Origin of the sequence: Enterococcus cecorum DSM 20682 = ATCC 43198 (assembly GCF_000407565.1) — a bacterium.
GTDB classification, from domain to species: domain Bacteria; phylum Bacillota; class Bacilli; order Lactobacillales; family Enterococcaceae; genus Enterococcus_E; species Enterococcus_E cecorum.
Genome location: NZ_ASWI01000003.1, coordinates 843,528 through 958,870, shown reverse-complemented (window position 1 = coordinate 958,870; position 115,343 = coordinate 843,528). Strand labels below are relative to the sequence as shown.

Here is a 115,343-nt window from a genome sequence, read left to right as displayed (position 1 = left end):
TTTGATTTGTTTAATGACTGAACCTACTTTATCTTTGGCTTGGCTCGTCGCATTTTTGACTGATTCGCCATAAGTAGATAACTGTTCTTGACCTTCACCGATTTTTTTACCGATGTTGATTAATGATTCAATATCTTTATCACTTAGACGGTCCACCATATCGCCAACAAAAGCATTGCCATTTAACTTATCGTCCACAAATTTTTTCACTTTTTTGCGGTTTTGAACTTTTTTAACCTTTGTGATAATTTTATCGGCCACAATCGCTGAAGTAATCACCCCAGCTACCAAAGTAGTACTGACACCTAAGGCAATTTTTGTAGATGTTTTCATAACCATCACTCCAATTCTTCTTTTGTCTTTATTTTAGCACATTTAGAAAACATTTTCATCGATTATACAACGATTTGAGACAAATTCTAAGAGTTGTCTTTTAGTCGTCGCGATTGTTATTTCCAAAAAGAATAAATAAACGTAATAATTGAAGTAAGGTACTCACTGCAGCAGCCACATAAGTTAAAGCAGCGGCGGTTAAGACTTTTTTCACCATAGGCAATTCATCTTCAGCCAATAAGCCACCTTCACTTAAAATTTGAATCGCTCTTCTTGAAGCATCAAATTCGACAGGCAACGTGACTAATTGGAAAATAAAGACTAACGCAAATGCAATTAAGCCTAAGTTAATCAAAAATTGCCCACGTAATAAAATCCCGATTAAAATCAATGGGATAGACAAAGCCGAACCAATATTGACAATCGGTACAATGCCTGCCCGCAAACGCAATGGAAAATAATTTTTCGCATCTTGTACAGCATGACCACATTCATGAGCAGCCACACCAATTGCCGCAACAGAAGTCGATTGCGCTGTAGCTTGGGATAAACTCAACATCTTCGTTTGGGCATTATAATTATCGGTCAAATCGCCCGCAATCCCTTGCACCCCCACATTATGAATACCTTGACTTTGTAAGATATACTGCGCAGCTTGCGTCCCGGTAACCCCTTTTTTACTCAAAACCTCGTCATATTTACGGTAAGTACTATTCACATAAGCCGAAGCCGCCATGGATAGCATAATTCCGATAATCACTAAAATATAGGTGGGATCAAAGAAAAACCCCATCGGATACATTCCATACATTCCTTTCACCTCGTATCAATTTTCAAGAATAGTTTACCAAAAAAGTATGAAAAATTTGTAAACAGCTTTTGAAAGATTATAGTTTCTTCACAAATTCTGATTTTAATTTCATCGCACCAAAGCCATCAACTTTGCAGTCAATGTTATGGTCGCCTTCTACTAAGCGGATGTTTTTGACCTTAGTTCCTTGTTTAATCGCACCACTTGCTCCTTTGACTTTTAAATCCTTAATCACAGTGACTGTATCGCCATCTTGTAATTGATTGCCATTTGCATCAAGGACGACTAAGCCTTCTTCTTGAACTGAATCTTCTGGTGACCATTCATGACCGCATTCAGGGCAAATCAACAACCCACGATCCTCATAAGTATATTCTGATTGACACATTGGACATTTTGGTAGAGACATAAATTCCTCCTAAAGTTGTTTTATTTTTCCTAATTTCTAATATACTTGAAAACGTGGTGACTTGCAAAGAAAATTTATTTCCGACTTAAATTCTTTGCGTTATCTAATCTGCCTATCTATAACCTTTTGCTACTTCTGCTGGTAACTGATATAAAAAGAAGGTCAAGTAGCCACTTTTCTACTTGACCTCAACCACTTTATTTACGTAAATCATCTAGAAATTCCGTTTTGCTAATCGTTTTTTCGTCTTTCATTTTGATGATTTTGGCAGGACTACCCGCAACTACCGCACCAGCTGGCACATCTTCAGTTACGACAGCACCCGCAGCAACCACTGCACCTTCACCAATGCGTACCCCTTCTAGTACAACTGCATTGGCGCCGACTAACACATTGTCTTCCACAATCACTGGACTTGCTGAAGGTGGTTCTAAGACGCCGGCCAACACAGCCCCCGCACCAATATGCGCACGTTTTCCTACTGTCGCGCGTGCACCTAAAATGGCTCCCATATCAATCATGGTCTCTTCGCCTACTACGGCACCAATATTAATCACGGCGCCCATCATGACGACAGCATTTTTTCCGATAACAGCCTGGTCACGGATAAACGCCCCTGGTTCAATTCGAGCGTCCACTTTGGTTAAGTCTAATAGTGGGACAGCAGAATTGCGGCGGTCATTTTCTAAATAAGAATCCGTAATCTTATCTTGATGCGCATCTAAAAAGGCGGCTACTTTATCTGCATCGCCAATCACAAAATGAAAATTCCCTTCACCAAAAATTTTCACTTCATCACTCGTCACACCAGATAAATCACCTTGAACATAGGCTTTGACTGGCGTTTGTTTCGTTGCATCCTTAATATATTTTGCTAACATATATGGATCGGTAAATTGTAATTCTGACATTTTCCACCTCGATAAATTCTTAATTTTGATTCACTAAATCAGCCATATTATATTTGCCACTTGGCTGTTTGGCAAGAAATTCGGCTGCTTCAAGGGCACCTTTGGCAAAAATATTGCGTGATAAAGCGGTGTGTTTAAATTCTAAAATCTCATCTTCACCCGCATAAATCACGATATGCTCACCAGGAATCGTGCCTCCGCGAACCACTGAAATCCCTAATTCACTCGTTTTGCGCGCTTCATCTTTAGGCGTGCGGTCACAGATATATTCTTTTTTCTCCTGACAAACTTCATTGATGCTATCCGCCAATAATAAAGCCGTTCCACTCGGTGAATCTTTTTTCTGATTATGATGTTTTTCAATCATTTCAATATCATAATCTTTTTCTAAAATTGGTGTCACTGCTTGCAAGGCCTTAATCAAGACATTAATCCCTAAAGACATGTTCGCTGACTGAAAAATCGCTATCTCTTCACTTGCTTGGTCAATCGTTGCTTGAATGTCTGGCGTTAATCCTGTAGTAGCAACAACAACTGGCAAGTGTAACGCTTTGGCATCATTAACTAACTGCGCCACAGCTGAAAAGTGTGAAAAATCAATCACAACATCTGCTGTTTCTTGGACTTGTGCTAACTGCGCATAAACTGGAAAATCACTAGGTAAATCCGTATTTTGATCAATGCCAGCTACGACCGTCATTTCTTCTTTAGCCGCAATCATGGACTGTAAGACTTTCCCCATCTTACCATGACAACCACTTAAAATAATTTTTAGCATGTTTTCACCCTTTCTAACGCGATTGATGAGTTATAACAAACCATAATTTTTCATTTCTTTGGCTAATAATTCGACCGTTTTTTCTTCTGGTTGGTCTAGTGGTAAGCGATAGTAGGTATCATAGCCTTTAAGCATACCGACTGCTTTTTTAATCGGCACTGGATTAACCTCGCTAAAAATCGCATCAATTAATGGTTTTTGTGCTAATTGTACGGCTAAGGCTGCTTTTGTTTGACCTTCTAAATAATCATGCACCATTTGCGAAGTTTGTTTTGGTGCAATATTACCAATCGTAGAAATCACACCTGAACCACCCACAGACAATAATGGAAGAACTTGATCATCATTTCCTGAATAAAGCGCAAAGTCCTCATCAACCAGACGCGCAATCTCTACAATCTGTGAAATATCGCCACTTGCTTCTTTAATACCGACGACATTAGGAATTTCTTTTAACTCTTTGACAATTGCCGGTGTTAAATTCATCCCTGTCCGTGAAGCCACTGAGTATAAAATAACTGGTAAATCAACACTGGCACAAATTGCTTGATAGTGTTTGATAATGCTTTTCTTCGTTGCTTTATTATAATATGGTGTCACAACCAATAATGCATCGGCCCCCACTCTTTGGGCTGCTTGAGATAATTCAATCCCGTGTTGGGTATTATTGGAACCTGTCCCACCAATTACTGGGATACGGCCATTTACTTGTTTGACCACTGCCTCAATCACGGCGATATGTTCTTGATCGTCTAAAGTTGAAGCTTCTCCTGTTGTACCACACGCGATAATGGCGTCGGCTCCTTGTTGTACATGCCATTCAGCTAGCTCTTTTAACTTATCGAAATCCACCGTTCCATCTGCTAACATTGGGGTAATCAGCGCGATTCCTGCACCTGTAAAAATTGCCACTTTTTGACACTTCCTTTCAAATTTATCATTAATTGTTCATTTTCATTAGTTTTCAGACAATAAAATGAAAAAATACTAACAAAACAATATGAATTGCTCTAATTATATTATATAATGTAAATACTTAGCAAGGAATATTCACTAATTTCTGCAAAAAATTTTTCAAAAATAAGCAGGTTAGTTGCATTCAATCTTAATAATTAATATGCTAATGAATATATCACAAGAAAAATCCCTAAGGAGGTTTGCATAAAAATGTTAATTTCTCAAGACGTAGCGCAACTCAAAGACCTCGTGACGAAACATCGACGCGCGCTTCATCAAATTCCTGAATTAGGCTTATCCGAATATAAAACAAAAGAATATTTATACAATTTTTTACAATACTTACCCAATATTGAAATCCATGAAATATTAGACACCGGGTTAGTCGCAATCTTCAAAGGCACCAAAGAAGGCAAGACATTAGGCTTTCGTACCGATATCGATGCTTTACCGATTACTGAAAATACTGACTTAGCCTTTCAAAGCACTCATCCTGGTAAGATGCATGCTTGTGGTCATGATGGACATATGGCTACCATGCTAGGCTTTGCACAATATCTTGCCACACATCCGCAAGAAATTATCGGTACCATCGTCTTAGTCTTTCAACCAGCTGAAGAAGGTCCTGGCGGTGCCCAACTTTTAATTGATGCGGGACTATTTGAAAAATACGGTATTGAACAAATGATTGGCTTACACGTCTTTCCAGAATTTGACGAAGGTGTCATCGCCTGTCGTAAAGGACCAATGATGGCAAGAAATGGCGAGGTCTACATCACAATCAAAGGTAAGAGTGCTCACGGGGCGCAACCACAAATCGGGGCTGATGCGATTGTTGCTACTAGCGCGGTGATTTCAGGACTACATACAATTATTTCGCGAAATCTTTCGCCAATGGATTCAGCCGTCCTCACTTTTGGTAAGATTACCGGTGGCGATGCGATGAATATTATTGCCCAAGAAGTCAAAATTGAAGGAACGATGCGCGCATTTAGCGATGAAGTTTATGAAACGATGACCCGTCGTATTGAAGAAATTGCGCAAAACATCGCCAAAGGATATGGTTGTGAAGCTGAAGTGACTTTTAATCATATGTATCGTGTGGTAGATAATGATGCACAAATGGTCGCAGCCTTAGAAAAAATTGTTGGGGATAGCTATGTAACGACCCCACCTTACATGCTCGCTGAAGACTTCTCAATGTATCAGCAAAAGGTGCCGAGTCTCTTTTTCTTCGTAGGTATTCGCAATGAAGCATTAGGCTATACACATCCTTTACACAGCGATCAACTACAATTTAATGAAGAATATTTACTCGGCGGCGTGGAATGTTACCGTCAATTAATGAAAGAATTAAATCAATAAGGAGTCCTGCAATGAATTTTGAAGTAAAAAATCATCATTTATATTTTGATGGGTGCGACACAGTTGCATTAGCCCAAAAATATGGCACCCCACTTTATGTCTTTTCAGAAAACGCGATTGTATCAGAATGTAATCAGTTAAAAGCTGCCTTTACCAATCGATATCCAAATACGCGTGTGGCTTATGCTTCAAAGGCCTTTTCTACACTAGCAATCTATAAAATCATGGCTCGCGAAGGTTTTTGTATCGATGTGGTCAGTGGTGGGGAACTATATACCGCCATTCAAGCTGATTTTCCAGCCGAACATATCGAATTTAATGGCAATAATAAATCTGATGAAGAATTAAGTCTGGCTTTAGATTATGGTGTAGGGCGGATTATCGTTGATGGGTTACAAGAAATTGAACGCATTCAAAAACTTGCGAGTGAAAAACAAACCACAGCCAAAGTCTTGTTTAGAATTACCCCTGAAGTGAATGTGCAAACCCATAGCTATATTTCAACCGGTCAAAAAGATTCCAAATTCGGGATTCCGCTTGATGAAGAGATTTTATGGCCAACCATTCAAAAAGCCATTGATGCCAGCAATATTGAATTTTATGGCTTCCATTTCCATGTAGGGAGTCAGTTAAAAGACAATAGCGCGCATCTAACTGCAGCGAAAATTGCCTTAGATTTAGCCTTAGAAGTGCGAAAACGTCTAAACTATACGATTAAAGAATTGAATTACGGCGGTGGCTTTGGTGTGAAATACTTACCAGATGAACTCCGCCAACCATACGAATACTTCCTAACACCTTTGATGGAATTAACGGAAAGCTTTTGTCGAAAACATGATTTCCCACGTCCAAATATCGTCATCGAGCCTGGTCGAAGTATTGTGGCCGAAGCTGGTATTAGCTTACACACAATTGGCGAAATTAAGACTTTACCAGGCATCCGTACTTATGCTGCCATTGATGGTGGGATGACTGATAATATTCGCCCAGGCTTATATGATGCGACTTATACCGGAGTCATTGCCAACAAAGCCGATGAAGCAAAAACAGAAAAAATAACCATCTCTGGAAAAGCCTGTGAAAGTACCGATATTTTGGTAAAAGACTTAGCCGTACCAAAAGTTGAAACGGGTGATATTTTTGCTACCTTTACAACGGGGGCTTATGGCTATTCCATGGCTAGCAACTATAATAAATTACCCATTCCAGCGGTCGTATTAGTGAAAGACGGGCAAGATGCTTTAATCGTCAAACGCCAAAGCTACGAACAAATGATCCAAAATGAATTGGTTCCTGATTTTTTATAGAAAGTGAGTGTGAAATGATGCAAATTCCTTTTTACAAAATGCAAGGTACCGGCAACGACTTTATCATTATCAATAATATTGAATTAAAATTTCCTTATGAAACCTTAGTCAAATTAGCCAAACAAATCTGCCAACGTAAAATTTCTGTAGGTTCAGATGCCTTAATGGTAGTAGATACTCCCCAGAAAGGCGGCGATTTTCGCATGATTTTCTTCAACGCAGATGGTACCGAAGCTGAAATGTGTGGCAATGGTGCTCGTTGTCTGGCGCGCTATGCTTTTGAAAACCAACTGGCAAATGAAGAAATGCAAATTGAAACAGTCGCGGGGATGGTTTATGCCAAACGTTTAGACCAACGAAATTATCAAGTGCAATTAAATGATCCGGCCAATATCCAAGAAGCTTTGATGTTTAATGATTTCTTAGTAGACTATGTTGAATTGGGGGATCCTGGCATTCCTCATTTGGTAGTCCCTTATGAAAATTTGAGTATCACACCATTAGCATCGATTCAAGCTTTGGCCAAAAGTTTACGTTATTGGGATTACTTACCTAAAGGAGCCAATGTCAATTTTTATGAAGTATTAGATAATCAAGAAGTCGTGGTTCGAACCTTTGAGCGCGGTGTAGAAGATTTTACCCTAGCTTGTGGCACAGGTAGCGGCTCAACTGCCTATATCCTGGCACAAAAAGGTTTAGTCCAACCAGAAGAAGTCACGATTCATGTACTTGGTGGTACCTTAAAAGTCAAAGTCACACCAGACGGACTCTTCTTAATTGGGGATACCAACATTATTACCAAAGGCGAAATTATGGATGAAGATATCGAACAAAATGTGATGAACTAAAATAGAGAAGTAATAGACTAATATTTCGGTATAACAAAAAAATATCCGAATGTTCAGCAATGATTGAATTCATACTCAAGTTGAACATTCGGATTTTTATCATTATTAAAAAAATTAATTTAACCTGATAGTTTTGCTTATATACGACGTTATCAAGATAAAATTATCATTCGTTTCCTGATATCTCCCCTAATCTTTTCTTAACCTAACTTCAATTTTTATTCTATCCGGATCTTCAAAAAAAACTGCATAAAATTCTTTACCTGCAGCATATGGATAATTTTCTTCTTACAATAATGTCAAATGATTACCCAAACAATACTGATGAATATGATCAATCGTCTCTATTTTGTCACAATGAAAAGCTAAGTGATTTAGTCCTACATGACATCTATGGTATGTTGAAGGCAAATACTGACCCTTCGTCTGAATAAAAACAATGTAAAAATCATTTTTTCGATATGAAAATCCCTCATCCCATTCTTGAAAAACTTTAAAACCAAATTTGGGCAGTAATCAACTATAGAACTTAAAAGAATTTTCTAAGTCACTGACATAAATTTCTATATGATCCATAATTTTATTCGCCTCTTTAAATAAATTTATTTTTTTACATAGATTAATAAAATAGGAGAAGATATTATTCAAAGATTTTGAAATGCATTTTTAAAGAACCAATAAAAAAGTTATTCTTTATGACTATTTTTTAACACATCTTTTATTTCTTGATAGATTTCTTGGGCTTCTTCCAAACTATAGGCATTGGCACCGCTTGCTAATGGATGGCCGCCCCCATAATGACGTTTCGCGATTTCGTTGATAGGCTTAGTTTTAGAACGTAAACGCACACGATAATAGCCTTCTGGTTGCTCGACAAATAATGCCCAGGCTTGGACTTGATCAATCTCCCCAGGTAAGGGCACCAAATGGGCAGTCATTGAATCATCTACTCCGTATTGTTGCAAAATGGCTTGTGACAAATAACAACAAGCTGCGCCATTTTCATCAATTTTTAGATTTTGATAGACATAACCGACTAATTTAGAAACTGCCAAACTAATTTGTGAAAGTTGGCGATTTAATAAAGTTGCATCAAAATCAAATTCTCGTAAAAAACTTGCCATTCGCAGTGTTTTGGCTGTAGTGGCTGGATATAAAAATCTACCTGTATCTCCCACAATACCAGCATAGAGCAAACGTGCTGCCTCAGTTGTCATCGTTAATTCATCCGCTAATTGTTGATAAAAATCACAAATAATCTCGCTACAACTACTTGCAGTCGTATCCACATAGACCAAATCGCCATAAGGTTCGTCATTTGGATGATGATCAATTTTAATTAATTCTTTTCCTAGATGATAGCGCTCATCACTAATTCGTGGTGCATTGGCGGTATCAGTGACAATCACGAGTGAATCTTGATAAACTTCATCAGCTATTTCTTGCATCGTTGCTAAATATTCCAAATGATCAACAGTTTTCCCTACTTGATAAATCTGCTTTTCAGGAAAACTTGCTCGTAAGATCTCAGCCAATCCCACTTGCGAACCTAAGGCATCTGGATCAGGACGCATATGGCGATGAATAATAATCGTATCATAGGCTTTTATTTTATTTAGTATTGCTTGTGCTGTTTGTAAATCCATCTTATCCCTACTTTCTATGCTCTTTCTATGCTCTTTCCATGACTTGACAAGTGACAATCGCTTTAGCCACCAAAGTATTTTCAAGATAAATTTCCATATCTAGTTTAGCAGAACGGCGACCTGACTCTAAAATTCGCGGCTTGATTGACAGCTCGCTTTCTAACTGAATCAATTTGAAATAATGTAAGTTCACTTGTTCAATCCAAGTATTTTTACGTTTATAAATCATCATGGTTTGTTTGGCAGTATTGGCAATCAATCCTGAAAGCACACCAAAAGAAATCGTCCCTAGTTCATCTACCATTTGTGGCGTAACTGTAAATTGAAACTCTGGCAATTCAAGGGCATTTCCTTGGGCATCTTCTTCAATCATCTGAATTTGCGCATTGACTTGATCGGCAATCGTATCAGATACTTGCGGCTGTCTTTGAATCAAATGCATCGCCTTCATCACATCTTGACGTGTCACAATCCCTAATAGTGAAAAATCATCGGCAACCACCGGCATCACTTCTAAGCCATCCCAAATCATTTGATGACTGACAGAAGCAATCGACATTTCCTTTTTCACGACACGGGGATCTTTGGTCATGACCCGTTCAATTAAAAGATGATCGCTCTTTTCTAAAATATCCTTGGTAGTCACAATCCCAACGACACGCATATTTTTATTGACGACTGGGAAGCGCGAATGTTTGGTGGTTTCGGCCAATTCAATATAATCACGCACAGTATCATGAACTTGTAAATAATGCGTCTTTTCTAGGGGCATATAAATATCGGCAATCAGCATAATTTCTTTTTTAATCAATTGATCGCTTAAAGCTCGGTTAATCATCGTCGCCACGGTAAACGTATCATAAGTCGTCCGTAAAATTGGTAGCCCTTTTTCATCAGCAAGACTGGCAATCTCACTAGTCGTATCAAAACCACCAGTAATCAGTACCGCCGCTCCATTTTCTAAAGCCAAGCGTTGCACATTGATACGGTTACCGACAATCATCAATGAACCAGGTGTCACATAACGTTCAATGGCTGATACTTCCATCGCTCCAATCACAAATTTATTGAGGACATGACTTAAACCACTTTCTCCGCCAAGCACATCTCCTTCAATAATCTCTACTACTTCTGCAAAGGTTAATTTTTCAATATTTTTCTTTAATTTGCGTTCAATGCGAATGGTTCCTACCCGTTGAATGGTCGAAACTAAACCACTATTTTCGGCCTCTTTAATGGCGCGATAGGCAGTCCCTTCGCTGACCTGTAGCTGTTTGGCAATCCCTCGTACTGAGATTTTTTCGCCAACTGGCAACTGCTCAATATATGATAAAATTAAATCATGTTTCGTTGTCATTTGCTCACTTCTTCCTCTTGTACTTTGTTATAACACAATCCATTATATAGAACGTTTACATCTAACTTTTTTAGATGAAATTAATACAGTATGCAACATTTATTGTAACAGATTTTAGCAGAAGTACAATGCTTTTTAGGAAGTTTCTGAGGGGAAAAATAATTTTCTAGACTATCAGGAGAAATGATTCAAGTTTAGCGTTTTTTGCAACTTTCACACCTAAATATCGACAAGGATTTTCGCCATCGCTATGATTGGAACCGAAAATTGATTTGCTTTATTTGTGGGTTAGTGGATATGGTCTGCACCCGCCTGTGGGCTCAACATTTATCATTAATGTTGAGTAAAAGAATAGCAGGACTGCCTACCCTTGAGGAATAGAGAGGGCATATCTAGCGTGAGGTGAAACTCAATACGTGAAAAAGATACCTAGTGTTAAATTTTGGCATTAGGTATCTTTTTTATTTAAATAATCCAATTATTTTCATCAATATTAGAATCTAAAAATATACATCGACCTTTCAATTTTAACCACAAAAATAGCCAAGAGAACCATTGATAACATTCTCTTGGCTATGTGTATTAATAGCGATTATTTTTGCCTTTACGGTTGCTTGATTCCATAATCACTGGCAAAATGACTGGGCGACGGCGTGTTTGCTCAAATAGATAGCGACTCAATTGATCACGTATATCTTGTTTGAGATTGCCCCAATCAAAGTCTTGCACTTGTAAATGACTTTCAACAATTTCTTGCACAATTTCTGCACTTTCACGCATTAAATCACGACTCGCCTTCACATAGACAAAGCCACGTGAAGTAATTTGTGGGGAGGAAATAATTTTTTTCTCACGGCGATTAATCGTAACCACTGCTACAAAGATGCCATCTTCAGACAATACTTTACGGTCGCGCAAGACAATATTCCCAATATCACCGACCCCTTTACCATCAATCATGACATTTTCAGCTGGCACCGAACCATTTAAAATCAAACGGCCCTTAATCAAGCTGATGACATCCCCTTTAGCCGTCACTAAAATATGTTTATCATCATAACCTAATTGTTTAGCCAGATTAGCATGAGCGGCTAATTGACGATATTCTCCCTGAACTGGAATTAAATATTTCGGTTTCAAAAGATTCATCATCAATTGTAAGTCAGTTGGATTAGCATGACCTGAAACCGTCATATTATCAGAAATATTTTTAACCGTGCCACCTGCACGATAAATAATATCTTCTGTCTTAGCAACCACCGTCTCCATCGAAATAGTTGGCGTAGTCGTAATATAAACCAAATCGCCCTCATGAATACGCAAAGTTCGATGTGTTCCTTTTGCCATGCGTTGTAAAGATTTGATTGGTTCTCCCATACGACCTGTTTCTAAAATCAATAGTTCTTCTGGAGCGTATTTTTTCATTTCTTTTTGCGGAATAAATAAATTTTCATCAGGAACCGTTAATTTGCCTAACTTCATCGCGGTTCGAATAATACGACCGAAATCTTGACCCGTCAATACAATTTTACGGCCCGCTTTATAACAGGCATCAATCACTTGTTGAACACGCTGTAAGTTACTTGCGACACAGGCAACGACAATTCGGCCTTCCCAATAATTAATGGTATCATAGACTTCTTCAGCAATTTTTTGTTCTGAAGCAATCGGTTGAGGATTTTCAGCATTACTTGAAGTACTTAATAATGCAAGCACCCCTTCTTTACCAATTTCGGCTAAACGTGCAAAATCGGTGCGATAAGGTTCACTGGCTGATTGGTCAAATTTGAAATCCCCAGTATAAACAATATTTCCTTCAGGTGTTTTTAAGCTCACCCCTACTGAATCGGGAATCGAATGGGTCGTCCTAAAGAAGCTTACCACTGTTTCACCAAAATCAATTTCTGTGTATTCATCAATCACATGGAATTCTTTAAAACGTTTAGTTGGCTCATAACGATGCACATTTAATTTTGCTAATTCAATGGTTAATTTCGTCCCAAAAACCGGGGCCTTCACTTCAGCCAAAAGATAAGGAAGCGCTCCGATTGCATCCGGATGTCCATGGGTTAAAAAGATCCCGGCAATCCTTTCTTTATTGTCTCTAAGATAAGTAAAATCAGGAATAATCGTATCAATTCCTAATAGTTCACTTTCTGGATAGCGTAACCCACAATCAAGCACGAAAATATCTTCATCGACTTCGGCAATGTATAGGTTTTTTCCACTTTCACGAACCCCGCTTTGTGGAATGATATTTATCTTAGTCAAAAATTTCACCTCAATTTTTATTTTATTTCTTTAACTCATCATTACTATTATACATGAAATCAAGACTAAAACAAAAAGAAAAATACAACTATCTCATAGAATTCAAAAAATCATTAGTTTATTCGTGCAAAAGTGAGAATATCCATCCATTTAGACACAAAAATACCGACCTGTCCTATCAACAAGTCGGTAAATTTTTATTCAGGTACACGGACTAAATCCATTTCATGTAACGTTTCGGCGATTTGTACAGAGTTCCAAGCTGCGCCTTTCAATAGATTATCAGATACGACCCATAAGTGTAAGCCATTTTCGACATCTAAATCTTTTCGGATACGACCAACAAAGGTTTCTTTCTTGCCAATTGAATTGATCGCTTGTGGATAGATTTGTTGGCTAGGATCATCTTCTAAAACGACTCCTGGTGCATCTTTTAATACATCGCGCACTTCTTCGACCGTTAATGGTGTTTTTGTTTCAATATAAACAGATTCAGAATGACCGCTTAAAACAGGCACACGGACACAAGTCGCAGAAACTTTGATGCTGCTATCTTCCATAATTTTCTTCGTTTCATTGACCATTTTCCACTCTTCATAAGTGTAACCTTCATCACTAAACACATCGATTTGCGCCAAAGCATTAAAGGCCAATGGATAGTGTTTTTTATCGCCACCACATGGTAAAATTTCAGCCGTTAATTCATTTAATGGCGTCCCTTCACTAAAGGCTTTCACTTGATTTGTTAATTCAGCAATCGCACGCGCACCAGCACCCGATACCGCTTGATAAGTAGAAACAATCACACGGTCCAAACCAGCTTTTTGACGGATAGGCTCTAAGGCAACCATCATTTGAATCGTTGAACAGTTTGGATTGGCGATAATTCCTTTATGTGATTTTAAGGCTTCTTTATTCACCTCAGGCACAACCAACGGAATTCCTTCATGCATTCTGAAATAGCTGGTATTATCAACTACTACCGCGCCACGTTTCACAGCTTCTGGCGCAAAGACTTTTGAAATGCTACCACCTGCACTAAATAAAGCCAAATCCACACCTTCAAATGATTCTGGCACCAATTCTTCAATCGTTAATTCTTGCTCTTTGAAGAATGCTTTTTTTCCAGCAGAACGTTTAGAAGCTAATAATTTCACCGCTTTAATAGGTAATGTAGATTGCTCCAACATTTCAATCATTTTTGTTCCGACAGCCCCAGTTGCTCCGACGACTGCTACAGTATATTCTCTTGCCACAAGACATTACTCCCTTTATTAATATTTTTTAATTATTTTAACATATATTTCAAATTTTACTAGTCTTTTCACACATTTTTTCCGATAAATTCATTGAAAGTAAGAGCACGCTTTGTTATAGTGGGTATGCAAATGAATTTTGGAGGGATATACATGGCAAAAGTAGAAAGTTTTAGTCTAGATCATAATAAAGTCAAAGCACCTTACGTCCGCATGGCAGGAATGGAAACCAATCAAGGAGTCGTCATTCAAAAATTTGATTTACGTTTCTTACAACCAAATCAAGATGCCTTACCAACTGCTGCACTTCACACACTAGAACATTTATTAGCCGTGAATTTACGCGACTATATTGAAGGAGTCATCGATTTATCTCCAATGGGTTGTCGCACTGGTTTTTACTTAATCGTTTGGGGCGAACATTCAACGGAAGAAATTCGTGACGCCCTTAAAACTGTCTTAGAAAAACATGTCATTGGGACTGATTATGTGCCAGCTGTTTCGGCCAAAGAATGTGGGAATTATCGCGACCATTCCTTATTTGCCGCCCAAGAATATGCCAAACAAGTACTTGCTCAAGGCATTAGCAGCGACCCATTTGAACGATTGGTTTAATCAAAATTTCCCAGTCAGCAAGATTGCTGACTGGGCTTTTTTTTAATATTCAAAAATCATCGCTGCAAATGGCGCAAGTGTCATGCGTTTTTGCAGTTTAGGCTCCGTGACATTTGCAAGCATAACTTTCGCCATTGGTTGTACCACACGGTTTGGCAAATCTACCACAACTTCTTGATCACTTAAATTCACTAAAACCAAAGCACTTTGCTCAGCCGTATTTCGTGTATAAGCAATGACTTGTGGATGACCCGCTAAGTGCAACTCATAATTACCATCGACAAATAGCGGTGTTTTGCGCAACTGAATCGCTTGTTTATAAAAGTTTAACAAGGAATCTGGACGTTCTTCTTGCTCAGCTACATTGATTTCCTGATAGTTTGGATTGACCGCTAACCAAGGTTGTGCTTGGCTAAACCCAGCTTCATCACTATCTTGCCATTGCATCGGTGTCCGGGAATGATCTCTGGTCCAATGACAAATTTGTTGTAATGCTTCAGATGGTTCTACACCTTGTTTCAACAATTCTTGATAATGGCTATAACTATCTTTAGCATCTAATTGTTCTACTGATGTAAATGGGAAATTCGTCATACCGATTTCCTGTCCTTGATAGATAAACGGTGTCCCTTTCATAAATAGAAAAGCCGTTGCGATTGCTTTGGCCGACTGTTCGCTTTCGTTACCCAAAATCGAATTGATGCGAGGATTATCATGATTTTCGACATAGAGTGCATTCCAACCATTCGCATTCAAATCTTTTTGCCAACGACTGACAACTTTCTTCCATCCGAGCACATTGATACGCTCATGACCAGGTTGGCCTTCTCTGACTTGATGTTCTAATTCAAAAATCATATCTAGATAGCCTTCTCGATTGGTCCATTTCACCGCTTTTTTACTCGTCACACCACTTGCTTCACCTATCGTTACAATCGGATATTCGTCAAAAATTCCCTTCAAATCTTGCATATACTCATCAATTCCCGCCACATTCATAAACGGCGCCCATGGATTATCGGTAATTTTGAAGTCCCATGGCTCTTTTTGGATATGACTAATCGCATCTAAACGGAAGCCATCAATGCCTAAATCTAGCCACCAGCGAATCATTTGATAAATTTCTTCACGGACCTTAGGATTTTTCCAATTTAAATCAGGTTGTTCAGGCGCAAAAATGTGGAAATAGGCTTGTTTTGATTTTTCATCATATTGCCACGTTGAGCCACCAAAGAAACTTTGCCAGTCATTCGGCATTCGATCCGGTGTTGCATCTGCCCATAAGTAATAATCACGATAAGGGTTGTCCTTGCCTTTTAGCGCTTCTTGAAACCATGGATGCTGATCACTCGTATGATTAACGACCAGATCCATCACAATCTTCAAGCCTAAATCATGTGCTTTTGTCAATAATTCCTTAAAATCCTCCATCGTGCCAAAATCAGGATGAATGGCTTGATAATCGGAAATATCATAGCCATTATCCACATTAGGAGAAGCATAAATTGGATTAATCCAGATGAAATCGACTCCTAAATCTTTAATATAAGGCAATTTTGCGATGATTCCTTGCAAATCACCAATACCATCATTATTACTATCATAAAAACTACGCGGATAGATTTGATAACCTATCGCAGTTTCCCACCATTTTCTTTCCATATTATGCCTCCAATTTTACAACAAAAGCTTGCCATGGTTTTAAGGTCAAGTCTAAGCATTCTGATAACTGCACAGGCATATTTTCAATGACAACTTCTTTAGCCTTGGCATTGTCATACTTAAAGTCGTGTGCTTCATTAGAAAAGTTAGTCACCACTAGCCAAGTTTCGCCTTGATATTTACGTAGGTAGGCAAATACTTCCTCTTGCGTATCCACTAATTCAAAATCGCCCCAAATCATAATTGGGTTTGCTTTACGTAGCGCAATTAATTTTTGATAAGTGTAAAAAATCGAATCGGGATCGGCCAAAGCTTGTTCAACATTAATCTTTTCATAATTATCATTGACGGCAATCCATGGTTCAACCGTTGAAAAACCGGCAAAGGCATGATTATTCCATTGTACTGGACGTCTAGCATTATCCCGACCTTTGACATTAATCGAGTGGATAATATCCTCTTTTGCATAGCCATTAGCTAAACGTTCATGATACATATTAATGGTTTCAATATCACGCGCTTGAGAGATATCGGTAATTGCTGTGTTAGTCATGCCGATTTCTTCTCCTTGATAAATATAAGGGGTGCCTTTTTGCATATGAAGTAAAATCGCCAACATTTTCGCACTTTCAACACGATACTGACCATCATTGCCCCATCTTGAAATCATCCGTGGTAAGTCATGATTATTCCAAAAGAGTGAATTCCAACCTTGATTATCAAGCTCGGTTTGCCATTTTGCAAAAATTTGTTTTAACTTACCTAAATCAACTGGTGCTAAATCCCATTTTTCGCCGCCTTCTTGTTGATCTAAGCCGATATGTTCAAATTGGAAAACCATCGAAAGTTCGTGACGATCTGGATTTGAATAAAGTTTCGCAATTTCTGGTGTGGCACCCCAAGTTTCGCCGACGGTTAATAAATCATGTTTACCAAAAGTCGCTTGATTCATCTCTTGTAAAAATTCATGCAAACGAGGACCATTTCCGGTGATTTCTTTTTCTGGTACTTTACCGATTAAATCAATCACATCCATACGGAACCCACCGATGCCCTTATCAATCCAGAAATTCATCATTTGATAGACTGCTTGACGGACTTTTTCATTTTGCCAGTTTAAGTCAGGTTGTTTTTTACTAAATAAATGTAAATAATATTGTCCTGTTGCTTCATCCAATTGCCAAGCTGAACCAGAAAAGGCCGAACGTAACCCATTTGGCACGCCCCCATCTTCACTTGGATCAGCCCATACATAGTAATCGCGGTAAGGGTTGTCTTTAGATTTGCGTGCTTCAACAAACCATGTGTGTTCATCAGAGGTATGATTGACCACCAAATCCATGATGATACGAATATTACGTTTTTTCGCTTCGGCAATTAAACGATCCATATCTTCCATTGTCCCAAACTCAGTCATAATCGCTTCATAATCAGAAATATCATAACCATTATCATCATTTGGCGATTGATAGACTGGAGATAACCAAATCGCACCGATACCTAGTTTTTCCAGATAGTCTAATTTTTCGATGATACCGGGTAAATCCCCGATACCATCACCATTACTATCTTTAAAACTTCTTGGATAAATTTGATAAACAACGACTTCTTGCCACCAATGTTTTTGGCTCATTATTCCACACCTTCCCAATAAGTAATGACAAATCCTTTAGGTAAAATTTGATTTTCTTGTGTATTTTGACTTAAAACTGTTCTTTCGCTTACTGGCATTGTCACAGGTTGATCGCCAGTATTAAAAGTTGCGACTAATAGACGATCTTCCAATTGACGAGCAAGCGATACGATTCCTGTGCAATCATCGACTGCTAACCATTCCAAGCTACCTTCACTTAAAATTGGTTGATAATCTTTTCTAAAGGCGACCAACAATTTCATAAATTCATACATTTCTAAATCTTGGTCTTTTTCATCCCAAACCATGCATTTGCGGCAACCAGGGTCAAACTCGCCTTCCATCGCATATTCCGTACCATAATACACGCACGGAACACCCATTTGTAAATAAGTGAAAGCCATAATTTGACGAGCCAAGTCTTTATCCCCAGCAACTTCCGTTAATAATCTAGGGGTATCATGAGAATCCAAAACATTTAATTGCACTTGGTTGGTTTGCATGCGATAGAGCATTAATTGTTGATTCATTTGCGCAACCATCTTTGTCAAAGGAATTTCATCTTTTACAAAGTAAGCTTTAATCGCATCGGTAAAGGCATAGTTCATCACGGCATCAAACTCATCACCTTGTAACCAGCGTTGAGAAGAATGCCAAATTTCTCCTAATATATAGAAGTCTTTTTTCGCTGCATCACAAGTTTGTCTAAATTTCTTCCAAAACGCGTGGTCCACTTCATTGGCAACATCCAAGCGCCAAGCATCGATATCAAATTTTTCAATCCAGTATTTCGCAATTGAAAGTAAATATTCTTGCACTTCAGGATTAGCTGTATTTAATTTTGGCATATGCGGCGTGAAGGCAAAAGTATCATAAGTTAAATCTTTAGCATCTTCAAAGTTGTCCCCTTCTGTATAACTCACTGGAAATTCATGAATGTGGAACCAATCAGCATATTTAGATTTTTCTCCATTTTTAATGACATCTTGCCATTGTGGAGAATTATCGCCAATATGATTAAATACTGCATCCAGCATCACTTTAATCCCACGAGCATGACATTCCTCAACCAAGGCTTTAAAGGTTTCATCATCGCCAAAAGCTGGATCAATTTTAAAGTAATCTTCCGTATCGTATTTATGGTTAGAAGTCGCTTTAAAGATTGGACAGAAATACAAACCATTTACTCCTAAATCAACCAAATGATCTAAATGGTCGCGTACCCCTTGTAAGTCTCCACCAAAGAAATTAAATGGCGTTGGTTCTTCGCTTCCCCATGCAAGAGTGCCTTTTGGATCATTCGTCGTATCCCCATTTGCAAAACGTTCTGGGAAAATTTGATACCATACTGTTTGTTTCACCCATTCAGGCACTTTAACGCGGTCTGTTTGGTGGAAATAAGGCAAACGATAATAAAGATTTGGTGTTGACAAGTATTCTTCCGTTGCTGGAAAAATGCCTTGATCTCCATAAAAAGCGGTCGTGCCATCCACACCTTCAACAATAAACCCATAAGCAATACGGCGGAATTTTGCACCTACACTAATTTGCCAATAATCATGCAATTGCGTTGTCAATAATTTTTGCATAGGTACTTTCTTTTGGAACCATTTTTCACTATTCACCAAATAAGGATCACCGTGAACAAGGTATACCGCTTTCACATCTTCTCTGGCGGTCTGTAAGCGAATGTGCATCGTTGCTTCATTATAAAGATAAGCAAATTCACTTTCAGGTCGATGATAAATTGCAGAAGTATTCATAAATACAATCTCTCCTTTTATTTAAATATTTGATTCGCCCCTATTATTACATAAACCGAAAACGCAATCAAGCAAAAAACAGCAATCGGTTGCACTTTATCGCAAATTTGTTTTGTTAATCAGTCAGAAATCCTTTTAAAACCAAGCATTTACCTTTTTTTTTAAACATTTGTATTTAAAATTTATGTTTATAAAACCCCCTTATCTTTTTCATATTTTAAAAAAATTACGAAAAAAACATTTGACAAAAGACGCAAACGATTGCATAATAAACATGTAATTATTTTTCTCAAATAAATGGAGGTCTTGAGAATGAAAACTAACTTCAAAAAATTTGCTCTAGGGACAGTAGCCTTAGGAGCCAGCGTATTACTACTTGCCGGATGCGGAAACTCAAGCAAGAATGAAAGCGCTACAGACAATGGTGGCAAAGCTTCAAGTTCTAAAGTAGAAGGTCACATTAAATTATGGATTGATACCGAACAAAAAGCCACTTTCAACAAAATCGTTAAAGACTTTGAAAAAGAATATCCTGATGTTAAAGTGGATGTCAAAGTCGGTTCTTCTGCTGATGCGAAAAAAGATGTTTCTAAAGATCCTGAAAAAGCAGCCGATGTCTTTATGTTACCACATGACCAAGTCGGACAAATGGCTGAAGCAGGTCTATTATATAAGAATACAAAATTCGCAGATGAAGTGAAGAAAAACAATATTGATTCTGCTATTGAAGGGGCAACTTGGAAAGGCGAATTATACGCTTACCCATATGGAGTAGAAACTCAAGTCCTTTACTACAATAAATCTGTTTTATCTGAAGAAGATGTGAAAACTTGGACAGGAATCACAACAAAAGGTAAATTAGGTACCAACTTTGCTGAAAATGGTGCAAACTACATCTTCGCCCCATTATTTATGAGTAATGGCGATGTATTATTTGGTAAAAACGGTGAAGATCTAAAAGGTACTAACTTCAACAATGAAAAAGGTGTACAAGTTCTTGACTGGATTGCTAAACAAAAATCAAATCCAGGGGTTGTTCAATCAAGCGAAACAGCGATTGCAAAACTTTCTTCAGGTGAAACAAGTGCCTTCCTTTCAGGTCCATGGTCTAAAAACGATGTGAAAAAAGGTTTAGGTGACAAGATGGGCGTTGCAGCTTATCCAACAGTTGACTTTGGTAATGGCGAAGTTCCTATGAAAGCTTTCTTAGGTGTGAAATTATTCGCGGTTAACCAACAAACAAAACATCCACTAGCTGCGATGGCTTTAGCAAACTACATCAGTGGTGAAAAAGCACAAGAAGAATTATTCAAGAACCATGGTATCATCCCATCAAACAAAGCGGCTCAAGAATCTGAAGCAGTTCAAAGTGATGATGTCGCAAAAGCTGTCTTAGCAATGTCTGATGAAGCTCACTCAGTTGTTATGCCTAAATTACCTGAAATGGTATCATTCTGGCCAGCAATGGATGCTTTAATTAACGATACTTACAAAGGTAAAATTGCTAGTGACCAATATCAAGCTAAATTAGATAAATTCGTTGAAGATATCTCTAAAGAAGCAAAATAATTGAACTTACTAATGTTATCTGCGGGGATTTCCTGCAGATAACATTTCATTATATCTTATGAAAAGGCGTGAATCTTATGTCTCAAAAAATGCTTTCTCACCCTAAAAAAATGACTTTTAGAGAACTATTTAAACAGGGCGATTTACCAACTAAACTATCTTTTCTATTTATGGGAACGGCTAATTTATGTAACAAGCAAATTCCAAAAGGCTTACTCTTTTTAGGTTCAGAAATTCTTTTCTTCTTTTGGTTAATTCGTAATGGAGTGACCGCTCTAGCAATGTTACAAACACTTGGTACGAAAAAACAAGGATTAGTTTATAATGAAGATTTAGGTATTGAAGTCTTACAAAAAGGCGACAACTCCATGTTAATCTTGCTATTCGGTATCGCAGCCATCTTAACTTGTGCGATGATGATTTATCTTTACATCGTCAACTTAAAGAGCGCACGCAAACTTTATGAATTAAAACAAGAGAACAAACCTATTCCTACCACTCGTGATGATTTAAGATCTTTACTCAACGAACGCTTCCACGCAACTTTGATGACCATTCCTTTACTTGGTGTGCTATTATTTACCATTTTACCGTTGTTATACATGATTTCGATTGCGTTTACGAACTATGATCACAATCATCTCCCACCAAAACAACTCTTTACTTGGGTGGCATTCAAAAACTTCGGTAATGTCATTACTGGGGATATGGCTTCTACTTTCTTCCCAGTATTAGTATGGACCTTGATTTGGGCGGTTATGGCAACTGTCACTTGTTTCATCTTTGGCGTGATCCTTGCCTTATTAATCAACACTAAAGGCATCAAAGGAAAGAAATTTTGGCGTACCCTATTCGTCTTAACGATGGCCGTCCCTCAATTCGTTTCCTTATTGATTATGCGTAACCTTTTAAACGATGCGGGTCCAATCAACTCAACTTTGATGAATTTAGGGATTATCAAATCAGCCTTACCTTTCTTAACTGATCCAACTTGGGCAAAATTCTCAATTATCTTTGTCAATATGTGGATTGGGATTCCGGTAACAATGATTATCACTACTGGTATTTTACAAAACTTACCAACTGACCAAATCGAAGCGGCTCGCATTGATGGTGCAAATAGTTTCCAAATCTTTAGAAGCATCACATTCCCACAAATTTTATTTGTTATGATGCCTTCATTGATTCAACAATTAGTCGGCAATATCAATAACTTCAACGTCATCTACCTATTAACTGGTGGTGGCCCATCTAACTCAGATTTCTATGGTGCCGGTAGTACAGACTTGCTCGTTACCTGGTTATATAAATTAACCGTGGATACAATGGACTATAACTTAGCTTCGGTTATCGGTATTTTAATCTTTATTCTTTCAGCTGTCTTTAGTTTAGCAGCCTACACTAGAACAAATTCATTTAAGGAGGGCTAAACAATATGAATTATCGTGCAAAACGCAAATTAAATCTAACTTTAGTCTATGTCATCCTTGCTATTTTGGCCTGTATCTGGGTCTTTCCAATAATCTGGATTGTCTTAACAAGTTTTCGTGCTGAAGGTGGCGCATTCGTCCCTTACATCATTCCAAAACAATTCACGCTTGATAATTATGCCAAACTATTGACCAATCCAAATGGTACTTATCCATTCGTTCGTTGGTTTATGAACACTTTAATCGTTGCTATCTTTAGTTGTTTATTATCAACATTTATTACGATTGCGATGGCTTATTCATTATCAAGATTACGTTTCAAAATGCGTAAACCATTCTTAAAAGTTGCTTTAGTATTAAACATGTTCCCTGGCTTTATGAGTATGATTGCTATCTACTACATCTTAAAAGCCATGAACTTAACAGAAAGCTTAGTAGCCCTAGTCATCGTCTACTCATCCGGTGCCGCACTTGGCTTTTACATTGCGAAAGGCTTCTTTGATACCATTCCAATGACTTTGGATGAATCGGCTATGATTGACGGCGCAAACAAATGGCAAATCTTTACTCAAATTACTTTGCCATTATCTAAACCAATTATCGTTTATACTTCCTTGATGGCTTTCATGGGACCTTGGATGGACTTCATCTTTGCCAAAGTCATCATGGGCGATAAAGTTGAAAACTATACCGTTGCAATTGGTCTTTACTCAATGATGACCAAGACAACTGCCAATTCGTTATTCATGTCCTTTACCGCTGGATGTGTGATGATTGCCATTCCAATTACCATCCTATTCATCTATATGCAAAAATTCTATGTGGAAGGTATCACAGCAGGTTCAGTCAAAGGATAAAAATCTTGAGGCTTATCTACTAGTCTCGCTTATCAAAAAAATCGGAGTCATCTTTCATACACTGAAGATGACTCCGATTTTACGTTTCATTCACTTATTTTTTCAGGGTCTCAAAAAGCTTCATCAAGACCGATAGAAACACCGTCTGATTCCATTTCTTTCTCAGATTCGTAGATTGCCTGGTCGATTCGGTTGTTTTTTACAAATTTATCATATAATTCACTGCTCATTAACACCAGATCACTATAACCATTTTTAGTAATAAAAATCGGTTCCTGTATCTTATGAGCCATATCGAATAACTCAGTGATATTACAGAGAGCTTCACTTGGTATGATAACTGGCATACTATCAAATCCTTTCTTATCATAATTATGTCAGAATGTATCCCGATTATTTACCTTTTTGTCTTACCATCTAATTTCCTCATTCTAGCATAAGTTTAAACGATAAAATTCTCAAATAATCTGTTTCATTTTTGATTAAAATGAGAAAAGGATTTTACTTGCATTTTCTTACAAATAAGTGTACCATGTAATTAGTTTTAGGCTTACCTAAACTTTTAACATTTTACTAGAATATGAGGTGCTTTCATGAATGAAACAACACATAAAACGCCAATTATTACACATACACATTCCAAAAGCTTAGAAGAAATCAATGGAACAGTTGAAATTCCTAAAACAAAAAACTTTTGGCGTAATTTACTAGCTTTCTCCGGTCCTGGAGCTTTAGTAGCAGTTGGATATATGGACCCCGGAAACTGGATTACTTCCATTGGCGGCGGGGCAAAATATGGCTATCTCCTACTATCCGTTGTCTTTTTATCAAGTTTGATTGCGATGTTGCTCCAATACATGGCGGCTAAACTAGGCATTGTCACACACATGGATTTGGCACAGGCGACACGGAAATATACCGGAAAAAAATTAGGAATCTTGCTTTGGATTATTACTGAATTGGCGGTCATGGCCACTGATATTGCCGAGATTATCGGAAGTGCGATTGCTTTAAATCTATTGTTTGGCATTCCACTCACCTATGGGGTCTTGCTCACTGTCTTTGATGTCTTTTTACTCTTATTATTGATGAAATTAGGCTTTAGAAAAATCGAAGCCATAGTGATGACCTTAATCTTAGTCATTTTAGGCGTATTCTTATATGAAGTCTTCCAAGCCGATCCAGCGGTCCAACAAGTTTTCGGCGGCTTTATCCCTCAAAAACGGATATTACATCATGGAGAATTAACCATGGCATTAGGGATTGTCGGCGCTACTGTAATGCCGCATAACCTTTACCTAGGTTCTTCGATTTCACAAACTCGCAAATATAATCGTCAAAGTAAAGAAGATATTGCACTGGCTGTCCGTTTTGCGACTTGGGATTCGAATTTACAACTTTCTCTCGCCTTTTTAGTCAACTGTCTATTGCTGATTTTGGGAAGTGCCTTATTCTTTGGTCATCAAGGAGATTTAGGAACTTTTACTGCCCTTTATGATGCCTTAAAAGATCCAAATATTGCTGGAAAAGTTGCTAGTCCGGTATTAAGTGTTCTATTCGCCGTTGCACTACTAGCTTCCGGTCAAAACTCGACCATTACCGGAACTTTAGCTGGACAAATCGTGATGGAAGGATTCATCCATATTAAATTACCACCATGGATTCGTCGCTTAATCACACGACTATTATCTGTACTACCAGTCATACTCTGTGCTATTTTCTTTGGAGATGATGAAGGAACGCTGGATCAATTGTTGATTTATTCGCAAGTCTTTCTAAGTATCGCTTTACCAGTTTCGATGATTCCACTCGTTTACTTTACGAGTTCGGAAAAAATCATGGGCAAACAATTTAAAAACAAACCTATCCTCAGCATTTTAGGTTGGATAAGTACAGCGGTATTAACCGTTCTAAATATTCAGCTTATCCTCTCAACCATCCAAGAACTTTTTTAAAAAAAGCATGTGACAAAAAACGGCACATGCTTTTTTGGATGAAATCTATTTATATTCTTCTTTCATTAACTCAAACAATGTATGATCTACTTCTGATATAGTTTTTCGCTTTAAACGATGAACCTCTTTGATTACAAATATGAAAAAAGCTACATCGTTTTCCAACACATACTTACAAAAATCCGTAATGATATGTAAAGCGTAAAAATAAAGCTATTAGATTACTCAACCTTGAATATCCCTCGTTTTATTCAGATGTCCCCCTTCATCCTTTACGATTCCAGCATAAAGATACTGCAGATAATTACAGTTTTTCGTAATTATCTGCAGTATGATGTCATCTTGTTTCTAAATCGTGTAGTAATAAACCACTCAATAATTTTGGCTCAAACCATGTAGATTTTGGCGGCATAATTTGGTTGTCATCTGCCACAGCTAATAAATCTTGCATCGAAGTCGGATAAAGCGCAAAGGCTACTTGAAAGGCCCCACTATCCACTAAACGAGCCAATTCTTCTGAACCACGAATTCCCCCGACGAAATCAATCCGCGCATCGGTACGGACATCCATAATGCCAAAAATATCCTCAATCACATATTTTTGTAAAACTGCCACGTCCAATCCTTCTACGGCATCCGTTGGTCGTAAGCTTTCATCTAAAGTCAACGTATACCACTGATTTTGAAAATAAAGCTTGAACTCACCTTTTTGTTGTGATTTCGTTTCACTCGTTGGCTGAATGGTAAAGATTTTTGCTAAGCGTTCAAGAAAATCAGCTGGCGGCGTAACATTAATCACACGGTTATATTCTAAAATCTTTAATTCTTGTTCAGGAAAAATAATCGATAAGAAATAATCACTTTCTGCACTTGCTTGACCTTGTGCTCGTTTTTCTAAGCCAACTTTTACTGCTGAAGCCGCCCGATGATGACCGTCCGCAATGTATAAAGCCGGCACCTGTGCAAAAAGGGCAACCATTTGAGCAACTGTAGCTTCCTCATCTACCACCCATAAGCGATGGGTAACACCATGATATTTGGTAAAATCATATACCGGTGCATGATTGGCTTTCCATTCCTCTACCAAATGTTGCATCGCCTGTGGTTGACGATAACTTAAAAAGATTGGTGAAGTGTTGGCATCACAAGCTTTGATATGATTGATGCGATCTTGTTCTTTGGCTGGTCGGGTAAATTCATGCTTTTTAATTTGATCATTGACATAATCATCAATTGACGTGCTAGCCGCAATTCCTGTTTGCTTACGACCATCCATCGTTAATTCATACAAATAAAAACATGGCTTATCTTCTTTTTTTAACCAACCTTTTTGCAAGAATTGTTGTAAGATCTGATTGGCTAATTCATATACCTTTGGATCATATGGATTAAAATCATCGTCAAAGGCAATCTCACTACGATCAATATGATAATAACTATAAGGATTATCCTGAGATTCAACACGTGCTTCATTGGTATCAATCACATCATAAGGTAAACAAGCCACTTGAGAAGCTAATTGCTCATTAGGACGGATTGCACGAAAAGGTTGTACATCTACCATTAATAAGGGACCTCCGTATATTGAATACTGCGTACACGAATAATATCATCTTGTGCACTTAATTTTTCGACTACATCAGCAATGACTTGAGGATCTTGTTCATTCACATCCACCAGCGTATAGGCATACTCGTCACGCCCACGGTTTAATATGTTGTCAATATTAATATCTAAACTTGCAATCACCGCTGAAATCTTTCCAAGCATATTTGGAATATTGCGGTGAATAATAGATAGACGATAAGGCGATTGAAAGGCCATTTCAGCCTGTGGGAAGTTTACCGAATATTTAATTGCACCTGTTTCTAAATAACGTTTGAGGGTACGAGCAGCCATCTTCGCACAGTTTACTTCTGCTTCTTGTGTAGAGGCTCCTAAATGCGGTAAAATCACAATATTTTCTTGATGAAGTAAGCGACTATCCGCAAAATCTGTCACATATCCTGCTAATTTTTTACTTGTTACGGCTTCTAAAACAGCATCGACATCGACAATTTCGCCACGAGAGAAGTTTAATAATTGCGCAGTGGGCTTCATCATACTAAACTCGCGAGTGGAAATCATGCCACGGGTCTTATCATTTAATGGTAAATGAAGCGTGATAAAATCGCAAGTCTGTAAAACTTCTTCTATTTGAGTGGCACGTTTGACACGACGAGAAATACTCCAAGCCGTATCCACAGAAACATAAGGATCATAGCCCATCACTTCCATGCCTAAGCGATAAGCATCATTGGCTACCATCGCACCAATTGAACCAAGCCCGATGACGCCAAGACGTTTTCCTTCTAATTCATTGCCTACAAATTGCTTTTTATTGGCTTCAACTTGTTCTTCCGCATTTTCACCAGATAAGCTTTGAACCCACTGTGCGCCTTTTAAGATAGGACGCACACTCATTAAAAGACTTGCTAAAACCAATTCTTTCACCGCATTGGCATTGGCACCTGGTGTATTAAAGACGACAATGCCTTTTTCGGTACAAGCATCCACCGGAATATTATTGGTTCCTGCACCTGCTCTGGCTACGGCTAAAACTGAAGATGGAAAAGCATAATCATGTAACTTTTGACTTCTTAAAATAATCGCATCCGGCTGATCACTTTCATTAATCGCATAATTTTCCTTTTCAAAACGAGACAAACCTTCTGGCGCAATCACATTAAATGTTTTAATTTGATACATTATTTTTCTCCTCCGTTTTCCACTTCAAATGCCTTCATAAACGTAACCAACGCTTCTACCCCTTCATATGGAAAGGCATTATACAAACTAGCACGCATCCCACCAACACTGCGATGACCTTTTAAATTTTGGAACCCTTGGGCTAAGGCTTGTTCATTAAATAATTGATCTAATGCTTCATCCCCAGTCACGAAAGGAATATTGGTAATGGAGCGATTCTTTTTCGCCACCGGATTTGAAAATAGTTTAGACTGATCAATGGTGTCATATAAAAGTTTGGCCTTGGCTTGATCTTGTTGAATCATCGCTGGTACGCCGCCTTGTTCTTTCACCCATTCTAAAACTAATTTCATGATATAAATGGCATAGGTAGGTGGTGTATTATAAAGAGAACGATTTTTCGCTTGTAAGGCAAAATCTAGCATCGGTGCAAAAATTGGTTCCTTATTCAATAAATCATCACGAATAATCACCAATGTCACCCCAGATGGGCCGAGATTCTTTTGCGCACCGGCATAAATCACGCCAAAATCTTCCACCTTGAAATTATTAGCTAAAATATTAGAAGACATATCTGCGACAATTGGCACCTTGCCACAATCTGGTAACTTATCATAGGTCACCCCGCCGATTGTTTCATTGGTCGTAATATGCACATAAGCCGCGTTTTGGTCGACCTGATCAATGCTTACTTCAGGGACATAAGTAAAATTTTGATCTTCACTACTTGCGATAACTTCCACTTCAACACCAGGGACTTGTTTGGCTGCTTGAATGGCTTTTTTGGCCCATGCACCCGTATTTACATATAACGCTTTTTTGCCTTGAGCTAAATTGAGTGGAATCATACTAAATTGCAAGCTTGCCCCACCTTGAAGGAATAAAACATGATAATTATCAGGAATGTTCATCAAATCGCGCAAATGTTGCTCACAATCTTTAATAATCGCATCGTAAAGTTTGGATCGGTGACTCATCTCCATCACTGACATACCACTTTGTTCGTAATTTAGGAATTCACTTTGAGCTTTTTGCAACACTTCTTTTGGTAAAACAGCTGGACCTGCAGAGAAATTAAACACAGAAATCACCAATCCTTTAAAAAAATTTTGCTTGCCAAATCAAGGAATTTCTTGAATGTAAGCAAGCGATGAAAAGTTTCCGTTTTCCTTTTATGTGATTTACATTATATCAGATTAGAAAGGTTTAATAGAGTTTTAATTTAAATTATAACGAAAAAAATGAACGTTACAAAGAAAAACCTCTGTAACGTTCACAAATTTCTATTTCAATAAATCTTTGGCCATCGCTAAACAGCCAATAGTTGCCGCATTGTCGACCAATTTAGGGGTTACGATGTACTCTGATAATTCCGGCGTTTTCACATAATCTTTCAATAACTCTTTGAATTGACGATGCACACGTTCCATCATGTGTTCTTGTTTCATCACACCACCACCGAAGATTATCACATCAGGAGAGAGCATCAAAGTCGTATTATACGCACATTGCGCAATATAGTATGCTTCTTGTTCCCAGTAAGGATGATCCGCTGGTACGTCTTGTCCTTTGATTCCTAGACGTTTTTCCACTGCAGGTCCAGCTGCCATTCCTTCTAGACAGTTACCGTGGAATGGACAAGCACCTTTAAAATCATCATCTTTATGAGGAACCACTAGCATATGGCCCATTTCTGGATGGCTGAATCCTTCTACAAAGCGTCCATCTTGAATGGCACCACCACCTACACCAGTACCGATTGTGTAGTAAACCACGCTATGTTTACCTTGACCATGACCATAATAATATTCGCCATAAGCCGCTGCATTCACGTCAGTTGTCCAAGCAATTGGCACATCGAAAACAGCCTTTAGCGCACCGACAAAGTCATAGTTTTGCCATGCTAATTTAGGGGTTGAAGTGATATAACCATAAGTTGGTGAATCAGGATGAATATCAATTGGCCCAAACGAACCGACACCGATACTCGCTAATTCTGCTTGATATTTTTTAAAATAGTCAATCACCGCACTCATTGTTTCTTCTGGTGTGGTGGTTGGAAAACTTACACGTTCTAAAATTTCTAATTCTTCATTACCGATGGCGCAAACAAATTTTGTTCCACCTGCTTCAATTGATCCGTAATACACAAAAATCACTCCCATGAACATTGATAATCATATTATAAAACGCTTTATCAGGAAAGTATACCCTTTCATGATACTTTGTTCAAAATTTATCGAACAAAACAAATTGGTTAGGAAAATCCAATATGAATGGATTTCCCAACCAATCCAATTATTGTTTACAAGGCAAGCTGCTTCACGACCTTTTTATTATTTTACATTTAGTATTACTTCTTTTGCTGCGACTTCGCCTGTTTTAACTGGTGCGACTTCTGCATAGTTGTCCGTATTTGTCACAATTAGCATCACTGTAGTATCGTAACCATCTTTGCTAATAGCATTACGGTCAAAAGTACCTAGTAATTCGCCAGCAACCAAACGATCTCCTTGTTTTTTCTTAGAAGTAAAGTGTTTACCTTCTAAGTTCACTGTATCAATACCGATATGGATAAGAATTTCTACGCCATCATCGCCTTTAATACCATATGCGTGCATAGAAGGATAAAAGACTGTTAATTCACCGCTAACTGGTGCGTAGACTTCATTAGCACTTGGCTTAATCGCAATCCCTTTCCCCATCATTTCACTTGAAAATACTGGGTCATTTACAGTGCTTAATGCCACAGCTTCACCTGATACCACAGCAGCCACTTCACCTGGATTTAAGTTCACAGCGCTTACAACAACTTCCTGATTTTCGTCTTTTTTACCGAATAATTTGCCAAATAGTCCCATATCGATTGCTCCTTTATTTGAATTTTCACCATGTGGGAACGGTTCTACATTTTTATCATACTAAATTTTCTGATTTTGTCAACCGCATTCATGACAAATATATTATAATCCAAGTTTTTTATCTTTGCGAATAAACCTTTTTCGGTCCTTCGATATAAAAGACAGAGGTAAGCACTTCTTGGCCATCATTGACAAAGATTTCAATGCTTTGCTGATCGATATAAGCGGTCAAATGAGTCGCTTGAATTTGTACACCACGGTATAAAACAGGATTGCGTTCTTCGCCAATTAGCTGATACTTCAGATTTTTTCTATCAATATAAACTTCTTTTCTGAAGGCATCATATCCAAAAGAAATATAATCCTCTTTGGTTCCTAGTTTCAATTCAATCGTTTCTTTGATATCAATTTCGATTTTTGAAGGTTGTTTTAACTCTTCATTTAATTCAACCTTCACGAACTGATTGTCCAGACTTTCGGGTAGTTTTTGAATGATCTGGTTTTCCTGCACGGTTAAGATTCTAGGCAAAGACATGGAGCCAAACCAACCATGCTGCAATTGGTCTGTAATCAGTGGACGTCCCCAAGTATGCATCCAAGCAATCATCACACGTTCATTATCTGCATTTTTAGTTGTTTGAGCAGCATAAAAGTCATGGCCATGGTCAATTTCTTTCAGATTGCTAGGATAAAATTTCCCTACTTGCCAGTCCACTCGACCTTGCATAATGATATTTGAATTTTGATTATTAAAGTCTAAATACTCAGAATGATATTGCATTGGAGACACAATCAGATAACTTTGACCATCTATTTCAAAATAATCTGGACATTCCCAGACAATGCCTTGATTTTGCTCACCTTTTAGAAAAATCGACTTAAAAGACCAATCAAGCAAATTCTCAGATTCTATTAATACTACACAACCAACTTGATCCAAATGCTGAGTCGCAACCACTGCATAATACTTGCCATCTTTTTCAAATAATTTTGGGTCTCGAAAATCACTTCTACTAATTTCATTAGGTAATTGTTGACCTGTAATAACCGGATTTTCCTTAATTTTATGGAAAGTAATACCATCAGTAGAGTAAGCCATATTCTGCACTTGAGAAATTGAGCCATCTTCATTCACAATATGGCCGGTATACATTAACCAAAGTGTATCATCAACTACTAAAGCTGAACCTGAAAAACAACCATTTTTGTCATAATCTTGATCTGGTGCTAAGGCGATAGGTAAATATTCCCAATGCGCTAAATCCTTACTTTTCGCATGACCCCAATGCATTGTATCCCATTTACTATCATAAGGATTATATTGATAAAAAAGATGATATTCTCCTTTGTAATATACAAAGCCATTAGGATCGTTCATCCAACCAATTTCTGGAATAAAATGTAGTTTAGGTTGATAGGTTGCCGTCACATGATGTTTGTTTGCTTGAATATATTCATTTGCACGTTCAATACTATACATACACTCCACCTACTTATTCTTTTGATTGCTATCATAATATTTTTGCTTAATCTTCAACCAATCGTTTAAGCCATATTTATCTAGCTCTTTCAAATAACTATCCCATTCTTTATCAATATTGCCATTTACAATCCATTCTGCACGTTTACGATAAATATAGTCATTCATATCTGCTTCTACTTGGCTAATCTTGTCTAAATCTTTTTCATTCATGAATACTTTTGGATAGATATTTTCATTATCCATATAAGGAACATAGTATTCTTTCAACAAATCTAAACGCCATTTTGCATCATCAGGCATTGTGGTCACTTTTCCATAATAACTATTTAGAATGGCTAATGGTCCACCAATTTCAGTCTTTTGACGCAATTCAGCTGGTGCCGTACCTTCTAATGGTAAGTGTTTCAATGAATTGGTTGCTTTATCAAATTCGAAAATATTTTGTTGTTTCTTATCGCCATAAGTTCCCCAGTTATTTTGGACGGATTGAAGTGGTCGATATTGATAATCAATCCATTTTGCTGTTAATTCAAGATTTTTATTCGCACTGGTAATAACCATGCGATCACGTTGGAATCCCATACCATTTGAGCGAGTAATATGTTTTTTACCACTTGGACCAGCTAATGCAGGTAAAACATCATACGAATCGTTCATTCCAGATACGTTTGCCTTATCCCAAGTAAAGTAAACACCATAACGTTTTTCCGCCCCTTTGGCAATGTAAGTATTCCAGTCTTGTTCAAAAGCTTCTTTATCAATTAATCCTTTTTCTTGTAATTGGCGCATAAATTTAACGCCTTCTTTATATTCTTCATTATCAGCAGTAAAATCGACTGTACCATCATTATTTACAACTAAGTGATCATCATTGTCCCCGATACCAAATGCTCCAAACAACATTTTGAAATCTTCATTACCTCCACCATTTACAAAGGACATCGGAATTTCATCTTGTTTGCCATTTCCGTTTGGATCTTGCGTTTTAAAGGCTTCTAAAACTTTCACTAAATCATCTGTTGTTTGTGGCATTGGCAAGTTCAATTTTTTTAACCAATCGACATTAATCCAAGCCATATCATTCACACTATGAATAGACTCTTTACCTTCACCTAATTCTTCAATCCAAGGGAAAGAATAAATATGTCCATCCGGTGCTGTAATCATGGATTTATATTGAGGGTTTTCATCAAGAATTTTTTTCAAGTTAGGCATATAGTCTTTAATTAAATCTTCTACCGGAATGATGACACCTTGTTTTGCCCAGTTCATTAATTCCACATCTGAAGCCCCATCATTATGAATGGCATCTGGTAAATCACCAGAAGAAATATCTAGGTTCCGTTTTTCAGCAAAATCAGATTGATAATTGGTCCAATCAATATGAACATTTGTCGCTTTTTCCATCCGCTTTAAAATCAATTTTTGGTTTGGATCTTTTGGTGATAATGGTGAAGAAGAAGTCATAAATTTCAAGGTCACTTCATCTTTTAAAGGAAATTTCACTTCTTCTAATTTATAATCTGGGCTCGCTGCTTCATCTTTTTTGCTACAACCTGCTAATAAAAGTGCACTGCTCGCTACCAAAACACTACCTACTGTCATCCATTTTTTCATGATATTTTTCTCCAATCTAAAATTATTTTTATCCTTTAAGTGAACCAACCATAATTCCTTTATCAAAGTATTTTTGGAAGAACGGATACATAACAATCAATGGTAAACTTGAAATGACAATTGTCGCATATTTAATCATTTCAGCCAAGCGCTTCATCTCGTTCATTGCAGCTTGTGCCCCAATCATATCTTTGGCTGGTTGACTTTGAATTAAGATTTTACGTAAAACTAATTGTAATGGTTCTAAATTCGGATCCTTGATATAAATCATCGCATCAAAATATGAATTCCATTGGCCAACAAAAGCATACAAGAATAATACAAACATAATTGGTTTCGCTAAAGGTAACATAATTTTCAAGAATATCTGCAAGTCATTTGCACCATCAATCACTGCTGCTTCAACCAATTCTTTTGGTAATCCCTGGAAATAAGTCCGCGCTAAAATAATATTCCATACATTTACAGCACCAGGTAACACAATTGCCCACATTGTATTTAGCATACCTAATTGTTTAATCAAAAGGTAAGTTGGGACTAACCCACCGCTAAAGAACATCGTAATGATTAAAAAGATATTGACCCATTTACGTCCAACTAACTCTTTATTTGCTAATGGATAAGCGGTTAATACAGAAATAACAACTGTTAAAACCGAGAAAGTAAAGGAATATAATAGCGAGTTTAAAAAGCCTCGAAGTATCGACTTATCACTAAATACTCTGGCATATCCTTCTGTTGTCCAATCTTTAGGGTTAAAACTAATTCCTTTGCTCACTAATACTTGTGGATCCATAAAAGAGGCGACAAGAATATAAACTAAAGGAACAAATGTAATTAGTACTAAAAAAGCAATAATAATCTTATTTAATACCAACATTCTTTTATCAAACTTGGTATACATTTTCATATTCATACGATTTTCCCTCCTATAATCCTTGACCATCATTAACTTTAGAAACTAGTTTATTCACCGCAACAAGTAAGATTACATTAATCACCGTATTAAACAAGCCAACTGCTGTAGAATAAGAATAATCACCAGAGACTAGCCCCACTTTATAAACATAAGTCGAAATAATTTCAGATGAAGTAAGGTTGAGTGAAGTTTGCATCAAATAAGCTTTTTCATATCCAACACTCATAATGCCACCAGCTGCTAAAATAAACTGAATCACCATAATTGGTTTTAAGGTTGGAATGTCAATGTGCCAAATACGTTGAAAAATATTCGCACCGTCTAATTTTGCTGCTTCAACTAATGAGGTATCCACATTTACTAAAGTCGCGGTATACAATGTCGAAGCCCAACCCATTCCTTGCCAAATCCCACTAAAGATGTATAATGGACGGAACCAATCAGGATCAGTTAAGAAACTCGCTTTTATCCCAAAGAAACCAAGGATATGATTCACTGGTCCGTCTACTGAGAAGAACAAGAAAATCATCCCAACAATGACAACCACTGAAATAAAATTCGGTGCATATAATACTAATTGAATCCGTTTCTTTGCTTTTTCACTCAATAATTGATTCAACATAATGGCTAAAATAATCGGTGGCAAAAAGCCGAGTAGCAAGCCATAAACACTTAATTTTAGAGTATTCATCAATAAATTCATAAAATTAGGTGAAGACAAAAACTTCTCAAATTCAGTAAAACCAATCCACGGACTATCCAAAATTCCTCGTAATGGATTGTAATCTTTAAAAGCAATGAGCACACCGTACATCGGAATATACTTAAAAATAAAAGTTAATACTAACCCAGGCACTAACATTACAAGTAATAATTTCTGTTTTTTCACCTTTTGAAGGAATGAATCACTCTTATTCGCTGATACTTTATTCATAATTTCCTCCTTTTTTGAAACGTTTCATTTTTTGTTTTAAAAGTAAAGAGAGTCGCGCGTAACCTCTCTAACTTTTTTGAAACGTTTCAAATTTTGCTAAATAAAAAAATCATTTTTGACAACTTGATACTAACATTGGTAACGCTTCCTGTCAATAGATTTTTTTAATTTTTTGTAGTTGGCCCCTCTATATAGTTTACTGGCAAGATAAACTGTAACTTTTCTGGCGACTCTCCCGCAATTTTCTGTACAATCAACTCAACAGCTTTTTGGGCCATTAATTCCAACGGTTGACGGATAGTCGTAACTGGTGTGTTTCGTTCCACAGCCATTCTAATCCCATCAAACCCTATCACTTGAACATCTTCTGGTACGCTTTTTCCAATTAACTTCAATTCTTCTATCACATCTAATGCCGTAAAGTCATTAATTGCAAATATTGCATCAATGAATGGATTTTCTAATAGAAATTGATGTAGCTTTCCTTTAAAATCAGTAAGTGGTTCTTCTAAATCAAAAGCAACAAATGGTAGTCCTGCATTTAATATTGTTTTTTCAAAATATTGTCGGCGTTTTTTCGTCTCATTGATGGTTTTGTTATGACTTCCCACAAAAGCAAAATGAGTGCCTCCTTTTTCGATTAGCTTTTCTGCTGCAATTGTCGCACCTAGCGCATTATCTGCTGAAATACAAGCAATATTTTTATCTGTATATATACGGTCAATACTTACAAAAGGTACATTGGTCGATAAATATTCTTCAATTGGACTATAAGTAATCGCAATAATGCCATCAACTTTATTTTGCTCTAACATTTGGATAATTTCCACTTCTGAATTATACTGACCAATATTACATAAAAGTGTTTTATATCCTTTGCTTGCTAACAATTGTTCGATGTATTGTGCGAATTCACTAAAAAATGGATGCCAAATCGTGGGAACTATCAAACCAATTGTTGATGTTTGATTTTTCTTCATCCCTCTAGCATAAGCATTTGGAATATAATTTAATTCTTTTATCGCAGCTTCCACTTTATTCAAAGTAGACTGTTTGATACCACTTTCATTATTTATCACGCGAGAAACTGTTCCAACACTCACACCTGCTAACTGAGCCACATCTTTCATTGTAATTGATTCTTTTGCTTTCTCCATTCAAATCACTTCCTTACATGGATAGTAACATAATCAACAAAAAATGTCTTTAAAAAATTGACTTCTTTTTACTTTTCAAAATATATATCTAATTCTATAATATACCTACCAATAAAAAGGAGTGGTTTCATGCAATATTACGATCAACATTTACATACGTTCTTGTCTTTTGATTCTGAAGAGCAATTCGAGAATTATCTTGCGTATCAGCCTGAAATATTTGTTGCAACGGATCATTTAGACATAAAAAATCCATGTAGTCAGTATCAAGATGATATTCCGGACTATGAAAAACTTGTGCAAAAACATCACGAATTGGCCGACAAATATCCCACACGTCTATTAAAAGGCATCGAACTAGGCGTCGTGCCTGGTCAAGAGCGTCAAATTCAAGATTACCTTGCCAGTCATCCTTATGATTTAAAGCTATTGAGCATTCACCAAAATGGACAATTCGATTATATGGATGATGTCGTGCTCTCCAAAGACAAATTTGAAGTGGCATCTGAGTATTTTAATCAAATGGAACACGTACTAAAAAGCTTTAGCGGTGCACAGATTTTAACGCATTTTGAATATGGTTTACGCCGCTTAGCCTTTACTCCTGAAGAATTAGGAGAACATTACGAAAAACAATTAACACGCATCTTACAACTCATCATTGAAAAAGAAATGGCCCTAGAGTTAAATGCTAAAAGCTATGGAAAATATCAAAACAAAGCGCTGTATGACTACATTATCCCACTTTATCGCTCGCTTGGTGGTCAACTCTTTACACTTGGTTCGGATGCCCATGTAGCAAGTGATTATCGCTTATTATTTGTAGACATGTCGCACTTACTTGAAAAGCATGGCGTGAATCAACTAGCCGTCTATTTAGATGGTAACTGGCAATTGACCCCATTAGCCAAATAAACGTACAAAAAAGCCGCTGGAATCATCCAACGGCTTATTTTTTATGCTTGGTAAGTTAAAGCACGTAAAGCTTGGTCTACTTTTTCAGCAGCTAGACGTCCTTCACGAATGCCCCAAATAACTAAACTTGGGCCACGTTTAGCATCTCCGGCAACCAAAACACGTTCATTATTGGTTGTCGAATCATCATAGACCTCTTTGACACCAAAACTTTCTAACAGAATATTTTCCGCACCTAAAAATCCCATCGCCAATAAAACTAAATCAGCTTTCATCACTTGTTCTGTTCCTGGAATTGGTTGGAATTTTTGGTCCACTTTCACTGTTTCAATCCCGATTAGTTGCCCGCGTTCTGCTCCAATAAACCCAGTAGTTGAAGTGCTATAGTAAGTCAATTGTTCCTTTTCAAAAACAGTCAATGCTTCTTCTTGACCATAGCCGACACGATTAATCATCGGATATTCTGGCCATGGGTTATCGCTTTGACGTTCTAATGGAAGTTGTGGCGTGATTTCTAATTGTTTAACAGAAGCTGCACCTTGACGAATGGCTGAACCGATACAGTCATTTCCCGTATCGCCACCACCAATGACAATCACATGCTTTCCTTCTAATTTACGACTCGTCGCTTCTTTACCATGCTTTAAGACATCTTTTGTCGCTTCAGTTAAGTAATCAACGGCAAATTTTACACCATTTAATTCACGACCAGGGACTTTCAAATCACGTGGCACACTTGCACCAGCGGCAATAATGACACGATCAAAATCACGCTGTAACTCTTCAGCCGTAATATCACGACCAATTTCAGTATTCGCCACAAAATGAATGCCCAATTCCGCCATTAAATCAATGCGGCGTTGTACGATTTCTTTATCTAGCTTCATGTTTGGAATACCATACATCAATAAACCACCAAAGCGATCACTGCGTTCAAAAACGGTGACTTCATGGCCTAATTGATTCAAGCGCCATGCCGCACTTAAACCAGCCGGGCCACTACCGACAATCGCTACTTTAAAGCCCGTTCTTTGTGCTGGCTGACCGGATTCTTTCACCCAACCATTTTCAAAGGCAGCGTCAATAATAAAGCGTTCATTATCATGGATCGTAACACCTGAACCATTTAAAGACTCGGTACAAGCTTTTTCACAAGGTGCTGGACACACACGACCCGTCATTTCTGGTAATGGATTGGTGCGTGCTAAGCGTTCGAAAGCAGCTTTGAAGCGACCTTGATAAACCAAATCATTCCACTCAGGGATTAAATTATCATTGGGACAACCTGACACCGCGCGCTTGCCACCATAAAAGGTCCCAGTGTGACAAAACGGAATCCCACAATTCATACAACGAGAAGCTTGTTCTTGACGTTCTTCAACTGAAAGGGGAATCTGTAATTCGCGCCAATCTTTAATTCGCTCGTCTACTTTGCGATATGGATTTTCTTTTCTTGCATGTTTTAAAAAACCAAATGGATCTGCCATAACATTCTTACCCCTTTCCTTGTGCTTGTGGGATGCTTAATTGCGGTCCCACGACTTTTTCAAATGCTTGGTTGGCTAATTCTTCGCCTGTTAAACCAGTTTGTGCCAATTCTTGTGTCGCATCTACCATTCGATGATATTCATGTGGATAAACTTTGACAAAGAATTGTTGCTGATTCTCCCAGTCACTCAAGATTTCAGCCGCTTTTACGGAATCTGTATACATTAGATGTTTTTCGATTAATTCTTTTAAGACTTCATCGCCAGTTGTTTGGCCGACTGGATATAAATCAACCATTTCCAAATTACAGCGTTGGCTAAAGGTTTGCTCTGGATCATAGACATAAGCCACCCCACCAGACATCCCAGCACCAAAGTTTCGACCAGTCTTACCTAAGATGACCGCAACGCCACCTGTCATGTATTCACAACCATGGTCACCACAGCCTTCTACCACGACATGAGCCCCGCTATTTCTAACACAGAAACGCTCACCAGCTAATCCTCTAAAGAAAGCTTCCCCGCGGTTAGCACCAAAGCAGGCAACATTCCCAACGATTGGTGAATGTTCGATATCATAAGCCGCGTCTTTTGGTGGCACAATAATCATACGCCCACCACTTAGACCTTTCGCTACATAGTCATTGGCCTCACCGATTAGTTTTAATTCCATTCCTTGGGTTAAGAAAGCCCCAAAACTTTGACCGGCAATACCTGTATATACATATTTGATTAGACCATGATCAACCTCATAATTTCCAAATCGTTCCGCAATCCAACCAGCCATCCGTGTACCGACACTACGATTGACATTGTTGATGCTTTGACTAACGGTAACAGCTTGTTTGGCTTCAATCGCTCCTTTGGCAAAGCTATCTAAATCTTTCCATTGACGTTTTTCATAGAATGGATCAACAACTTTACGTTCAATTCCGATTTCATGGCCAATCATACGTGAATGGTCTAATGATTTTGCCTTTCCTTTTGCAACAAAGCGTGCTTGTAAGTTTTCCCCGTGACCAACCATTTCATCGACTGTCTTAAAGCCTAATTCAGCCATCACTTCACGTAGATTTTCTGCTAAGAACATCATCATATTAATGACGTGTTCAGGCTTACCGGCAAAGAATTTACGTAAGGCTGGATTTTGTGTGGCTACCCCGACTGGACAAGTATTTAAGCTACATACACGCATCATGACACAGCCGATAGAGACCAAAGCTAATGAGGCAAAACTAAATTCCTCTGCACCTAGTAACGCCGCAATCGCAATATCGCGACCCGTCATCAATTTACCATCTGTTTCTAAGGTCATGCGTTGACGTAAATGGTTCATAGATAAGGTTTGATGGGCTTCAGCTAATCCCATTTCCCATGGTAGACCAGCATCACGTACAGAGTTTCTCGGAGAAGCCCCGGTACCACCATCATAACCAGAAATCACGACGACATCGGCACCTGCTTTGACCACACCGGTCGCAATCGTACCCACACCTGTACTAGAAACTAGCTTCACATTGATTTTGGCATATGGATTAATCGTCTTTAAGTCATAAATTAACTGTGCCAAGTCCTCGATAGAATAGATATCATGATGTGGTGGTGGTGAAATCAACATAACCCCTGGCGTTGACCCACGAATTTCCGCTACCCAAGGGAAGACTTTCTTCGCTGGCAACTGACCGCCTTCACCTGGTTTTGCCCCTTGTGCCATCTTGATTTGAATTTCATCGGCACTCATCAAGTATTCTGCATTGACCCCAAAACGACCAGAAGCCACTTGTTTGATGCGGCTATTGAAGTTACGCCCGTCTGCTTGCACTTTGAAACGATTGCGATTTTCGCCACCTTCCCCGCTATTAGATTTTCCGCCAATACGGTTCATCGCTTCAGCTAAACATTTATGCGCTTCTTCACTCAAAGAACCATAAGACATCGCCCCAACTTTAAAACGTTTGACAATGCGTTCAGCTGGCTCGACTTCATCAAGTGAAATACTTGGACGAGTCTTTTTAAATTCCCATTGTGAGCGAATGGTGGTAGGATTTTCCGCCATTTCTGCTTCCATCTGCGCCACATATTCTTTAAATAATTCATAATCGCCGGCACGTACTGCTTTTTGGAAATTATAAATTGTTCTAGGATTGTATAAATGATGTTCACCGTCTGATTTGTATTGGAAACTACCGCCAGATGGCAAGTAATCATTGGCTTTAGGACCATAGGCAAGCTCATAGCGTTTAGCATATTCTTCTTCAATTTGCTCTAAACTTAAACCGCTAATTCGAGTTTGCGTACCAGTAAAGTATTCATTCACAACTTTCTCACTTAGCCCAACTGCTTCAAATAGTTGTGCCCCATGATAACCCGCAATCGTCGAAATCCCCATCCGCGACATCACTTTGATAATGCCTTTTTCACACGCATGACGGTAATTTTCTAGTTTGTCGGTCAATTCAAGATGCGCTAAAGTACGATAAGCCCCATAAGGATGAATCGCCCCTGCACCATAGCCTACCAACATCGCATAATGATGCACTTCGCAGACCTCAGCTGTATCTACAACAATCGAAGCCAAAGCCGCCTTGCCTTGACGGACTAAGAAATTATGCAAACCAGAAACCGCTAAGAGAATCGGCATCGCAAGTTTTCCTTTTTGATAATCACGATCAGATAAAATCAAAATCGTTGCGCCTTGGTCGATGGCACGTTCACTTTCTCGACATAATTGTTCTAACGCTTTTTCGAGTGTATGACGTTTATCTGGTTCATAATCATAGAGTGTCGATAAAGTAACAGCACGATGATTTTTTTGTTTTAAAGATTGAATCTTTAAGAAATCTTCAGTTGAAATCACCGGTGAATCCACTTTTAATTTCGTACAGTTCTTCTCAATATCAGCCTTAACATCCACATCGCGACCTAAGAATAACTCTGTACCAATGACCATCTTTTCACGAATCGCATCAATTGGTGGATTGGTGACCTGCGCGAATTGTTGCTTAAAGTACGTAAATAAAGACTGTGGATTCTTACTTAATACCGCTAATGGAGAGTCAAATCCCATAGAAATAACCGGTTCTTGCCCGTCTTTAGCCATTGGAATAATCACGGTACGAATCATTTCATCGGTGTATCCAAAGACTTTCCACATTTGTTGCATGTCACGTTCACTATAGCTTGTCGCAGTTTGTTTAACGGGAGCAATTTTGTCTAAAGTTAACGTATTTTTCGCAATCCATTTTTCATACGGATGTTGGCTCGCATAATGGGCTTTGACTTCTGCTGAATGCATGATTTTACCAGTTTTGGTATCCACTAAGAAGAAATTGGCTGGTCCTAATACACCTTTTTCAATCACGGTACTTGGCTCAAGGTCAACTACACCAGATTCAGAAGCTACAACCACTAACCCATCTTTGGTAATCGAATATCGTGAAGGTCGCAATCCATTACGATCAAGGGCAGCCCCTACTAATTGACCATCAGTGAAACATAAAGCAGCCGGTCCATCCCATGGCGCCATAAAACTTGCATTATATTCATTGAAAGCTGTTTGGCTGGCAGATAGATTGGCTTCTTTAGACCACGCCTCAGGGACCATCATCATTAACGCATGCGCCATATCACGACCATTGCGATAAAGGTATTCCATACAGTTTTCTAATTTCGCAGAGTCAGAGTTTTCTTCATCATAGACTTCAATCTGATGAGAGTGCATCCAGTTTTCCGCACCACGTAAGGTATTAATTTCACCATTGTGGGCTAAAAAGCGGAAAGGTTGCGCACGATTCCAACTAGGGAAAGTATTGGTTGAAAAGCGCGAGTGGGTTAAGGCAATACTTGTTTCCATCGCTTCATCTTGTAAATCTAGATAGAATAGACGCACTTGATAAGCATGCAGCATCCCCTTATAACAAATTGTCTGACTCGATAACGTACAAATCGTCAAATCACTTGCTAGATACGTTTTTTCTAATTTGCGACGAAGCAAGAATAATTGATCTTCAAATGCTCGTCCTGCCTTCGTATCCACTGGTTTTTCAATAAAAATTTGGACAAAACTTGGCATCACTTTTTGGGCACCAGGTCCACAGTTTGAAAATGCATATGGGACATCTCTTTGCCATAAGACATGATATCCTGCTTGTTCAATATCATTGACAATCGCCTGTTGTAAAGTTGCTTTTTGCTCGGCTTCTTTTGGTAAAAATAGCATGGCCACCGCATAATCATCTTTTGGTGGTAATTGTACGCCTACTTCTTGCGTTTTTTTCTGGAAGAAACTATCAGGCATGGCCATTAAAATCCCTGCCCCATCACCCGTATCAGGCTCCGCACCAGTTCCCCCACGGTGATTCATTCTTTCTAACATGGTTAATGCATAGTCGACTAGTTGGTGACTTGCTTTGCCATCTTTTTGCGCGATAAATCCCATCCCACAAGCATCTTTTTCAAATGAAGGATCATACATTAATTTTGATTTTTCAGCTGTCGTCATTGATTACACCTTCCTTTTTTCATCTAAACCTACCAACAATCAACTTTCTCATTTATTATTCATTTTCAATGATTTTCTTTAAGAATATTTTTAATATTACATAAATTTTTAGAAAATTCCAATATATTTTTCACTGTTTTCATTGAGAATCGTTATCAATAGACTATAAATGTACCAAAAATACTCGGTGTTCATTCACATTCTTACAAAAAAAGAGGAAAGCACCTACCAGCTTTCATCGACTGGTCGGCGATTTCCTCTAAAAAATTTGTTATGATCTTTTATTCAAAGCCCACTTTTGCTTCTTCAGGAAATTCTGATTCAATCACTTCTGCACAGTGTTCACATACATGTTCTAGGTGTTCATGGTCACTTAATTTAGCTTTGACTTGACGACAACGATCACATACATGACCTTCTGCACGTTCCACTAAGATAGCAACATCTTCAAATTTTTGAGCAGCTTCAGGCGCACTTGCTGGACCTTCTTCACTTACAGTAAAGAAGTCTGGTGAAATGATTAATAACTGTGGTAAGTTTGTATTTAAAGCAGTTAATAAAGCACGAACTTGTTCATTTGGATAAACCGTTACTTTCGCTTCCATTGATTTACCAATTAATTTTTCATTACGCGCAACTTCTAATGCTTTCAATACATCATCTCTAAAGTCCATGAAGGCTTTCCACATATCAAGTAATTCTTCTTGATTCGCAAAAGTTTCAACTTCAGGGAATTCAGCTAATTGTACATATTCTTCCTCTTCTTCTAGGTAGCTCCAGATTTCTTCAGCCGTATGTGGGATAATTGGCGTTAATAATTTCGTCAAGGCCACAGCAATATCATAGAAAACAGTTTGCATGCAGCGACGTTCATGATTATCAGCCGCTTCGATATAGACCACATCTTTGGCAAAATCTAAGTAGAATGAAGAAAGGTCAACGGTTAAGAAGTTCACAACTGTACGATAGATGTGTAAGAAGTTGTATTTGTCATAACCTTCTTTTCTGATTTGTTCGATGGTTTGATTTAAACGAACCATCATGTATTTATCTACAGAGCGTAAATCTTCATAAGCCACACGATTTGATTTTGGATCAAAGTCAGTCGTATTCGCTAATAAGAAACGCATGGTGTTACGAATTTTACGATAAACTTCAGATACTTGTGCTAAGATATCCATCGACACACGTACATCGGCTTCATAGTCCACACTACTTACCCATAGACGTAAGATATCAGCACCCATTTGTTTAATAACTGTTTCAGGAACAATCGTATTTCCTAATGATTTACTCATCTTGCGGCCTTCACCATCTAAAGTAAATCCTTGAGATAAGACTGCTTTATAAGGTGCAACCCCATTGATAGCCACACTTGTTGTAATACTTGAGTTGAACCAACCACGGTATTGGTCAGAACCTTCTAAGTACATATCAGCTGGGAATTTCAATTCAGGACGATTACGTAACACACCTTCATGTGAAGAACCAGAGTCAAACCATACGTCCATGATATCTGTTTCTTTTGTGAAGATACCATTTGGTGAACCTGGATGTGTAAAGCCTTCTGGTAATAAATCTTTAGCTTCACGTTCAAACCAAACATTTGAACCATATTCAGCAAATAATTCAGCAACATGTTCAATCGTTTCGTGCGTTAGGATTGCTTCTCCATTTTCTGCATAGAATACAGGTAATGGCACACCCCAAGCACGTTGACGAGAGATTACCCAGTCACCACGGTCACGAATCATGTTATACAGACGAGTTTTACCCCATGGGATAATCCAGTCTACTTTTTCGACTTCATCAAGGATATCTTGACGGAATTTATCAATTGAAGCAAACCATTGCGGCGTTGCACGATAAATAACAGGTTTCTTTGTACGCCAGTCATGTGGGTAGCTATGGGTGAAGAAATCAAGTTTTAATAAAGAACCATTTTCTTCAAGCATCTTGGTTACAACTGGATTGGCTTTGTCATAGAACATTCCTTCAAAACCAGGTGCTTCAGCTGTATAGCAACCACGGCTATCTAATGGAGAAAGCACATCTAAACCATATTTCTTACCAACGATGTAGTCTTCTTCCCCGTGTCCTGGAGCGGTATGAACTAAACCAGTACCGGCATCTAAAGTAACATGATCACCTAACATTAATAATGAAGTACGATCATAGAAAGGATGTTGTGCCGTCATTAAATCAAGGACTTCCCCTTTGAATTCTTGTAAGACTTCAACATTTTCCCAACCAATTTCTTTAGATACAGTTTCTAATAGGTCTTTCGCAACGACAAATTTGCGACCATCTGCTTTGATTTGCACATAGTCAAAATCAGGATTAGCAGAGATACCCAAGTTAGCAGGCAAGGTCCATGGCGTAGTTGTCCAGATAATGAATGAAGTATCCGTATCTAATAAATCTTTTCCATCTACCACTTTGAAAGCAACGTAAATAGATGGTGATTTTACATCATGATATTCGATTTCGGCTTCAGCTAGTGAAGATTCACTTGATGGTGACCAGTAAATTGGTTTCAAACCTTTGTAGATATAGCCTTTTTCAGCCATCTTACCAAATACACGAATTTGAGCTGCTTCATAATCAGGTGTTAAAGTGACATATGGATGTTCCCAATCACCAGAAACACCTAAGCGCTTGAAGTCGGCACGTTGTTTATCTACTTGAGATAACGCGTAATCATGACAAAGTTTGCGGTATTCAACGATATCCATTTCCTTACGTTTAACACCTTGTTTGGCTAAAACTTGTTCGATTGGTAGACCGTGCGTATCCCAACCAGGTACATAAGGTGCACGGAAGCCAGACATAGACTTGCTGCGGATAATGATATCTTTACTAATTTTATTTAAAGAATGTCCTAAATGGATGTTCCCGTTCGCATATGGAGGACCATCGTGTAGAACAAAACTTGGTTTACCTTCATTTAATTTTTGACGTTGACCATATAAATCTTTTTCGTCCCATTCCTTTTGCCATTCACCTTCACGGTTTGGCAAGTTCCCACGCATTGGAAAACCAGTTTTTCCAAGATGGAGTGTTTCTTTCAATTTCATTTATCTTGTCTCCCCTTTTAATTATTAAAAATCATCTAAAAAAAATAATTCAGTGGACCAATCAAGTCGCTTCACATCCATGTTTAATCTGTGTTCGCCGGCTCACATCCTTAATCATCGGCGTTCAACAGCTAGACATTGTGAAATTCGCCCTCCCGCTTGAGAAAATCTCCTTTCATCCGATTTTCTCAGCGGTAGGTAAGCACACGAATTTCTTCATGTCTGACCAGCTGTTTCACGTCCTAAAAAAAAGTCCCTATGCTAATTCAGCATAGGGACGAACGAAATCGTGGTACCACCCAAAATTTAAAGATATAAAATCTTCCTTTTGACATCGATATCGAGATGAGCCGTCTACCCTTACTTAGCATATACGATGGGTTCAGGATAGTAAACTTAGGATGATCTGCATTATTCCAGGGTTTACCGGTCTTTCACTCTCACCGACTCGCTATGAAAAATAAAATAATGCTTTCTGTTCCACTAATATTTATTCAGTTAAAGATGAATCAGTTTCATCGTCTTCTTGATTAGAAACTTCTAATTGAGAGTTTACTTCAACATCTACCTCGTTGTCAAGTGTTTGTTCTAAAACTTCTTTCAAAACAGTAGATGAATCTGGCACATAAGTTGAAAATGGTGCCAAGATATCATCCCATTCTGGACTTTTCACTTCTTGTAATTGGGTTTCAATCTTCAGTAATAAGCTATTGTAAAAGACGCGTGTTTTCTTCTTCAAATCGTTGGTTTCTAGAACTAATTGACGCGCATTTTGAGTGGCATCTGAAAGAATTTCTTTTGCTTTATCTTCTGCCGCTTGTGTAATTTGGAAAGCACGTTTTTCCGCATCTGCAACCAATTCATTGGCTTTATTTTGTGCAGAAGTTACTAATACTTCAGATTCTTTGGTAGCACTTGATTTCACCTTATCTGCTGTATCTTGTGCCACAATGATAGATTGATTTAACGCATCTTTTAATTCGTTAAAATAAGCTAATTTTTCTTCCGCATGCTTTAAAGATTTTTCTAGCTCACGATTTTTTTGCACAGCAATTTCATAATCACGCGCTACTAAATCTAAAAAGTCTAATACCTCATCACGATCAAAGCCGCGCATCTTATTTGAAAATACTTTATTTTGAATATCTAATGGAGTTAAAGCCATGGCAATCACCTCATAATATTTATTTACGTAACACACCCAATGATAAACGAATTTTTTCTTTCTTAGTCGTCCCTTCAATCGCACGAATCTGCAGGCGACCAAATCCTCTTATTGATACAATATCTAATAAATCCAAAACAAAATCCGCTCTTTGCATTTCCATCCAATTGAGCTTAACCTTGTTGGATTCGATGAGTTGTTTTGAACGTTGACGCGAGATATTAAAGACATTGGATATCACCACATCGACCCGCAAAGAGCTCACAATTGCCTGTTCTAAGGTCCAATCATCTTTAGGAACAATTAATTCTGTATAGTTGGCTTGCTCTAAACGCACCGAGATTTTGCCAATTTTTTCTACCTGAGTCTGCACATAATGACTAATTTCTTTAGACATTAAGACTTGCCAATTTTCCCCATCAGAAATAATATCTCCGAAAGATTGACGCTTTAACCCAGTAGATAATAAAGTTCCTAGAATCTTACTATGACTTAATTGCGCAAATTTTTTAGGATATTGAATGGTAAATAGGGCAATTTCAAAATCCTCTTGCGTCGGCGTATAATAATCTGGATAAATCAAACAACGTGTACGCTCGCTTAATTCATAACCACCATAAAAACGAAAACCTAAATCAGAATTTTGACGGATCAATGTCTCTAAAATATAGGCTTGTCTTGGATCTAAAAAGTCAGTTAGAACGGGCGCATATTGCATTTCCACTTTTTCTAACCATTCTTCTACAGTGTCAATAAAAGGGCGCTCATCTTCCCGAAAATGTTGATACACATTTGCGTTCAAAAAAGCCACCCCCTTAAATTAATATACAAAAAATAGTAAAATACGAATCAATGCCTGACTAGCTAATTGTAATACTAGTACCGCAAAAAGAATCGTAAAATCGACCGGTCCGAATTGTAATTTCACCCGATCAAATATACTTAAATATGGCTCACAAATCTTACTTAAAAGTTGGCCAAATTTACTTTGGTATCCACCTGGGAACCAAGATAATAATGCATAGATAACAAGTAATGTCGTATAAAGATAGACCACATCACCGATTAATTTAATTAATAAAAATAGGATAGGCTTGTCCTCCTAATCATTGTCAGCAAACACTAAACTGACAAAACAGTTATTGAATCTCCAACATATTGGCATCCATTAAAGATTGCGCTGTCCCATCAATTTCTACTCCTTGTGCCGTACATAAGAAGATTTCATTACCTACACGTTTAATATCACCGTTTTCAGCATAAACAGTGCCTGTCAAGAAATCAACAATTCGTCTTGCTTGATACTCCTCAATCTGATGGAAGTTCACCAAGACAGACTCACCATTCATAATATGTTTGGCAATTTTCATCGCTTCTGAATAGGCTCTAGGCTCGATAATAATAATCTTATTTGCAGCTTGATTTTCTCTAGTACTACGTGGTTTAGTAGAAGATTTATTTGCTCTTGACTGCTGCATAGATACAACATTTTGTACTTGCGTGTGATATTGTTGTGATTGATTACTATAATTATTTTCTTGTGAATGCTGTGATGAATAATCCCGAGACTGATTGGCTACTGAACGTTGATAAAACGATTGTCTAGTAGGTTGGGTATTTTGAGGCGCTGGATTATTAACACGATTCGTCACACTTGGATGAGCGTGAACTTGCTCTTCTTCATCAGCATAGTCATTTCTCTCAGTATCCTCTTCTTCAGCCATACCAAAAAAGTTTTTAGCATTTTCCCACATTTCCTGCAGTTTCATGGTTCATCCTCCTTTCACGTCTCACTTAAACAATGCCGTGCCGACTCTAACAAAAGTGGCGCCTTCCATCACAGCAATAGGAAAATCATTAGACATCCCCATACTTAAATCATGGCAAGGAGCATAAGATAAAGTCAACTTTTCAATTTCACATTGCTTTTGTTTTAATTTCTTGAAAATATCGTGTTGTTCAGTCGCAGTAGAGTCAAAAGGAGCCATCGTCATTAAACCAACAACTTGAATTTTATCATGCGCATGAAGCGACAAGATAAAGTCTTTGGTTTCTTCAAGTGTCAATCCATGCTTACTTTCTTCACCAGAAACATTGACTTCAACAAAACACTTAACGACTTTTTGCGCTCTTTTTTGAATTTCGTCAGCCAACTTTAAACTATCTAGAGCATGAAAATAATCCACTTCATTAATGACATCTTTGACTTTGCGTCGTTGCAAATTACCGATATAATGCCAGACAACCTCCGGATGAGTGATTGCTTGTTTTTTAGCTAAAAATTTATCCGCACGATTTTCGGCTAAGTGCAATTGACCTAATGCGATCATCGCTTGGGTTGTCGGCACATCTTCAGTCTTCGTAACGGCTACTAAAGTTACCTCAGAACAACTGCGTCCAACCTGATCACAAGCTTTCTGAATAGATTGTTGTACTTGTTTTAAATTATCAGCTAACATCATGATCAGGTCTCCTTTATTGCTTAATTATTGCGTTTACGACGGAAAAATGGAGGTGTACTTAACTCATCTTCTGCCGGTTTTACTTCTTCTTTGTTAAATGTTTCAAATTCACGTTTTTCAACATTATCAAATTGTGCGTCATCTACTTTAGGACGGACATTTTGTTCTTTACGAATATCCCAGTCACCAAATGAATTTTCTTCATTCGTTGTTGGTGTTGTTGGGCGTGCTTGATCTAAATCAAGCGTTGGTTTTGGTTGTGTTGTGTGAATTTGGCTAGCACGATGACTACGAGCAGATGTATTTTCACGTTTGCTTGGATCAATACCTGTAGCAATGACAGTGACACGAATTTCATCGCCTAGTTCTTCATTGATTGAAGTACCAAGGATGATATTTACATCGCCACTTGCAGCATGAGCAACGATATCAGCTGCATCTTGTGCTTCAAATAAAGTCATATCTAAGCCACCAGTGATGTTTAGTAAGACTTGTTCTGCCCCATCAATAGAAGTTTCTAATAATGGAGAAGAAATTGCTCGTTTAGTTGCTTCAACCACGCGTTCTTCACCACTAGCAACCCCGATACCCATTAAAGCAGTACCTTGATTAGCCATCACAGTTTTCACATCGGCAAAGTCAAGGTTCACATAACCTGGTGCAGTAATTAAATCAGAAATACCTTGAACCCCTTGACGTAATACATTATCAGCTTCACGGAAAGCTTGTAACATAGGCGTCTTTTTATCAACGATTTCTAATAAGCGGTTATTTGAGATAATTAATAAAGTATCTACGTTTTCTTTTAGTTTAGCGATACCTTCTGCAGCATAGCGCCCACGTTTTGGACCTTCAAATGTGAATGGACGTGTCACTACCCCAACAGTTAAAGCACCGATTTCTTTAGCGATACGAGCAACGATTGGCGCAGCACCTGTACCTGTTCCGCCACCCATACCAGCAGTGATGAAGACCATATCCGCACCTTCTAATGTTTCGCGAATTGCTTCTTCACTTTCTTCAGCAGCTTTTTGACCCACTTCAGGTTGAGAACCTGCTCCTAAACCACGAGTGAATTTAGGTCCTAATTGGATAACTGTTTCAGCTTTTGAGGCGCGTAAAGCTTGAACGTCCGTATTGACTACGATAAATTCAACACCTTTTACGTTTTCTTCAATCATGCGGTTAATGGCATTACCACCGCCACCGCCGACACCGATTACTTTAATAATCGCGCCAGAATTTACACTATTATCAATTGAAAATTCCATTATCGATTTCCTCCTATCAACTATTCAAAAAAGTTAGAAAAGAAATTCTTAATCTTATCTGTGACTTTTTCTTGATGTTCTTCTTCATCATAGTAGTTCGCATTTGTTTCATAAGTTGGTTGTTCATATTCTGGTTCTTCATCTGGGACCACTGGTGTTTGAACAGCCGGTGTAGATGAAGTGGTAGGAACGACTCTTTCTCCAGTAATAGCTGAAACAACCACTTGGGTAATTTCGCTCATACTTGCCGCATAGTCCACTAAGCTAATGACATTTGTAAATACTGGATTTCTTAAGCCCATGTGATTTGGAACATGTAATTTCACTGGTGTACCTAAGATTTCTTGTGCTAAATCAACTAAACCTGGGAGACTAGCTGCCCCACCAGTTAAGACGACACCACCTGGTAAATCAAGCGCATCGATTTCATCTAACACATCTTTGGCTTTTGTAAAGATTTGTTCCATACGTGCTTCGATGATTTCTGATAAATAACGTTCATCAATTTTTACTGGTTCTGCCTTACCAATGACATCAACTGGGAATTCTTCACTTGCAGACGTACGTGCAGGATAAGCATCACCATAATTAATTTTCAAGGCTTCAGCATTATTAAATGAAGTATTTAAAACAGTTGAAATATCACGAGTGACATATTCGCCACCTTCTTGATTCACGTTAGTAAACTTCAATTGTTTATCATGCATGACAGCTGTTGTTGTTTGACCACCACCGATATCAATGACAATCGTACCGAAATCTTTTTCACCATCAGATAAAATAGATTCAGTTAAAGCAAGTGGCGTAATAATGGTTTGACCAATTGTTAACCCTGCTTTTTCGACACATTTACGAATATTATGAATAATCGTCTTAGGACCAGTAAACATCACACCGTACATTTCAAGGCGAACACCAATCATGCCACGTGGATCTTTAATACCTTCAAAACCATCAACCGTAAATTCTTGTGGTAATACTGCAATAATTTGTCTTTCAGGTGGCACTGAACGAACTAATGCGGCAGATGCTACATTACGAACATCTTCGTTTGTGATTTCTTTAGATTCATTATTTACTGCAATCATCCCTTGACAGTTTTCGACTTCTAAAAGATTTGCTGGAATACCAACATTCACCGTACGAATTTGAATACCTGCTTTTTCTTCTGCTTGTCCAACTGCGCGTTTAATTGCTTGGACAGTTTTTTCAATATCAACAATGATTCCGCGATTAATTCCTTCAGACTTCGCATTGCCGACACCGATAATATTCATTTGGCTATCAACATATTCAGCGACAACGACTTTCACCGATGTCGTACCAATATCAAGCCCAACATAAATTCCCGTTTTTGCCATGGATGGGGCTCCCTCCTAATTTTTAACTATCAATAGAACAAAATTTGTTCAAACTTAACTTTTTTTAGTTTTCACTGTTTACAATTCTAACATTTTTACCCAATTTTAAAAAGTAGGTAGCGATAAATTATATAAAAAAATCCTAAATTTTGCAAATTTCTTTAAAGAATCTTATGCTTGTGGATTTTCTTGAACGCTTTCACTATTTTCAGCGTCACTGTCTGCCGTTTGTTCTGAACTATCCCCTGTTTTTTTCTCTTCTTTTGGATAAGGATAAGTGAATAAACCTACTTCCATATCCACAATCCCTGGCTCTTGCATATTGCTAGCAACTTTGGCATAGTATGGTAATTTTTTTGTCAATTGATCAATATTGATTAACACTTGATTTTGATCGTTCATATTTAACGTTAATAATTGATCATTTTCTGCGCGCGGTGTGGACTTAATTTGTGAAATGCTTTGTTTAAATTCTTCCGGCAGTTTGTGATAAGCTTTCAGCGTTTTTAAAATTAACTTTTTAGAAGTAAATCCTTCCAATATTGGTAAACCACTTTGTAATTGATCTTGGGTAATCGGATTTTTCAATACTTGACCATTTTCTAAAATATCATAATACTTATCACCTGTGAGTAAATAAGCCACTCTGTGATATTCTGTCACATTGATTTGAAATTGATTGAAATGAACAACCTTTACATTGACCGCTTTAATCCAAGGAGAAATTTTTTTGATTTTTTGAATCGCGTTTTGACGTGCAAAATATTGTTCCCATAATAGTTCATTGATTTTAAAATTCGCTGTTTTCACAATTTGATTGCTTGCAACTTGCTGATTATGTACAACATTTACCTTTGATAACTGACCCAAAGGCGAAATGTAATAGATACATCCTACTAATGGTATCAAAAACAGTGAAATAATCAACGCTAAACGACGATATAGTTTGCGTTGACGATAATCCTTCATCTTAGGCAACTTATCAGAAAAACTGGTATTTTCACTTTCACGAATCGACTCAGTTGGCTTTTCTGAAGAGAGAATTTCAATCATGGGACGTTCATTTTTTTCTTGCTCTTGATTTTCTTGCTGCTCAACTTCTTCACTAGGTTCTGCCAGAGATTCTGATTCTTCTTGCTCTTGATTTTTTTTCAAGATTTTATCCATCAATCGCTTTTCTTCTAAATATTTTTGATGGGCTTCTTGCCAAGGTGTAGGCTTTTTTTGACTATTTTCTTTTTTGTCTAGCTTTGATTGCTTTTCCTCTTTCGTACTAATAGTCATCACCTACTTTTCAGTTACTTCTAAAACTAGCTTATACAACCTTTGTGAGGCATCCACAATTCCTTGACTCTTAGACGCTTTAGACATACTTTGTAAAAGCGTATCATCATTCATAATTGAGTCAATCGCTCGCACCAGACGTTCACCAGTTAAGTCCGCATCTGCAATCACCTTACTTGCACCAATCTTTTCTAAACTTTTGGCATTTTTCGTTTGGTGATCATTGGTTACATATGGACTTGGAATTAAAATTGATGGTAAACCAAGCGCAGTTAGCTCAGCAATGGAAGTCGCTCCGGCCCGCCCAATGAGTAAATCACAGTTGGCCATCACTTCTGCCATATTGTGAATATAAGGTTGAATGGAGATATTCACAAATGCATCCTTGGACATCCCGATTTCTTCTTCAATTTGATGGTAATATCTTTCACCTGAAGCATATAACACTTGATAATTTTTTTTCGCTAAGATAGGTAAGGCATTGACAACGGCTTGATTAATTTTTAAGGCACCTTGACTCCCACCAAAAATTAAAACCGTCTTAACACCTGGTTTTAAATCATATTGCGACAAAACATCACTGCGAACGATTCCTTGCATTTCTTGCGCGCGTGGATTACCGACTAGTTCTGTTTTGGCTAGTGGAAAATACTGTCCCGCATCGCTAAAAGCAATCCCAATTTTATCCACATAGCGCGCTAAAAATTTATTCGTAATCCCAGGTACGCTGTTTTGCTCATGAATAATTGTCGGAATATGCATGCGGCTAGCCTGGAATACCACTGCACCAGAAACATAGCCACCAGTACCAATCACGACGTCTGGTTGATAATCTCGCAATATTTTCTTCGCTTGACGCATACTTCTAAAAAAGAGTTGCAATGTTTTGAGATTATCTACTGACAAGCTGCGTTTAAAGCCTTGAATTTCTAAGGTTTGAAAAGGAATATCCGTTTGTGGCAAGATTTTATTTTCTAATCCACGTTTTGCTCCGATATACATAAATTCGCTTGTTGGATCCACTGATTTAACATACTTAATAAAAGCCAAAGCCGGATAAATATGGCCACCAGTTCCCCCACCGGTTAATAATATTTTCATGAATTTCCGCTCATTTCTTATAATTTTTCGATTGCCGCGATAAATTTATCACCACGGACTTCAAAGTTTGGATATTGATCCCAGCTAGCATTGGCTGGTGATAATAAGACGATATCGCCTGCTTGCGCTAATTTAGCTGCAATAGGGACTGCTGTTTCGACATTTTCGGTCATTGTAATAGAGGTAATTCCTGCTTGTTTCGCCGCATCAGCTAATTTATCCTTGGTTTCACCGAATAAAATAATTGCTTTTAAACCCTTCAAACTAGGAATTAAGGCATCAAAAGAATTGCCACGGTCTAATCCACCAGCTAATAATACAACCTTGCTCAAATCAAAACCAGCTAAAGCCTTTTGTGTAGCTAAAATATTAGTTGCTTTAGAATCATTGTAATAGCGCACCCCAGCAATTTCTTTAATAAACTGCGTCCGATGTTTCACACCATGAAATTGACTAAGCGCGGATTGAATCGCACTATTTTCGACATGCATTAATTTAGCCACCGCAATTGCAGCTAAGGCATTTTCAATATTATGACTGCCTGGAACCCCTAATTGATCCGCTGGCATGATCAACTCATCTTTATAGTACAAATTGCCATCTAGCAAATAGGCGCCATCGACTTTCTCAGTTGTTGAAAATGCCACTACTTGTGCTTGGGTCGTTTTAGCTAATTCACGAACTTCTTCTTGTTGCCAGTTAAGTACAAGATAATCATCCGCAGTCATATTCGCTTGGATTTTCCATTTTGAGGCTACATAATCAGCTCGCGTTTGGTGATAATCAATATGCGCTTCATATAAATTCGTAATCACCGCGATATGTGGGTGAAAGCTTCGTGTCCCTTTCAATTGGAAACTAGATAATTCCATCACTAGCTCATCATCATTTGTTGCTTCTTGGGCCACAGAACTAGCTGGATAACCGATATTTCCTGACAAACGTGCTTGCCCTTTTGTACGATTTTCATTTAAAATCGTCGCAATCATCGTAGTCGTTGTGGTTTTACCATTAGTTCCAGTAATACCGATAATAAGTGCTTCACTAATCAAATAAGCCAATTCCACTTCAGTAATCACCGAAATATGAAGTTCTAAAGCACGCGCAACCATTGGATGGGTATAAGGAATACCAGGATTTTTGACCATTAAACTAAATCCTTCATCCACTAATTCAATCGGATGGCTACCGGTAATAACGGTAATGCCGGCTTCTAACAATTCCTGTGCTTGAGGATTTTCATTAAAAGGTTTACCATCATTAACGGTAACAAGTGCACCCAAATCGTGTAACAATTTGGCCGCACTTACTCCGCTCTTTGCTAATCCTAAAACTAATACTTTTTCATTTTGAAATTTTGTCACTTTCTTCATCTTTCATTCCTCGCTTTTTACAATACAATCATCAAAGTGACCACTGAACAAATCACAGCAATCAACCAGAATACGATATCGATCTTCCACTCTGACCAGCCACTCATCTCAAAATGGTGGTGAATCGGTGACATCTTAAAGATACGTTTTCCTGTTAATTTAAAGGAAGTCACTTGCAACATCACACTAGCTGTTTCGATCACATAGATTAAGCCAACTAATAATAAGGTCCATTCTTGATGTAATAAAATCGAAATCGAAGCCAAAAGCCCCCCTAAAGCTAGTGAACCAACATCCCCCATGAAAATTTTAGCAGGTTTATGATTATATGGGAAGAAGCCAACTAAGCCACCCACCACACTAATACATACAAGTAAGATATCATATTGTTTTTGATGCCAAGCGATTATCGCATACGTTAAGAAAGAAATTGTGCCTAATCCAGAGACTAAACCGTCAATCCCATCTGTTAAATTGACTGCATTTGAAAAACCAACTAACCAAAAAACGATAAACAAACCATATAGATAAGATAATGGGATTTCAATTGTAAAGAAGTTTAGCGTGTTTGGTTGTTTATCAGCTAAAAAGACTAGATAAAAGACTACCCCACCAATGATTTGGCCGATTAGCTTTTGTAAAGATTTCAAACCAAGATTTCGTTTCATAAAAATCTTAATAAAATCATCTAAAAAGCCCAGTGTGCCATAAAGAAGAAAGACAAATAGTAAAATAAATAGCGTAGGGGTTAATAGTTTTAGCCAAACAGCTGCCCAAATGCTGGTTACAATCGCTGCTAAGCTAAATACTAAACCTCCCATCGTCGGGGTCCCTGCTTTTACATTATGCCATTTAGGTCCTTCATCACGAATCTCTTGACCATATTTTTTCATTTGAAAGTAATGGATAAACAGCGGCATAAAGGCAAAGGTCAAGCCAAAGCCACTTGCAAAAGGTAAGAAAAATTTTGTTAGTTCCATCATTAACTCCTACTTATTAATCATTTTCTTTTAAGGTAAAGGTAATTGATTTTTTATCCGTTAAAGTTTCATAAGGTTGAATACTTTGGTTCACACAATAACCACTACCATTAAATTTCACTTTGATATCTAAAATACTACCAAGCTTCACTAAGTCCGCTTTCGACCAACCAGACACATCTGGCATATAAGCATTTTCACCCTTCGCTAAAAGAATGATTTTTTCATTTGGTAAGACTTTGATACCGGCTTTCAAGGATTGCGCCGTCACTTTTTCGCCATTACCAATGACCACGACATCTAGGCCACGTTTTTCAGCTAGGTTAGCAGCATCAACACTACTCATGCCTGTGAATTTATCCACGGTGACTTTTTCGGTACTCTTTTCAGTAGTTTCAGGTGCAGCTACCGTTTCATCTTGAAGGTCCATCGCACGTTTTAACAATGGATTTGCGACACTTGGTAAAATCGTTCCATCGTTTTCTTTTGGCAATTTCACCGTTAGATATAAAACATATTCCGGCTCTTCAGAAGGAACCATCAAGACAATAGAATATAGGTAAGAATTTTCACCTTGTAGATAGCCACCAGAATCTGAAGCGACCTGTGCAGTACCCGTTTTAGCCGAAATATTATAACCTGGCACGCTATATTTACCATAAGCACTACCATAATCTTTATTTTCAACAACATCTCGCATATATTCGCGGACTTTACGAGCAGCATTTTCACTAATTGGCTTACCGACGACTTCTGTTTGCGTAATCGCCTTTTTATTGGTTGTATGATCGACAATTTCTTTAATAAAGTGTGGTTTAACCATAGTCCCGTTATTCGAAACCGCCGTAAATGCTTGCAACATTTGGAAGTTCGTCACAGCAATCCCTTGACCAAAGGATGTCATCGCATGCGAAACCACATTGTCCTCTGGCAACATTCCCGGACTTTCACCCAGTATACCAGCATTTGTACTTTGACCAAAGCCGAATTGTTTTAAATATCTTTGCCAACGGTCTTGCATACGTTGCTCTAACATAACCATCCCTTTGTTACTAGACCAAGAAAGCGCCTGACGCATGGTTAAAGTACCTAAAGCCCCATGATCCCAGTCATCAATCACCGTATCAGCAATCTTGATTTGACCAGATGGATAACTTTCATACTCATTAAATATCCCTTGATCAATTGCTGCGGAGGTCATTAGGATTTTCATTGTTGACCCGGGTTCATATGTTTCTTGTAATAATAAATTCAACCAAGTAAAATCTTTGCCACCTAATGTCGATTTATCTTCAGGATTGAAAGAAGGTTGTTGGGCAGCGGCTAAAATCTCCCCTGTTTTCGCATTCATTAAGACACCAGTCATGTTTTCTGGCTTACTTTTCTTGTAAGCCTCAGTCAATAAAGAATCTAAATAAGTTTGGAGACGACTATCTAAAGTGGTATAGATATCTTTTCCATCAACTGCAGCCTTTTTCTCAGCAACCGTACCAGGCAATGGGTTTTGATAATTATCTTTTTGATAGGTAATCTTGCCATCTGTACCTTTTAAGACATCATTATACGCTTCTTCAATGCCAAGTTTTCCGACTAAGCGTTCTTCATTATTCTTCACAGCAATATCAGCATAACCAATTAAATGAGAAGAAAATTGGCCATTTGGATAGATTCGCGAAGGATGACTATTGAAATATAACCCTTTGCTTTTACGAGATTTTAATTCTTTTTCAATCGCTTCTTTTTGTTGCAAAGTAATATCTTTAGCAGCCGAAATTTCTACTTGATAAGGACGTACTTTTTTGTCATATGCTGTATTTAAAATCTTTTCTACTTTACTTTTACTAGTTCCGACCTTATCATGTAGCACTTCTGCAATCTGACTAAAATCTTTTTGCTCAGCATATAATTTGGTCTTTCCTTGTACATAGCTATCAGAAAGGATCACATAAGCAGAATAAGAGGTGGCATCCTCAGCAATCGCAATGCCATTTCGATCATAAATGGTCCCTCGTTTGGCCGCAATCACTTCTGAACCTTTATATAATTCGGTCGTACGCTGCTTTAAAGATACATCGCCCACATTACCGATTAGTACAATGTAGCCCAAACGTAAAACAAATAAAAAGAACAACGCAATAGTGGTAAGAAAGAATAAGATTCCGACTTTTTTGCGGTTGTTCGTAGTAGTTAGATTCTTTTTTTTAAGAAACTTATCAAATTTTTGTTTATAAGTCATTTACTTCACTTTCCTTAAATTATCATCATTAATTGATAACCCTAATTTTTCAGCAATTTGTTTAATTCTATCAGCTTTTGATAGTTCATTTTTTTCTTGCTGTAAGCGAGTAATTTCTTTTTCATTCACTGTAATTTCTTTCTCAACAATTGAGATGTCGTGTTCCATCTGATTAATTGAAGTGCGAATATAAATCATCCCTAGCGCCACAACAACGACAAAGAGTAGGATAGAAACAGCAATCACTTTTTCAACTAAGCTAATCCGTTTCAACTTGTTAGCAGCTGAAACCCCTGCATTGTTAATAGCTGGCCGTTTGACTTCTTCGATCACAAAGCTATTCATTTGTTCTTTTGGTTGATTCATTGATGTATCGATATCAAATGAATAATCTTGATATTTCAATTCAGCCATTGCCCTACTCCTTCATCATTATTTTTTCCGCCACTCTCAATTTTGCACTGCGCGAACGATTATTTTCTGCCAATTCTTCCTTTGAGGCAGTAATTGGTTTTTTATTCACTAACTTTAAGATAGGTTTGTATTCATCTGGAATCACAGGTAAGCCAGGTGGTAAATCACGCACTTGACTATATTCCTTAAACATCGTCTTTACGATACGATCTTCTAATGAATGGAAAGTAATCACACTTACTCTGCCATTAAGGTTTAATAATGCGATTGCTTGCTCTAAAGATTCTTCCACTGCTCCTAGCTCATCATTGACCGCAATACGAATTGCTTGAAAAATCCGTTTGGCCGGATGTCCGCCATTACGTCTAGCCGGAGCAGGAATTGCGCTTTTAATAATATCCACTAGTTCACCCGTTGTTTCAATTGGGTGTTTTTCACGCACTCTCTCTATTTCACGAGCAACCTGCTTTGAAAATTTTTCTTCCCCATAACGAAAGAAAATCTTTACTAATTCTTGATAGCTATATTCATTCACAACATGATAAGCACTAAAATCAGCTTCTTGATTCATGCGCATATCTAAAGGTGCATCTTGGTGATAGCTAAATCCACGCGCAGCTTCATCTAGTTGCGGCGAAGAAACTCCTAAATCATAAATAATGCCATCTACGCCATTCACACCTAATTCATTTAAACGCACTTGCAGTTCACGAAAATTCGCCTTAATAAATGTCACTTGATTGTCATCTACATATTTTTTCAGGCGAATCTTTGCATGGTCAATCGCTTTTTGATCTTGGTCAAAGGCGTATAAATGACCTTCACTCGATAATTGAGATAAGATATATTCACTATGGCCAGCTCCACCAAGCGTACAATCTACATATATACCATTTGGTTTAATCTCAAGTGCATCTACGGTTTCGTGTTTCATCACTGTATAATGCTGGAACTGAACCATTCTCTAAATCCTCATTTCAATCTTTTATAATCCAAAATCAATCATTGACTCAGCAATCTCGTCAAAGTTTTCTTCAGCAGCATCCGTAAATGCTTGCCAACGTGTTTCATCCCAAATCTCGATACGATTACTTACCCCAACAATCACACAACTCTTTTCTAAATTGGCATGTTGACGTAAGCTTTGTGGGATATTAATGCGGCCTTGTTTATCAAGTTCACATTCAGTGGCAGCCGAATAAAAGAAGCGCACAAAAAGGCGAGCATCTTTTTTAGCTAGGGGCATTTCGTTTAGTTTTGCCTCTAACTTTTCCCATTCGTCTTGAGGATAGCCAAATAAGCAGCCATCTAACCCCCTGGTCACGACAAAATTTTCGCCTAACTTTTCTCTAAATTTAGCAGGGATAATTAAACGGCCTTTCGCGTCTATTGAATGTTGAAATTCACCCATAAACATCGAAATTTCCTCCATTTACCACTTAATATCCTTAGTCTACCACATTCCCCCACTTTCTACCACTATTTCTCTAATATTTAATATAACTTAATAAAAAAAACAAAAATTTTTCATAATAGAGTTTTTTAAAAGATTTTAAAAAGTTTAAATGGATTTGGAAACGATTTTCTCAATAATTTCTAAATAATTGCTAAAATAAATAAAAACAGATAGAAAACAATCAGTAATAAAAATAAAAAGCGCCAAAACATCTTAAAATACACATGATAATTAATTTCATCATAGAAATAAGCCTGTATCACAGCAATTCCAATCCCTAAAATAAAGGCTGAAATAAATAAGTAAGCTAAGATAGATTCATGAAACAACAATTTTGATAAATGATTATCTACTATAAATAAGATTGGTACCATGATATCGGCTAACTTCACTTTGATTAAATTTTTTAAGGAAAAACGATGAACAATAAAATTCAATCCCATATATAATAATATTGGGCTAGCAAACCACCCTAATAATTCTAATGTACTATGATTCATTTATGTAATCCTCTCTACTTCAAATTTACCTAATGATTGCTTGGCGAGAAATGCATAAAATCCTCTTTATCCATTAAGCCAAGACTAATATACACCACAAACTTTACATCGGTGTTTCAAACTTTTTAAAAATTCTTTGTCCTTTTCCTTGAATTAACGTATAATAGGTTGTAGACTATAAAAAAATGGAAAAAGGACGAAATCGTATGAATGAAAAGAAAAAGATGTCTACCTTTGAAAAAGTCACTAAAGTAGTTATTTGGGCAATGTTGATTGTCACAATTGGTGGCGTCGTCTTATCAACGGTAGCAGCACTTATGTAAAATGTTCGAAGGGTAGCAAAGCAAGCTGCCCCACAACCTTATTTGACGGTGTTCGCAGGGTAGCTACATCGCATCTAAGCCGGCCTGCCTAGGAAAATCTTTAATACTAATGGATTTTCCTGTCATTCCGGACAACCTTAGCTGCTTGTAGCTGTTCGACCCTTCTCACAACCTTATAAAAAATAGAGGCGTTTTTGCAAGTTACGCCTCTTTTTTTTTGGCTTTTCTTTTGCTCAAGCGATGATTTGTTTATTTTCGTAATTGGTCTAGTGTAGTAATCAATTCTTGTGCGTGTTTGATAGTTAAATCAGTAATTTCTGCACCGGCAAGCATGCGCGCTACTTCTTCCACCCTTTGATCCTCATCTAGCGGTAAAACCGTGGTTGAAGTACGACCATCTTGCACTTGCTTTTGAATCAAATACTGATTATCTGCCGCAGCCGCTACTTGTGGTAAATGCGTGATACACAATACTTGAGAGGAGCGGGCAATATTTAAGATTTTTTCTGCAATCGCTTGGGCCACCCGACCACTTACCCCGGTATCAACCTCATCGAAAATGATACTCGTCATCTGCTGGCTACGAGAAAAAATCGACTTCAAAGCGAGTAAAATTCTAGAAAGCTCGCCACCAGAAGCAACTTTCACTAAAGGTTTTAATGGTTCCCCTGGATTCGTAGTCAAATAAAACTCTACTTGGTCTATTCCTTGAGCTTGCAACTGTTTTTCTTTTTCAAAGCGAACTTCAAACTGGGTATTTTCCAGATATAATTCCTTGAGTTCTTGCATGATTTCCTTCGATAAATGAAAGGCAATCTCATGACGCTTTTGACTAATGGCCTCAGCTTCACTCATCAAAGCTTTTTCTAAATCAGCCAATTGTGCTTCTAACTGATCTAGCTGGTCTTCTGATTGCATCGTTGCTTCCAATTCTTCGGTAATTTCAGCAAGATAGTCTAACATCTTCGTGATAGTATCGCCATATTTGCGTTTTAACCTCTTGATGACGGCTAGGCGTTCTTCAATTTCTTCTAAACGCGCTTCATCCATGTCCATCAAATCCATCTGTCTAGATATCCCTGTAGCGACATCTTGTAACAAATAATACGCATTTTGGACTTGCTCATTTAACGCTTCATAATCCGCATCGATTGGGGCAATTTCTTGTAATAAATCCCCCACCTGTGAGATACCATCCAATAAATTCGGCTCATTCATCACAAGCGCTTGATGTGATTGCGCAAAAGCATCCATAATCTTTTGGAAATTCAATAGTTTTTCCCGTTCTTCTGTTAGGGCTTCTTCTTCCCCTTCAACTAATGCTGCTTGTTCTAGTTCTTCTTTTTGATATTGCAGCATATCCATTCGTTGGATGTAGTGTTGTTCATTAGACTGAATTTTGTGCACACGCTGTTTCAACTGTTGATATTCACTAAATTTTGCTTGATACTGCTTGATTTTCTCCTTAAATGCCTCATCTGCAAAACTATCGACAAAATCCAAATGCTTTTCCGGTTGCAATAACTGTTGGTGATCATTTTGCCCTTGAATGTCGACTAAAAATGCACCGATTCGCTTCAAGTTGGTTAAAGTAATCGTCCGCCCATTGATCCGATTGAAACTCTTACCATTTAAAGTGATATCGCGCTGAATAATCAGATATCCTTCCTCTAAGTCAATTCCTAACTCTTGCGCTAAAAGAGTGAATTCCACTTGTTGGGGAATCTCGAAAATCCCTTCAATCATCGACTTATCACAGCCTTGGCGAATAAAATCAACGGATGAGCGTGCTCCTGCTAATAGTGACATCGCATCAATAATAATTGATTTCCCCGCCCCTGTTTCCCCAGTGAGAGCAGTCATCCCTGGTTTAAAGTGCAAATGTAATTCTGAAATAATCGCAAAATTTTGTATAGAAAGCTCTAAAATCACATTTCTTCCCTCTAATCTGCTTAAAAGTTGCGTAATTTTTGATAAATCGTCGCACAATCTTGTTCTGTACGTAAAATCATCAAAATACTATCATCATCATTCAGTAAGCCAAATAATTCTTCTTTAAAACATTTATCTAGTAGATTCCCCACCGCCGAAGCATTCCCAGGAATCGTCTTAATCATAATCATTTTATCCATGGAATCAATCGCGATACAAGCCGTTTTTAATAAGCGTAATAATTTATTAAACAAATCTTCATTTGATTCTTGCGGTAAACTATAGCGATAATTCCCATCTGCAGCTGGAATTTTTACTAACTTTAACTCTTTGATATCACGCGAAATAGTTGCCTGTGTCACTTCTACCCCATGCTTTTTCAAAATCTCGACAAAATCTTCTTGTTTTTCAATCGCAAATTCGTTTAATAAACGGATAATTAAACGGTGTCGATCTTTTTTACGCATTACGTTACCCCTTCCAAATTTATTTTTATTCATGAAATCGATTATAACATGAATAGGACAAAAAGACCATGCAGCATTTATTTTCTACATGGTCTAACTTTCACTATTTTTCTAAACGTTCATGCGCTTGTCTCACTACCTCAGTGACATCCACATTACTTGAAACACTTGCCGGTAAACTCGCTTTTTTCAGATGTATTAAAAATTCGATATTGCCCTCGCCGCCGGTTATCGGTGAAAAGCTTAAATTCTCAACTGAAAAACCAGTCTCAAGCGAAAGATCAATCACTTTTTCAATCACGGCTTGATGCACTTTTGGATCTTTGACTATCCCGTGTTTGCCGACAAATTCCTTTCCTGCTTCAAATTGCGGTTTGATTAAAGCCATGACATCACCGTCCGCCACTAAAATCTCATATAAAGGCGGCAAAATCAAACTTAAAGAAATAAAGGAAACATCGATGGTCGCCACTTGTGGTAATCCTTCTAAAAAGTCTGTAGGTTTACTATAGCGAAAATTCGTCCGCTCCATCACAACCACTCGTTCATCTTGACGAATCTTCCAAGCCAACTGATTATAGCCAACATCTAAGGCATAACTTAACTTCGCACCATTTTGCAAAGCCACATCGGTAAAGCCACCGGTTGAAGCGCCAATGTCTAAAACGATTTTATCTTTAACTGTAAAATCAAAAATTTTTAAGGCTTTCTCTAATTTTAGGCCCCCTCGAGAAACATAAGGAAGTTTTTTTCCTTTAATTTCTAAAGTCATACTGGCATCAATTTTTTCACCAGGTTTGTCCAAGCGTTCGTGCTTATCATTATAAACTAAGCCGGCCATAATTCCACGCTTGGCTTGTTCTCTGGTATCAAATAATCCTTGCATCACACAAAGGACATCTACTCGTTCTTTTTTCAAGTATTAATCCCTCAATTCTAATTTTTCAATGATTTTTACTAGCTCAGTCATATCCATTCCGTCTTCAGCGAGCATCTGACAAGCTTGTTTGGCTTTCAACAAGTAATCAGCTAAAGCCTGTTTTGCTCCTTGGATGCCTAGTAACGCAGGATACGTACTTTTTTCCAGTTCAAGATCGCGCCCAGCTGTTTTGCCTAGTTCTTGTGTGGTTGCTAATATATCTAGTAAATCATCCCGCACTTGAAAGGCAATCCCAACATCCATCCCTAATGTTTTCAGTAATGCAAATTGTTCCTTTGATCCACCAGCGACAATCCCGGCAGCAACAAAACAATATTGTAACAGTGCACCCGTTTTTCGCTCGTGAATTTGGACTAATCGTTCTAACGGGACATGCTGCTTTTCTGCTTGGACATCACTTGCTTGACCAGCCACAATTCCAGAAGGACCAGCTGCTCTGGCTAAGTGCGCAATCAACTGAGTCTTGATAGATGACGGTAAGTTTAACTGAGCCAATATCTCAAAACACAAAGTCAATAAAGCATCGCCAGCGAATAAGGCCATGGCTTCTCCAAAAACTTTATGGTTGGTTGGTTTCCCACGACGTAAATCATCATCATCCACGCTTGGCAAGTCATCATGAATCAATGAATAAGTATGCATCATTTCGATAACTGCTGCAATTTTTAAGGCTTCTTCCTCTAGAGGTACACCAAATGCTTGTAAAGTCGCTAAAAAGATTTGCGGACGAATTCGCTTGCCACCTGCTGCAAGGGAATAGCACATACTTTTAGCAAGCAATTCATCATTGGTCAAATCCAGGACTAACTGCTCCATTAAGGTTTCGACTTGCTGCATCGCCTGAGTTAATTCCTTATTCATTCTTAGCCTCTTCAAATGGCACTTCTTGATTGGCGTCGGTCATCATTTTGGCCAACGTTTTTTCGGCATTGGCTAATTGTTCTTTACATTGTTTAGATAAAACCATTCCTTTTTGAAAGGCATCTAAAGCTTCTTCTAACGGCACATCGCCACGCTCTAGTTGCGAAACAATTTGTTCTAACTGTTGTAAAGACTGTTCAAAAGTTAATTCTGACATGATTTTCCTCACTTTTCTTTTTTCTGAATGGATTGCACCTGCGCTTGAATTGTACCATCGGCATAATGTACGGTAATTACTTGGTTAGGGGCTAATTGTACAACACTTTTAACCACTTGCTCATCCACTGTTGTATAGCTAAATCCACGCTGCATGGTTTTTAGAGGACTTAATAAATCCAGTGAAACCAAAGCTTGATTGAAGCCTTGTACTTTCTTTTGGAAAAGTAGTTGCATTTGACGTTGCAAGCTTTCCGTTAGATATCCTAGCTTTTGTTGCTCATTTTGCAAACGATGACTAGGATTTTGTTGGATTAAACGTTGACTTAATTGTTGATAGCGACGTTCTTGTTGATGCAATTGCGCCTGCATGCTACTGGTTAGTCGCTGTTGCAATTGGTCAAGTTTTTGCGATTGGGCTTCATAAAGACGATGCGGTTGGGCAAAGACATAACTTTGTTGCACCCGGTTTAAGCGTTGATTTTTTAATTTCAATTGATTGGCAAAAGCTTGCATTAAGCGCATCTTTTGTTGGTCAATCTTCATTATTTCCTCACTTAATACAGGTACCGCAAGCTCGGCCGCCGCAGTTGGGGTAGCTGCTCTGACATCTGCCACAAAATCAGCAATCGTCGTATCCGTTTCATGGCCTACCGAAGAAATAACTGGTGTCTGACAAGCAAAAATTGCTCTAGCTACTTTTTCTTCATTAAAAGGCCATAAATCCTCAATGGAACCACCACCGCGTCCGATAATCAAGGTATCGAAATTGCCCGACTCATCGGCACGCTTAATATTACGCACCAAATCATCGGCGGACTGATCGCCTTGCACGACTGTCGGATATAGAATAATTTGTGCAATTGGATAACGTCTATTAATCGTCGTCATAATATCACGAATCACCGCCCCAGAAGGACTTGTAATAACCCCGATGCGTTTGGGAAATCTTGGTAAAGGCTTTTTCGGTGCTGTGAACAAACCTTCTTTAGATAATTTTTCTTTTAATTGTTCAAAAGCTTGGTATAGTGCCCCGATGCCATCTGGTTCCATATGCTCGATCGTAATCTGATAACTTCCGGAAGCTTCATACACCGAGACATAACCGACCACCAAGACTTTCATCCCATCTTGGACATCGAATTTTACCCTACTAAATGGGCCCCGAAACATCACAGCTGATATTTTCGCATGGTCATCTTTGAGCGAAAAATACTGATGGTTCGGTCTTTTTCTAAAATTTGAAATCTCCCCAGTTAAATAGACACGTTTCATGTAAGGGTCATTATCAAATTTCGTCTTGATATAACGCGTTAAGGCACTCACCGTTAAGTATTCTGGTTGACTCAACGAACATTTTCCTTTCTTTTAGCCGCATCAATCGTTTGACGCATTAACATCGTAATTGTCATTGGGCCAACCCCACCAGGCACTGGCGTAATGAAACTGGTTAACGGTGCGACTTCATCAAATTTCACATCACCCGTTAATTTATTATTTTCATCACGATTAATCCCTACATCAATCACAACTGCGCCTTCTTTGACAAAATCAGCGGTCACAAAATTCGCACGACCAATCGCTACGACTAAAACATCTGCTTGTTTCGCTACTTTAGGAAGATCCTTGGTTTTCGAATGGCAAATCGTCACGGTCGCATTTGCTTGTAGTAAAAGGTGTGCCATGGGTTTACCAACAATATTACTACGGCCAATAATCACAGCATTTTTCCCAGCTAAATCTATGCCCGAAAGTTTAATTAACTCCATGATTCCGGCTGGTGTACATGGAATCATCGTAGGTTTGCCAGCAAAAAGATTTCCTAAATTCATTGGATGGAAACCGTCGACATCCTTAGCTGGATCAATGGTATCAAGCACTAAATCTTCATTAATATGCTTTGGCAACGGCAACTGTACTAAAATGCCGTGAACCTTATCATCATGATTCAATTCTTCAATTTTAGTAATCAAATCTGCTTCACTAGTTGTTTCTGGTAAGCGATACACGACCGAATACATACCAATATTATTTGCTGCGCGTTCTTTATTACGGACATACACTTGACTTGCTGGATCTTCACCAACTAAAATCACGGCTAGTCCAGGTTGTAGTCCCTTTTCCTTCAATTCAGTTACTTCTTGCGTCATTTCCTGCTGTAATTTTTGTGCCAATTCTTTTCCATTCAATAGATGCATTTGTTAGACCCCCTTTTTCTTTTTTTAGATTTAAAAAACCGAAATTCCCCCGATTTGTGTTTCCAAATTTGAGAAATTTCGGTCTAACCTACTTATGCTTGTAATTCTTGATTCACTGCAGATAAAAGACCATTGACAAAACGACGCGATTTTTCATCACTAAAGGTTTTTGCCAATTCAATTGCTTCATTTAAAGCAACATTATTCGGTACATCGTCTACATACTTCATTTCAAAAATTGCTAAACGTAATATTGTGACATCCATTTTTGCTAAACGATTAATCTTCCAACCTGGTTTTAAGTGGTTTTCAATTAATTGGTCAATGGTCGCTTGGTTATCGCACACACCGCTGACTAATACATCTAAGTATGGCGGCACAAAACTAGCTTGCTCATCATCTAATTGGTCCACTAAATTCAATTCAATTGCATGATTAATCGCCGCTTGTTTCGTTAAATCTTGGTTAAAATTTAACGGAAACAAAGCTTGAATGGCTATTTCACGGATTTGATGTCTGGATAATTCTTTATTCATTGTCGTCCTCATTATCATCAAAAAGTTCGTCTAAGTTCACTGCTTCTTGTTTTTCTGGAATCACTGCTACAATATGCACATTGACTTGAGCTAAAGTCACATCAGTCATGAATAGGACTTGTTGTTTGATACGTTGTTGGATTTCGGTTGCTACTTTAGGGACAGAAACGCCATATTTTACGCTCACATAAGCATCTACTTGGATTCCATCTTCAGTGTTTGATAGATAAACGCCTTTACCATAGACACTACGACCAAGCAATTCTGTTACATTATTAGCAAAAGATCCTTGCATTTTATATACGCCCTCTACTTTAGAAGCAGCAATCCCACTAATAATTTCAATAACTTCAGGGGCGATGACGATTTCGCCAAGTTCATCTTGGACATCTAATTTTAAAGCTTTTTCATCAGCCATCTTATTTCCTCCAATTCTAACAGATAGTTATCATTCACAACTATTTTATCATTTTATGCGCTGATAATCTATAGCTTGGTGTAATTCTAACAAGATTATAAGAGAATTAATTCTTTTGGTGCATGTGTTAAGACTTCATTGCCAGTTTGGGTAATCAATAGGTCGTCTTCAATACGTACCCCACCAACACCTGGTAAGTAGATACCTGGTTCATCTGTAATAATATTTCCTGGCACAAAAGCTTTCTCTGCTCTGAAGGATACATTTGGCCCTTCGTGGATTTCTAGACCAATCCCATGACCCGTTGAGTGACCAAATGCTTCACCATAGCCATAAGAAGCAATATGATCACGAGCCACTGCATCCAATTGAACGCCAGTCATGCCTGGTTTAGCGGCTTCGATGACTTTTAATTGAGCTTCCAATACCACTTGATAAATTTCTTTTAATTTTTCTCCAGGATCGCCAATTGCAAAAGTACGAGTCATATCTGAAACATAACCTTGATAGTAGCAACCAAAGTCAATCGTAATTAAATCATTTTGTTCAATTAATTTTTCACTTGCAACACCATGTGGCATAGCTGAACGTAAACCACTTGCCACAATCGTATCAAAGCTGACACCACTTGCACCTAAAGAACGCATGAAGAAATCCAATTCGTTTGCTACTTGAATTTCGCTCATGCCTGGTTTTACATAGTCAAGAATGTGTAAAAAGGCTTTGTCCGCGATTTCGCAAGCTTTTTTCGTGATTTCGACTTCTTTTTCATCTTTAATTTCACGTAAAGATTCAATTAATCCGCTCACTGGCACTAAAGAAGTTTCGTGGATTAGATCTTCTAATTGATCATAATCTCTGACAGTCACAAAGCTTTCTTCAAAGGCTAGATTCTTCAACCCATCTTGTGTGCAAATCTTAGCTACTTCTTCAAAGATTGGACCAGTATTTTTCACAATGGTATAGCCTTTTGCTTGCATCGCTGCTTGTTCAGTATAACGGAAGTCAGTGACAAAGTAAGCATTGGCTAACGTAATAACTGCTAGACCAGTTGTTCCTGTAAAGTTTGTTAAGTAGCGCAAATTATATGGACTAGTGACTAAAAAAGCCTCTAAATCATTTTCTCTCATTAATTTGCGTAAGTTTTCTACTCGAATCATCATATCTACCTTCTCTTCTCTAAGATATTTTTAATTCTAACACAAAAAACACATTAAATCATTGACTTTGCACGATTTAATGTGTTTATCTCGAAAAAATTAAGTTTAATTGTTTTTGCCAAATTTTGCCTTGATGCTTCGAGAAAAGATTTGGAAAAAACTCAGCGAACGGCGCATTTTCTTTTTACCAATATGATCTTGAATGGCACGTAAGACTTTCTTTGGATTTTTTGCAGCAAACTGATAACGTCCATTTTTCTTGGTTTGGACCGCAAAACGAGGAATCCACTTTCCTTTAAATAGAACCGTTGTCATCACAAATTCCACTTCTTCCCAAGGGATTTGAATATATTTACGCACATCTTGATCATCATAAAATTCAAAAGCCTTATCACCAACCATGATTTTGCCATAGTTTGCTAGGCCCATAAAGGATGTCGCATTCACTGTTAAATCTACTTTTGTATTTAAAGATTGCACCATATTTCTCACCTCGCCATTAGCATAGCATACTTAGTAAAAAGAAGCGAGAACCAATTTGATTCTCGCTTCTCCAATAAACGAATAGTAGTAATAATGAATTATAATAATCCGATTAAGTGTCCAACGATACCAACGATGAATAATGCAATGATGATTACGATTGGAGAAACTTTCTTCTTCAATAACCACATACATAAGAATGTTAATAGTAATGGAACTAAACCAGGAATTAATGAATCCAAGTTTCCTTGTAGCGTTTGTTGTTTGATTGGTTCAAATGCCATACCGCTTTGAACTTGTTCAAATAAAGTCTTCATACCTTTACCAGACATTTCAACTTTATCCCATTCAATGTAGGCACCTTTTGAAAGTTTGATTTCAGCAATAACCGGTGTGAACTTGATAGATACCCAGCGTTCAACCAAGGCCGCTAATACGAACATACCTAAGATAGAAGCACCTTTAGTGATATCTTGTAATAAACCACCTGATAAGTCTTCAGTAATCTTAGAACCAGCACGGTAACCAAATTCTTGTGTATACCACATGAATCCCCAACGAATAGCATTCCATAATACGAAGAATAAGATTGGACCTAAAATGTTACCACCTAAAGCTAGAGAAGCACCTAAAGCCCCTAACATAGGACGTACAGTAAACCAGAATACTGGGTCACCAACACCGGCTAAAGGTCCCATCATACCAATTTTAACCCCTTGAATTGCAACGTCATCGACAGCTGCCCCGTTAGCACGGTCTTCTTCAAGCGCTAAAGTAACCCCTAATACTGGAGATGCTACATATGGGTGAGTGTTAAAGAATTCTAAGTGGCGTTTTAAAGCCGCTTTACGATCTTCGGGATCTTTATATAATTTTTTAATTGCTGGAATCATTGCATAACACCAGCCGCCGTTTTGCATACGTTCATAGTTCCAAGAACCTTGTAAGAAAGTTGAACGCCACGCTACAGCTAAACGATCTTTTTTACTTAATTCAATTCTTTCAGCCATTACTCATTTTCCTCCTTCTTAATAATCATTTAAAATGTCGCCTAGAGGATCACCTGATCCACTGTTACCACCAGCAGAACCACCATTCTTAGTTAATTGTAGGTATAGTAATGCTAAAGCAACACCGATTACCCCTAAACCAATTAATGTGATTTGTGTAATTGCAGCGATAACGAAACCAAGCATGAAGAATGGCCATACTTCGCGAGATGCCATCATGTTGATAACCATTGCATAACCAACGGCAACAACCATACCACCACCGATTGCCATACCTTCGTTTAACCAAGCTGGCATAGCTTCAAGTAAAGCTTGCACACTTTCAGCAGGGATCAATAAAAGTAAAGTAGCAGGGATAGCGATACGTAAACCTTGCATACAGATAGCAACTACTTGCCACATTTCGATAGCACGAATGTTACCAGCTTCAGCAGCACGGTCCATTGCATGCACGATAGCAACGGCTAAAGTACGAGCAATCATAGTTAAGAATAAACCAGCAACAGCTAGAGGCATTGCAATAGCGAATGCAGAGTCAACACCTTTAACTCCTTGACCACCTAAAGCTAAGATAATTGCAGAAGCAACAGAAGCTAAGGCAGCATCTGGTGCTACGGCAGCCCCGATGTTTGCCCAACCTAAGGCAACCATTTGTAAAGAACCACCTAAAATAATTCCGGCTTCTAAGTTACCGGTTACTAATCCGATTAAAGTACAAGCAACTAATGGTTGATGGAATTGGAACTCATCTAAGATACCTCCCATTCCGGCTAAAAAGGCAACCACTACGACTAATACTGCAGAAATAATAGACATAATAAACCTCCTATATAAGTCCTTTATTTGGTAAACTAAGCATTACCAAGCTCTGATTTTGCTTTTTGTAGTAAAGCATCCATATTGTCTTTGTTATCATTTGGTACTTTACGAACATCAAATTTCACGCCAGCTTTTTTCATTGTTTCAAAAGCTTCAACGTCTTTAGCATCCATTGACAATACTTTATTGACTAATACTTTACCAACAGAGTGAGCCATTGAACCAACGTTAACTTCTTTAATGTCAACGCCACCTTCAATTGCACGAACTACATCTTGTGGGTTTTCAAACAATAGTAAAGCCTTTGTATTACCAAAACGAGGGTCTTTAGCGACTTCAATCATTTTAGCAATTGGAACAACGTTTGCTTTTACTCCTGGAGGAGCAGCTTGTTCGATTAATTTCTTACGTAATTCATCTTTAGATACAGCATCCGAAACAACGATGATACGTGTTGGTTGTACTGCTTTTGTCCAAGCAGTTGCCACTTGACCGTGTAATAGACGTGAATCAATACGCACCAAAGCAAATTTGATTTTTCCATCACCTAAAACTGTTCCAGGTGGGATTGCGCCTACAGGACCTTGTTGTTGAACGGCTGCTTTTTCTTCAGCTGGTTCTAACTCTTCAGGTTTCACTTTCACACCATCTTTTGCTGTAGCAATGATGTGCGCTGCGATTTCATGCGCAGTATTCATAGAAAAACGTGAAGCATAAGCTTCGATTACCATTGGTAAGTTCATACCTGCAACAATTGCCCATTTGTCTTTGTGTGCTTCAAGCAAGTTATTTGCTTGGTTAAATGGTGTACCACCCCAAAGATCGACTAAGAATAAGACTTCATCTTGATTCTCAAATGTAGCAATGGCTGCTTCCATTTTTGCTCTGACATCATCTGGACCTTCGCTAGGCATTAAAGTAACAGCTGCAACGTTTTGTTGTTCACCAAAAATCATTGAGCCTGATTGTAAAATACCATTTGCGAATTCCCCATGACTTGCTAGGATAATTCCTACCATTCTTTGTACCTCCTACTGATTAAATTAACCTTCCAACCAACGATGACTTTTATTTCGCATCTTTGAAACGATAAAGTAAATCCATAAAGTTTACCTTGCGATCAGCTGGCACCGTTCTGACTTCCAATTCAATTCCTTTCCCATACAAATATTGGAAAGATCGGACATCATCCTCATCTAGTGAAATCACATTGGTCAGCATCTTCTTACCTGGAGAAAAACGCATGCCACCGATATTCACTGACTGGATGTGTATGCCTGCTTGTACCAGTCGTTCGATGTCTTGAGGGCAAGTAAATAATAACATGACCTTGGTATTGATAAATAATACATTATAAAATACCTCAAACATCTTATCGACAGGGACAACATTCGCCTTGACGCCTGGTGGAGCTGCTTGATTGAGTAAAAACTTTTGCAACTCATCTTTCGCTACCGTATCACTCACAACAATGATGCGTTCAATACCGGTTTCCTTCGCCCATACTGTCGCAACTTGGCCGTGAATCAGACGGTCATCAATTCGAACTAAACGGACATCCATACTAACTGCTCCTTTGAAACTTTTAGAAATACAGTACCTTTCAATCCTTAGTATTTCCTCCCTCCTTTGTATCCACCTTAATATAAGCAAGATGCGTGCCAACTTTTAAAACAATACACTACTTAAAAAAAGCTTAAAAATCAACAAAAAAACGATACACTATAAAGAATACACTAATTGTATTTTAGTGTATATAGTGTATCGCTGTCTTGACTGTATTATTTAGACTGTATTCTTGCACGATGATTTTCGATTAGTTCTAAAAGATAATACTCTTCCACAGGTAAAATATCGATATTTAGCGCTCTGGCAAGACTTTGAGTAGCCAAATGAAGTTGCTCATAAGCTGCATTTCCATAAAGTTTGCCTTGATAGCCATCTGGTGGAGTTAAGGTACGGTGTAAGACATTTCGTTCTAACATATTGCCACAATGCAAGATAAAATTAATCCGAAATCCTTTCAACTCATCGGTAAACTGCCATTGTTCAATCACTTTATCCGCAAAGTTCCACAAAAGATCGATGACTTTCTTTGGATTGATAAAAGTGACATTGCGCTCTAAAAATTGAATACACAATTGGCGCGTATCATCTTCATCGACATTTTGCTCGAGTTGTTTCTGATCTAAATCAAGTAATTCATCTTCTATTAATAATTGGTCTAATAATTGATCAATATCCGCATCAATAAATTGTTCTAAAGTAATAAATGGCACTGGAATATTTGGTTGGGCAATTCCGGTCGTGGCAATCACTTGATATCGCTCCATAATTTCTGGTAATTTTTGATTCACTTGAGCAATAGATGAAGTCACAATCGTTAAATCGGTTCCTGGACGTTTTTGCAATGAATACTCTAAAATTTCTTTGATACGTTGGGCGGTTCCTTCTCCAGATGCACAGACGGCTAAGATTGCTTTGGTCTTTTTGACATCGGTTGGGCCCTCGTGATCGACATGACCATAGCCGCGGAAATTACGCATCGTTTCATAAATACTATCCAAATCTGCGCCAACCATCGAGGCTTTACGGACCGCTTCTAATACCACCGCCGTTGTCACCATATCAATCGTACGCACGCGAACATTTGTATGACGGTAAATTTCTTGAGAGAAAGTCGCAAGCGAACCCATATCTACTAACAAAAGAACCCCGCTACCATCATTGACTTCTAATACAGCTTTCTTGATTTTTTCTAGTGCAACTTTCGGAGACATATCTAAAGGCATATCCACAGCCCTTAACTGCTCAACGCCTAATAATTGAGAAACGACTTCCACCATACTCGAGGCCGAACTACGACCATGGGCAGCGACCACGACTCCTATTTTTCCTGCAGATGGAGTGGATTTCAGCGAAACAAGTAAAGCCGCTAAATAATAATCTTCACTTTCCAAAATCGTTACCGAAAAAGCTGCTTCAATCATTTTACGAATTCTTTTAGCCAATTGAAACTCTTCAGGATAATCGCTAATCATGGTACGAATATTGTCGTTAATCTGGCGTTGCTCCCCGAGGTTGAGTTTCTTTAGTAGACTGCTGATATGCAAACTAAAAGCGTAAATGAAATTCGCCTGATATTCGATGTTCAATTCACTTTCAACTAACTGATAAATCTCACGCGTCACTTCAATTACACGCTGATCCACTAATTCAGCTAACTTATTATCAGATTGGAAAGAAAACTGATGATGCTTATAAAATGATTTCAAATGAATATTAATATCGGTCTTAATGAAATGGTTAATCGCTTCTTGGTCGATTCCTTCTGCTTTTAACAAGGCTGCTTTATCGCCAATAATATCATACAAATTATACGGCAACTCATAAGAATCCGTATTAATATCCACGATGCTTTCATTTGGTTGAACAATTAATTTCGGCACCAAATATTTTTGCAACTGGGCTAAATGATCGCGCTTATTGGCCAAAACAATTAAGCCATTCTTAATACCTTCAGATAAATCATGCAAATCTATATCAATCTGCGTCTGGTTCATATGATTTAAAAAGCCACGCGCACAGATTAGTTGGACATTCGATTTCAGCTGCCCGATATTCCCAAAACTCACACTACCTAGTAATGCTTTGACCACATCTTCTGTCAAGGTAATCGTGCGTTGGATACGTTTGGCTTCTTGCGCAACCATCACCCGGACCAGATCAATTTGCTCCATGGCTGGTCGATTTTCAAAAGCTGGCAATTGAATATTAATCGGAATCCGTCTGACAAACGTATCTAATAATGCCGAAGTAGGATCTTCCGTAGTCGCCCCAACAATTCGCACGTCCGCTTGATGCTTTTTACCCGTCTCACCCAAACGACTATACGTACCATGATCCATAAAGTAAAAAATCATCTCTTGCCCCTCAGGAGGGAGGCGGTGAATTTCGTCTAAAAAGAGCATCCCGCCGTTCGCTTGGTCAATAACCCCTTCTTTTTCATCATCGGCACCGGTAAACGCACCCTTAGCATACCCAAATAAGTGACTCATCAGTAATTCTGGGTTATTGGCATAATCAGCACAGTTAAAGACAATCATATCCTTATCTTGAGGGACCACATGATTATCCTTGGCAAACTGAAACATCGCATGCGCAAAATAAGTCTTCCCTGAACCAGTCGGACCCGTAATTAAACAATTCAACCCACGTGGCGGATATAAAATCGCTGCCTTTGCCTGTTCGACCGCATTTTTCATACTTCCTTTTATCCCAATAATTTTTGAGAAGATATCTACATGATTAGATGTATCAGGAAGTTGCGCTATGTTTTCTACAGTTGGTTTACTTACAACTACGGAAGCATCCTTATAAGAAGTAGCTGAGATTTCTTTTTGTGTCTGTACCACATAACGTACTGGGCGACCTTCTAACTTCATCAAGCGCTCTTGCCGGACCAACTCATTCAAATCTTTACTGGCATTCGTCCGCTGAATGGCTAAAGCTTCGGCGACTTCATTGGTTGTCACACCGGATAATACTAGTTGCGAACTAGTCAATAAGGCCGTCTGCTCATAGACATACTGATAAATTCGTTCCATTCGTTTACTCAACAATCCTCACCTCACAACAAAAACTACTATATATACTTTTTACAATTCACTAAAAGGGATAAATGGTGCTGGCTGAGACGGTAAATCTCCTAAAGTCTTTTGCATCCAACAAACATCATACCATTGACCAAATTTATAGCCAATTTGCGCAAAATGTGCAACTTTACGATAACCTAGCTTTTCATGAAAATGCTCACTGTCCCCATTTCCCGCAGTAATACAAGCTGTTAACTGATAGACATGCTGCTTAGATAAATATACCTCTAAAGCGGTGTACAATAACTTACCATAACCATGTCCGTGATTTTCTTGGTCTAAATAAACCGTTACTTCTACGGACCAATCATAAGCTGTCCGTCCCTTATAAGTTCCTGCATAAGCATAACCAACAATCTTTTCTTGTTCGTTTTCTAGCACTAAATAAGGATATTTTTTTAAAGTTTGAGTCATTCGTTGAGTATACTCTTCAACAGTTGGCACCTCATATTCAAAAGTTATCGCAGTTTTTTCTACATAAGGACGATAAATTTCGACTAAGCTCGCAGCATCCTCAATTTCAGCAACTCTAATTTTCATTTTTCACCACTCCAAAAAAATTATACATTTATTATATCGTGAAAAACTGTAGAAAACAAACGCTAATCAAAGAGCCGAAAAAACTCCCGGAGGCTATAGGAGTTCAGCCATCCGAGAGTTTTATTATTTTAAATAAAATTTAATCGTTATTTACGTTTACATACTAGCACACTATGATAATCTATTTTTCAATTTCAAACAAAGCAAAATATAGTCATTTTAAAAAATAGATATATTCTACTTATACTCATTTTTCAGTTTCATCCGTTAAAACAAACAATTTAGGTCATTTATTCGCTAAAATCAGAATGAATTCACATGGGTTTCAACACACCAAAAAAGCCCAAGACATCCGAAGACATCTTGGACTATTGAATTTCAATTATTTAGCAACTGGGTATACTGACACTTGTTTTTTGTCGCGACCTTTACGTTCAAAACGTACTACGCCGTCAACTTTCGCATATAATGTGTCATCTCCGCCGATACCAACGTTAACACCTGGATAAATCTTAGTACCACGTTGACGGTAAAGGATAGAACCACCAGTAACTGTTTGACCGTCTGCACGTTTCGCACCTAAGCGTTTTGCACGTGAGTCACGTCCGTTAGAAGTAGAACCCCCACCTTTTTTATGAGCGAAGAATTGTAAGTTCATCTTTAACATGAGATGCACCTCCTAGTGATTTGTAATGGTTTTGATTTGGATATATTGCTGATAGTCTTCTTGTACCGACTCTAAACCTAAAAGCAAGCTTTCAAGGAGAATCTGCGCGACATTTTTTTGCTCCTGAGTCAAATCTTCAGAAATCGTCGCCTCTAGGAAACCACCATTTTCTTGATCTGCCTCAACTTGCATTTCAATGCCAGCAAGTGAAGAGACACTATTAATCGCATTGATGCTCAATGCACTCACAGCAGCACAGACGATATCTTCGCCATATTCTCCTGCCCCAGCATGACCTGTAATGCGAAATTGATGTATCGTTCCTGATTCTGTTCGGTAAAAAGTACCCTTAATCATCAACTTATCCTTCTTTGTCTAATTATGCGTTAATTGCTTCGATAACCACTTTAGTGTATGGTTGACGATGACCTTGTTTGCGGTGTGAATGTTTTTTAGGTTTGTATTTGAAAGTCACAACTTTCTTTTGTTTGCCGTGTTTTTCAACAGTACCTACAACAGTTGCACCAGCTACTAAAGGAGTTCCCACTTTAGTTGATTCACCACCAACTAAGACAACTTCATCGAAAGTAACTTTTTCGCCAGCTTCAACGTTTAATTTTTCAACGTAGATAGCTTGACCTACTTCAACCTTCACTTGTTTACCACCAGTTTTGATAATTGCGTACATGCTTAAAGCACCTCCTTATATATACTTAGACTCGCCATCCCAAGCGACATACGTACTTAAATACTTGTTCTGAGCGGTTGTAGCTGTGGAGACCACAATTACAACAATTTAAGACTACCAAAACCGTCCTTGCTTGTCAATCATTTTCGACTGATTTCTTTTGATTTTCTGAAAAGATTGGAAAGTAGGGATTTTTCGTTTAAATGTGGAGAACTCCCCTTATCTAGATTCTTTTTGACAAATAATAATAAATTTTTAAACTTTAGCTACTTGTCGTCATCACTCATGAAAAGGTATACTAGAAACATATGAAAAATTGATGATAGGGTGGGAAATAATTTGATTTTTTTGCAACTACTAATTTACTTACTTGTCGGAGTGATTACTTGTGCTGTCGATGTCTGGTTGACTGAGGATTACAGCAAAACGACAATTTTAAAAAAATGGCTCATCGACACGCTGCTGACCAATGCAGTGGCGTTATTAATTGTGCGTTTTGTCTTAAATATCCAGACCGGGCTCATTCCTGAAATTTATGCAACAAATTTCGCCTACAAGTATCTTGCCTTGGCACTTGGGATTGGCTTAGGCTTAAATATCTTAAAAGCTGGCTTCCAAGGGGCAATCTTTTTGGAAAAAGCAGAGAACAAAACAACGACTTGGCAAATCGTACTCAGTGTGATCAGCTGCATCCTTTTTGCTTTAGGAACGGTTTGTTTTATTGGGACGAGTTGGTTTATTGATTTCTTCGGTCGGCTAACACCAGAGCAATTTATCTTTAACTTCAAATCACCAGTTAAGGGTACTGCGAGCAATATGACCGATCAAATCGTCGGTACACCAGTATTATTTGCGGTTGGTTTATTAATTATCTTTGCAGTCTTATTGTTTGCGAATAAAGATATCTACGTCAAAGATTATAGAGTGCTTCCTAATCGAGTAAAACGTATTTTATTTGCGCTGTTCAGTCTAGGATTTTTAGCTAGCGGTATCTTCTATAGTATTAAAGAACTCCAACTAGATAAAGTCTATGCTGCTTACTTTGACCAATCTAACTTTATTAAAGACGAGTATGTCAATCCAAATGATGTCAAGCTCACCTTTCCAAAACAAAAACGCAATGTCATTCATCTCTACTTAGAGTCTATTGAGAATTCTTACTTTGATAAGGCCAATGGTGGATTTATGGATGAGAACTTAATGCCTGATTTGATGGAACTATCTAAAGAAGGGATTCATTTTAGTGAGTCGAAAACATTTGGCGGACCTTATCAAACTTATGGCTCTAGTTGGTCGGTAGCCTCCATGGTTAATATGAGTAGTGGGTTGCCGCTAAAGATTCCGATGGAGGGCAATAGCTACGGTAAAACGGGCCAATTCTTACCAGGTGCGACACTTATCGGGGATATTTTGGAAAAACAAGGCTATGAACAAACGATTATGTTCGGTGCAGATGCAGACTTTGGTGGGTTAACGAGCTTCTTTACGACACATGGTCACTACAATATTTTCGATGTGAAATATGCGCGCAAAGCTGGCTTGATTCCAAATGATTATAATGTTTGGTGGGGCTTTGAGGATAATAAGCTATATGATTTTGCCAAAGCTGAAATGACGCGTCTAGCAAGTACCGGAAAACCATTTAACTTTACCATGGAAAATGCCGATACTCACTTCCCTGATGGCTTTGTCGAACCAGATACACCAAAGATTTATCCTAATCAATATGCCAATGTCATTCACCATTCTCAAAAACAAGTTGTGGATTTAGTTCGTTGGATTCAGCAGCAACCATTCTATAAAGATTCCGTGATTATTCTAACAGGGGATCACCCAAGCATGGATAAAAAATTCTTTGCTAACTTTGATCCAAATTATCACCGCACGACGTTTAACTTGATTTTAAATGCGGACTTTGACCAAAAGAATATCAAAGCCTTCAATCGCAAATACGCCCCCTATGATTACTTCCCTACCATTTTGGCAAGTATGGGTGTGAAAATTCAAGGCAATCGTTTAGGACTTGGTAGTAACTTAGCTTCTGATACGCCAACCTTGATTGAAAAATACGGCTTAGATAAAGTCAATACTGAATTATCGAAAAATAGTAACTACTATAATGATGCTTTTGTCGATGAAAAAAATGCGAAATAAATACAAAAACGCGCTTGATGGAATTTCAGCGCGTTTTTTATATAGAAAGCTACCAGTTTTTTTATCAAGATGGAGATAGGGAAGACATGAGCACAACTGGTAGACTTACTAACTACTTTTAAGCACGATAGCTTGGAATCGTCTGCTCATAGGCTGTGATTTCATCAGCGGATTGGAGCGTAATCCCTATTTCACCTAAGCCATTAAGCAGTTTATACTTCCAGGTTTCATCGATATCAAAATGATACGTATCCTCACCCACACTTACAGTTTGAGCTTCTAAATCAATCGTTAGCTGATGATTGCTAGGTAAATGGGCGATTTTTTCGCGCGCGTTTTGGTCTAGTACGATGGGTAATAAACCATTTTTTGTCGCATTCATATAGAAGATATCACTAAAACTGCCGGCAATCACCGCTTTAAAGCCATAATCCATCAAAGCCCAGGCCGCATGCTCACGAGAAGAACCCGAGCCAAAATTATCGCCAGCAACTAGGATGGTCGCTTGCTGATAGTCCGGATGATTCAAGATAAAATCAGGATTTAAACTGCGGTTTGCTAGATAGCGCCAATCATCAAATAAAAACTCCCCAAAGCCTGATTTTTCCACACGTTTGAGATAAGTTTTAGGTATCAACTGGTCCGTATCAATATTATCATTCATCAATGGGACGCTTTGCCCGATGTGTATCGTAAATTTTTCCATTAGTTTTCACCTACTTCTTTTCTTACATCTACAAAATGTCCATGAATAGCTGCCGCGGCGGCCATGGCTGGAGAGCAAAGATGGGTGCGTGAATTCTTTCCTTGACGGCCAACAAAGTTACGGTTAGACGTTGAGGCACAATGGACGTATTCAGGTACGCGGTCAGGATTCATCCCTAGACACATCGAGCAGCCTGGTTCGCGCCATTCAAAGCCAGCTTCTTTAAAGATTTGATCTAAGCCCATCTTCTCCGCTGCTTTTTTCACCGGTCTAGAGCCTGGTACGACCATGGCGGTGACTTTAGGATGGACTTTTTTGCCACGAATGAATTGAGCCGCTTCTTGTAAATCAGATAGACGGCCATTGGTACACGAACCGATAAAGACATACTCAATCGGAATCTCACTTGGCATTTGTCCAGGATGAAGGTCCATGTATTCATAAGCTAGCGTGTCGTTGTGGTCTTTGATTTCTGGGAAGGCCTCATCAAATGCCACGCCCATTTCTGGATTCGTCCCCCAGGTAACATATGGCGCTAAAGTCGAAGCATCTAGCGTCAATATACGATCATAGCAAGACTCATCATCTGTATACAGCGTTTGCCAATGTACCACCGCTGCTTCAAAATCTTGAGGAGCATATTCACGTCCTTTAATATATTCAAACGTCTTTTCATCTGGGCGAATCATACCAATTTTGGCGCCCCCTTCAATCGACATATTACAAATCGTCATGCGCTCTTCCATGGACAAGTCTTCAATCGTCTCTCCATAAAATTCCGCTGCATAACCAACCCCAAAATCAACCCCGTATTTACGAATCAAAGCAAGAATAATATCTTTGGCATAGACGCCTTTTGGTAATTGTCCAGTGACTTTGATGCCAAGGGTTTTGGGTTGTTTTTGCCAAATGGTTTGGGTAGCTAGGACGTGCTCCACTTCAGACGTACCAATCCCAAAAGCAATTGCCCCAAATGCACCATGTGTGGCCGTATGTGAATCCCCACAAACAATCACTTTGCCAGGCTGGGTCAATCCTACTTCAGGTCCCACCATGTGCACGATACCTTGACGTTCAGAGCCATTATCACATAACGTAATGCCAAACTCCTCGCAATTTTTTCTTAACGTATCAATCTGCTTTTTCGAAATTAAATCGGTAATATTATAGATATCTTTAGTGGGTGTGTTGTGATCCATTGTCGCAAAGGTCTTATCGGGACGGCGCACGGGACGATTGGCTTGTCTTAGGCCTTCAAACGCTTGTGGCGAGGTAACTTCATGTATCATCTGCAAATCAACATAAATTAACTGCGCTTGTCCTTTTTCTCCTTTAATCACATGTTCTTGCCATACTTTTTCAAATAGTGTCTGCATCGCTTTCACCTCTATTATTTTTCTAGTTCTGTTATGACGGCTTGGGTAAATTCACTCGTAGTTGCTGTCCCATTTAAGTCAGGTGTCAAAATCCCTTTGGCCATTACCTCAAAGCAAGCGGCCTCGATTTTCGCTGCAAGGGCTTCTTCTTTAAAGGATTGGCGCAACATCATCACGACAGATAAAATCATCGAAACAGGATTCGCGATATTCTTCCCTGCGATATCAGGTGCTGATCCGTGAATTGGTTCATAAAGTGACGGACCATTAATACTATGGCTGGCACTAGGTAATACCCCTAAAGTTCCTGGTAAGACCGAAGCTTCATCACTTAAGATATCCCCAAATAAATTTTCTGTGACGATGACATCTAGGCTATTTGGCTGCTGGACTAATTTCATCGCCGCTGAATCCACATATTGATGCGTTAAGGTGCAATCTGGATAATCTTTGGCAACTTCATTAGCGATCTTGCGCCATAATTTACTCGTAGCTAATACATTGGCTTTATCCACCGACATCACACGTTTATTGCGAGTTTGGGCAATTTGAAAAGCTTGATGTAAGATGCGCGCAATTTCTTCTTTGCGGTAACGATTCGTATCATAAGCCTCATCTTCCCCCAGATGACGCGGTTCACCAAAATAGATGCCGCTGGTTAATTCTCTGACTACGACCAAATCCGTTCCTGCGACAATTTCTGGTTTTAAGGGCGAATACTTCACAAGGGCTGGGGGGACTTGAACTGGGCGAATATTCGCAAATAAATGCAATACTTTTCGTAAGGCTAAGAGTCCCGCTTCTGGTGTTTTTTCGGCGTGCTCCCATTTTGGTCCACCGATTGCGCCCATTAATATTGCATCGGCACTTTGGCAGGCTTGTAATGTTTCTGTTGGCAAAGGTTCACCCGTCTTGTCAATGGCCGCACCACCAAAGACATGCGCTTCGAAGGTATATTCTTTGGTAATTGTTGGGCTAGCTGCTTCAAAAACTTTGAGCGCACTGTCCATAATTTCTGGTCCGATTCCATCACCGGCTAAGATTACTATTTTTTTCATCGCTTATCCTCTTTCCTTCATACTTGAACTTGCATGGACATAGGCCTTGGCAGAAGCTTTCAACACATCAAAGTCCACGCCGATTCCATTAATTTGTGTATCTGTCTGGGGATTCGTGAGTGTGACACGTACTTCCGCTTGGGCATCTTCCCCACTAGTTAAGGCTTGAATTTCGTAATTGGTTAGGATTGGTTTTTGTTCAAAGACGTCATCAATCGCATTGTAAATGGCTTGAATACTGCCATCACCAATCGCTGAAGATGTCTTAATTTCTTGCTCTGGCGTCGTAATCGATACAACGGCTGCTTGATAACCATTGGAGACATATTGTAGTTGAATGGCCGATAATTGATACAAATCAGCCTCACGTGTTTGTTTATCCGCAATCAGTGCTTGAATGTCTTGGTCAGTCACTTGTTTTTTCTTATCTGCTAAGACTTTGAATTTCTTAAATAATAGATTGCGTTCAGCTTCATCAAAGTGATAGCCTAACTCTTCTAGCTTATTAGTAAAGGCATGGCGACCTGAAAGTTTTCCAAGTGGCAAGGCATTGGTTTTGACTCCGACCAATTGTGGGGTAATGATTTCATACGTTTCGGGATTTTTCAGCACACCGTCTTGATGGATACCTGACTCGTGACTAAAGGCATTTCCACCGATGACTGCTTTATTTTTCGGCACCTTGATTCCTGATAGTCGCGCAATCAAATCACTGGTACACTTAGTTTCACTCAGATCAATTTGGCTGGTCGCTTGATAATAATTTTGACGAATATGCAAAGCCACTGCGACTTCTTCTAGTGCAGTATTTCCGGCGCGTTCACCTATGCCATTGACCGTGCCCTCTACACGATTGGCCCCATTTTCGATAGCTGCTAATGCATTTGCCGTGGCCATTCCTAAATCATCATGACAATGAGAAGAAAAAGTAATTTCCGTCTTGCTTTGAATGTTTTCAATCAGAAATTTAAAAATCGCACCATATTCTGTTGGGTTGGTATATCCTACCGTGTCAGGAATATTGATAATGGTCGCACCCGCATCAATGGCAGTCTGGACAGCTTTTAGTAGGAAGTCCTTTTCTGTTCTGGTCGCATCTTCTGGTGAAAATTGGACTTTTTCAAACTTACTTTTCGCATAAGTCACATGTTCTTTGATGGATGCCAAGACTTCATCTGGCGTCATTTTTAATTTATATTCCATATGCACAGGACTGGTTGCTAAAAAGACATGAATTTGTGGATATTTGGCCTCTTTTAAAGCTTCATAGGCTGCATCAATATCTTTTTTCTGACAACGTGCTAGACCTGCGACTGTCATCTTTTGACAAGCCTTCGCAATCGCACTCACTGCTTCAAAATCGCCCGGTGAAGCAATCGGAAAGCCCGCCTCAATCGTATCAATTCCCCATTTTTCTAATTGTAGAGCGATTTGTACCTTTTCTTTCGTATTAAAATTGACGCCTGGGGTTTGTTCCCCATCTCTTAGTGTCGTATCAAAAAACTGAATTTTACGCATAGAACCTGCCACTCCTTTTTTATTTTATACTTACTGCCAAACCTAGCTTTTAGCTGTTCGACCCGGCTCACAACCTTAGATCAACGGCGTTCAGCAGCTAGACATTGTGAAATTCGCCCTACCGCTTGAGAAAATCTCCTTTCATCCGATTTTCTCAGCGGTAGGTAAGCACAGAAATTTCTTCGAGGCTTTCCGAGCTACTTCACGACCTTAATTGACGGTGCAAATCGACTAGCTACTTCGGCGTATAAGCCACCCCGTCTGGGAAAGTCTTAACTTTAGGGACTTTCCCGACGTGCTGGACAAACTTATCCGCTCGTAGCTGACCAACCCTTCTCACAACTTTAATTAAAAAGGCATTGCATGTTGTTTTGATGCAATGCCAATAGAACTCTTTTATTTCAACTGTTGGGTTGGGTAAAAAGAGTTCTCTATTTTAATAATAAACCGAAATGCATAACCTTTTTATTTTTCATTTGACTCACCTAATTAAATTAATATTTTATTAGAATTTACCTAATTTAAAATTAAAAGTCAATAGTTTTAGCGAAATTTTCTGAATATTTTTGTAGATTGTTTGGATTTATCAAAAAACTCACCCCAATCAGTTGAAAGTGAGTTTGAGATTTAAGATAATTTTTGATTGATTGCTTGAATTTGCTTTTTGATCACATGGTACAGCACGAACCAAATACAGAAATAAATCACGATAAACTGAACTGTAAATGAAACCACAGTATGTAAAGTGAGCCATTTTTCGTGAAACGCGACTAAAACTAACGGGATATAAATGATAATCGCATGTGCAATCGTCGCCGTAGTCAAAGAATCAAACCAATCAAAAACCACATTTGACATACCCATCCAACCACCAAGCAAGCCCCAAAGAAGACTGGATATCAGCATGGTTTCCCAAGTAAAGTCTTTTGTAGCCATACTGCCATAGAATGCCCCCTTCGTTGCAATTCCAGAAAATGCGATTGATAGCCACAAACCAACAAATGTACCTATCAACACACCGAAAATAAATAGCTTGATTACTTTACGCATGTTCTAACACCTCTTTCACTTTCTTTAAATATCGTCTAGAAGCACTCGTTTTTTGCCCATCTTTAAAAATAATTTCGATAATACCAGATCTCGTAATCGTAAATTTGTTAACAGCTTGAATTTGAATCATTTCTGTTCTTGAAATTTGCACAAAACTATTGGGTAATTTTTCTTGCAGTTGATAGAGTCTTTCTAAAAGCTGATATTCCTGACCATTCACCATACAAAAAACTTGCTTATTAGCGCTATAGATACGTTGGATATCCTTTAAATCAATGCGGACTTTTTCCTTTTCTTTCAAACCAATTAAATAGAATAACTCTTTTTGCGCAAAATCAATGATATGATCTAACGTACGACTAGGTTCAAAAGCAGCAATCTGTAATTCATCGCGTGCTAACTTTTGATCATAATGGATCTTAATTTTCATCGACCTCACCTCAACTGTAGTATAGCAAAATTCCAGTTACTTTTGACAAAAATTCGATAGGTGGTTGTTTTTGATAGACTAATGGTTACAAAATAGGAGCAGCCAATCTGACTACTCCTTATTCATGCTTATTTTGCTTTTTTAGTATTGTAGATACGAATAATAATTGCCGTACCGATTAGTACCACACCGATAGTGACCAATGAGCCCATAATCTTCGTACCGGCAGCTGGTAAATCTTTTTTCAATTTCTTAGGTAATTTACCATTATTATTCTTCTTATCTTGATTATCTGTTGAATCGCCTTTATCTTTATCTTTTTCACCAGCACCTGAATTTTGTTTCTTAAAGGTTAATTGTACCATCACTGGATCATGATCAGAAGCGCGACCATCTTCTTGCATAAACATCGCATTGATATGAATCATGTCAAACACAGCATTTTTCGCTAAGTCTTTAGATACTAAGATATGATCAAGTGTTTCGCTATTTCCTTGATAGAAGTAGGAATAGCGGTCTTCAGCTGGATGCGTCTTGACTAAGTTTACTAATTGTTTGCCTTCAAGAATCGCTAAAGTGTTACTGAATTCAAAGTCATTGAAATCACCTGTCATTACGACATTCAAGCTTGGATCACTCTTCACCGCTTTATCGACATAGGTATAAATCGTTTGCGCTAGTTGATCACGTTTCATCGCAGAGGCAAAACTTGCTGGTTGATGGCTACCGTATAATGGTTGGTCGCCACGTTTAGAATTCAAATGGTTTCCAATCAATAATAATTTTTGATCCTTAAATGTAAAGTATCCCGCTAAAGATTTACGTGTATCTTTAAAGAGTTCGTTCCCTTTACCGATAGCTTCTGACTTATTGTAATCTACACGTTTTGGATTGTATAAGAAGCCAACACGGATATTAGCCCCTGGTGCGCCACCGTCTTGATTATTTTCTGGCGCCACATCAACATATTGATAGCTTGGACCGCCTGCTTTTTCAATCGCTTCAATCAAACGTTTGGCACTTTGAGTCGCATCAGTATTGCCATCATCAATTGGACCATTATTATCTTGCATTTCTAACAAGGTAATAATATCTGGTGCATTTAAGTCATTCACAAATGATTGAGCAATGCGTTGAACTTTTTCATCACTTGTGGACGCTTTATTTGCTGAGAAGTTTTCAATATTATAAGAAGCAATGGTCAATTTATCCTTGCTTGCTTTGATTGTTGTTTTTTCACGGGCAAGTTTACCGTCTTTAATTTTGACACTATTTTTTGGTAAGTACACTTTATACATACTATAAGAATAAGTCACGGGACCAGCTACTTGTCCTTCGATGGTGTCTTTGGCTTTTGCACGTAATTTACGATCCCCTGTTGATAACGCAATGATTTGTGGATTGAAATCTTCATCTAGTAGTAAACCACCAGAATGATTTAAAATATCCGTACTTTCGCCAGGCAAGACAAAAAGTTCGCCATTCTTTTGTGGGCCTAAGATTTTCGCATTATTTACTGCAACAAGCATCCCTTCTAATGATTCCCAGAAGTCTAAAGCATCATCATTTGGATCAAAGTTTACAAAGCCATCATTTTCAATATGTTGACTTGGCACTTTACGATCGACACCTAATACGACTGGCGCAGGCACTTGGGCAGTACCGACTTTCATTACTTGAGTTGCTTGTAATTGGGTAATGGTTAAATCAGTTTGTTCTTTTTCCGCATAGCCAGCACCAAAAACTTCAGCGACCGTTCCTTTTAATTCTAATTGATCGCCGACTTTCACATTATGGTTCTTGAAATAGACACTCATACCATCTGAAGTTGTAATATCGCCATCTGGGTGTAAATCTTGAACATAGAAGCGACTTGAATTTTCAACTGCAGTAACAACCACATCTTTCACTGTCACGTTTTGATGCGTAAAAGCACCAAGATGATCATGTCCTTGGATTTCGCCAACTTTAGCCACGCGTTCTTGATATAAAAGCTTACGGCCTAAAGCAGGAACAGCCATTTTACCCTTTGCGGAAGATTTTTGAATATAATTGACAAAAGTTTCCGTATCTGGATCAATAGCCCCTAATAATTTCGTGTTAGTAAAGCCTTTGAAGCCATCGCCCCCACCAAATAAGAAGTCGTTGATGACTACTTTATATTTTCCTTCAGGGGTAATTGGATTGCCGTCTTCTTTCGTCATGCTTTCCACAACATATTTTTGATTGGCATCCCCTGTTGGATTTTCCGTAAAGGTGTAGCTTAATCCTGAAATTTGTAAGAAGTATTTTTCATCATCATATTGTTGTTCTAGCACTTCTTTGATTTGTGCACCGGTCATTTCGACTACTTGTAAAATATTGCCAAATGGTTGAACCGCTTGAGCAGCACCCCAAGTAACCATGCCATCTTTGCCTAATAATAAATCAGCACGAATTCCCCCATTATTCGTCATCGCAAAATCAACATCATAGCCTGCTTCTTTCGCCATCGCACGTTGACCATCTGTAATCAAGTTTCCTAGTGGGGATTCTCTTTGGACATTGTCATTGACTTCACGAGTGACCATGGTATCTGCATCGACTGCCCCAATGACTTTATTTCGTTCATCAGCAATTCGATTATCGGCATCTGCAACAATCACAGCAACTTTTTCATCTGGGGTAAGATTTTCTTTCGTGACAGGAACGACTTGGCCATCTGGTACTTTCACGAAATCTTGAGTCGCAACGTCAATTTCTCCAGTGATTTCTGCGACGCCTTTACCTTGAGAAGTAGACTGCATCACGCGCGTCTTACCATTTACCCCGTTTGTATACACGTGATTATGTCCAGCAAAAACGGCATCGACGGTATGATTTGGATCAATTGTTGCTAATTTAGCTAACATATCAGCCACTGCACCGGTCGTAGTCTCGCCACTTTGCACACTTGGTACATGGGCTAAGACGACAATCGCATTCACTTTTTGATTTTCACGTAATTCTTTTTCGTATTTCGCAATCGTTTCGGCTTCATCTAAGAATTGATAATCTTGCCAATTTTTTCTCAAAACTAAATCAGGAATTTCTGTCGTGACAACACCGATAAAACCAACTTTAACAGAATTGCCATTTGCATCTGTAAGTGTTTTGACCGTATATGGATGCCAGCCAAATGGAATCTTGCCGTCAGATTTATTCACCAAGTTAGCAATGACTAAATCCATTTTAGAAGCTTCACGTGGATAAGATTTGACAATATCTAAAAAGTTACTGTCGGCGCTCGGAGCTTGACCTAATAAAATACGGTTAAATTCTGCTAAACCTTCATCGAACTCATGGTTACCAATTGTACCTACTGTGAAGTTCATTGCATTGAATGCTTTAATCGTTGGTTCATCTTGGAGTAGACCTGAGTTAGCTGGACTAGCCCCAACCATATCCCCAGCAGAGACACGTAAGGTTTGCCCAGTTGGATGATTGGCTACAAAGTTTGCTTGCATTTGGTTTAGCTTACTTGAAAGTAAAGCCGCACCACCAGCACCTGAGATTTTGCCACCTGGATAGTAATAACTTCCGGTTGTACTTAATGCACCATGAAAGTCATTTACCCCCAGCACTTGCACAGGTACCGTCGTTTGTTCTGCTAAGATTTTTGGCGCAAAGCAACCAAAGGAAAGCACCGCCCCAGCCACTAATAAATGTTTTGTCAACTTCTTCATTTTCAAAATTTCGCACCTTCTTCATTTGTAATTTGCCACATTATCAAAAATTATCCTACCTTCCTCGATAATATGTTGTAATACAGTGACGACTATTATTATACTATAGTTATCTATATTATTTCAATCGTTTTCAACAACATTTTTCACTCAGATTATTCGAAAAACAGCTCATTTGATTTGAGAAAGAAAGTACAAATTTGGTGAAATATCATGTTTTTACTTTCTTCCAACAACGAACTAAGCAATAAATCACGAACATTTAAAATAGCAATTTTTCTATTATTTTTGTAAAGACACTGTTTTCTTCTTTCCTTTATTTTTTATGAGTTTTACTTGCTTTTTCGCTCAATTTTGTATAGGATAAGAAATAGATTTGGACTAGTAGCAAATAGATGTTTATAGAGAGCTAAAGCATGGCTGGAACTTTGGCAACCCCTGTATTTGCGAACCTACCAATGATGATTGATTGCAAACAGTCAGGACTCGTCTTCCTTATCGACGCTAAAGCTGGGTTAGACATTCTCTAACCAATAAAGGTGGTACCGCGAATTCAAGCATTCGTCCTTTTGATGAGGGCGAGTGCTTTTTTATTACCTGTGTGCGTTTGATAAAAGATGAGCTGACAAGAGATAAATCTTTTAGGAGGAAATTATGGCAAACAACCAAACCAACGACTTTACAGAATGGTACTTACAGACAGTACAACAAGCGGAATTAATGAGCTATTCACCCGTACGTGGCTCAATTATTTTCCGTCCAGATGGCTTTGAACTTTGGGAACATATCCAAGAAGAGTTCAACAAATTTTTACGCAAAGAAGGCATCCGTAATGCATACTTCCCAATGTTGATTCCACAAAGCTTTTTCATGAAAGAAGCCGATCATATTGAAGGATTTGCCCCTGAATTACCATGGGTGACCGAAGTAGGAAATGAAAAATTAGAAGAACCTTTAGCATTGCGTCCAACTTCAGAAACAATGATTGGTTCCGCTTTTTCAGATTGGATTAACTCTTATCGTGACCTGCCTTATGAAATCAATCAATGGGCCAATGTCTTCCGCTGGGAGAAAAAGACCCTTCCTTTCTTACGTACTTCTGAATTTTTATGGCAAGAAGGACATACAGCGCACGTGGATGAAGAAGATGCGCGCCGTCGTACAATGCGTGTATTAGATGAATATGCCCGTCTATGTGAAGAATTTTTAGCGATTCCAGTCTATAAAGGTCAAAAAACACCTTCCGAACGTTTTGCTGGGGCGGTGGATACTTACTCAATCGAAGCGATGATGAAAGACGGAAAAGCAGTTCAAGCCGGTACTTCTCACTATATGGGAACCAAATTTGCCCAAGCGTTTGACATCACTTATCTTAACCAAGAAAACCAACACACGCTTGCACATACGACTTCATGGGGCGTTTCGACTCGTTTACTTGGTTCATTGATTATGACACACGGGGATCAAAATGGCTTAGTCTTCCCACCAACTGTAGCACCTACTCAAGTGGTACTTATCCCAGTTGGCCCATGGAAGAAAAATCCAGCTATCATGGAAAAATTAGATGAAATCTTCGCCACCTTAAAACAAAAAGGCATTCGTGTACGCCTAGATGATTCTAATAATTCACCTGGCTATAAATTTAATGAATGGGAACTTAAAGGCGCTTGTATCCGTGTGGAATGTGGCCCACGCGACTTAGAAAATGGTCATGTCATGGTCAAAATGCGCGACCTTGATGGTAAAGAAACGGTGAAATTTGAAGACTTGGAAAGCTACATTGATGAACAATTACAAGCGATGACTCCACGTCTATTACAAGCGGCTAAAGAACGCAATAAAGCCAACGAACACTATGACATCAATACACTAGATGAATTAAAAGCACATATCGAAAAATCTAAAGCAGAAGGCAAAGTTCCTGGTTTTGTATTAATCGGTTGGGATGGCACTGAAGAAACAGAAGCGAAAATTAAAGAGGAAACTGGCTTTACGACGCGTAACATTCCATTTGAAGTGCCTATGCAAAAAGAATTTGATATCGTCAGCGGCAAACCTGCCAAACACACCCTTTGGATTGCCCGCGCTTATTAATTCCTTAGATGAATTCGCTCAATTTTTGGGCGAATTTATTTTATTTTGTGTGAAAATTTGCTAGAATATGACCAGTTATATGACTTGAGGAGTGATATTTTTGCGTACACCAGATACGTATACGAACCAAGAATTTTATCATAAGATGTATGAAGACAGCGATATTAGTAAAGAGGATTTAGTGATTTTAACTTGCGCAATTTTCATCGCATCGATTGGCTTAAATATGAATTCGCAAGCAACAATTATCGGGGCAATGTTGATTTCTCCTCTAATGTCCCCTATTTTGGCGATTGGGACGGCTTTAGCGATTTATGATCAAGAACTATTAAAACGTGCAGTTAAAACGCTCGGAATTGAAGTATTGCTCAGCGTCTTAGTTGCCAGTATTTATTTTTACTTTTCACCGATTAGTTATGCCAGTCAGGAAATCATTAACCGAACAGCACCGACACTTTGGGATGCTTTGATTGCTATATTTGGGGGTACGGCCGGGATTATCGGAGCTAGAAAGAAAACCATCAATAATATCGTACCCGGGGTTGCCATCGCCACTGCTTTGATGCCGCCAATTTGTACGGTGGGTTATGGGATTGCCAGTAAAAATCTCAGCTATGCCACGGGTGCGGGTTATCTCTTTATCATTAATGCGTTCTTCATTATTTTAACGACTTATGCTGGAGTCAAAGCACTGCGGATGCCAAGTCGTCAAAAAGTAGAAGCCGAGCCAAGATTAACCAAGCATAAACGCATTTTTTATATCGGGTTGACTGCCTTGATTTTACTTCCAAGCGTGATTTCCGCAAAATCTTTGGTCCAAAAATCGATTTTAGATGCTAGTGTGAAAAATTTTACCACGGAAGAATTAACCCATGCGACCATTATCAAACAAAGCATCGATGAAAAAGATAAGATTTTGCGCTTTACGATTGCCGGCAATGACTATACGGATGCCCATATCGATCAACTACAAAATGATTTAAAACACTATGGCTTGAGTGGGTATGAACTCAAAATCACGCAAATTGCCGAGCTTTCTCAATTATCGGGTAAACAGTTTGAAGCCTATATTTCTAGCATTATCGAAAGTCACCAAAATGCCAATACCCAGGCAGAAAATAGCGAAGAAACAAGCGACTATGCCAAAATCAATGCTACCATTCAGAAAATGGATGAAACAGTCATTACTGATGTGGCTAGTGCGACAGGATACTTAAATGATGAGGAAATCGAATTGGTCGTGATTCAAACGAAAAATGACATAACGAAGAATTACCAAGAAAAATTAACCAAACAAATCCAAAAGAAATATCCGCAAATCGCCAAAGTCTATTATGTGACCGAAAAAAATGAATAATACATTGGCGCAAAACAGCTTGACATTCCTGTCTTGCCAATCCGTTTTACAACCTCATTCAAAAAGGACTGATTGCGCCTATTGCAGTCAGTCCTTTTGATTTTGATTCCTAATAGCTCCTCTAAAGAAGTAAAAGATCCATGCAAATTTTGCATCAATTTAACCTCTCGTAAAGCTTCAATCGTGTCAGCTAAGTTCGTAGATTTTATTGGAACTTTTTGCCAAATTCTTCCATAATCTTCAGTACTTCTTCTTTATCGGCTTCTTTTAACATAGGCACGATTTTGTATTTAAAAGTTAAAAGATAAGCCACATCAAAGGTTCCTTCCGATTGTTTGGCAAAGCTTTCTGCCAATAATTCTTTCACATCTTCTACCTTGTCAGTTTGGACACGGTCTAAAATAAAATGATAAAAACTTTTCTTGAAATGCGTTCATAAGACACCTCATTTTAGTAAATTAAGTTTAAGAATTCTTCTGGTTCAATATTACCAAAATATTTCTTTAAATCGATTTTGCTGATGGCTTCTTGTAAGGCAGATTTTTCATATTTCACACCTACTAAAGCTTCTTCCACGTCTTTGATTTCCCCTAAACCGAAGAAATCTCCATAAATTTTGACCTCGGTAATTTTACCTTCCGCAACATTTAAACGCACATCAATAGAACCAATATTGAATCGTTGGATACGTTGTAAATCAAAGGCTGGGGATTGGCCATAGTTCCAGTCCCAGTTACGGTAATATTTATCAGAAATTTGATTAATCTTTTCCCAGTCAGCATCGGTTAATTCATAGGTTTTCACTTGATCGACACTATCGACACCAAAGATTTTTAATAAAATATCTTGGCGGAATTCTTTGGTGGTCATGCTTTGTTTATCTTCAGGCAAGAATGGTTTGATATTGGTTACGCGTGAACGAATGGACTTAATACCTTTAGATTCAATCTTTTCTTTCTTCACCTTCAAGGCATTCACGACTTCGTTAATATCGCTGTCGAACATGATTGTACCATGCGCAAACATTCGGCCATTTGTCGCATACATCGCATTACCAGAGAATTTTTGATCATTGATAACCAAATCATTGCGGCCCTTTAGATGCGCACCTTTTACGCCTAATTCTTGTAATGCTTCCACGATTGGTTTCGTTAATTTTGCGAAATCGCGGAAAGACTCGCCATCATCTTTCATAATGAAACTGAAATTCAAGTTCCCGAAATCATGATATACCGCACCGCCACCACTAAAGCGACGAACCACATGAATGCCGTGTTCATCCACATATTCTTTATTGATTTCTTCGATGGTATTTTGGTTACGGCCAATGATAATCGACGGCTCATTGATATAGAAAAGTAGAATCGGCTCATCTACTTGCATCTCTTGTAGTAAAAAAGTTTCAATTGCTAAGTTAATTCTTGGATCTGTGATTTCATTAGGTACAAAAATCATGCCTAATCCCTCCTAAATTTGGTAAGTGTCACCTATTTTGGCAACCGATACTTGGATATTTTCTCCTGCTTGTTTTTGCGCTTGAGCCTTGAGTAAATCATAGTCGCCTTCTTCTGGTAAATGAGATAGGATCAAACGTTTCGCACCAGCAGCCTTCGCAATCTTACCTGCCTCCCCTGCTGTAAAATGCGCATGGTGATTTTCATGTCCATCAAAGAGATAAGTATCCGCTAAAAATAAGTCGGCATCCTTGACAAATTCGTTAAAACTTTCCATATAACCAGAATCTGCCGTAAAGACAAATACCTTGCCACTACGCTTTTCGACAATTCTCATCGCATAACACTCCACAGGATGTATCGTCTTTTTAAATGTAACAGAAAACGGTCCCAAATTCAAATGATTCGCCTCCAAGTAATTATGCCCTTGACTCACTTGTGGCATGGTTAAATCATTAAAATGAAACGCATCATTACCATGGCCATAGATGGGTAAGACTCTGTTTTTATCACGCTTGTTAGATAACTGCCACATATATTGCAACACACCTAAATCAGCAATATGATCATGATGATAATGACTGATAATGACCCCATCTAAATCAAGCGGACACATCACCTTTTCTAATTGACTTAATGTTTGGCTGCCGGCATCAATTAATAGATGAAAGCCGTCTGATTCCAAAAGATAGCTTGTAGTTCCGCGCCCTTTAGATGGATAAGCTCCCATGCAACCTAAAATCGTTAATTTCATCGTCATTCCTCCTCAGATTTTCCTTAAGATGATTATAGCATGTTTCTAAAAAATTCTTCAAAGATATAGAAGAGAATCATTTGAACCATTCATGAACAAGAAGTAAAGAAATATCATTTTAAGTTTGTTTAAAGCTTCTGGAGTGTAAACAATAGCATACTTATCGCTCATATGCCAAATTCCTTAGATAATTGTGCATCAACTTCATCTGTCGTATAGGTTCTTCCTGATTTTAGTGATTTTATTCCCTTCAATAGTTCAGTGTCCAGTTCTGTCTGAGTCATTGCACCAATAGCAGTCGGTGTAGCGGATGGAAGATACAAATGAAGCGGTAATCCTCTCGTTAACACAATCTGACTGTACAACATTTGAATTGCGCTAGAAGGAGAAATCACTAATTTTGAAAAGATTTTTTCAACATTTTCTTTTAATTCTGTATCAATCTGAGCAGTAATAATTGTATTCGCCATAAACTCAATTCCTTTATGAATCCACTATCTGAACCAAAAATAGAAATAATCGAAACTATGTCAAAAAGCTACCCTCCCCATATTGAGTAGGATAGCCTTTGAAAATTAATAGCTTAAGATTTGGTCAACAGTGGTGCGGTCTAGACGACGAACGACTTCTGTGACTAATTTAACCGTATTTAGATAGTCATCTTCATGAATCACGGAAGTATGGGAATGTAGATAACGGACAGGTACGGTAATCGCTAAAGATGGAATACCTTGACGGGTTAAGTGCATTTGACCTGCATCTGTACCCCCACCAGCAATAACCGTATATTGGAATGGAATTTCTAATTCTTCGGCTACATCGGTGACAAAGTTCAATAATTTCTTATGAGGAACCATTGAAGCATCGAAAATCAAGATTTGTGGTCCTTTGCCTAATACAGAATCTGCTTCTTTTGGTGTCATTCCTGGAGTATCACCTGCTGTACCGGTATCAAGCGCAAAGGCAATTTCTGGATTAGCAAGATAAGTACTTGTTCTTGCCCCACGTAAGCCGACTTCTTCCATGACATCACTACCAGCAAATAATTGGTTTGGATGGCCGTCTTTAGCTAAGTTTTCTAGCACACGTAAAGCCACGGCAGTTCCGACACGGTTATCCCAGGCTTTGGCTAAAAGGAACTTACTATCATTTAATCGTTTATATTCGATATACGGTGTAATCATATCGCCAGGACGGACACCCCATGATTTCACTTCTTCTTCACTTGAGCCGCCGACATCAATAAACATATCTTTAATATCATATGGTTTGTTACGCGCTTCTACACTTAAGACATGAGGTGGTTTGCACCCAATAACCCCATGAATTAGTTTACCTTCGCGGGTTTTAATTTCAACTTGTTGAGCGAGCATCACTTGTGACCACCAGCCGCCTAATGTTTGAAATTCGATGAAGCCTTTTTCCGTAATTTTGGTAACCATAAAGCCAACTTCATCCATATGTCCTGAAATAAAGATACGTGGACTATTTTCATCTTGACCGTGTTTGGCAATCACACTACCTAAACCATCAAAAATGATTTCGTCCGCATAGTCTTTGGCATAAGTTTTAAAGACTTCACGTACTTCTTCATTGCCTGGTACACCTCGAGCTGAAGTTAAGTCAATTAATAATTGTTCATCCTTTTGCTCTAACATCAAAATCCTTCTTTCTATATATGTCATTTCATGAAAAAAGGAGAGCAAGCCCCCCCTTTTTTTCAATATCATTCTTAATCGTTGTATTCTGCACGATATTTTTCGATTTCGGCTTTGTTTCCGTAAACGAAATGCCCTGGTACTACTTCTTCAAAAGTTGGCTTATCTACAGAATAATCGTGCACACTTGGATCATAGACATGCAATTTTTTCTTTTTCGCCAAAATTGGGTCAGGAATTGGTACAGCAGATAAAAGTGCGCGCGTATACGGATGAATTGGATGATTGAATAATTCTTCCGCTTCGGCTAGTTCCACGATTTCACCACGATAGATAACCGCGATTCGATCTGAGATAAAACGTACCACTGATAAGTCATGGGCGATAAATAGATAGGTTACGCCACGTTCTCTTTGGGCTTCTTTTAATAAGTTTAAGACTTGGGCACGAATCGATACGTCTAGCGCTGAAATCGGTTCATCCGCTACGACTAGTTCCGGTTCCATAATCATCGCACGCGCAATCCCGATACGTTGACGTTGACCACCTGAGAACTCATGTGGATAACGATACATATGTTCAGGTAGTAGTCCGACTTTTTCTAACATTGCACGTACTTTTGCTTCACGGTCCGCATCATCTTTATACAATTTATAGTTGTACAACCCTTCAGAGATAATGTAATCAACCGTGGCACGTTCATTTAGAGAAGCTGATGGATCTTGGAAAATCATTTGAATTTGTTGGATGATTTCATGACGTTTTTGTTTACTAATTCCACCATTAATCTTTTCACCTTTAAAATTGATTTCGCCTTTACTTGTTGGATTTAATCCTACAATTGCGCGACCAATCGTTGTTTTCCCTGAACCAGATTCGCCTACTAATGAGAAAGTTTCCCCTTTATAGATATCGAAATTAGCGTTTTTAACTGCCACAAAACGACTCTTTCCTTCACCAAAGGCAATTTCTAAGTCTTTAATCGATAATAATACTTCTTTGTTTTCAGTCACGAATTAGTTCACCCCTTCTTCAAAATCATCAGCATCAATTTCTTGCGTTAGTTGAACCATCCGCTCATGAAGTTGCTTAATTTTTTCAGGTGTGTCGACTTTTGGTGCTCGAGGGTCGAGTAACCAAGTCTTGGCAAAATGTGTCGGACTTACTTCAAACATCGGTGGCTCCGCTTTGAAGTCAATTTCCATCGCATATGGACTACGGAAGGCAAAGGCATCTCCAGCAATCTCTTTGTATAAAGAAGGTGGTGTCCCTGGCACGTAGTATAATTCTTCCCCTTTTTCACTCAATTGTGGAAGAGAAGATAATAAGCTCCAAGTATATGGATGCTTTGGATTGTAGAAAATTTCTTCTGACTTACCAATTTCAATAATTTGACCCGCATACATAACAGCTACTCGGTCAGCAATGGATGCCACAACCCCTAAATCGTGCGTGATAAAGATGGTCGTAAATCCATATTCTTTTTGTAAATCTTTAATCAAGTCTAAAATTTGTGCTTGAATTGTCACGTCTAGCGCAGTAGTTGGTTCGTCACAAATCAATATTTTTGGGCGACATGCCAAGGCAATCGCGATAACAATCCGTTGACGCATCCCTCCAGAATATTGGAAAGGATATTCATCATAACGTTGAGCTGCATTTGGAATACCCGTTTTTTCCATTAATTCAATGGCTAGTTGTTTCGCTTCTTTTGGTGTTTTGCCGCGGTGTTTGATAATTACTTCGGCAATCTGTGAGCCAATCGTTCTAATTGGGTTTAAAGAAGTCATTGGATCTTGGAAAATGGTTGCAATTTCTTTCCCGCGAATATTTTCCCAATCTTTATCGGTTTTATAATCAGTTAGGACTTTTCCATCATAAGTAATGGTTCCTTCACTGACACGTCCGTTTTGTTCTAACATCCCAGTAAATGTTTTGGTTAATACTGATTTCCCTGAACCAGATTCACCTACGATTGCTAAGATTTCGCCTTCTTCTAAGCTCAGTGAGACATTCCGAATGGCCTTTAATTGACGTTTTCTGACTTGGAAGCTCACTGAAACATTTTCAGCCGTTAATATCGTCTTACTCATTTTCTGTGTCCTCCTTATAAGTGCGTTCTTGGATCCGTTGCATCAGCTAATGTTTGACCTACGATATATAATGAAATAGATACTAACGCTAAAACTGCAACTGGAATCCAGAACAAGTATGGATAGTTACTAATATTCGGTGTGTATTTAGAAATAATACGTCCTAACGAAGGTACATCTGCACTCAACCCAACGCCTAAGAATGAAAGAAAAGTTTCTGCTGAGATGAATCCTGGTAACGTACGAGAAATATCTGTCATCACAACAGAAATCAAATACGGCAAGATATTCTTACTAATCATTCGTGGTACAGGTGTCCCTAAATTACGGGATGCTAAATTATATTCACGATCACGCATAATCATTACTTGTACCCGAATAAAGTAAGCTGTCCCGATCCAGTTTGTTACACACATCGCAAAGACTAAATTCCAAAAACCACTACCAAAGGCATAGGCTAAAACGATAATGATTAATAGTGAAGGTACGTTTGAAATGACGTTATACACTTCAATCATGACACGGTCCACTTTTTTGCTAACACCCCAAAGTGCCCCTACAATAACGCCAATCGTTGTGGTAATTGTTGTAGCTAACACACTGATTAAGATAGAAGTTCTCGCACCTGCCCAAACCGCATCGAATAATGATTGACCGTTGGCATCGGTACCGAACCAGTTCTCAGCACTTGGTGGATTATAACGTGCATCGAAGTTATTGATATTTGATACATTCATGAAATCATAACCACTAAATAGCGGTTGGATGAAACTCATCAAAATAATTAATACAAGTAATACCAGCATCGTAATGGCTACTTTACTTGAGAAAAACTTTCGTGCCACTGATCGCCAGTAGGAATACTTCGGCGTATCGATTTTTTCAGAATTAATCGTATCAATCGACACAAAGTTAAAATCTTCTTGGCTGATTTGATTTAACTTTTCCAATTCTAATCTCCTCCTGACAATTTAATACGTGGATCTAAGTAAACCATTAATAGGTCACCTAATAATACAGCTAATACCCCAACGACTGTGAAGATAAAGACAATCGCTACCGTTAATGGGTTATTATGTGAAAGAATCGCATCTGGTAACATTTTACCCATACCAGGAACGGCGAAAATCGTCTCCGTGATGGTTGCCCCAGCGATAGATAAAATGATACTACCTGGAATACCATTGGCAATTGGAATCACGGCGTTTTTGAAGATATGACGACGCGAAATTTCTTTAGAGGTCAACCCTTTTGATTTGGCAAATTTAACATAATCTGCAGACTGTTGGTCAATCATATAACGACGAACCCAAATAACTAAACCAGACACATTTAAGAACCCTAAGATAAAGGTTGGTAAGATATAGGATTTAATATCCCCTGCACCATAAGTTGGGAAAGATAATGGTAAACCAAATAAGGTATTTCCTAGATATCTAAAGAAGTAGACAAAGGCTAGTGACGGTGCTGAAATCATAACCGTTACTAACGCAATACCAATCTTGTCGGGTAGTTTACCTTTCAAACGCGCCATTACCATCGCCATAGGCACCCCGATAAGATAAGCAATCACCACTGCTAAGGCACCCATTCTAAATGAAATAGAAATCATCGAAGGGTCTTTGTAGTTTGGTTTTGTTTGCACATAGTTATCATGATACATTGCTTTTTCACGAGATGAAATTTTATTTGAATTTTTGTATTGGCGAGTGTAAATATTGGCAGAAGAACGCATGGTCTTGCCATCTGCTAAAGTAATTTCCTCACTCACCGTTTGTCCTTGGCCACCAAATAAGACATCTGACACACTTTGTCCAGAGAACGTTGGATAAGAAGTTCCTAGATTGATGTGGATGATATTTTGGTGGATAAATGGAAATTGACCATTGAAGTAGATTTGATACTTATATTGCGTACCTGATCCGACTAAAGCCCAACCAACCATTGGATCTTTTTCAATCTTCAAATAGCGTTTCAAATCCGGATTAGATGGGTCTTTCACTTTCCATGGATGGTCAATTACTATCAAATTTGAATAGAAATTCCAAATACGTTTTAATAATGGAATATCTTTTGTCGCATAGTAACGACCACTTTCAGGAAAAATCCCTAATTTCCAGCCATTTTCTTTGGCCCATTTTTGATACAAAGATTTGTTTTCCTTGCTTGGTTTTGCAGTTGCCTCTTTGTATTCTTTACGTACCTCTTTGACTAAATCACGAGAGTCTAGATACTCAATATAACCCATGCGATCAAAGGCCGTATTTTCATAGTTGGCCAATTCATCTGGATGGGCTTTTAATTTAGAATACGTAGAGTCCTCTTTAAAGATGGTATTTCGCGGCACTAACGTATAAATTAATACATAAGTGATCGTAGTTACTAAAAAGATACTCACGATCGAACGCAAAATACGAAAGAGTAGATAACGTTTATTCACTCAGCTTCCTCCTAAATTATCAATATGCCTCGAAATATTAATTATTAAACTTTTGGCCGATATTTTTCCCAATTCATTTATAACCACTTTCAAAGCATATCTTTTTAAATAGAGACTACCAAAATAGCTCAATTTTTACAAGAAAATTTGTATTTCCGTTGAGAATAAAAATCATCCTTAGACTTTCATTCTCAACGGCGCAAAATTTCCTACAAAAATCACTTACTATGATAGCACTAATTACACTGATTAAAAAGAGTAAAAAGGGCTTTTTTAATTTTTCGCCCTTTCTACTCCTTTAGTATTTTAACACATTTTACTTCGTATTTTCAGCTGTTTCTAGTCTTTTTTCTTCCCAATTCTTCAAAGCTTTTTGATATTGTTTGGTAGTTACAGCTTTGTCTTGAAGTTTCATACCTTTGAATTTGTATGATGCATTTGTAGCAGCCATACCACACCAACTAAATTGTCTAGTGAATGGTACAATCTTAGATACACTTGGAACTGCACCACCAGCTTGGATAGGAATTTGTAAAGCATTTGCTGATAACCAAGCTTCAGCATCTGCATAAGCATCATAACGTTTATTCACATCTTCAACTGCAGTGATTTTTGCAGCTTTGTCTAATAAAGCATCATATTCCGCTAATTTTAATTCATTTACTACTTGAGCAGATGGATTATCTTTAGCTGTTTCAGATGGTTGTAAACCTAAGTTATCCAATTGAGCACCTGATCTTGAATTATAGATGTCTAAGTAAGTTGATGGATCTAAGTAGTCAGGGCCCCAACCAGAAGCAGTAGAGATATCGTAGTCTTTATCTGCTGCTGTTGTTGCTTGATAAGTAGCAGCAAGATATTTATCTTCGTTTAATAATTGAATATCAATCACGACATTATCTTTACCTAATGTCGATTCAATTGAGTGCTTCAATGATTTTGCTTGGTTCACTAAAACTTCAGATTTTTCATCTTGAGGTAAGTCTAGGTGAATTGGGAATTGTACGCCTTGCGCTTGTAGTTCAGATTTTGCTTTTTCAAATAAAGATTTCGCTTTATCAGCATTGAACCAACCTTCTTGGCTATCCGCTAATTTCACATCGCTAAAGGTATCTGGGTCTAATTTGGCTAATTTTTCTTGTACAACTTCACCATAATCTTTACCGTCAACTGTTACGAATTGAGATGGTATTAACATATTACGGATACCTTGTGCTGCACCAGTTTTACCAACGTTTTGCGCAATATATTCTTCTTTATTTAACGCAAATTCTAAAGCTAGACGGAAGTTCTTATTCATAATAGCTTTATGAGTACTATCTTTTTCAGCATCTGTTTTCTTAGATGTTGCACTGTATGCTTTACGATCAAAGTTAAAGGTCATATTAAATGTTGAACCATTTGGTTGTGAGAAGTTAATCGCATCACCGTATTTAGCTTCTACATCTTTATAACCACCTGAGTTAGGATATACACGTGCAGTTGAATAGTTACCTTGATCAAATTCTTTAAATAGCGAATCAGGATTGCTTCCATCAAAGTAAGTTAATTTTACATTATCAATGTAGACATGTTTTTTATCCCAATAAGATTCGTTCTTCTTATATTCAATTACTGATTTGGCAGTATTGTTTGTTAAAATGTAAGCACCGTTATATAGAATGCTATCTGGTGTAGGTTGCCCGAAGTCTTTACCTTTAGATTTTAAGAATTCTTCATTCACTGGACACATGATACCGTAAGTTAATTTAGAATTCCAGAAGCTTTCTGGACGAGTTAACGTATATTGTAAAGTATAGTCATCTACTGCTTTAACCCCAACAGTAGAAAAGTCTTTCGTTACCCCTTTGACATAGTCATCTAAACCTTTAATACTATCTTGAACAACATATAAAGTTTCAGATTTTACATCAACGGCATGTTTCAAAGCAGTTACCCAGTCTTGAGCTTTTACTTCTGCGTAGTCATTTCCTTCACTATCTACCCATTTTACGCCTTTACGTAGGTGATAAGTGTAGGTTAAGCCATCGTCACTTACTTCCCATGATTTAGCTAGCGCAGGTTTCAAATTACCATACTCGTCATTTTCCAACAAACCATCAATGAAATTTGCGAAGTGGTCACTATTTGAACTTCGTGATGAGAAAGTATAGTCTAAGCTATTAATATCGGTGCTATAGACGTAAGAATAATTAGATTCTCCCTTTCCAGAATCTGAAGCCTTTTTGTCACCACCAGAACAAGCTGCCAATAAAACAGTACTTGATAATAATAAAGATGGCACTACGATTTTTTTCATTTTATTGCTCATATTGCATTCTCCCCTCTTTTTGTTCATAAAAAGTTCATAAAGCTATAAAAATATTAAGATAGATTAAGAAAATTATAATTTTTTATCTAGCGGATGTCAATATATTCAAAATATTTTCTGTTATAACATTTTCTTATCGTCATTTACACACAGCAACAAATTCACAATTTCACATAAGTTAGATGTTTTTTAACTTCAATCAACATTTGCTTATAAATTGATTTTATAACCGCATTATTGTTAACAGTTCCGCTTGTATTTTAATAATTAATATTTTATTTTTTCGTTTGGATTCACATGTTTCGTTTCATTTTTATCTAATAATTGTCTTAAATTTTTTTACAATTCAAACAATTTAGTGTCAAAAAAATTTTTTGTCATTTTTCAATTTGTTTCACAGCATTATGAAACATTCTCAACTTTTGTGAAGCTTGGTACTTTTAACCTTTCTTCTTGTCAAGTACCACTATATATTGTGTGCAATTAGATTTATATTCGTAATCTAGTACAAGATATTGATTGTAAATTTTCTCACTTTATCTTATCATAGGTACAGATAAAAAATATTTATAGATAATGTTTACGGAATACACAAAGTTGGCTATTTAAGAAATTTGATTTCGAGATTATTGACACTTTGTCTAGTATTTCCTTTTTATTTGAAGAAAATGATTGAAGGAGTGAGCAGCTTGTTAAATATAGCAATGCCAGTTGCGACAGATGAAGTAACTGAGAAATTATCTAAAATGAAAGTCGTGAAACGCGATGGCCGCTTGGTTGATTTCGATGATGAAAAAATTTACGATGCTTTGATGAAAGGTCGCAAAAAACTTAAAGAACCCCTTTCCCCATTAGAACACGAAAAACTAGTGGAAATCGTACAACTGGTAGATCGAGAAATTGCGGAACGTTTTACCGACAATGTCAAAATTTATGAAATTCAAAATATTGTCGAACACTTCTTATTAGAAAAATCATTTTTAGCCTTAGCGCAAGAATATATTAGTTATCGGACCAATCGCGATTTTCTGCGTAAACAAGCAACAGATATTAATCTTTCTATTAGTAAGTTGATTAATAAGGAAGAGACTGTCGTCAATGAAAATGCCAATAAAGATAGCGATGTGTTTAATACGCAACGGGATTTAACTGCGGGGATTGTCGGCAAATCAATTGGACTAAAAATGTTGCCGCCTCATGTAGCTAACGCCCATCAAAAAGGGGAAATTCATTATCATGATTTAGATTATCATCCTTATGCCCCAATGACGAATTGCTGCTTAATTGATTTTAAGAGTATGCTCACGGAAGGCTTTAAGATGGGAAATGCAGATGTCGAGTCACCTAAATCTATTCAAACAGCAACCGCGCAAATCTCTCAAATCATCGCCAATGTAGCTTCTAGTCAATATGGTGGCTGTTCTTGTGACCGCATTGATGAATTATTAGCTCCTTTTGCGAAATTGAATTTTGAAAAACATTTACAAGATGCCAAAGAATGGATTGATGGTCAAGAACGTCAAGAAGCATTCGCCTACAAAAAGACCAAAAAAGACATTTATGATGCCATGCAAAGTTTAGAGTATGAAATTAATACACTCTTTACTTCAAATGGTCAAACGCCTTTCACTTCACTTGGCTTTGGTTTAGGGACAAATTGGTTTGAACGGGAAATTCAAAAAGCTATCTTACAAATTCGGATTGATGGTTTAGGTCGCGAACATCGCACAGCCATCTTCCCTAAATTAATTTTTTCTATTAAACGTGGGGTGAATTTAGAACCAACCGATCCAAACTACGATGTCAAACAATTGGCCTTGGAATGTGCAACCAAGCGCATGTATCCGGATATTTTAAACTATGATAAGATTGTCGAATTAACGGGTAGTTTCAAAGTGCCAATGGGTTGCCGTTCTTTCTTACAGGGTTGGAAAGATGAAAACGGTCAAGAAGTCAATGTCGGTCGGATGAATTTAGGTGTTGTTACCTTAAACTTGCCACGAATTGCGATGGAAGCCCAAGGTGATTTTGATAAATTCTGGAGTATTTTGGAAGACCGTCTGGATATTGTGAAAGATGCTTTAGTCTATCGCGTGAATCGTTGTAAAGAAGCGCTCCCTCAAAATGCGCCAATTCTTTATATGTATGGTGCCTTTGGAAAGAGATTAAAACGCAATGGCAATGTCGATGAACTCTTTAGAAACAAACGCGCGACGGTGTCTCTTGGTTATATTGGTCTTTATGAAGTTGCCTCAGCCTTTTACGGAGGTGCTTGGGAACACAATCCAGAAGCCAAACAGTTTACCCTTGATATCGTTAAGACCTTAAAGATGCACGCCGACCAATGGGGAGATGAATACGGCTATCACTTCAGCGTCTACTCTACGCCTTCTGAAAGTTTGACAGACCGTTTCTGTCGTTTTGATACGTATAAATTCGGGATTGTGGAAAATATCACGGATAAAGAATACTACACCAATAGTTTCCATTATGATGTCCGTAAAAATCCGACCCCATTTGAAAAACTAGATTTTGAAAAAGACTATCCAAAATATTGCTCTGGTGGCTTCATCCATTATTGTGAATATCCAGTCCTTCAACAAAATCCAAAAGCCTTAGAAGCTGTCTGGGATTATTCTTATGATAAAGTCGGCTATCTAGGCACCAATACACCGATTGACCATTGTTACGAGTGTGGTTTCGAGGGCGATTTTACACCGACTGAACGCGGATTTGAATGTCCAGTTTGCCATAATCATGATCCAAGAACTTGCGATGTCGTCAAAAGAACTTGTGGTTATCTAGGCAATCCACAAGCTCGTCCAATGGTGCATGGTCGTCATAAAGAAATCTCAGCACGTGTTAAACATATGGAGGATGTACACTAATGAATCATCCAAAACCAAAAGAATGGGATGCAAAGCTTTTATCTCAACGTATGATTGCCGACTATAAACCTTTTAACTTTGTCGATGGCGAAGGAGTCCGCAATAGTCTCTATGTTAGTGGTTGCTTATTTGCTTGTGAGGGGTGTTTTAATAAAGCAGTCCAAAACTTCAATTACGGCACCCCCTACACGGAAGAACTAGAAGCCAAAATCATGGCCGACTTATCCCATAGCTATGTGCAAGGATTAACCTTACTCGGTGGTGAACCCTTCTTAAATACACCCGTCGTCTTACCACTCGTCAAAAAAGTACGCGAAACCTTTGGCGACACAAAAGATATTTGGAGTTGGAGTGGCTATACCTTTGAAGAATTACTGCAAGAAACTCCTGATAAATTAGAACTGTTAAGCCAAATCGATGTTTTAGTCGATGGTCGTTTCGAATTAGCCCAAAAAGACTTGAACCTACAATTTCGAGGCAGTCGGAATCAAAGAATTGTCGATGTTCCTCAATCGTTAAAATTAAAACAAGCCGTTATTTGGTCAAAATGTAAAGATGCCGATCAAAGTTACGAACAAATCAAACGTAGTGAATTAGGCGGCTAAAATGAAAATCTCAAGGAAACAGTGACTCATCTGTCGTCCTTGAGATTTTTTCTTTCATATTCAAAAAGTAGTAAGGTAATCAACTCATAGGTCTTATCTTTTAAATTGGTCAAGGTGATACCTAACAGCCGAATCCCCCGTCCTTCTTCATATGTATCTTCAAATAAAAGACTCGCCTTCGAAAAAATATCCTCTTTATGATCAATAAACTCTGGGAAGGTTTGTCTCTTGGTAATTGTCGTATAATCATCGTAGCGCAATTTTAAGACCACAGTTTGTCCCTGTTTTTCTTGCTTGCTAGCTGTATTAGCAACACTTTCTGATAATAGACGTAGCTGTGAAATCGCCTGGTTCATCGAATAAAGGCTCTCACCAAAAGTATGTTCTTTGCCAATAGATTTGCGTTCACGATTAGTCACGACAGGAGAATTATGAATCCCCCGAACTTTGCGATAAAGCGAGTAGCCCATCTTGCCAAATGCATGAATTAGCTCCATTTCTGATTTATTATACAAATCTTCACCCGTGAAAATCCCCATCTCATGCATTTTAGGAATCGTCTTTTTCCCCACACCATGAAACTTTTCAATCGGTAATGGTTTTAAAAACGCCTCGGCTTCTCCTGGCATAATCACAGTCATGCCATGGGGTTTGCGATAATCTGAAGCTAATTTGGCTAAAAACTTGTTATAACTCACCCCAGCCGAACAAGTCAGATGTAATTCACGCCATATATCTTCTTGAATACAGCGTGCAACTTTGATGGCACTTTTTGAACCAATTTTATTTTCAGTCACATCTAGATATGCTTCATCAATCGACATTGGTTCAATCAAGTCTGTATAGCGATGAAAAATGGCGCGAATCTGACGCGAAATTTCTCGATATTTTTGATAATTTCCGGGAACAAAAACGGCTTGCGGACATAACTCATACGCTTTTTTGGCACTCATCGCCGAATGTATCCCGTATTCTCTAGCCTTATAATTACAAGTCGTCACCACACCACGGCCTTTGGTATCTTTGGGATGACGGGCAATCACTAGAGGATGCTTAGCCAACTCAGGATTGTCGCGCTCTTCCACCGAGGCAAAAAACGCGTCCATATCAATATGAATGATTTTACGGCTCATGTCATTTTTTAAGGGAAAACGCATCTCCGCCATATCTCTCACCTGTTTCTCAAACTTTTCTATCTCTATTATACAAGAACAGACATTCCGTTTCAATCTTCAGGCACATAAGAAATCAAGTCGCCTGGTTGATATTCAAGTACTTCACAGATTTTTTCTAAAGTCGAGAAACGAATGGCCTTTGCTTTGCCACTTTTCAGGATAGAGAGGTTGGCAATTGTAATATCGACGGCTTCAGAGAGTTGCGTTAAGGTCATTTGGCGCTTTTTTAAATATTGGTCTAAGTGTATTTCAATCATTTAAATCACCATCTCTAATTCATCTTGTAGGGATAGTGCTTTTTGGTATAACTTTGAAAAACTAATACTGATTAAAACCATCGTGAAAAAAAACAGACAAATGGCTAACCCTATCAGCATCAATCCTGGTGCATCGCCTAAGTCCGCCCAACGATAAAACATCGGTAAAATGCCTAAACTCAAGAAAAAGATGACACCACTTGCTAAACTTACTTGCTTTGTATAGATGAGTAATTCCTTTTGAAAAGCATGTTGACTTGATTTTTGCCAAATATGCACACTCTTAACTGCCATATAGCTAATCGTTGCTGCTGCTAAAATCAAACAAATAAGCGTTAAGTTGTTTTGCCAAATCATACCTTGATGCTCGCTGGTAAAAATCTATACGCCCACAAGAAAACTCATCAACCAAAAAATCACACTCAATAAGATACTAACGAAAGTAATCATATATTTTTCCATTTTCATCATCCTTCCTTTGCCTAGAGCATAACAGATTTTTATCGAAAAACAATAAAAAATAAGCTAGCAAGCATTCACTCACTAGCTTATGGGACGTTTTAATTGATGAAAATGTTTTGCGAGCCGCTCGTGGCTAATCAAGCTGCTTCACATCCTTTATTCTATATTGCTTCTTTGCCTCGTTGGCCGGTGCGGATGCGGATGACTTCTTCGATTGGTGAGATAAATATCTTGCCATCACCGACTTCTCCTGTGCCACAAATCATCAGAATACGATCGACCACACTTTCGACATCTTTATCTTCTAAAACAAAGCTAACCTTAACTTTCGGTAAAAGACTAGTAATAATCGCCTTGCCGCGTACATATTCTTTGACACCTTTTTGATTCCCATATCCTAAGACTTGGGTAACGGTCATCCCGGAAATCTCAAAATCACGGTTAATCTCAGCTTTTAATTCTTCTAATTTTTCTAAACGAATGACTGCTTCTATTTTCTTCATAAACGCTACCTTCTTTCTTATGAATCTAATCCCATAAAGGTTGGATAAGCCGTTTCATCATGTTCGATACGGTCCATACCAAGTGCTTCTTCTGAGTCAGTGACGCGAATTGGCATAAAGAATTTAATCACGCTGATAATCACGAAACTTAATAGACCGGCAAAAACAATGGTACAGACAATACTTTCAAGCTGAGCTAAGAATAATTGAACATTGCCATAGAATAAACCAGCTTTCCCACCAACTGCAGGATCGGCGAAAATTCCTGTCATTATTCCACCGAAAATCCCACCAACACCGTGACAGCCAAAAGCATCTAGCGCGTCATCTAATTGCAATTTTTGCTTGATAACAGAAATAAAATAGAAACAAAACGGACTAACTAAAAATCCGATAATAATGGAAGACCATAGTGAAACAAAACCTGCGCCTGGGGTAATCGCAACTAAGCCTACAACAGCACCTGTACAAGCACCGACTACAGTAGGTTTGCCAATGACTAGTTTTTCAATCAACATCCATGATAGCATCGCACTAGCTGCAGCGGTATTCGTTGTTAATAAAGCATGAATCGCTAAACCATCGGCTGCAAGTGCTGAACCGGCATTAAAACCAAACCAACCAAACCATAAAAGGCCAGCACCAAGCACTACAAACGGAATATTATGTGGGCGATATTCGATTTGCGCATATTCGCGTCGTTTACCCACTACATAAGCTAAAACCAAACCTGAAATACCAGAGCTAATATGCACGACATTTCCACCCGCAAAGTCAATTGAGCCAATCGCATCTAACAATCCTTTGCCCCAAACCATGTGAGCTAATGGTGCGTAGACGAGAATAATCCAAGCAGCGATAAATAAGAAAATCGCCGAAAACTTCATCCGGCCAACTACTGAACCGGTAATAATCGCTGTAGCAATCAAGGCAAACATCATTTGAAAGGCTGCGAATAGTCCTTCTGGGATGCCATCGCCTTTTGTCATTGATACATGGTTAAAAAAGACTTTATCCAAATTTCCGACTAATAGATGATCGCCGCTAAAGGATAACGAATAACCAATCGCAATCCATAATATTGAGGCCAATCCTAAAGTACAGATAACCATCATCATCGTATTTAAGATATTTTTTCTTCGCTCTAGCCCGCCGTAAAAGAAAGCTAGCGCTGGGGTCATTAAGAATACTAACCCACTACAAATCAAAATAAATGCAATGTTTCCTGTTTCCATTTGAATTCTCTCCTTTTTTATCGTCCTAAACGACTGAATGATAACCAACTTTTTTAAGGTAACCTACCTTATGTTAGAAATACTAACACATCTTTTTTGAATTTTCTAGCTTTTCGACTGAATTGGTGTAATTTTCTAAAAATTCGTCACATACTATGTTAACTTTTCTGACACATATATCAAAAAAACGCATCAAACATAGAAAATTCTCTACATTTGATACGTTACCATTAGATATTTTACGAGTGAATTTCGTGATAGATTTGATAGATTGCTTGCTTTTTATAGCCTAGCGCCTTAGCCACTTCTTTAATTGCAGTATTTGGTTTTTCACCATATATTTCGATGCGATCGGCGACTTTTTGGCGAATTTGTTCCTCTGTCAATGCAACTACTTCTGCTGACTGTTCCTCAATAGACTGGCCAGATACTAAGAGACAGCACTCGCCTTTGATCTCATTGTCTTTAGCATATTGGGCTAACTCTAGTAAAGTTCCTCTAATAAATTCTTCATGGATTTTGGTTAATTCACGGCAAATCACGGCTTGTCGATTTTCCCCAAAAACTTTCACCATATTCGCTAACGTACTTGCGAGGCGATACGGTGATTCGTAAAAAATCATACTGGCAGAAAGTTGCGCTAAAGGGGTTAAAGCTGCGACTTGCTCTTTTTTCTTACGCGGTAAAAAACCATGGAAATAATTTGGCTGCGCGGATAAGCCTGATGCAATCAACGCAGTAAGTCCAGCTGTTGGTCCTGGCAAGGCAACAACAGGAATATCTGCTGCAATGCAAGCTTGGACTAATTCATGACCTGGATCGCTAATCGAGGGCATGCCTGCATCAGAGACTTGGGCAATCGACTGACCTGCAAGTAAGCAATCGACTAACTGCGGCACCCGTTCCTTATAATTATGCTCATGTAAACTTTTTTGCGGCGTAGAAATTTCAAAATGATTTAACAATTTTTGCGTATTGCGTGTATCTTCGCTAGCAATTAAATCTACCTGTTTTAAAATATCAATGGCTCTTTGCGTCATGTCTAGCAGATTTCCAATGGGCGTCGGAACTAGATAAAGACAAGCGCCATTATGATGATAACTTTTTTGTTTG

General features: G+C 38.1%; 101 protein-coding genes and 2 other annotated features (2 of these 103 cut by a window edge). Of the genes, 15 read left to right on the top strand and 86 right to left on the bottom strand.

The features are described 5' to 3' along the window. The 6 genes from I567_RS05375 to dapA form a co-directional block, all read right to left on the bottom strand. Positions 1-333, bottom strand: partial view of a hypothetical protein gene (locus I567_RS05375; RefSeq protein ID WP_016251238.1) — the 5' portion only. It extends 12 nt beyond the left edge of the window; the window shows 333 of its 345 coding nt (coding positions 1-333); the start codon lies at positions 331-333; its stop codon lies beyond the left edge, outside the window. Positions 334-433: 100 nt separating this feature from the next. Next, positions 434-1,144 (bottom strand): zinc metallopeptidase, encoded by a 711-nt coding sequence (locus I567_RS05370; protein ID WP_016251237.1) that lies wholly within the window; start codon positions 1,142-1,144, stop codon positions 434-436. A 76-nt stretch (positions 1,145-1,220) separates the two neighbouring features. Continuing rightward, the gene (locus tag I567_RS05365; RefSeq protein WP_016251236.1) at positions 1,221-1,553 is read right to left on the bottom strand and encodes a zinc ribbon domain-containing protein YjdM; all 333 of its coding nucleotides are present in this window, start codon (positions 1,551-1,553) and stop codon (positions 1,221-1,223) included. Positions 1,554-1,750: 197 nt separating this feature from the next. After that, positions 1,751-2,464 (bottom strand): 2,3,4,5-tetrahydropyridine-2,6-dicarboxylate N-acetyltransferase, encoded by a 714-nt coding sequence (gene dapD, locus I567_RS05360; RefSeq protein WP_016251235.1) that lies wholly within the window; start codon positions 2,462-2,464, stop codon positions 1,751-1,753. A 19-nt stretch (positions 2,465-2,483) separates the two neighbouring features. Beyond that, entirely contained in the window at positions 2,484-3,242 is a 759-nt protein-coding gene (gene dapB / locus I567_RS05355) for a 4-hydroxy-tetrahydrodipicolinate reductase (RefSeq protein WP_016251234.1), read from the bottom strand. 30 nt (positions 3,243-3,272) lie between these two features. Next, entirely contained in the window at positions 3,273-4,154 is an 882-nt protein-coding gene (gene dapA / locus I567_RS05350) for a 4-hydroxy-tetrahydrodipicolinate synthase (RefSeq protein WP_016251233.1), read from the bottom strand. A gap of 255 nt (positions 4,155-4,409) precedes the next feature. On the opposite strand from dapA, the gene I567_RS05345 reads away from it, so the two are divergent. From I567_RS05345 to dapF, 3 genes are read left to right on the top strand one after another with little or no spacing between them, the layout of a single operon-like run. Then, positions 4,410-5,564: a M20 metallopeptidase family protein gene (locus tag I567_RS05345; protein WP_016251232.1), complete on the top strand. Its 1,155-nt coding sequence runs from the start codon at positions 4,410-4,412 to the stop codon at positions 5,562-5,564. A gap of 11 nt (positions 5,565-5,575) precedes the next feature. Then, the gene (lysA, locus tag I567_RS05340; protein ID WP_016251231.1) at positions 5,576-6,871 is read left to right on the top strand and encodes a diaminopimelate decarboxylase; all 1,296 of its coding nucleotides are present in this window, start codon (positions 5,576-5,578) and stop codon (positions 6,869-6,871) included. Between the two features lie 17 nt (positions 6,872-6,888). Then, on the top strand, positions 6,889-7,719 hold the full coding sequence (gene dapF / locus I567_RS05335) for a diaminopimelate epimerase (protein WP_016251230.1): 831 nt from the start codon (positions 6,889-6,891) through the stop codon (positions 7,717-7,719). 686 nt (positions 7,720-8,405) lie between these two features. Here dapF and I567_RS05330 read toward each other — a convergent pair. The 4 genes from I567_RS05330 to I567_RS05315 form a co-directional block, all read right to left on the bottom strand. Continuing rightward, the gene (locus I567_RS05330; RefSeq protein WP_016251229.1) at positions 8,406-9,365 is read right to left on the bottom strand and encodes a DHH family phosphoesterase; all 960 of its coding nucleotides are present in this window, start codon (positions 9,363-9,365) and stop codon (positions 8,406-8,408) included. A gap of 25 nt (positions 9,366-9,390) precedes the next feature. Further along, positions 9,391-10,722: a DRTGG domain-containing protein gene (locus tag I567_RS05325; protein WP_016251228.1), complete on the bottom strand. Its 1,332-nt coding sequence runs from the start codon at positions 10,720-10,722 to the stop codon at positions 9,391-9,393. Positions 10,723-11,304: 582 nt separating this feature from the next. Next, entirely contained in the window at positions 11,305-12,993 is a 1,689-nt protein-coding gene (locus I567_RS05320) for a ribonuclease J (RefSeq protein WP_016251227.1), read from the bottom strand. Positions 12,994-13,190: 197 nt separating this feature from the next. Next, positions 13,191-14,249: an aspartate-semialdehyde dehydrogenase gene (locus tag I567_RS05315; RefSeq protein ID WP_016251226.1), complete on the bottom strand. Its 1,059-nt coding sequence runs from the start codon at positions 14,247-14,249 to the stop codon at positions 13,191-13,193. A 153-nt stretch (positions 14,250-14,402) separates the two neighbouring features. Between I567_RS05315 and I567_RS05310 the strand changes: the two genes are divergently transcribed. Next, complete coding sequence (locus tag I567_RS05310) at positions 14,403-14,864, top strand: S-ribosylhomocysteine lyase (RefSeq protein WP_016251225.1); 462 nt, start codon at positions 14,403-14,405, stop codon at positions 14,862-14,864. Between the two features lie 42 nt (positions 14,865-14,906). On the opposite strand, the gene I567_RS05305 is transcribed toward I567_RS05310, so the two are convergent. Genes I567_RS05305 through I567_RS05295 form a run of 3 tightly spaced genes read right to left on the bottom strand, consistent with a single transcriptional unit; the run spans position 14,907 to position 19,922 of the window. After that, complete coding sequence (locus tag I567_RS05305; RefSeq protein ID WP_016251224.1) at positions 14,907-16,526, bottom strand: glycoside hydrolase family 13 protein; 1,620 nt, start codon at positions 16,524-16,526, stop codon at positions 14,907-14,909. 1 nt (position 16,527) lies between these two features. Next, on the bottom strand, positions 16,528-18,159 hold the full coding sequence (locus I567_RS05300) for a glycoside hydrolase family 13 protein (RefSeq protein WP_016251223.1): 1,632 nt from the start codon (positions 18,157-18,159) through the stop codon (positions 16,528-16,530). Then, complete coding sequence (locus I567_RS05295; RefSeq protein WP_016251222.1) at positions 18,159-19,922, bottom strand: glycoside hydrolase family 13 protein; 1,764 nt, start codon at positions 19,920-19,922, stop codon at positions 18,159-18,161. Before I567_RS05295 ends, I567_RS05300 begins: the two co-directional genes overlap by 1 nt. A gap of 312 nt (positions 19,923-20,234) precedes the next feature. Between I567_RS05295 and I567_RS05290 the strand changes: the two genes are divergently transcribed. The 3 genes from I567_RS05290 (at position 20,235) to I567_RS05280 (ending at position 23,778) form a co-directional block, all read left to right on the top strand. Next, complete coding sequence (locus I567_RS05290) at positions 20,235-21,491, top strand: extracellular solute-binding protein (RefSeq protein ID WP_016251221.1); 1,257 nt, start codon at positions 20,235-20,237, stop codon at positions 21,489-21,491. A gap of 77 nt (positions 21,492-21,568) precedes the next feature. Next, complete coding sequence (locus I567_RS05285) at positions 21,569-22,921, top strand: carbohydrate ABC transporter permease (RefSeq protein WP_016251220.1); 1,353 nt, start codon at positions 21,569-21,571, stop codon at positions 22,919-22,921. Positions 22,922-22,926: 5 nt separating this feature from the next. After that, entirely contained in the window at positions 22,927-23,778 is an 852-nt protein-coding gene (locus I567_RS05280) for a sugar ABC transporter permease (protein ID WP_016251219.1), read from the top strand. Positions 23,779-23,888: 110 nt separating this feature from the next. On the opposite strand, the gene I567_RS05275 is transcribed toward I567_RS05280, so the two are convergent. After that, positions 23,889-24,125, bottom strand: coding sequence for a type II toxin-antitoxin system Phd/YefM family antitoxin (locus I567_RS05275; protein ID WP_016251218.1), 237 nt, complete (start codon positions 24,123-24,125; stop codon positions 23,889-23,891). Positions 24,126-24,371: 246 nt separating this feature from the next. Between I567_RS05275 and I567_RS05270 the strand changes: the two genes are divergently transcribed. Next, positions 24,372-25,733 carry an Nramp family divalent metal transporter gene (locus tag I567_RS05270; RefSeq protein WP_016251217.1) on the top strand — a complete coding sequence of 454 codons (1,362 nt, stop codon included), beginning with the start codon at positions 24,372-24,374 and terminating at the stop codon, positions 25,731-25,733. Positions 25,734-26,070: 337 nt separating this feature from the next. On the opposite strand, the gene I567_RS05265 is transcribed toward I567_RS05270, so the two are convergent. The 10 genes from I567_RS05265 to I567_RS05220 form a co-directional block, all read right to left on the bottom strand. After that, positions 26,071-27,297 carry a DUF1015 domain-containing protein gene (locus I567_RS05265; RefSeq protein ID WP_016251216.1) on the bottom strand — a complete coding sequence of 409 codons (1,227 nt, stop codon included), beginning with the start codon at positions 27,295-27,297 and terminating at the stop codon, positions 26,071-26,073. Further along, a complete protein-coding gene (locus I567_RS05260; RefSeq protein ID WP_016251215.1) occupies positions 27,297-28,481 on the bottom strand; it encodes a 3-phosphoglycerate dehydrogenase family protein in 1,185 nt (394 codons plus the stop codon). The genes I567_RS05265 and I567_RS05260 overlap by 1 nt, the downstream gene beginning before the upstream one ends. Then, the gene (serC, locus tag I567_RS05255) at positions 28,481-29,569 is read right to left on the bottom strand and encodes a 3-phosphoserine/phosphohydroxythreonine transaminase (protein WP_026209890.1); all 1,089 of its coding nucleotides are present in this window, start codon (positions 29,567-29,569) and stop codon (positions 28,481-28,483) included. Before serC ends, I567_RS05260 begins: the two co-directional genes overlap by 1 nt. Positions 29,570-29,764: 195 nt before the next feature. Beyond that, positions 29,765-30,631, bottom strand: a complete 867-nt coding sequence (gene scrK, locus I567_RS05250) for a fructokinase ScrK (protein WP_016251213.1) — start codon at positions 30,629-30,631, stop codon at positions 29,765-29,767. Between the two features lie 186 nt (positions 30,632-30,817). Further along, positions 30,818-31,342, bottom strand: a complete 525-nt coding sequence (locus I567_RS05245; RefSeq protein ID WP_016251212.1) for a PTS sugar transporter subunit IIA — start codon at positions 31,340-31,342, stop codon at positions 30,818-30,820. A gap of 118 nt (positions 31,343-31,460) precedes the next feature. Further along, positions 31,461-32,822, bottom strand: coding sequence for a glycoside hydrolase family 32 protein (locus tag I567_RS05240; protein ID WP_016251211.1), 1,362 nt, complete (start codon positions 32,820-32,822; stop codon positions 31,461-31,463). Positions 32,823-32,831: 9 nt separating this feature from the next. Next, on the bottom strand, positions 32,832-34,442 hold the full coding sequence (locus I567_RS05235) for an ABC transporter substrate-binding protein (protein WP_016251210.1): 1,611 nt from the start codon (positions 34,440-34,442) through the stop codon (positions 32,832-32,834). A gap of 28 nt (positions 34,443-34,470) precedes the next feature. Then, complete coding sequence (locus I567_RS05230) at positions 34,471-35,358, bottom strand: carbohydrate ABC transporter permease (RefSeq protein ID WP_016251209.1); 888 nt, start codon at positions 35,356-35,358, stop codon at positions 34,471-34,473. A 13-nt stretch (positions 35,359-35,371) separates the two neighbouring features. Beyond that, positions 35,372-36,295 (bottom strand): ABC transporter permease, encoded by a 924-nt coding sequence (locus I567_RS05225; protein WP_016251208.1) that lies wholly within the window; start codon positions 36,293-36,295, stop codon positions 35,372-35,374. A 164-nt stretch (positions 36,296-36,459) separates the two neighbouring features. Further along, on the bottom strand, positions 36,460-37,452 hold the full coding sequence (locus tag I567_RS05220; RefSeq protein WP_016251207.1) for a LacI family DNA-binding transcriptional regulator: 993 nt from the start codon (positions 37,450-37,452) through the stop codon (positions 36,460-36,462). A 129-nt stretch (positions 37,453-37,581) separates the two neighbouring features. Between I567_RS05220 and I567_RS05215 the strand changes: the two genes are divergently transcribed. Further along, positions 37,582-38,367 (top strand): PHP domain-containing protein, encoded by a 786-nt coding sequence (locus I567_RS05215; protein WP_016251206.1) that lies wholly within the window; start codon positions 37,582-37,584, stop codon positions 38,365-38,367. A gap of 41 nt (positions 38,368-38,408) precedes the next feature. On the opposite strand, the gene I567_RS05210 is transcribed toward I567_RS05215, so the two are convergent. The 19 genes from I567_RS05210 to I567_RS05120 form a co-directional block, all read right to left on the bottom strand. Then, entirely contained in the window at positions 38,409-39,854 is a 1,446-nt protein-coding gene (locus I567_RS05210; protein WP_016251205.1) for a glutamate synthase subunit beta, read from the bottom strand. A 7-nt stretch (positions 39,855-39,861) separates the two neighbouring features. Beyond that, positions 39,862-44,355, bottom strand: a complete 4,494-nt coding sequence (gene gltB / locus I567_RS05205; protein WP_016251204.1) for a glutamate synthase large subunit — start codon at positions 44,353-44,355, stop codon at positions 39,862-39,864. Between the two features lie 281 nt (positions 44,356-44,636). Next, positions 44,637-47,432 carry an isoleucine--tRNA ligase gene (ileS, locus tag I567_RS05200; protein ID WP_016251203.1) on the bottom strand — a complete coding sequence of 932 codons (2,796 nt, stop codon included), beginning with the start codon at positions 47,430-47,432 and terminating at the stop codon, positions 44,637-44,639. Between the two features lie 490 nt (positions 47,433-47,922). Beyond that, positions 47,923-48,597, bottom strand: a complete 675-nt coding sequence (locus I567_RS05195) for a DivIVA domain-containing protein (RefSeq protein ID WP_016251202.1) — start codon at positions 48,595-48,597, stop codon at positions 47,923-47,925. 19 nt (positions 48,598-48,616) lie between these two features. Continuing rightward, on the bottom strand, positions 48,617-49,399 hold the full coding sequence (locus I567_RS05190) for a YlmH family RNA-binding protein (protein WP_016251201.1): 783 nt from the start codon (positions 49,397-49,399) through the stop codon (positions 48,617-48,619). Between the two features lie 18 nt (positions 49,400-49,417). Then, positions 49,418-49,663, bottom strand: a complete 246-nt coding sequence (locus I567_RS05185) for a YggT family protein (protein WP_281956426.1) — start codon at positions 49,661-49,663, stop codon at positions 49,418-49,420. Between the two features lie 73 nt (positions 49,664-49,736). Continuing rightward, positions 49,737-50,366 (bottom strand): cell division protein SepF, encoded by a 630-nt coding sequence (locus I567_RS05180; protein ID WP_016251199.1) that lies wholly within the window; start codon positions 50,364-50,366, stop codon positions 49,737-49,739. Between the two features lie 21 nt (positions 50,367-50,387). Further along, the gene (locus I567_RS05175) at positions 50,388-51,056 is read right to left on the bottom strand and encodes a YggS family pyridoxal phosphate-dependent enzyme (protein WP_026209889.1); all 669 of its coding nucleotides are present in this window, start codon (positions 51,054-51,056) and stop codon (positions 50,388-50,390) included. Between the two features lie 23 nt (positions 51,057-51,079). After that, positions 51,080-52,330: a cell division protein FtsZ gene (gene ftsZ / locus I567_RS05170; protein ID WP_016251197.1), complete on the bottom strand. Its 1,251-nt coding sequence runs from the start codon at positions 52,328-52,330 to the stop codon at positions 51,080-51,082. Between the two features lie 20 nt (positions 52,331-52,350). Beyond that, positions 52,351-53,691, bottom strand: a complete 1,341-nt coding sequence (gene ftsA, locus I567_RS05165; RefSeq protein ID WP_016251196.1) for a cell division protein FtsA — start codon at positions 53,689-53,691, stop codon at positions 52,351-52,353. A gap of 171 nt (positions 53,692-53,862) precedes the next feature. After that, positions 53,863-54,975 (bottom strand): cell division protein FtsQ/DivIB, encoded by a 1,113-nt coding sequence (locus I567_RS05160; RefSeq protein ID WP_016251195.1) that lies wholly within the window; start codon positions 54,973-54,975, stop codon positions 53,863-53,865. A gap of 3 nt (positions 54,976-54,978) precedes the next feature. Next, positions 54,979-56,076 carry an undecaprenyldiphospho-muramoylpentapeptide beta-N-acetylglucosaminyltransferase gene (gene murG / locus I567_RS05155; protein ID WP_016251194.1) on the bottom strand — a complete coding sequence of 366 codons (1,098 nt, stop codon included), beginning with the start codon at positions 56,074-56,076 and terminating at the stop codon, positions 54,979-54,981. A 17-nt stretch (positions 56,077-56,093) separates the two neighbouring features. Then, the gene (gene murD / locus I567_RS05150; protein ID WP_016251193.1) at positions 56,094-57,449 is read right to left on the bottom strand and encodes a UDP-N-acetylmuramoyl-L-alanine--D-glutamate ligase; all 1,356 of its coding nucleotides are present in this window, start codon (positions 57,447-57,449) and stop codon (positions 56,094-56,096) included. A 17-nt stretch (positions 57,450-57,466) separates the two neighbouring features. After that, entirely contained in the window at positions 57,467-58,429 is a 963-nt protein-coding gene (mraY, locus tag I567_RS05145; RefSeq protein WP_016251192.1) for a phospho-N-acetylmuramoyl-pentapeptide-transferase, read from the bottom strand. 16 nt (positions 58,430-58,445) lie between these two features. Beyond that, the gene (locus tag I567_RS05140) at positions 58,446-60,665 is read right to left on the bottom strand and encodes a penicillin-binding transpeptidase domain-containing protein (protein ID WP_016251191.1); all 2,220 of its coding nucleotides are present in this window, start codon (positions 60,663-60,665) and stop codon (positions 58,446-58,448) included. Next, entirely contained in the window at positions 60,666-61,079 is a 414-nt protein-coding gene (ftsL, locus tag I567_RS05135) for a cell division protein FtsL (RefSeq protein WP_016251190.1), read from the bottom strand. A gap of 4 nt (positions 61,080-61,083) precedes the next feature. After that, positions 61,084-62,040 (bottom strand): 16S rRNA (cytosine(1402)-N(4))-methyltransferase RsmH, encoded by a 957-nt coding sequence (gene rsmH / locus I567_RS05130; RefSeq protein WP_016251189.1) that lies wholly within the window; start codon positions 62,038-62,040, stop codon positions 61,084-61,086. Positions 62,041-62,064: 24 nt separating this feature from the next. Further along, positions 62,065-62,496 (bottom strand): division/cell wall cluster transcriptional repressor MraZ, encoded by a 432-nt coding sequence (gene mraZ / locus I567_RS05125; RefSeq protein WP_016251188.1) that lies wholly within the window; start codon positions 62,494-62,496, stop codon positions 62,065-62,067. A gap of 179 nt (positions 62,497-62,675) precedes the next feature. Continuing rightward, positions 62,676-63,035 (bottom strand): DUF3397 domain-containing protein, encoded by a 360-nt coding sequence (locus I567_RS05120; RefSeq protein WP_016251187.1) that lies wholly within the window; start codon positions 63,033-63,035, stop codon positions 62,676-62,678. Between the two features lie 185 nt (positions 63,036-63,220). Here I567_RS05120 and I567_RS12385 point away from each other — a divergent pair, with 185 nt between their 5' ends. Next, on the top strand, positions 63,221-63,358 hold the full coding sequence (locus I567_RS12385) for a DUF4044 domain-containing protein (protein WP_370684644.1): 138 nt from the start codon (positions 63,221-63,223) through the stop codon (positions 63,356-63,358). A 249-nt stretch (positions 63,359-63,607) separates the two neighbouring features. On the opposite strand, the gene recN is transcribed toward I567_RS12385, so the two are convergent. The 20 genes from recN to rplU form a co-directional block, all read right to left on the bottom strand. Next, the gene (gene recN, locus I567_RS05115) at positions 63,608-65,290 is read right to left on the bottom strand and encodes a DNA repair protein RecN (protein WP_016251185.1); all 1,683 of its coding nucleotides are present in this window, start codon (positions 65,288-65,290) and stop codon (positions 63,608-63,610) included. A gap of 20 nt (positions 65,291-65,310) precedes the next feature. Then, complete coding sequence (gene argR / locus I567_RS05110) at positions 65,311-65,757, bottom strand: arginine repressor (protein WP_016251184.1); 447 nt, start codon at positions 65,755-65,757, stop codon at positions 65,311-65,313. Between the two features lie 103 nt (positions 65,758-65,860). After that, positions 65,861-66,676 carry a TlyA family RNA methyltransferase gene (locus I567_RS05105; RefSeq protein ID WP_016251183.1) on the bottom strand — a complete coding sequence of 272 codons (816 nt, stop codon included), beginning with the start codon at positions 66,674-66,676 and terminating at the stop codon, positions 65,861-65,863. Positions 66,677-66,679: 3 nt separating this feature from the next. Next, on the bottom strand, positions 66,680-67,558 hold the full coding sequence (locus I567_RS05100; protein WP_016251182.1) for a polyprenyl synthetase family protein: 879 nt from the start codon (positions 67,556-67,558) through the stop codon (positions 66,680-66,682). Beyond that, complete coding sequence (locus tag I567_RS05095) at positions 67,551-67,775, bottom strand: exodeoxyribonuclease VII small subunit (RefSeq protein WP_016251181.1); 225 nt, start codon at positions 67,773-67,775, stop codon at positions 67,551-67,553. The genes I567_RS05100 and I567_RS05095 overlap by 8 nt, the downstream gene beginning before the upstream one ends. Before the next feature lie 8 nt (positions 67,776-67,783). Next, on the bottom strand, positions 67,784-69,124 hold the full coding sequence (xseA, locus tag I567_RS05090; RefSeq protein ID WP_016251180.1) for an exodeoxyribonuclease VII large subunit: 1,341 nt from the start codon (positions 69,122-69,124) through the stop codon (positions 67,784-67,786). After that, positions 69,121-69,972 (bottom strand): bifunctional methylenetetrahydrofolate dehydrogenase/methenyltetrahydrofolate cyclohydrolase, encoded by an 852-nt coding sequence (locus I567_RS05085; protein WP_016251179.1) that lies wholly within the window; start codon positions 69,970-69,972, stop codon positions 69,121-69,123. The genes xseA and I567_RS05085 overlap by 4 nt, the downstream gene beginning before the upstream one ends. Before the next feature lie 92 nt (positions 69,973-70,064). Further along, the gene (nusB, locus tag I567_RS05080) at positions 70,065-70,508 is read right to left on the bottom strand and encodes a transcription antitermination factor NusB (RefSeq protein ID WP_016251178.1); all 444 of its coding nucleotides are present in this window, start codon (positions 70,506-70,508) and stop codon (positions 70,065-70,067) included. After that, the gene (locus tag I567_RS05075) at positions 70,501-70,926 is read right to left on the bottom strand and encodes an Asp23/Gls24 family envelope stress response protein (RefSeq protein WP_016251177.1); all 426 of its coding nucleotides are present in this window, start codon (positions 70,924-70,926) and stop codon (positions 70,501-70,503) included. Before I567_RS05075 ends, nusB begins: the two co-directional genes overlap by 8 nt. 95 nt (positions 70,927-71,021) lie before the next feature. Beyond that, positions 71,022-72,089: a M24 family metallopeptidase gene (locus tag I567_RS05070; RefSeq protein ID WP_016251176.1), complete on the bottom strand. Its 1,068-nt coding sequence runs from the start codon at positions 72,087-72,089 to the stop codon at positions 71,022-71,024. A 102-nt stretch (positions 72,090-72,191) separates the two neighbouring features. Further along, positions 72,192-72,569 (bottom strand): DUF956 family protein, encoded by a 378-nt coding sequence (locus I567_RS05065; RefSeq protein WP_016251175.1) that lies wholly within the window; start codon positions 72,567-72,569, stop codon positions 72,192-72,194. Between the two features lie 98 nt (positions 72,570-72,667). After that, positions 72,668-73,579, bottom strand: a complete 912-nt coding sequence (locus I567_RS05060) for a PTS system mannose/fructose/sorbose family transporter subunit IID (protein WP_016251174.1) — start codon at positions 73,577-73,579, stop codon at positions 72,668-72,670. Between the two features lie 18 nt (positions 73,580-73,597). Continuing rightward, positions 73,598-74,395 carry a PTS mannose/fructose/sorbose transporter subunit IIC gene (locus I567_RS05055; protein WP_016251173.1) on the bottom strand — a complete coding sequence of 266 codons (798 nt, stop codon included), beginning with the start codon at positions 74,393-74,395 and terminating at the stop codon, positions 73,598-73,600. Positions 74,396-74,430: 35 nt separating this feature from the next. Then, positions 74,431-75,417 (bottom strand): mannose/fructose/sorbose PTS transporter subunit IIA, encoded by a 987-nt coding sequence (locus I567_RS05050; protein WP_016251172.1) that lies wholly within the window; start codon positions 75,415-75,417, stop codon positions 74,431-74,433. A 49-nt stretch (positions 75,418-75,466) separates the two neighbouring features. Next, positions 75,467-75,961: a PTS system mannose/fructose/N-acetylgalactosamine-transporter subunit IIB gene (locus I567_RS05045; RefSeq protein ID WP_016251171.1), complete on the bottom strand. Its 495-nt coding sequence runs from the start codon at positions 75,959-75,961 to the stop codon at positions 75,467-75,469. 218 nt (positions 75,962-76,179) lie between these two features. After that, entirely contained in the window at positions 76,180-79,017 is a 2,838-nt protein-coding gene (locus I567_RS05040) for a sigma-54-dependent transcriptional regulator (RefSeq protein WP_016251170.1), read from the bottom strand. 39 nt (positions 79,018-79,056) lie between these two features. Beyond that, positions 79,057-79,593 (bottom strand): GNAT family N-acetyltransferase, encoded by a 537-nt coding sequence (locus I567_RS05035; RefSeq protein ID WP_016251169.1) that lies wholly within the window; start codon positions 79,591-79,593, stop codon positions 79,057-79,059. A gap of 382 nt (positions 79,594-79,975) precedes the next feature. Further along, the gene (gene rpmA / locus I567_RS05030) at positions 79,976-80,260 is read right to left on the bottom strand and encodes a 50S ribosomal protein L27 (protein ID WP_016183319.1); all 285 of its coding nucleotides are present in this window, start codon (positions 80,258-80,260) and stop codon (positions 79,976-79,978) included. Between the two features lie 12 nt (positions 80,261-80,272). Continuing rightward, entirely contained in the window at positions 80,273-80,617 is a 345-nt protein-coding gene (locus tag I567_RS05025) for a ribosomal-processing cysteine protease Prp (RefSeq protein ID WP_016251168.1), read from the bottom strand. A 22-nt stretch (positions 80,618-80,639) separates the two neighbouring features. Further along, entirely contained in the window at positions 80,640-80,948 is a 309-nt protein-coding gene (gene rplU, locus I567_RS05020; RefSeq protein WP_016183321.1) for a 50S ribosomal protein L21, read from the bottom strand. Positions 80,949-80,965: 17 nt separating this feature from the next. Next, positions 80,966-81,037 (bottom strand) — a sequence feature (ribosomal protein L21 leader region). A gap of 250 nt (positions 81,038-81,287) precedes the next feature. On the opposite strand from rplU, the gene I567_RS05015 reads away from it, so the two are divergent. After that, complete coding sequence (locus tag I567_RS05015) at positions 81,288-83,102, top strand: LTA synthase family protein (protein WP_016251167.1); 1,815 nt, start codon at positions 81,288-81,290, stop codon at positions 83,100-83,102. A gap of 118 nt (positions 83,103-83,220) precedes the next feature. Here I567_RS05015 and leuD read toward each other — a convergent pair whose 3' ends face one another. The 7 genes from leuD to I567_RS04980 all read right to left on the bottom strand — a co-directional run bounded on the left by leuD (position 83,221) and on the right by I567_RS04980 (position 92,950). Next, the gene (gene leuD, locus I567_RS05010) at positions 83,221-83,808 is read right to left on the bottom strand and encodes a 3-isopropylmalate dehydratase small subunit (protein ID WP_016251166.1); all 588 of its coding nucleotides are present in this window, start codon (positions 83,806-83,808) and stop codon (positions 83,221-83,223) included. After that, positions 83,808-85,184: a 3-isopropylmalate dehydratase large subunit gene (gene leuC, locus I567_RS05005; protein WP_016251165.1), complete on the bottom strand. Its 1,377-nt coding sequence runs from the start codon at positions 85,182-85,184 to the stop codon at positions 83,808-83,810. The genes leuD and leuC overlap by 1 nt, the downstream gene beginning before the upstream one ends. 14 nt (positions 85,185-85,198) lie before the next feature. Further along, the gene (gene leuB / locus I567_RS05000; protein ID WP_016251164.1) at positions 85,199-86,242 is read right to left on the bottom strand and encodes a 3-isopropylmalate dehydrogenase; all 1,044 of its coding nucleotides are present in this window, start codon (positions 86,240-86,242) and stop codon (positions 85,199-85,201) included. Between the two features lie 3 nt (positions 86,243-86,245). Beyond that, a complete protein-coding gene (locus tag I567_RS04995) occupies positions 86,246-87,760 on the bottom strand; it encodes a 2-isopropylmalate synthase (RefSeq protein ID WP_016251163.1) in 1,515 nt (504 codons plus the stop codon). Between the two features lie 627 nt (positions 87,761-88,387). Next, positions 88,388-88,810, bottom strand: coding sequence for a DUF3021 domain-containing protein (locus tag I567_RS04990; RefSeq protein WP_016251162.1), 423 nt, complete (start codon positions 88,808-88,810; stop codon positions 88,388-88,390). Continuing rightward, entirely contained in the window at positions 88,803-89,240 is a 438-nt protein-coding gene (locus I567_RS04985) for a LytTR family DNA-binding domain-containing protein (RefSeq protein WP_016251161.1), read from the bottom strand. The genes I567_RS04990 and I567_RS04985 overlap by 8 nt, the downstream gene beginning before the upstream one ends. 128 nt (positions 89,241-89,368) lie before the next feature. Further along, positions 89,369-92,950, bottom strand: a complete 3,582-nt coding sequence (locus I567_RS04980; protein WP_016251160.1) for a 5'-nucleotidase C-terminal domain-containing protein — start codon at positions 92,948-92,950, stop codon at positions 89,369-89,371. A gap of 356 nt (positions 92,951-93,306) precedes the next feature. Further along, positions 93,307-93,516, top strand: a binding site (T-box leader). 82 nt (positions 93,517-93,598) lie between these two features. On the opposite strand from I567_RS04980, the gene proS reads away from it, so the two are divergent. After that, entirely contained in the window at positions 93,599-95,038 is a 1,440-nt protein-coding gene (gene proS, locus I567_RS04975) for a proline--tRNA ligase (protein WP_016251159.1), read from the top strand. A 91-nt stretch (positions 95,039-95,129) separates the two neighbouring features. Beyond that, complete coding sequence (locus I567_RS04970) at positions 95,130-96,395, top strand: DUF389 domain-containing protein (RefSeq protein ID WP_231940210.1); 1,266 nt, start codon at positions 95,130-95,132, stop codon at positions 96,393-96,395. A gap of 205 nt (positions 96,396-96,600) precedes the next feature. On the opposite strand, the gene I567_RS12745 is transcribed toward I567_RS04970, so the two are convergent. The 10 genes from I567_RS12745 to I567_RS04925 form a co-directional block, all read right to left on the bottom strand. Beyond that, positions 96,601-96,762, bottom strand: a complete 162-nt coding sequence (locus tag I567_RS12745) for a hypothetical protein (protein ID WP_016251157.1) — start codon at positions 96,760-96,762, stop codon at positions 96,601-96,603. Positions 96,763-96,845: 83 nt separating this feature from the next. Then, complete coding sequence (locus tag I567_RS04965) at positions 96,846-97,850, bottom strand: lipoate--protein ligase (protein ID WP_016251156.1); 1,005 nt, start codon at positions 97,848-97,850, stop codon at positions 96,846-96,848. 12 nt (positions 97,851-97,862) lie between these two features. Beyond that, positions 97,863-98,603: an MBL fold metallo-hydrolase gene (locus I567_RS04960; RefSeq protein ID WP_016251155.1), complete on the bottom strand. Its 741-nt coding sequence runs from the start codon at positions 98,601-98,603 to the stop codon at positions 97,863-97,865. Positions 98,604-98,770: 167 nt separating this feature from the next. Further along, positions 98,771-99,073, bottom strand: coding sequence for a type II toxin-antitoxin system RelB/DinJ family antitoxin (locus I567_RS04955; protein WP_016251154.1), 303 nt, complete (start codon positions 99,071-99,073; stop codon positions 98,771-98,773). A 105-nt stretch (positions 99,074-99,178) separates the two neighbouring features. Beyond that, positions 99,179-100,261, bottom strand: a complete 1,083-nt coding sequence (locus I567_RS04950; RefSeq protein WP_016251153.1) for a M42 family metallopeptidase — start codon at positions 100,259-100,261, stop codon at positions 99,179-99,181. A 74-nt stretch (positions 100,262-100,335) separates the two neighbouring features. Then, a complete protein-coding gene (locus I567_RS04945) occupies positions 100,336-101,274 on the bottom strand; it encodes an ATP-binding cassette domain-containing protein (protein WP_016251152.1) in 939 nt (312 codons plus the stop codon). Between the two features lie 3 nt (positions 101,275-101,277). Further along, a complete protein-coding gene (locus I567_RS04940) occupies positions 101,278-102,354 on the bottom strand; it encodes an ABC transporter ATP-binding protein (protein WP_016251151.1) in 1,077 nt (358 codons plus the stop codon). A 14-nt stretch (positions 102,355-102,368) separates the two neighbouring features. Then, positions 102,369-103,304: an oligopeptide ABC transporter permease OppC gene (gene oppC / locus I567_RS04935; RefSeq protein ID WP_016251150.1), complete on the bottom strand. Its 936-nt coding sequence runs from the start codon at positions 103,302-103,304 to the stop codon at positions 102,369-102,371. Between the two features lie 2 nt (positions 103,305-103,306). Further along, positions 103,307-104,794: an ABC transporter permease gene (locus tag I567_RS04930; RefSeq protein ID WP_016251149.1), complete on the bottom strand. Its 1,488-nt coding sequence runs from the start codon at positions 104,792-104,794 to the stop codon at positions 103,307-103,309. 316 nt (positions 104,795-105,110) lie between these two features. Continuing rightward, positions 105,111-107,105 (bottom strand): peptide ABC transporter substrate-binding protein, encoded by a 1,995-nt coding sequence (locus tag I567_RS04925; protein WP_016251148.1) that lies wholly within the window; start codon positions 107,103-107,105, stop codon positions 105,111-105,113. A gap of 704 nt (positions 107,106-107,809) precedes the next feature. Here I567_RS04925 and nrdD point away from each other — a divergent pair. Beyond that, positions 107,810-109,993: an anaerobic ribonucleoside-triphosphate reductase gene (gene nrdD, locus I567_RS04920; RefSeq protein WP_026209887.1), complete on the top strand. Its 2,184-nt coding sequence runs from the start codon at positions 107,810-107,812 to the stop codon at positions 109,991-109,993. Then, the gene (gene nrdG / locus I567_RS04915; protein WP_016251146.1) at positions 109,993-110,598 is read left to right on the top strand and encodes an anaerobic ribonucleoside-triphosphate reductase activating protein; all 606 of its coding nucleotides are present in this window, start codon (positions 109,993-109,995) and stop codon (positions 110,596-110,598) included. The genes nrdD and nrdG overlap by 1 nt, the downstream gene beginning before the upstream one ends. 26 nt (positions 110,599-110,624) lie before the next feature. On the opposite strand, the gene dinB is transcribed toward nrdG, so the two are convergent. The 6 genes from dinB to rsmI form a co-directional block, all read right to left on the bottom strand. Further along, complete coding sequence (dinB, locus tag I567_RS04910; protein WP_016251145.1) at positions 110,625-111,764, bottom strand: DNA polymerase IV; 1,140 nt, start codon at positions 111,762-111,764, stop codon at positions 110,625-110,627. A gap of 59 nt (positions 111,765-111,823) precedes the next feature. Next, positions 111,824-112,030, bottom strand: coding sequence for a helix-turn-helix domain-containing protein (locus tag I567_RS04905; RefSeq protein WP_016251144.1), 207 nt, complete (start codon positions 112,028-112,030; stop codon positions 111,824-111,826). After that, positions 112,031-112,387 (bottom strand): DUF2975 domain-containing protein, encoded by a 357-nt coding sequence (locus tag I567_RS04900; RefSeq protein ID WP_016251143.1) that lies wholly within the window; start codon positions 112,385-112,387, stop codon positions 112,031-112,033. A 266-nt stretch (positions 112,388-112,653) separates the two neighbouring features. Continuing rightward, positions 112,654-112,995 (bottom strand): P-II family nitrogen regulator, encoded by a 342-nt coding sequence (locus I567_RS04895; RefSeq protein ID WP_016251142.1) that lies wholly within the window; start codon positions 112,993-112,995, stop codon positions 112,654-112,656. A gap of 17 nt (positions 112,996-113,012) precedes the next feature. Further along, a complete protein-coding gene (locus I567_RS04890) occupies positions 113,013-114,230 on the bottom strand; it encodes an ammonium transporter (RefSeq protein ID WP_016251141.1) in 1,218 nt (405 codons plus the stop codon). Positions 114,231-114,469: 239 nt separating this feature from the next. Then, a protein-coding gene (gene rsmI / locus I567_RS04885; protein WP_016251140.1) for a 16S rRNA (cytidine(1402)-2'-O)-methyltransferase crosses the window boundary here: on the bottom strand, positions 114,470-115,343 show its 3' portion. 8 nt of this gene lie beyond the right edge of the window; only the last 874 of its 882 coding nucleotides appear in the window; its start codon lies off the right edge, out of view; the stop codon is at positions 114,470-114,472.

What these genes read in the sequence shown, in the direction of transcription:
- I567_RS05175 (WP_026209889.1), bottom strand. Translation starts at nt 51,056, where the DNA reads ATGTTAGCTGATAATTTAAAACAAGTACAACAATCTATTCAGAAAGCT.
- I567_RS04895 (WP_016251142.1), bottom strand. Translation starts at nt 112,995, where the DNA reads ATGAAGAAAATAGAAGCAGTCATTCGTTTAGAAAAATTAGAAGAATTA.
- I567_RS05160 (WP_016251195.1), bottom strand. Translation starts at nt 54,975, where the DNA reads ATGACTATTAGTACGAAAGAGGAAAAGCAATCAAAGCTAGACAAAAAA.
- I567_RS05245 (WP_016251212.1), bottom strand. Translation starts at nt 31,342, where the DNA reads ATGGGACTATTTGGCAAATTATTCGGTAAAAAAGACGAAAATCAGGAA.
- I567_RS05235 (WP_016251210.1), bottom strand. Translation starts at nt 34,442, where the DNA reads ATGAAAAAATGGATGACAGTAGGTAGTGTTTTGGTAGCGAGCAGTGCA.
- I567_RS04890 (WP_016251141.1), bottom strand. Translation starts at nt 114,230, where the DNA reads ATGGAAACAGGAAACATTGCATTTATTTTGATTTGTAGTGGGTTAGTA.
- I567_RS05025 (WP_016251168.1), bottom strand. Translation starts at nt 80,617, where the DNA reads ATGATTAAGGGTACTTTTTACCGAACAGAATCAGGAACGATACATCAA.
- nrdD (WP_026209887.1), top strand. Translation starts at nt 107,810, where the DNA reads ATGCCAGTTGCGACAGATGAAGTAACTGAGAAATTATCTAAAATGAAA.
- I567_RS05310 (WP_016251225.1), top strand. Translation starts at nt 14,403, where the DNA reads ATGGCAAAAGTAGAAAGTTTTAGTCTAGATCATAATAAAGTCAAAGCA.
- proS (WP_016251159.1), top strand. Translation starts at nt 93,599, where the DNA reads ATGGCAAACAACCAAACCAACGACTTTACAGAATGGTACTTACAGACA.
- lysA (WP_016251231.1), top strand. Translation starts at nt 5,576, where the DNA reads ATGAATTTTGAAGTAAAAAATCATCATTTATATTTTGATGGGTGCGAC.
- mraY (WP_016251192.1), bottom strand. Translation starts at nt 58,429, where the DNA reads ATGGAACTAACAAAATTTTTCTTACCTTTTGCAAGTGGCTTTGGCTTG.
- ftsA (WP_016251196.1), bottom strand. Translation starts at nt 53,691, where the DNA reads ATGGCAAAAACGGGAATTTATGTTGGGCTTGATATTGGTACGACATCG.
- dinB (WP_016251145.1), bottom strand. Translation starts at nt 111,764, where the DNA reads ATGGCGGAGATGCGTTTTCCCTTAAAAAATGACATGAGCCGTAAAATC.
- dapB (WP_016251234.1), bottom strand. Translation starts at nt 3,242, where the DNA reads ATGCTAAAAATTATTTTAAGTGGTTGTCATGGTAAGATGGGGAAAGTC.
- I567_RS05215 (WP_016251206.1), top strand. Translation starts at nt 37,582, where the DNA reads ATGCAATATTACGATCAACATTTACATACGTTCTTGTCTTTTGATTCT.
- I567_RS04995 (WP_016251163.1), bottom strand. Translation starts at nt 87,760, where the DNA reads ATGCGTAAAATTCAGTTTTTTGATACGACACTAAGAGATGGGGAACAA.
- I567_RS05055 (WP_016251173.1), bottom strand. Translation starts at nt 74,395, where the DNA reads ATGTCTATTATTTCTGCAGTATTAGTCGTAGTGGTTGCCTTTTTAGCC.
- I567_RS05195 (WP_016251202.1), bottom strand. Translation starts at nt 48,597, where the DNA reads ATGGCTTTAACTCCATTAGATATTCAAAATAAAGTATTTTCAAATAAG.
- I567_RS05345 (WP_016251232.1), top strand. Translation starts at nt 4,410, where the DNA reads ATGTTAATTTCTCAAGACGTAGCGCAACTCAAAGACCTCGTGACGAAA.
- ileS (WP_016251203.1), bottom strand. Translation starts at nt 47,432, where the DNA reads ATGAAATTGAAAGAAACACTCCATCTTGGAAAAACTGGTTTTCCAATG.
- I567_RS04955 (WP_016251154.1), bottom strand. Translation starts at nt 99,073, where the DNA reads ATGGCGAATACAATTATTACTGCTCAGATTGATACAGAATTAAAAGAA.
- I567_RS12385 (WP_370684644.1), top strand. Translation starts at nt 63,221, where the DNA reads ATGGAAAAAGGACGAAATCGTATGAATGAAAAGAAAAAGATGTCTACC.
- I567_RS05365 (WP_016251236.1), bottom strand. Translation starts at nt 1,553, where the DNA reads ATGTCTCTACCAAAATGTCCAATGTGTCAATCAGAATATACTTATGAG.
- I567_RS05230 (WP_016251209.1), bottom strand. Translation starts at nt 35,358, where the DNA reads ATGAATATGAAAATGTATACCAAGTTTGATAAAAGAATGTTGGTATTA.
- I567_RS05100 (WP_016251182.1), bottom strand. Translation starts at nt 67,558, where the DNA reads ATGAATAAGGAATTAACTCAGGCGATGCAGCAAGTCGAAACCTTAATG.
- I567_RS05050 (WP_016251172.1), bottom strand. Translation starts at nt 75,417, where the DNA reads ATGGTAGGAATTATCCTAGCAAGTCATGGGGAATTCGCAAATGGTATT.
- I567_RS04900 (WP_016251143.1), bottom strand. Translation starts at nt 112,387, where the DNA reads ATGATTTGGCAAAACAACTTAACGCTTATTTGTTTGATTTTAGCAGCA.
- murD (WP_016251193.1), bottom strand. Translation starts at nt 57,449, where the DNA reads ATGAAGAAAGTGACAAAATTTCAAAATGAAAAAGTATTAGTTTTAGGA.
- I567_RS04925 (WP_016251148.1), bottom strand. Translation starts at nt 107,105, where the DNA reads ATGAGCAATAAAATGAAAAAAATCGTAGTGCCATCTTTATTATTATCA.
- I567_RS05280 (WP_016251219.1), top strand. Translation starts at nt 22,927, where the DNA reads ATGAATTATCGTGCAAAACGCAAATTAAATCTAACTTTAGTCTATGTC.
- dapD (WP_016251235.1), bottom strand. Translation starts at nt 2,464, where the DNA reads ATGTCAGAATTACAATTTACCGATCCATATATGTTAGCAAAATATATT.
- I567_RS04950 (WP_016251153.1), bottom strand. Translation starts at nt 100,261, where the DNA reads ATGTTAGAGCAAAAGGATGAACAATTATTAATTGACTTAACTTCAGCT.
- I567_RS05290 (WP_016251221.1), top strand. Translation starts at nt 20,235, where the DNA reads ATGAAAACTAACTTCAAAAAATTTGCTCTAGGGACAGTAGCCTTAGGA.
- argR (WP_016251184.1), bottom strand. Translation starts at nt 65,757, where the DNA reads ATGCGTAAAAAAGATCGACACCGTTTAATTATCCGTTTATTAAACGAA.
- I567_RS04965 (WP_016251156.1), bottom strand. Translation starts at nt 97,850, where the DNA reads ATGATTTTTGTACCTAATGAAATCACAGATCCAAGAATTAACTTAGCA.
- gltB (WP_016251204.1), bottom strand. Translation starts at nt 44,355, where the DNA reads ATGACGACAGCTGAAAAATCAAAATTAATGTATGATCCTTCATTTGAA.
- I567_RS05140 (WP_016251191.1), bottom strand. Translation starts at nt 60,665, where the DNA reads ATGACTTATAAACAAAAATTTGATAAGTTTCTTAAAAAAAAGAATCTA.
- I567_RS05060 (WP_016251174.1), bottom strand. Translation starts at nt 73,579, where the DNA reads ATGGCTGAAAGAATTGAATTAAGTAAAAAAGATCGTTTAGCTGTAGCG.
- leuC (WP_016251165.1), bottom strand. Translation starts at nt 85,184, where the DNA reads ATGCAGACACTATTTGAAAAAGTATGGCAAGAACATGTGATTAAAGGA.
- I567_RS05210 (WP_016251205.1), bottom strand. Translation starts at nt 39,854, where the DNA reads ATGGCAGATCCATTTGGTTTTTTAAAACATGCAAGAAAAGAAAATCCA.
- I567_RS05285 (WP_016251220.1), top strand. Translation starts at nt 21,569, where the DNA reads ATGTCTCAAAAAATGCTTTCTCACCCTAAAAAAATGACTTTTAGAGAA.
- I567_RS04940 (WP_016251151.1), bottom strand. Translation starts at nt 102,354, where the DNA reads ATGAGTAAGACGATATTAACGGCTGAAAATGTTTCAGTGAGCTTCCAA.
- nrdG (WP_016251146.1), top strand. Translation starts at nt 109,993, where the DNA reads ATGAATCATCCAAAACCAAAAGAATGGGATGCAAAGCTTTTATCTCAA.
- leuD (WP_016251166.1), bottom strand. Translation starts at nt 83,808, where the DNA reads ATGGAAAAATTTACGATACACATCGGGCAAAGCGTCCCATTGATGAAT.
- dapF (WP_016251230.1), top strand. Translation starts at nt 6,889, where the DNA reads ATGCAAATTCCTTTTTACAAAATGCAAGGTACCGGCAACGACTTTATC.
- I567_RS05225 (WP_016251208.1), bottom strand. Translation starts at nt 36,295, where the DNA reads ATGAATAAAGTATCAGCGAATAAGAGTGATTCATTCCTTCAAAAGGTG.
- I567_RS05300 (WP_016251223.1), bottom strand. Translation starts at nt 18,159, where the DNA reads ATGAGCCAAAAACATTGGTGGCAAGAAGTCGTTGTTTATCAAATTTAT.
- I567_RS05330 (WP_016251229.1), bottom strand. Translation starts at nt 9,365, where the DNA reads ATGGATTTACAAACAGCACAAGCAATACTAAATAAAATAAAAGCCTAT.
- I567_RS05305 (WP_016251224.1), bottom strand. Translation starts at nt 16,526, where the DNA reads ATGGAAAGAAAATGGTGGGAAACTGCGATAGGTTATCAAATCTATCCG.
- I567_RS05295 (WP_016251222.1), bottom strand. Translation starts at nt 19,922, where the DNA reads ATGAATACTTCTGCAATTTATCATCGACCTGAAAGTGAATTTGCTTAT.
- I567_RS05085 (WP_016251179.1), bottom strand. Translation starts at nt 69,972, where the DNA reads ATGCATCTATTGAATGGAAAAGAATTGGCACAAAAATTACAGCAGGAA.
- I567_RS05270 (WP_016251217.1), top strand. Translation starts at nt 24,372, where the DNA reads ATGAATGAAACAACACATAAAACGCCAATTATTACACATACACATTCC.
- I567_RS04990 (WP_016251162.1), bottom strand. Translation starts at nt 88,810, where the DNA reads ATGCGTAAAGTAATCAAGCTATTTATTTTCGGTGTGTTGATAGGTACA.
- I567_RS05265 (WP_016251216.1), bottom strand. Translation starts at nt 27,297, where the DNA reads ATGGTAGATGTACAACCTTTTCGTGCAATCCGTCCTAATGAGCAATTA.
- I567_RS05325 (WP_016251228.1), bottom strand. Translation starts at nt 10,722, where the DNA reads ATGACAACGAAACATGATTTAATTTTATCATATATTGAGCAGTTGCCA.
- rplU (WP_016183321.1), bottom strand. Translation starts at nt 80,948, where the DNA reads ATGTACGCAATTATCAAAACTGGTGGTAAACAAGTGAAGGTTGAAGTA.
- I567_RS05095 (WP_016251181.1), bottom strand. Translation starts at nt 67,775, where the DNA reads ATGTCAGAATTAACTTTTGAACAGTCTTTACAACAGTTAGAACAAATT.
- nusB (WP_016251178.1), bottom strand. Translation starts at nt 70,508, where the DNA reads ATGAATAAAGAATTATCCAGACATCAAATCCGTGAAATAGCCATTCAA.
- I567_RS05370 (WP_016251237.1), bottom strand. Translation starts at nt 1,144, where the DNA reads ATGTATGGAATGTATCCGATGGGGTTTTTCTTTGATCCCACCTATATT.
- murG (WP_016251194.1), bottom strand. Translation starts at nt 56,076, where the DNA reads ATGAAAATATTATTAACCGGTGGGGGAACTGGTGGCCATATTTATCCG.
- I567_RS05120 (WP_016251187.1), bottom strand. Translation starts at nt 63,035, where the DNA reads ATGAATCATAGTACATTAGAATTATTAGGGTGGTTTGCTAGCCCAATA.
- I567_RS04905 (WP_016251144.1), bottom strand. Translation starts at nt 112,030, where the DNA reads ATGATTGAAATACACTTAGACCAATATTTAAAAAAGCGCCAAATGACC.
- I567_RS05260 (WP_016251215.1), bottom strand. Translation starts at nt 28,481, where the DNA reads ATGTATCAAATTAAAACATTTAATGTGATTGCGCCAGAAGGTTTGTCT.
- I567_RS05275 (WP_016251218.1), bottom strand. Translation starts at nt 24,125, where the DNA reads ATGCCAGTTATCATACCAAGTGAAGCTCTCTGTAATATCACTGAGTTA.
- ftsL (WP_016251190.1), bottom strand. Translation starts at nt 61,079, where the DNA reads ATGGCTGAATTGAAATATCAAGATTATTCATTTGATATCGATACATCA.
- I567_RS05075 (WP_016251177.1), bottom strand. Translation starts at nt 70,926, where the DNA reads ATGGCTGATGAAAAAGCTTTAAAATTAGATGTCCAAGATGAACTTGGC.
- leuB (WP_016251164.1), bottom strand. Translation starts at nt 86,242, where the DNA reads ATGAAAAAAATAGTAATCTTAGCCGGTGATGGAATCGGACCAGAAATT.
- ftsZ (WP_016251197.1), bottom strand. Translation starts at nt 52,330, where the DNA reads ATGGAATTTTCAATTGATAATAGTGTAAATTCTGGCGCGATTATTAAA.
- I567_RS05065 (WP_016251175.1), bottom strand. Translation starts at nt 72,569, where the DNA reads ATGGTGCAATCTTTAAATACAAAAGTAGATTTAACAGTGAATGCGACA.
- I567_RS05220 (WP_016251207.1), bottom strand. Translation starts at nt 37,452, where the DNA reads ATGGAGAAAGCAAAAGAATCAATTACAATGAAAGATGTGGCTCAGTTA.
- I567_RS04985 (WP_016251161.1), bottom strand. Translation starts at nt 89,240, where the DNA reads ATGAAAATTAAGATCCATTATGATCAAAAGTTAGCACGCGATGAATTA.
- rpmA (WP_016183319.1), bottom strand. Translation starts at nt 80,260, where the DNA reads ATGTTAAAGATGAACTTACAATTCTTCGCTCATAAAAAAGGTGGGGGT.
- I567_RS05045 (WP_016251171.1), bottom strand. Translation starts at nt 75,961, where the DNA reads ATGGATGTCCGTTTAGTTCGAATTGATGACCGTCTGATTCACGGCCAA.
- rsmH (WP_016251189.1), bottom strand. Translation starts at nt 62,040, where the DNA reads ATGGTTCAGTTCCAGCATTATACAGTGATGAAACACGAAACCGTAGAT.
- I567_RS05035 (WP_016251169.1), bottom strand. Translation starts at nt 79,593, where the DNA reads ATGAAAATTAGAGTTGCTGAAATTGAGGATGCTGCGAGCTTAGTCGAA.
- I567_RS05180 (WP_016251199.1), bottom strand. Translation starts at nt 50,366, where the DNA reads ATGAAACTGCAGGAAATGTGGGAAAATGCTAAAAACTTTTTTGGTATG.
- mraZ (WP_016251188.1), bottom strand. Translation starts at nt 62,496, where the DNA reads ATGTTTATGGGTGAATTTCAACATTCAATAGACGCGAAAGGCCGTTTA.
- I567_RS04960 (WP_016251155.1), bottom strand. Translation starts at nt 98,603, where the DNA reads ATGAAATTAACGATTTTAGGTTGCATGGGAGCTTATCCATCTAAAGGG.
- I567_RS05240 (WP_016251211.1), bottom strand. Translation starts at nt 32,822, where the DNA reads ATGTATAGTATTGAACGTGCAAATGAATATATTCAAGCAAACAAACAT.
- I567_RS05070 (WP_016251176.1), bottom strand. Translation starts at nt 72,089, where the DNA reads ATGATGATTCGAGTAGAAAACTTACGCAAATTAATGAGAGAAAATGAT.